This is a genomic window from Rhizobium sp. P38BS-XIX (assembly GCF_012641435.1).
Lineage (GTDB): Bacteria > Pseudomonadota > Alphaproteobacteria > Rhizobiales > Rhizobiaceae > Rhizobium.
This window is the reverse complement of record NZ_JABAIJ010000012.1, coordinates 1-113,255: the sequence shown is the minus strand read 5'-3', so window position 1 is coordinate 113,255 and position 113,255 is coordinate 1. Positions and strand designations below refer to the sequence as shown.

108 protein-coding genes and 1 pseudogene (1 of these 109 running past the window's edge) are annotated in these 113,255 nt (G+C 59.0%); 46 read left to right on the top strand and 63 right to left on the bottom strand.

Annotated elements, in window-relative coordinates:
• The 7 genes from HGP17_RS28440 to HGP17_RS28410 all read right to left on the bottom strand — a co-directional run.
• Positions 1-304, bottom strand: partial view of a sigma-70 family RNA polymerase sigma factor gene (locus HGP17_RS28440; RefSeq protein ID WP_168814332.1) — the 5' portion only. The gene continues 263 nt to the left of window position 1, outside the view; only the first 304 of its 567 coding nucleotides appear in the window; the start codon lies at positions 302-304; its stop codon lies off the left edge, out of view.
• Between the two features lie 182 nt (positions 305-486).
• On the bottom strand, positions 487-1,002 hold the full coding sequence (locus tag HGP17_RS28435; RefSeq protein ID WP_168814330.1) for a DoxX family protein: 516 nt from the start codon (positions 1,000-1,002) through the stop codon (positions 487-489).
• The gene (locus HGP17_RS28430; protein WP_168814328.1) at positions 986-1,798 is read right to left on the bottom strand and encodes a DNA-binding domain-containing protein; all 813 of its coding nucleotides are present in this window, start codon (positions 1,796-1,798) and stop codon (positions 986-988) included. The genes HGP17_RS28435 and HGP17_RS28430 overlap by 17 nt, the downstream gene beginning before the upstream one ends.
• Complete coding sequence (locus HGP17_RS28425) at positions 1,785-2,726, bottom strand: DUF692 domain-containing protein (protein ID WP_205926170.1); 942 nt, start codon at positions 2,724-2,726, stop codon at positions 1,785-1,787. The genes HGP17_RS28430 and HGP17_RS28425 overlap by 14 nt, the downstream gene beginning before the upstream one ends.
• A 28-nt stretch (positions 2,727-2,754) precedes the next feature.
• Entirely contained in the window at positions 2,755-3,069 is a 315-nt protein-coding gene (locus tag HGP17_RS28420; RefSeq protein WP_168814325.1) for a DUF2282 domain-containing protein, read from the bottom strand.
• 282 nt (positions 3,070-3,351) lie between these two features.
• Positions 3,352-4,521 carry a M20 aminoacylase family protein gene (locus HGP17_RS28415; RefSeq protein WP_168814323.1) on the bottom strand — a complete coding sequence of 390 codons (1,170 nt, stop codon included), beginning with the start codon at positions 4,519-4,521 and terminating at the stop codon, positions 3,352-3,354.
• A gap of 2 nt (positions 4,522-4,523) precedes the next feature.
• The gene (locus HGP17_RS28410) at positions 4,524-5,162 is read right to left on the bottom strand and encodes a GntR family transcriptional regulator (RefSeq protein ID WP_168814321.1); all 639 of its coding nucleotides are present in this window, start codon (positions 5,160-5,162) and stop codon (positions 4,524-4,526) included.
• A 337-nt stretch (positions 5,163-5,499) separates the two neighbouring features.
• Between HGP17_RS28410 and HGP17_RS28405 the strand changes: the two genes are divergently transcribed.
• The 3 genes from HGP17_RS28405 (at position 5,500) to HGP17_RS28395 (ending at position 9,059) form a co-directional block, all read left to right on the top strand.
• A complete protein-coding gene (locus HGP17_RS28405) occupies positions 5,500-6,291 on the top strand; it encodes an SDR family oxidoreductase (protein ID WP_168814319.1) in 792 nt (263 codons plus the stop codon).
• Positions 6,292-6,564: 273 nt separating this feature from the next.
• Positions 6,565-7,608 (top strand): DUF1963 domain-containing protein, encoded by a 1,044-nt coding sequence (locus HGP17_RS28400; RefSeq protein WP_168814317.1) that lies wholly within the window; start codon positions 6,565-6,567, stop codon positions 7,606-7,608.
• A 98-nt stretch (positions 7,609-7,706) separates the two neighbouring features.
• Positions 7,707-9,059 carry an FAD/NAD(P)-binding protein gene (locus HGP17_RS28395; RefSeq protein ID WP_168814315.1) on the top strand — a complete coding sequence of 451 codons (1,353 nt, stop codon included), beginning with the start codon at positions 7,707-7,709 and terminating at the stop codon, positions 9,057-9,059.
• A 59-nt stretch (positions 9,060-9,118) separates the two neighbouring features.
• On the opposite strand, the gene HGP17_RS28390 is transcribed toward HGP17_RS28395, so the two are convergent.
• Positions 9,119-10,096, bottom strand: a complete 978-nt coding sequence (locus tag HGP17_RS28390; protein WP_246704264.1) for an alpha/beta hydrolase — start codon at positions 10,094-10,096, stop codon at positions 9,119-9,121.
• Positions 10,097-10,271: 175 nt separating this feature from the next.
• On the opposite strand from HGP17_RS28390, the gene HGP17_RS28385 reads away from it, so the two are divergent.
• Positions 10,272-10,688, top strand: coding sequence for an Rrf2 family transcriptional regulator (locus tag HGP17_RS28385; RefSeq protein ID WP_168814311.1), 417 nt, complete (start codon positions 10,272-10,274; stop codon positions 10,686-10,688).
• Positions 10,689-10,740: 52 nt separating this feature from the next.
• Here the strand turns inward: HGP17_RS28385 and HGP17_RS33480 are convergent, their stop codons facing one another.
• The 6 genes from HGP17_RS33480 to HGP17_RS28355 form a co-directional block, all read right to left on the bottom strand.
• Positions 10,741-11,430: a hypothetical protein gene (locus HGP17_RS33480; RefSeq protein WP_205926169.1), complete on the bottom strand. Its 690-nt coding sequence runs from the start codon at positions 11,428-11,430 to the stop codon at positions 10,741-10,743.
• A gap of 301 nt (positions 11,431-11,731) precedes the next feature.
• The gene (locus tag HGP17_RS28375) at positions 11,732-12,505 is read right to left on the bottom strand and encodes an SDR family oxidoreductase (RefSeq protein ID WP_168814309.1); all 774 of its coding nucleotides are present in this window, start codon (positions 12,503-12,505) and stop codon (positions 11,732-11,734) included.
• Positions 12,502-13,569, bottom strand: coding sequence for a sn-glycerol-3-phosphate ABC transporter ATP-binding protein UgpC (gene ugpC / locus HGP17_RS28370; protein WP_168814307.1), 1,068 nt, complete (start codon positions 13,567-13,569; stop codon positions 12,502-12,504). The genes HGP17_RS28375 and ugpC overlap by 4 nt, the downstream gene beginning before the upstream one ends.
• A gap of 20 nt (positions 13,570-13,589) precedes the next feature.
• The gene (locus tag HGP17_RS28365) at positions 13,590-14,420 is read right to left on the bottom strand and encodes a carbohydrate ABC transporter permease (RefSeq protein WP_168814305.1); all 831 of its coding nucleotides are present in this window, start codon (positions 14,418-14,420) and stop codon (positions 13,590-13,592) included.
• 44 nt (positions 14,421-14,464) lie between these two features.
• The gene (locus tag HGP17_RS28360) at positions 14,465-15,400 is read right to left on the bottom strand and encodes a sugar ABC transporter permease (RefSeq protein ID WP_168814303.1); all 936 of its coding nucleotides are present in this window, start codon (positions 15,398-15,400) and stop codon (positions 14,465-14,467) included.
• A 1-nt stretch (position 15,401) separates the two neighbouring features.
• A complete protein-coding gene (locus HGP17_RS28355; RefSeq protein WP_168814301.1) occupies positions 15,402-16,652 on the bottom strand; it encodes an extracellular solute-binding protein in 1,251 nt (416 codons plus the stop codon).
• A gap of 124 nt (positions 16,653-16,776) precedes the next feature.
• On the opposite strand from HGP17_RS28355, the gene HGP17_RS28350 reads away from it, so the two are divergent.
• Both HGP17_RS28350 and HGP17_RS28345 read left to right on the top strand, forming a co-directional pair.
• Positions 16,777-17,700, top strand: a complete 924-nt coding sequence (locus HGP17_RS28350) for a BadF/BadG/BcrA/BcrD ATPase family protein (RefSeq protein WP_168814292.1) — start codon at positions 16,777-16,779, stop codon at positions 17,698-17,700.
• Positions 17,690-18,718 carry a sugar isomerase gene (locus HGP17_RS28345; protein ID WP_168814289.1) on the top strand — a complete coding sequence of 343 codons (1,029 nt, stop codon included), beginning with the start codon at positions 17,690-17,692 and terminating at the stop codon, positions 18,716-18,718. The genes HGP17_RS28350 and HGP17_RS28345 overlap by 11 nt, the downstream gene beginning before the upstream one ends.
• Positions 18,719-18,720: 2 nt before the next feature.
• On the opposite strand, the gene HGP17_RS28340 is transcribed toward HGP17_RS28345, so the two are convergent.
• Positions 18,721-19,932, bottom strand: coding sequence for an ROK family protein (locus tag HGP17_RS28340; protein WP_168814287.1), 1,212 nt, complete (start codon positions 19,930-19,932; stop codon positions 18,721-18,723).
• Positions 19,933-20,040: 108 nt separating this feature from the next.
• On the opposite strand from HGP17_RS28340, the gene HGP17_RS28335 reads away from it, so the two are divergent.
• The 6 genes from HGP17_RS28335 (at position 20,041) to HGP17_RS28310 (ending at position 28,344) form a co-directional block, all read left to right on the top strand.
• Positions 20,041-21,099, top strand: coding sequence for a phosphotransferase (locus HGP17_RS28335; RefSeq protein ID WP_168814285.1), 1,059 nt, complete (start codon positions 20,041-20,043; stop codon positions 21,097-21,099).
• Complete coding sequence (locus HGP17_RS28330) at positions 21,096-22,412, top strand: aspartate aminotransferase family protein (RefSeq protein WP_168814283.1); 1,317 nt, start codon at positions 21,096-21,098, stop codon at positions 22,410-22,412. The genes HGP17_RS28335 and HGP17_RS28330 overlap by 4 nt, the downstream gene beginning before the upstream one ends.
• Before the next feature lie 174 nt (positions 22,413-22,586).
• Positions 22,587-23,702 (top strand): branched-chain amino acid ABC transporter substrate-binding protein, encoded by a 1,116-nt coding sequence (locus HGP17_RS28325; protein ID WP_168814282.1) that lies wholly within the window; start codon positions 22,587-22,589, stop codon positions 23,700-23,702.
• A 412-nt stretch (positions 23,703-24,114) separates the two neighbouring features.
• Positions 24,115-24,846 carry a response regulator gene (locus HGP17_RS28320; protein ID WP_168814280.1) on the top strand — a complete coding sequence of 244 codons (732 nt, stop codon included), beginning with the start codon at positions 24,115-24,117 and terminating at the stop codon, positions 24,844-24,846.
• 68 nt (positions 24,847-24,914) lie between these two features.
• Positions 24,915-25,862, top strand: a complete 948-nt coding sequence (locus tag HGP17_RS28315; RefSeq protein WP_246704263.1) for a cytochrome c peroxidase — start codon at positions 24,915-24,917, stop codon at positions 25,860-25,862.
• The gene (locus tag HGP17_RS28310) at positions 25,819-28,344 is read left to right on the top strand and encodes a two-component system VirA-like sensor kinase (RefSeq protein ID WP_168814275.1); all 2,526 of its coding nucleotides are present in this window, start codon (positions 25,819-25,821) and stop codon (positions 28,342-28,344) included. Before HGP17_RS28315 ends, HGP17_RS28310 begins: the two co-directional genes overlap by 44 nt.
• 27 nt (positions 28,345-28,371) lie before the next feature.
• Here the strand turns inward: HGP17_RS28310 and HGP17_RS28305 are convergent, their stop codons facing one another.
• The 7 genes from HGP17_RS28305 to HGP17_RS28275 form a co-directional block, all read right to left on the bottom strand.
• Positions 28,372-29,673, bottom strand: a complete 1,302-nt coding sequence (locus HGP17_RS28305; RefSeq protein ID WP_246704262.1) for an MFS transporter — start codon at positions 29,671-29,673, stop codon at positions 28,372-28,374.
• A 257-nt stretch (positions 29,674-29,930) separates the two neighbouring features.
• Positions 29,931-30,197 (bottom strand): hypothetical protein, encoded by a 267-nt coding sequence (locus HGP17_RS28300; protein WP_168814273.1) that lies wholly within the window; start codon positions 30,195-30,197, stop codon positions 29,931-29,933.
• A gap of 171 nt (positions 30,198-30,368) precedes the next feature.
• Entirely contained in the window at positions 30,369-31,391 is a 1,023-nt protein-coding gene (locus HGP17_RS28295; protein WP_168814271.1) for a 2-dehydropantoate 2-reductase, read from the bottom strand.
• Between the two features lie 119 nt (positions 31,392-31,510).
• A complete protein-coding gene (locus HGP17_RS28290; protein WP_168814269.1) occupies positions 31,511-32,722 on the bottom strand; it encodes a hypothetical protein in 1,212 nt (403 codons plus the stop codon).
• A gap of 268 nt (positions 32,723-32,990) precedes the next feature.
• Positions 32,991-33,419 carry a hypothetical protein gene (locus tag HGP17_RS28285; RefSeq protein WP_168814267.1) on the bottom strand — a complete coding sequence of 143 codons (429 nt, stop codon included), beginning with the start codon at positions 33,417-33,419 and terminating at the stop codon, positions 32,991-32,993.
• Entirely contained in the window at positions 33,401-34,747 is a 1,347-nt protein-coding gene (locus HGP17_RS28280; RefSeq protein ID WP_168814265.1) for a hypothetical protein, read from the bottom strand. The genes HGP17_RS28285 and HGP17_RS28280 overlap by 19 nt, the downstream gene beginning before the upstream one ends.
• Positions 34,748-34,835: 88 nt before the next feature.
• Positions 34,836-36,035, bottom strand: coding sequence for an epoxide hydrolase (locus tag HGP17_RS28275; RefSeq protein ID WP_168814263.1), 1,200 nt, complete (start codon positions 36,033-36,035; stop codon positions 34,836-34,838).
• Positions 36,036-36,247: 212 nt separating this feature from the next.
• Here HGP17_RS28275 and HGP17_RS28270 point away from each other — a divergent pair, with 212 nt between their 5' ends.
• On the top strand, positions 36,248-37,156 hold the full coding sequence (locus HGP17_RS28270) for a LysR family transcriptional regulator (RefSeq protein ID WP_168814261.1): 909 nt from the start codon (positions 36,248-36,250) through the stop codon (positions 37,154-37,156).
• Between the two features lie 123 nt (positions 37,157-37,279).
• Here HGP17_RS28270 and HGP17_RS28265 read toward each other — a convergent pair whose 3' ends face one another.
• On the bottom strand, positions 37,280-38,503 hold the full coding sequence (locus tag HGP17_RS28265) for an MFS transporter (RefSeq protein ID WP_168814259.1): 1,224 nt from the start codon (positions 38,501-38,503) through the stop codon (positions 37,280-37,282).
• Between the two features lie 189 nt (positions 38,504-38,692).
• Here HGP17_RS28265 and HGP17_RS28260 point away from each other — a divergent pair, with 189 nt between their 5' ends.
• Positions 38,693-39,610 (top strand): LysR family transcriptional regulator, encoded by a 918-nt coding sequence (locus tag HGP17_RS28260; protein WP_168814257.1) that lies wholly within the window; start codon positions 38,693-38,695, stop codon positions 39,608-39,610.
• Between the two features lie 90 nt (positions 39,611-39,700).
• Here the strand turns inward: HGP17_RS28260 and HGP17_RS28255 are convergent, their stop codons facing one another.
• The 4 genes from HGP17_RS28255 to HGP17_RS28240 all read right to left on the bottom strand — a co-directional run bounded on the left by HGP17_RS28255 (position 39,701) and on the right by HGP17_RS28240 (position 42,433).
• On the bottom strand, positions 39,701-40,114 hold the full coding sequence (locus HGP17_RS28255) for a curlin (protein ID WP_168814255.1): 414 nt from the start codon (positions 40,112-40,114) through the stop codon (positions 39,701-39,703).
• 170 nt (positions 40,115-40,284) lie between these two features.
• A complete protein-coding gene (gene csgH, locus HGP17_RS28250; RefSeq protein WP_168814253.1) occupies positions 40,285-40,683 on the bottom strand; it encodes a curli-like amyloid fiber formation chaperone CsgH in 399 nt (132 codons plus the stop codon).
• 75 nt (positions 40,684-40,758) lie between these two features.
• Entirely contained in the window at positions 40,759-41,196 is a 438-nt protein-coding gene (locus HGP17_RS28245) for a curlin (RefSeq protein WP_168814251.1), read from the bottom strand.
• Positions 41,197-41,392: 196 nt separating this feature from the next.
• On the bottom strand, positions 41,393-42,433 hold the full coding sequence (locus tag HGP17_RS28240; protein WP_168814249.1) for a LacI family DNA-binding transcriptional regulator: 1,041 nt from the start codon (positions 42,431-42,433) through the stop codon (positions 41,393-41,395).
• A gap of 156 nt (positions 42,434-42,589) precedes the next feature.
• Here HGP17_RS28240 and HGP17_RS28235 point away from each other — a divergent pair, with 156 nt between their 5' ends.
• From HGP17_RS28235 to HGP17_RS28200, 8 genes are all read left to right on the top strand, one after another.
• Complete coding sequence (locus HGP17_RS28235; protein WP_168814247.1) at positions 42,590-43,351, top strand: sugar phosphate isomerase/epimerase; 762 nt, start codon at positions 42,590-42,592, stop codon at positions 43,349-43,351.
• A 58-nt stretch (positions 43,352-43,409) separates the two neighbouring features.
• Entirely contained in the window at positions 43,410-44,705 is a 1,296-nt protein-coding gene (locus HGP17_RS28230) for an extracellular solute-binding protein (RefSeq protein WP_168814245.1), read from the top strand.
• Between the two features lies 1 nt (position 44,706).
• Positions 44,707-45,639, top strand: coding sequence for a sugar ABC transporter permease (locus HGP17_RS28225; RefSeq protein ID WP_205926168.1), 933 nt, complete (start codon positions 44,707-44,709; stop codon positions 45,637-45,639).
• A gap of 13 nt (positions 45,640-45,652) precedes the next feature.
• Entirely contained in the window at positions 45,653-46,468 is an 816-nt protein-coding gene (locus tag HGP17_RS28220; RefSeq protein WP_168814236.1) for a carbohydrate ABC transporter permease, read from the top strand.
• A 20-nt stretch (positions 46,469-46,488) separates the two neighbouring features.
• Entirely contained in the window at positions 46,489-46,929 is a 441-nt protein-coding gene (locus HGP17_RS28215) for a gluconate 2-dehydrogenase subunit 3 family protein (RefSeq protein WP_168814234.1), read from the top strand.
• On the top strand, positions 46,926-48,575 hold the full coding sequence (locus HGP17_RS28210; protein ID WP_168814232.1) for a GMC family oxidoreductase: 1,650 nt from the start codon (positions 46,926-46,928) through the stop codon (positions 48,573-48,575). Before HGP17_RS28215 ends, HGP17_RS28210 begins: the two co-directional genes overlap by 4 nt.
• 159 nt (positions 48,576-48,734) lie before the next feature.
• The gene (locus HGP17_RS28205; protein WP_168814230.1) at positions 48,735-49,175 is read left to right on the top strand and encodes a lysozyme inhibitor LprI family protein; all 441 of its coding nucleotides are present in this window, start codon (positions 48,735-48,737) and stop codon (positions 49,173-49,175) included.
• A 5-nt stretch (positions 49,176-49,180) separates the two neighbouring features.
• Positions 49,181-49,861, top strand: coding sequence for a hypothetical protein (locus HGP17_RS28200; RefSeq protein WP_168814228.1), 681 nt, complete (start codon positions 49,181-49,183; stop codon positions 49,859-49,861).
• 54 nt (positions 49,862-49,915) lie between these two features.
• Here the strand turns inward: HGP17_RS28200 and HGP17_RS28195 are convergent, their stop codons facing one another.
• From HGP17_RS28195 to HGP17_RS28170, 6 genes are all read right to left on the bottom strand, one after another.
• Positions 49,916-50,863 carry a hypothetical protein gene (locus HGP17_RS28195; RefSeq protein ID WP_205926167.1) on the bottom strand — a complete coding sequence of 316 codons (948 nt, stop codon included), beginning with the start codon at positions 50,861-50,863 and terminating at the stop codon, positions 49,916-49,918.
• A gap of 84 nt (positions 50,864-50,947) precedes the next feature.
• Positions 50,948-52,009, bottom strand: coding sequence for a substrate-binding domain-containing protein (locus tag HGP17_RS28190; protein ID WP_205926174.1), 1,062 nt, complete (start codon positions 52,007-52,009; stop codon positions 50,948-50,950).
• 69 nt (positions 52,010-52,078) lie between these two features.
• Positions 52,079-53,125 carry an ABC transporter permease gene (locus HGP17_RS28185; protein ID WP_168814224.1) on the bottom strand — a complete coding sequence of 349 codons (1,047 nt, stop codon included), beginning with the start codon at positions 53,123-53,125 and terminating at the stop codon, positions 52,079-52,081.
• Between the two features lie 39 nt (positions 53,126-53,164).
• Entirely contained in the window at positions 53,165-54,691 is a 1,527-nt protein-coding gene (locus HGP17_RS28180; protein WP_168814222.1) for a sugar ABC transporter ATP-binding protein, read from the bottom strand.
• Positions 54,688-55,593: an SMP-30/gluconolactonase/LRE family protein gene (locus HGP17_RS28175; protein ID WP_168814220.1), complete on the bottom strand. Its 906-nt coding sequence runs from the start codon at positions 55,591-55,593 to the stop codon at positions 54,688-54,690. The genes HGP17_RS28180 and HGP17_RS28175 overlap by 4 nt, the downstream gene beginning before the upstream one ends.
• A gap of 47 nt (positions 55,594-55,640) precedes the next feature.
• Positions 55,641-56,660, bottom strand: a complete 1,020-nt coding sequence (locus HGP17_RS28170; protein WP_168814218.1) for a 4-hydroxythreonine-4-phosphate dehydrogenase PdxA — start codon at positions 56,658-56,660, stop codon at positions 55,641-55,643.
• A gap of 262 nt (positions 56,661-56,922) precedes the next feature.
• Between HGP17_RS28170 and HGP17_RS28165 the strand changes: the two genes are divergently transcribed.
• The 4 genes from HGP17_RS28165 to HGP17_RS28150 are packed head-to-tail and all read left to right on the top strand — an operon-like array spanning position 56,923 to position 61,470.
• Positions 56,923-58,668, top strand: a complete 1,746-nt coding sequence (locus tag HGP17_RS28165) for an IlvD/Edd family dehydratase (RefSeq protein ID WP_168814216.1) — start codon at positions 56,923-56,925, stop codon at positions 58,666-58,668.
• A 53-nt stretch (positions 58,669-58,721) separates the two neighbouring features.
• Positions 58,722-59,666, top strand: coding sequence for an acetaldehyde dehydrogenase (acetylating) (locus HGP17_RS28160; RefSeq protein ID WP_168814214.1), 945 nt, complete (start codon positions 58,722-58,724; stop codon positions 59,664-59,666).
• A complete protein-coding gene (gene dmpG, locus HGP17_RS28155) occupies positions 59,663-60,682 on the top strand; it encodes a 4-hydroxy-2-oxovalerate aldolase (protein WP_168814213.1) in 1,020 nt (339 codons plus the stop codon). The genes HGP17_RS28160 and dmpG overlap by 4 nt, the downstream gene beginning before the upstream one ends.
• 38 nt (positions 60,683-60,720) lie before the next feature.
• Complete coding sequence (locus tag HGP17_RS28150) at positions 60,721-61,470, top strand: SDR family oxidoreductase (protein WP_168814210.1); 750 nt, start codon at positions 60,721-60,723, stop codon at positions 61,468-61,470.
• A 123-nt stretch (positions 61,471-61,593) separates the two neighbouring features.
• Here the strand turns inward: HGP17_RS28150 and HGP17_RS28145 are convergent, their stop codons facing one another.
• The 10 genes from HGP17_RS28145 to HGP17_RS28100 form a co-directional block, all read right to left on the bottom strand.
• Positions 61,594-62,280 carry a GntR family transcriptional regulator gene (locus tag HGP17_RS28145; RefSeq protein WP_168814208.1) on the bottom strand — a complete coding sequence of 229 codons (687 nt, stop codon included), beginning with the start codon at positions 62,278-62,280 and terminating at the stop codon, positions 61,594-61,596.
• Positions 62,281-62,597: 317 nt separating this feature from the next.
• On the bottom strand, positions 62,598-63,983 hold the full coding sequence (locus HGP17_RS28140) for an FAD-dependent oxidoreductase (protein ID WP_168814206.1): 1,386 nt from the start codon (positions 63,981-63,983) through the stop codon (positions 62,598-62,600).
• 156 nt (positions 63,984-64,139) lie between these two features.
• Positions 64,140-64,730, bottom strand: coding sequence for an NrsF family protein (locus tag HGP17_RS28135; RefSeq protein ID WP_168814204.1), 591 nt, complete (start codon positions 64,728-64,730; stop codon positions 64,140-64,142).
• Between the two features lie 101 nt (positions 64,731-64,831).
• Entirely contained in the window at positions 64,832-65,443 is a 612-nt protein-coding gene (locus tag HGP17_RS28130) for a DsbA family protein (protein WP_168814202.1), read from the bottom strand.
• Between the two features lie 40 nt (positions 65,444-65,483).
• Positions 65,484-67,400, bottom strand: a complete 1,917-nt coding sequence (gene dsbD / locus HGP17_RS28125; RefSeq protein ID WP_168814200.1) for a protein-disulfide reductase DsbD — start codon at positions 67,398-67,400, stop codon at positions 65,484-65,486.
• 168 nt (positions 67,401-67,568) lie between these two features.
• Positions 67,569-67,898 carry a thioredoxin gene (gene trxA, locus HGP17_RS28120; protein ID WP_168814198.1) on the bottom strand — a complete coding sequence of 110 codons (330 nt, stop codon included), beginning with the start codon at positions 67,896-67,898 and terminating at the stop codon, positions 67,569-67,571.
• A gap of 158 nt (positions 67,899-68,056) precedes the next feature.
• The gene (locus HGP17_RS28115) at positions 68,057-68,818 is read right to left on the bottom strand and encodes a hypothetical protein (RefSeq protein ID WP_168814196.1); all 762 of its coding nucleotides are present in this window, start codon (positions 68,816-68,818) and stop codon (positions 68,057-68,059) included.
• Between the two features lie 65 nt (positions 68,819-68,883).
• Entirely contained in the window at positions 68,884-69,750 is an 867-nt protein-coding gene (locus HGP17_RS28110; RefSeq protein ID WP_168814194.1) for an NmrA family NAD(P)-binding protein, read from the bottom strand.
• A gap of 87 nt (positions 69,751-69,837) precedes the next feature.
• On the bottom strand, positions 69,838-71,055 hold the full coding sequence (locus tag HGP17_RS28105; protein WP_168814192.1) for an MFS transporter: 1,218 nt from the start codon (positions 71,053-71,055) through the stop codon (positions 69,838-69,840).
• A 190-nt stretch (positions 71,056-71,245) separates the two neighbouring features.
• Positions 71,246-71,539, bottom strand: coding sequence for a hypothetical protein (locus HGP17_RS28100; RefSeq protein WP_168814190.1), 294 nt, complete (start codon positions 71,537-71,539; stop codon positions 71,246-71,248).
• 319 nt (positions 71,540-71,858) lie between these two features.
• On the opposite strand from HGP17_RS28100, the gene HGP17_RS28095 reads away from it, so the two are divergent.
• Positions 71,859-72,917, top strand: a complete 1,059-nt coding sequence (locus HGP17_RS28095) for an NAD(P)-dependent alcohol dehydrogenase (protein ID WP_168814188.1) — start codon at positions 71,859-71,861, stop codon at positions 72,915-72,917.
• Positions 72,918-72,935: 18 nt separating this feature from the next.
• Here HGP17_RS28095 and HGP17_RS28090 read toward each other — a convergent pair whose 3' ends face one another.
• Both HGP17_RS28090 and HGP17_RS28085 read right to left on the bottom strand, forming a co-directional pair.
• A complete protein-coding gene (locus HGP17_RS28090) occupies positions 72,936-73,856 on the bottom strand; it encodes a LysR family transcriptional regulator (RefSeq protein WP_168814186.1) in 921 nt (306 codons plus the stop codon).
• Positions 73,857-73,971: 115 nt separating this feature from the next.
• Positions 73,972-74,376: a muconolactone Delta-isomerase family protein gene (locus HGP17_RS28085; protein ID WP_168814185.1), complete on the bottom strand. Its 405-nt coding sequence runs from the start codon at positions 74,374-74,376 to the stop codon at positions 73,972-73,974.
• A 134-nt stretch (positions 74,377-74,510) separates the two neighbouring features.
• Here HGP17_RS28085 and HGP17_RS28080 point away from each other — a divergent pair, with 134 nt between their 5' ends.
• On the top strand, positions 74,511-75,476 hold the full coding sequence (locus tag HGP17_RS28080) for a helix-turn-helix domain-containing protein (RefSeq protein WP_168814184.1): 966 nt from the start codon (positions 74,511-74,513) through the stop codon (positions 75,474-75,476).
• A gap of 69 nt (positions 75,477-75,545) precedes the next feature.
• A complete protein-coding gene (locus HGP17_RS28075; protein WP_246704261.1) occupies positions 75,546-76,493 on the top strand; it encodes an AraC family transcriptional regulator in 948 nt (315 codons plus the stop codon).
• Positions 76,494-76,623: 130 nt separating this feature from the next.
• Here the strand turns inward: HGP17_RS28075 and HGP17_RS28070 are convergent, their stop codons facing one another.
• A complete protein-coding gene (locus tag HGP17_RS28070) occupies positions 76,624-77,520 on the bottom strand; it encodes an MBL fold metallo-hydrolase (RefSeq protein WP_168814182.1) in 897 nt (298 codons plus the stop codon).
• A 24-nt stretch (positions 77,521-77,544) separates the two neighbouring features.
• Positions 77,545-78,183, bottom strand: coding sequence for a DsbA family protein (locus tag HGP17_RS28065; RefSeq protein WP_168814181.1), 639 nt, complete (start codon positions 78,181-78,183; stop codon positions 77,545-77,547).
• 100 nt (positions 78,184-78,283) lie between these two features.
• Here HGP17_RS28065 and HGP17_RS28060 point away from each other — a divergent pair, with 100 nt between their 5' ends.
• On the top strand, positions 78,284-79,198 hold the full coding sequence (locus HGP17_RS28060) for a LysR family transcriptional regulator (protein WP_168814180.1): 915 nt from the start codon (positions 78,284-78,286) through the stop codon (positions 79,196-79,198).
• Between the two features lie 36 nt (positions 79,199-79,234).
• On the opposite strand, the gene HGP17_RS28055 is transcribed toward HGP17_RS28060, so the two are convergent.
• The 7 genes from HGP17_RS28055 to HGP17_RS28025 form a co-directional block, all read right to left on the bottom strand.
• Positions 79,235-80,329 (bottom strand): FAD-dependent oxidoreductase, encoded by a 1,095-nt coding sequence (locus tag HGP17_RS28055; protein WP_168814179.1) that lies wholly within the window; start codon positions 80,327-80,329, stop codon positions 79,235-79,237.
• Complete coding sequence (locus HGP17_RS28050; protein WP_168814178.1) at positions 80,310-80,726, bottom strand: hypothetical protein; 417 nt, start codon at positions 80,724-80,726, stop codon at positions 80,310-80,312. Before HGP17_RS28050 ends, HGP17_RS28055 begins: the two co-directional genes overlap by 20 nt.
• 2 nt (positions 80,727-80,728) lie before the next feature.
• A complete protein-coding gene (locus tag HGP17_RS28045) occupies positions 80,729-83,374 on the bottom strand; it encodes a LodA/GoxA family CTQ-dependent oxidase (protein ID WP_168814175.1) in 2,646 nt (881 codons plus the stop codon).
• Positions 83,375-83,411: 37 nt separating this feature from the next.
• Complete coding sequence (locus HGP17_RS28040; protein ID WP_168814173.1) at positions 83,412-85,409, bottom strand: tyrosinase family protein; 1,998 nt, start codon at positions 85,407-85,409, stop codon at positions 83,412-83,414.
• Positions 85,396-87,501: a multicopper oxidase domain-containing protein gene (locus tag HGP17_RS28035; RefSeq protein ID WP_168814171.1), complete on the bottom strand. Its 2,106-nt coding sequence runs from the start codon at positions 87,499-87,501 to the stop codon at positions 85,396-85,398. Before HGP17_RS28035 ends, HGP17_RS28040 begins: the two co-directional genes overlap by 14 nt.
• A gap of 345 nt (positions 87,502-87,846) precedes the next feature.
• The gene (locus HGP17_RS28030; protein WP_168814160.1) at positions 87,847-90,456 is read right to left on the bottom strand and encodes an EAL domain-containing protein; all 2,610 of its coding nucleotides are present in this window, start codon (positions 90,454-90,456) and stop codon (positions 87,847-87,849) included.
• A 371-nt stretch (positions 90,457-90,827) separates the two neighbouring features.
• Positions 90,828-91,511, bottom strand: a complete 684-nt coding sequence (locus HGP17_RS28025) for a glutathione S-transferase family protein (protein WP_168814158.1) — start codon at positions 91,509-91,511, stop codon at positions 90,828-90,830.
• A gap of 126 nt (positions 91,512-91,637) precedes the next feature.
• Between HGP17_RS28025 and HGP17_RS28020 the strand changes: the two genes are divergently transcribed.
• The 8 genes from HGP17_RS28020 to HGP17_RS27985 all read left to right on the top strand — a co-directional run bounded on the left by HGP17_RS28020 (position 91,638) and on the right by HGP17_RS27985 (position 97,155).
• On the top strand, positions 91,638-92,573 hold the full coding sequence (locus tag HGP17_RS28020) for a LysR family transcriptional regulator (RefSeq protein WP_168814156.1): 936 nt from the start codon (positions 91,638-91,640) through the stop codon (positions 92,571-92,573).
• Positions 92,574-92,784: 211 nt separating this feature from the next.
• Positions 92,785-93,045, top strand: a complete 261-nt coding sequence (locus tag HGP17_RS28015; protein WP_168814154.1) for a hypothetical protein — start codon at positions 92,785-92,787, stop codon at positions 93,043-93,045.
• Between the two features lie 113 nt (positions 93,046-93,158).
• The gene (locus HGP17_RS28010; RefSeq protein ID WP_168814152.1) at positions 93,159-93,455 is read left to right on the top strand and encodes a hypothetical protein; all 297 of its coding nucleotides are present in this window, start codon (positions 93,159-93,161) and stop codon (positions 93,453-93,455) included.
• An 89-nt stretch (positions 93,456-93,544) separates the two neighbouring features.
• Entirely contained in the window at positions 93,545-93,985 is a 441-nt protein-coding gene (locus HGP17_RS28005) for a hypothetical protein (protein ID WP_168814150.1), read from the top strand.
• 261 nt (positions 93,986-94,246) lie between these two features.
• A complete protein-coding gene (locus HGP17_RS28000) occupies positions 94,247-94,840 on the top strand; it encodes a DUF3455 domain-containing protein (protein ID WP_246704259.1) in 594 nt (197 codons plus the stop codon).
• A gap of 147 nt (positions 94,841-94,987) precedes the next feature.
• Positions 94,988-95,731, top strand: coding sequence for a superoxide dismutase (locus HGP17_RS27995; RefSeq protein ID WP_168814148.1), 744 nt, complete (start codon positions 94,988-94,990; stop codon positions 95,729-95,731).
• Positions 95,732-95,821: 90 nt separating this feature from the next.
• The gene (locus HGP17_RS27990) at positions 95,822-96,367 is read left to right on the top strand and encodes a sigma-70 family RNA polymerase sigma factor (RefSeq protein ID WP_205926166.1); all 546 of its coding nucleotides are present in this window, start codon (positions 95,822-95,824) and stop codon (positions 96,365-96,367) included.
• Positions 96,367-97,155, top strand: coding sequence for a twin-arginine translocation signal domain-containing protein (locus tag HGP17_RS27985; protein WP_168814145.1), 789 nt, complete (start codon positions 96,367-96,369; stop codon positions 97,153-97,155). Before HGP17_RS27990 ends, HGP17_RS27985 begins: the two co-directional genes overlap by 1 nt.
• Before the next feature lie 59 nt (positions 97,156-97,214).
• On the opposite strand, the gene HGP17_RS27980 is transcribed toward HGP17_RS27985, so the two are convergent.
• Together HGP17_RS27980 and HGP17_RS27975 are read right to left on the bottom strand one after the other, a co-directional pair.
• On the bottom strand, positions 97,215-97,775 hold the full coding sequence (locus HGP17_RS27980; protein WP_168814144.1) for a GNAT family N-acetyltransferase: 561 nt from the start codon (positions 97,773-97,775) through the stop codon (positions 97,215-97,217).
• Positions 97,776-97,797: 22 nt separating this feature from the next.
• Positions 97,798-100,155 (bottom strand): Orn/Lys/Arg decarboxylase N-terminal domain-containing protein, encoded by a 2,358-nt coding sequence (locus HGP17_RS27975; RefSeq protein WP_168814143.1) that lies wholly within the window; start codon positions 100,153-100,155, stop codon positions 97,798-97,800.
• Positions 100,156-100,646: 491 nt separating this feature from the next.
• Between HGP17_RS27975 and HGP17_RS27970 the strand changes: the two genes are divergently transcribed.
• The 4 genes from HGP17_RS27970 (at position 100,647) to HGP17_RS27955 (ending at position 103,007) form a co-directional block, all read left to right on the top strand.
• Positions 100,647-101,420 carry a DUF2182 domain-containing protein gene (locus HGP17_RS27970; RefSeq protein WP_168814142.1) on the top strand — a complete coding sequence of 258 codons (774 nt, stop codon included), beginning with the start codon at positions 100,647-100,649 and terminating at the stop codon, positions 101,418-101,420.
• A complete protein-coding gene (locus tag HGP17_RS27965; RefSeq protein WP_168814141.1) occupies positions 101,417-102,043 on the top strand; it encodes a DJ-1/PfpI family protein in 627 nt (208 codons plus the stop codon). The genes HGP17_RS27970 and HGP17_RS27965 overlap by 4 nt, the downstream gene beginning before the upstream one ends.
• Positions 102,044-102,244: 201 nt before the next feature.
• Entirely contained in the window at positions 102,245-102,493 is a 249-nt protein-coding gene (locus HGP17_RS33820; RefSeq protein ID WP_246704258.1) for a hypothetical protein, read from the top strand.
• Between the two features lie 61 nt (positions 102,494-102,554).
• Positions 102,555-103,007 (top strand): oxidoreductase, encoded by a 453-nt coding sequence (locus HGP17_RS27955; protein ID WP_168814110.1) that lies wholly within the window; start codon positions 102,555-102,557, stop codon positions 103,005-103,007.
• 154 nt (positions 103,008-103,161) lie between these two features.
• Here HGP17_RS27955 and HGP17_RS27950 read toward each other — a convergent pair whose 3' ends face one another.
• The 3 genes from HGP17_RS27950 to HGP17_RS27940 all read right to left on the bottom strand — a co-directional run bounded on the left by HGP17_RS27950 (position 103,162) and on the right by HGP17_RS27940 (position 105,544).
• Positions 103,162-103,938, bottom strand: a complete 777-nt coding sequence (locus HGP17_RS27950; protein ID WP_168814140.1) for a molybdopterin-dependent oxidoreductase — start codon at positions 103,936-103,938, stop codon at positions 103,162-103,164.
• Positions 103,935-104,795: a cytochrome b/b6 domain-containing protein gene (locus tag HGP17_RS27945; RefSeq protein WP_168814130.1), complete on the bottom strand. Its 861-nt coding sequence runs from the start codon at positions 104,793-104,795 to the stop codon at positions 103,935-103,937. Before HGP17_RS27945 ends, HGP17_RS27950 begins: the two co-directional genes overlap by 4 nt.
• A gap of 137 nt (positions 104,796-104,932) precedes the next feature.
• Entirely contained in the window at positions 104,933-105,544 is a 612-nt protein-coding gene (locus tag HGP17_RS27940; RefSeq protein WP_168814127.1) for a hypothetical protein, read from the bottom strand.
• 261 nt (positions 105,545-105,805) lie between these two features.
• Here HGP17_RS27940 and HGP17_RS27935 point away from each other — a divergent pair, with 261 nt between their 5' ends.
• Positions 105,806-106,363: a sigma-70 family RNA polymerase sigma factor gene (locus HGP17_RS27935; RefSeq protein WP_168814125.1), complete on the top strand. Its 558-nt coding sequence runs from the start codon at positions 105,806-105,808 to the stop codon at positions 106,361-106,363.
• Positions 106,350-106,991 carry a DUF1109 domain-containing protein gene (locus tag HGP17_RS27930; protein ID WP_168814123.1) on the top strand — a complete coding sequence of 214 codons (642 nt, stop codon included), beginning with the start codon at positions 106,350-106,352 and terminating at the stop codon, positions 106,989-106,991. The genes HGP17_RS27935 and HGP17_RS27930 overlap by 14 nt, the downstream gene beginning before the upstream one ends.
• Positions 106,992-107,083: 92 nt before the next feature.
• On the opposite strand, the gene HGP17_RS27925 is transcribed toward HGP17_RS27930, so the two are convergent.
• Together HGP17_RS27925 and HGP17_RS27920 are read right to left on the bottom strand one after the other, a co-directional pair.
• Positions 107,084-108,799 carry a PAS domain-containing methyl-accepting chemotaxis protein gene (locus tag HGP17_RS27925; RefSeq protein ID WP_168814121.1) on the bottom strand — a complete coding sequence of 572 codons (1,716 nt, stop codon included), beginning with the start codon at positions 108,797-108,799 and terminating at the stop codon, positions 107,084-107,086.
• A gap of 241 nt (positions 108,800-109,040) precedes the next feature.
• Positions 109,041-109,775, bottom strand: a complete 735-nt coding sequence (locus HGP17_RS27920; RefSeq protein WP_168814119.1) for an SDR family oxidoreductase — start codon at positions 109,773-109,775, stop codon at positions 109,041-109,043.
• A gap of 76 nt (positions 109,776-109,851) precedes the next feature.
• Here HGP17_RS27920 and HGP17_RS27915 point away from each other — a divergent pair, with 76 nt between their 5' ends.
• Entirely contained in the window at positions 109,852-110,490 is a 639-nt protein-coding gene (locus HGP17_RS27915; protein ID WP_168814117.1) for a TetR/AcrR family transcriptional regulator, read from the top strand.
• A gap of 21 nt (positions 110,491-110,511) precedes the next feature.
• Here HGP17_RS27915 and HGP17_RS27910 read toward each other — a convergent pair whose 3' ends face one another.
• Both HGP17_RS27910 and HGP17_RS27905 read right to left on the bottom strand, forming a co-directional pair.
• Positions 110,512-111,480 (bottom strand): GntR family transcriptional regulator, encoded by a 969-nt coding sequence (locus tag HGP17_RS27910; protein WP_168814446.1) that lies wholly within the window; start codon positions 111,478-111,480, stop codon positions 110,512-110,514.
• Positions 111,481-111,681: 201 nt separating this feature from the next.
• Positions 111,682-112,689: a LacI family transcriptional regulator gene (locus HGP17_RS27905; protein WP_168814114.1), complete on the bottom strand. Its 1,008-nt coding sequence runs from the start codon at positions 112,687-112,689 to the stop codon at positions 111,682-111,684.
• Between the two features lie 367 nt (positions 112,690-113,056).
• Here HGP17_RS27905 and HGP17_RS27900 point away from each other — a divergent pair.
• Positions 113,057-113,255: pseudogene (locus HGP17_RS27900) on the top strand (sugar ABC transporter substrate-binding protein); the annotation flags it as partial.

The window sequence follows — 113,255 nt, the reverse complement described above, 5'->3', positions numbered from 1 at the left end:
TCACATGGCGCCCGCGGCGGCGAAGGCTGTCGATCAGCTTGTTACGCACGATGGTCGACAGCCACGGGCCGATCGGGCGCGAGATGTCCCACGTCCCGCGTTTCAGATGAACCGCCAGCAGAACTTCCTGAACCACGTCTTCCACCTCGCTGGGCGGCGCACCAAACTGATCGCAGCGCCGCCGGGCGATGGATCGGAGATAGGGTGTCACGGCCTTCAGAAAACGGTCATAGGATTGCGCGTCGCCGGCCATTGCCGCGCGCATCCATGCTGCCCATTCCTCTTCGCGGGCCGAATATTTCATCCGCCACTATCCCCTACGCGCCAGACCACGTTTCTGTTACCGGCATGCCGAAATTTTTTGACGCGGCGCCTATTGAGCGCATCAACGGACAATCGGCAAGGGTGATAAGCCAAGAAAACGCAAAAGCCACCTCGCTCGATGAGCAAGGTGGTTGTTTGGCAGGAAGCGCTGCGGGGTGCCGCCTAGCGATAAACAGCGCCGGCGATGCGGGCGATCAATGCATCGAACGACAAGCGGCCCGGTCCGTAGCGCATGATGGCAAGGGCCATTGCCGCCCAGGTGATATGAACGGGCCAACCATCGGGAACGGTCAGCTCAACGATCAGGGTCATCAACAAAAGGCCAAGGCCGGCAAAGCGCGTGGCAAGACCGAGAACAAGCAGGGTTGGAAAGATGATCTCGCCGCAGCCCGACAGGAACGCCATCGTGGCCGGAGCGGGAAAGGGATAGGGACCTCCGGGAAGATGCAGCATGAATTCTTGCGTAAACAGATCGATCGCCGTGTCGTTCAGTTGAAGGAAGCCGTTCCACTTAAGCATCCCCGAGCGCCAGAACGGCACCGCAAGCGCAATCCGCAGGACCGCCTGAACGATATCCGGTTGGGCCGCGCTACGAACAAGGCCACTCGCCATCGTGACAAGACGCGCCGGTCGTGAAGACAGCCGATCGTTGGGTACGGTATCAAGCATGTTCGACATCTGAGATCTCCATCTCGATATGGGAAAAGGCGCCGGCTTCGACCATCTCGCCAATCGCGAGAGATAGGTCGAAATCGGGACTGACTTCGAGGGCCGCCGCCGCTGCAGCCGCAAGACATTCGCCGCTCATCAGCGCGGCGATAAAGGCGGCGCCTCCGGACGGTAAAAGCCGTATGCTGACCTCATCCTGGTAACGGCAGATCAATCCGTCTTCCGGCCGATCCTTGACCCGATCCACAGGACCACTACTGCGGTTCAAGACGAAGATGGTCACGACCGGATGAGCCGATGACATCAGCCGTGTCGCAGGATGCGGTCGGAAGGTGAGCCCGCCCAGCTTTTCGGGCGGGATAGCACCGAGCGCTGCAAGGGAAACGGCAGGCGCATCCGCGGCGTGATAGGCGTCCAGCCAGGCACGCTCGATCCTCGCCACATCGGAAAGCCATGGCATCTCCTGTGCATACTCATAGCGATCGATGAAATCGGCAAAGTCGCGACCGTATTCAAATAGCAGCGCCGAGGTCGGGGGCGTCTCGCGGATATGGAAACGCGCCATAGCGCGAAAGAAGTCAGGTCCGGTGATGCGCTCGACGGCTGGAAAGATCGAGGCGAGGGCTCCGATCAGGCTGACAGTTACGTTGTTGCGATAGACGTTGTAGCGCTTTTCCGCCCTTTTGCCGTGTGGCCCTACAACTGTCTTCGGGGTCGGAAGTTCCGGAGCCAGCAATCCATCTGCGAACTCCCGGGCGAAATCCGGTGCAGGCCGCCGGATCGTCAAGAGTTCAGCCGACGGCATGGAACGTCTCCCTGTGCTCCGTCATCGTGCGGTCGGCATATCTGGCGAGAATAGCTTCAGCCGCAAGCGCTTCCGAGCGCAGCACAGGCCATTCGGGAATATTGCTGTCCCATTCGATCAGCGTCGGGATCGGCCCCTGGCGGGCAATCACTCTTTCGTAGAGTTGCCATACGGCATCGGCGACCGGCCCGTCATGGCTGTCGATCAACAGCATCTCACCTTCGTCGTCCTCCTGCTCGGTATGGCCGGCAAGGTGGATTTCGCCGACATTGGCCAGCGGAAAGTCACGCAGATATTCCAAGGCCGAATAGCCATGGTTGGTGGCGGACACAAAGACGTTGTTGATGTCGAGCAGCAGGCCGCAGCCGGTGCGCTTCGATATCTCGCGGATGAAATCGGTTTCGCTGATCGAAGATTCCGAAAAAAGCACATAGGTGGATGGGTTTTCCAGAAGGATGGGGCGCCCGATCGTGGTTTGCATATGATCGACATGATCGCAGACATGCGCCAGCGTCGCTGGAGTATAGGGAAGAGGCAGCAGGTCGTTGAGATAGGTATCCATATGCGTCGACCAGGCGAGATGTTCCGAGACCAGGGCCGGCTCGTATCGATCGACGAGACTTTTGAAGCGCTTGAGGTGTTCTCCGTCGAGGGGGTGGGGTCCGCCCAGCGACATGCACACACCGTGAAGGGAAATCGGGTGGTCGCGCCGTATGCGTTCCAGCGCGCGATGCGGCGGCCCACCTGCACCCATGTAGTTCTCTGCATGCACTTCGAAGAAGCCGCGCGAGGCGGCCTCCGCTATGATCGCATTCAGGTGCTCCGGCTTGAAGCTGGTGCCAGTCTGGCCGGCCACCGAAATTGTCGGAAAGCGGAGTGTGCTTTCCATCTCCATGTGAGGATTGGTCGTCATATCGACGTTGACCATGGTCGCCTCCGCTTTCCTGATTTCGGGCTTAGAGATCGCGCTGCAGCGGCTTCAGCGAGCCGTGGCGGCCGCCGGGCAGATCGAGAGAAGCGCAGGTGCCGCCCTGAACGAATTTCCAGGAATTGCCCTGGAAGTCCTTGATCGAGGTTCCCTGGCACGTAGTGCCGGGGCCGGCGGCGCAATCGTTCTGGCCCTTCAGCGCGACGCCGTAGCACTTTTCCTTGTGGGCAGCGATCGCGGCCGAAGCTTCAGCCTTGGTCAGGGGGGCTGCGCCTGCCACGGTGGCGAGCGCGGAGGTGATGGCGCCTGCAAGAATGGCGGTGCTGATCGAGGTCTTCAACATTCATTTTCTCCGTTGCTTATGACGCCCCTTTCAACGGGGCACGTCAGGTACTCGCAGCGGGAATGATCGTTGTTACAGACGTTACAGTAACAAACGCGTGATGCGCTGATGAGGCTTTAAGTGGCAGACGAGGCGCTATTGCCGAAGCGTAATCGTCAGTGTTTTCGCGTGGAACGCCAGGCGGCACTCCACACGCCTTGGCCGACGTCTTCCAATGAAAGTTGGGTAAGCCTGAATGGCAAAACCTTTTACGGCAGCGGTTTCCGGCGCTGCGTATCGATCTTACGACCGTGGCCCTTCAACGAGGCCCGCGAAGAAGGACGCCCCATAAAAGAAGGCATCGTCATTGAAGTCGTACCACGCGCTGTGCAGGATACGGCCATTGTCATCCGGTCCGTTGCCTATCCAGCCATAACATCCGGGGTGGTTCTCAAGCATAAAGGCGAAATCCTCGACGATCATCGTCTGCGACGGGTTCGTTTCGACCCTGTTGAAAACGGACGAGGCGGCGAGTTCCGCCGATCGGGCAGCACCATCAGCGTTGATCAGTGTCGGATATTGTTGAAGGTAGGAAACGTCGCATTGTGCGCCGGTCGCCAAGCTTATGCCCTCGACCACACGTCGGACGCCCATCTCGGCCGACTTGCGGGCCGTGGGCGAGAATGCTCTCACCGTGCCGCGAATGGTCACGGTGTTTGGCAGGACATTGTAAGCGTCGCCGCCATGAACCTGCGTGGCGCTTACGACTATCGCGTCCAGTGGATCGATATTCCGCGCGGAAATCTGCTGGAGTGCGACGATGATATGTCCGGCCGTCAAGATGACATCGACGCCTTTGTGCGGCTGGGCGGCATGCATGCCGGTGGATGAAATGGTGATCTCAAAACTGTCGCCGGATGCCATCATCGGCCCGGCCTTTACGGCAAAGGTTCCGATATCCATGCCCGGCCAGTTGTGCAGACCATAGAGCTCGTCGCAGGGAAATTTTTCAAACAGGCCTTCCCGGATCATGCGGGCCGCGCCGCCATCCGTTCCGCCCATCTCCTCGGCCGGTTGGAAAATGAAGACAACTTGGCCGGCAAAATTTCTAGTTTCTGAGAGATAGCGCGCGGCGCCAAGGAGCATCGCGGTATGGCCGTCATGGCCGCAGGCGTGCATGACGCCCTTGTTTTTAGACCGGTGTGCGAAATCGTTGCGCTCTTCGATCGCAAGCGCATCCATGTCGGCTCGAAGTCCGATCGAGCGCGCGCCTTCACGGCTTCCGTGAAGAACGCCGATAACGCCGGTTCCGCCAATGCCTTCCGTCACTTCGATTCCGTTGGCGCGAAGCGTTTCGGCAACGAAGCCGGCGGTTTCATGCTCTTGATAGGACAGTTCGGGATTGGCGTGGAGATGATGTCGCCACCGGATCATGTCGTCGCGAAATTCGGCTATTCTGTTCGAGATAGGCATCGCTATTTTGTCCCGTTCTGCATGTCGTGATGCGCCAGACGCAAATGCTCGCTCAATGCTGCAACGGCATCGTCTTCGTTGCCGTTCCGGCATGCCTGAAGCAACCCGCGATGTTCGGCGGCCGATTTTTCCGGGCGGGCAACGATCGAGGTTGCGATCACTTCCGCAAGCGCGGATGCCTTGTTGAGCTGCTGGATGGTATTAAGCAGCGTCGGGCGGTTCGACGGGGCGTACAGGGCATGGTGAAACTCCCAGTTCAGCTCGGAGAGTCTCGATGGCTTCTGCTCTCCCTCAGCAGCATCGAGCGCCATTTCCGCCTTGGCAAAGTCGAGCTTGGTGTGGTGTCCAAAGGCGGATCTCAGCGCAAGCGGCTCCAGCAGCAGCCGCATCTCGAAGAGGTCGCGGGTCATTGCCTGGTCGATCAGCGGGATTCTTGCGCCCTTGAAGCCGATCATCTCGACCAATCCGTCTTCGGCAAGCGACTGAAGCGCGTGCCGAAGCGGCGTGCGGCTAACACCCAGCTGTTCCGAAAGCGCTTCCTGGCGGAGAGGTTCACCTGGATGAAACGTCCCGTTGAGGATCAGCGCCCTGATCTCTTCGGTAATCGCCTGTGCTTGCGTCTTTTTAGTATCCGATATCATAATTGTATCCAATACTGATTTTAGAAGCTGTTGTCAATTGCTGGAGCGAGGAGATTGAAATTGCATCGCCGGTTGCAGCAGAAAGGTGAATCCTTCTGGCTCAAGCGCGCCACAAGGTGTTATCGTCAGGCAAAATCCGCCTCTCTGGCGCCTGTTCAAGAACGTGCCTTTCAGGCATTTCGGCAGCCGCCCGCATTGTGTCGCTGTGAGCTTCTGGATCTCAAATCGGGTGCGGCTTGTGAAATATTTTCACAAGTGTTTGGACGCCGTCACGGTTTGTCAGTGATGCTTTTCGCACCATGTTTTGCACGAGCATATTTCAAAAGGAGCAGGCAAAATGGACTTGAAGCTGACAGGTAAGACAGCGCTGGTGACGGGATCGACGGCCGGTATCGGTCTTGCGATCGCAAAGCGGCTGATCGAAGAGGGGGCGACGGTCATCATGCCAGGTCGTTCCCAAACGAAATTGGATGAGGCAACCAAGGAGCTGGAAGGCATCGCGAAGGGAAAGGTTCGGCCGATCGTCGCCGATGTCGCCACGGCCGAAGGCGCCAAGGCGCTTGTCGATGCGGTCCCGGACGTGGACATTCTGATCAACAACCTCGGCATCTATGAATCGAAGCCATTTGAAGACATCACGGATGACGATTGGCGTCGCTTCTTCGAGATCAATGTTTTAAGCGGCGCAAGATTGGCCAGATCGTATTTCCCGGGAATGCTGAAACGCGATTGGGGTCGGGTGATCTTCATCGCCAGCGAATCCGGCGTTCTCGTGCCCACGGACATGATCCACTATGGAATGACCAAGACCGCACAATTGTCGATTTCACGCGGATTGGCAGGGCTGACCAAGGGGACCAACGTGACGGTCAACACCGTCATGCCGGGCACCACGCGCTCTGAAGGGATCGAGGATTTCCTCAAGAGCGTTGCCGCCGATCCGACGGCGCCCATGAAGGATATCGAGGCACAGTTCTTTGCCAAGGACCGTTCCTCTTCGCTGATACAGCGAATGATCGAGGCCGACGAGATCGCGACCCTGGTGGCCTACGTTGCCAGTCCCTTGTCCGCCGCCACCAATGGCGCAGCCCTTCGCGTTGACGGCGGCATCACGCCAACCATCGTCTGAGATCAGGCTGGAGGCCGGATTCCGATTTGCCTGATGTCATCGAGTGAGCCGATCGGCCACTCGATGAAAATCCAAGGAATTCGGTCTTCACCCCGAGATGTTCGGCATCGTTTGCCAGCGCGGTGGCTTAGCACGGATTTGAGGAACGCTTGGCTCGGTCGCCGCTTCCAGGTTGGGTTGTGAAGTCCAAGATTTCGCACTTGTCGTGATGTTGCCGGACCTTACTTGTCTTCGCTGAAATTCCCTTCGGGAGTGCAGAGGAGACAGATCAGAATGTTCGATACGCCAGCGGAAGCCCACCAGATCATCGAGGAGCGGTTTTCGAAAGATCAGGTCGAGATGCTGCTCAAAGGGCTCGGAAGCGTCATCACGTTTTCGGTTGGCGGCTCCGATGCCAGAGGCTCAACCCGCATCGGCGGTACACCCGATCTCCCGCGCGGTATGGATTGGCCGCGTCGGCCCATTCCTCAGAATATCGACGAAATCGCCAAGCGGTCTGGTGAACCTTATGACAAGGAGTTGCGTGACCATCTGGCTGGCGGTCTCCCTTATGCATTCGTTGCCCAGGTCGACCTGAAGGAGGCGTCGAGCATGGAGGGAGCGGCGGCCATCCTCCCGAGTGAAGGGCGGCTTCTTTTTTTCTACGATATGATCGCCGGACCGTTCGATACCGGCACGCAGTCGGCGCGGGTGATATGGGATCAGAGCCCGGCCGACGGTCTTGCGCCGGCAGCGGAACCGGATGCACTCGCACAGGCCGCTGCCGCCTGGCGCAAAAGTGTCGACGATGCAAACAAGCAATATAACCTGAAGCCTCAACCGCGTGGTCCGGGCGCCGCCGAACCCGGAACCCCTTATGGCGGCCCGGCTCGGCCGATGACGCTCAAATCGTCCCTGCAGTTGCCGCCGCCGATGGCGCTTGAATTCGAAGCGACGGGTCAACTGGCGAAAACCTATTTTGCAGATCGTTCGGTTATCGGGGGAGCCCAGGCTTTCAGTCAGGCCTATAGCGAGCTGTCCGGCGAATATGATCCCGTCAATCAGTTGCTTGGGCTGCCGGCGCCGGTTCAGGATGACCCGCGTTATGACGCGGTGGTGGTCAGCGAGTTCAACAAGCAGTCGCTCACTGGCGATGATTGGACCAAAAACAAGGCGGAGATTTTTCGCAAGGCGGCAGACTGGCGTCTGCTTTTGCAAATCGACGTCAGCGACTTGATGCAGGAAAGCGGGGAGGGCACCGTCTATTTCCTGATCCGGGGAGACGACCTGGAGAAACGCAATTTCGACCGCGTCGTTGCCGTCTATCAACAGACCTAAGAATGGCAAGGGGGCTGGCCCGGCTGGCGTGATGTCCTAGATCATACACAGGCAGACGCGATATCGCGCTTAATGCTTGCAGGCGGAAAGGATGCCGGATGATCTATGATGCCGTGGTCGTAGGCTCGGGTTTCTCGGCGATCGCGACGGTATGTAATCTCATAGAGCTCATGCCGTCTTCCGCCTCGATTGCCGTTGTTGGCGATGATCCCGGATTTGGGCGCGGCACGGCCTACCGCACGGAACTTCATCTGCACCGGTTGAATGTGCCGGCTGGCCGCATGAGCCTTTATCCCGACCGGCCCAATGACTTCGCGGATTGGCTGCGTGCTCGCGAGCGCACGTTGGGCGCAGGGGATTTCGCATCCCGCCAGGACTATGGCCTCTATATTCGCGACAGCCTGGCGGAACTTCTGAGGCACAAGAAGCCGCGTTGCCGGGTCGACGTCATAAAGGCGAAGGCGACGGGCTGCGTCGAACGATATGGGGCCGTGCTCGGCTTTCAGCTTGATAACGGCAACGAAATCGCCGGTCGAAACGTCGTTCTGTGTCTTGGCGTCGGAAACGCGAAGCTGCCCGTCGATCTCTCGCACCTGTCTGCGCCTGCACGCTCGCACGTCATCGAAAACCCATGGCGGCTCTCCTGGCTGAGGCGTGTCCAGGCCGCGGATAGCGTCTGTATTCTCGGATCCGGACTGACGATGATCGATCAGGTCCTGGCTCTCTCCGCGCATGGGTTTACCGGGGCTGTGACCGTCCTGTCCCGTCGCGGTCTTGCGCCACTCAGCCATGTCAGAGCGCCGAAGCCGGCACTGGACATCGATATAGCCGCCCTGCCGACCCGCATGAGTTTACTTTTGCACACCCTGCGCGCCGAGGGCAGAGACGCCGATGATTGGCGCCAGGTCCTCGATGGGTTGCGTCCGCAGACAAAGGCCTTGTGGCAGCGATTGCCGGTCGAGGAACGCCGCCGTTTCCTGCGCCACGCATTGCCATGGTGGAACATCCATCGTCATCGCGTCGCACCCGATGTCTTCGCGAGATTCGACGCGATGGTCCGCAGCGGCCAGGTTTCTATCCGTGCCGGCTATCTGCTTGATGTCGAAGAGACCGATCGCCTTACGCTGCATTATCGCAGGAGAGGGACGAGTGAGGTTGTGTCGCTGGGGGCGGATTGGATCGTGAATTGCACCGGAATGGAGCGCGCTGGCCTGGCGCATTCGCCTTTGCTGAACGAAATGCACCGTCAGGGCTTGATCGATGCGGATCCTCTCGGGCTTGGAATTGCAGTCGATAGCGGGTCCCGCATCGTGCATGACAAGAGCAGCGCTCCGGCCATTTATGCGGTGGGCGCACTCACGGCCGGCCAGTTTTGGGAAATCACGGCCGTACCCGACATTCGCGTACAGGCGCAGAAAGTCGCGCAATCAATTGCCGAGACCGTGATGTAAGCGGCGCGCCTGGCCCTCGTGGGGAGATCTGCCCCGCACGATGTCTTGGCCAATTGCGCTCAGGCGGCAAGTTGCTTCACAAAATCAATGATCAGCGTGGATATTTCAGTTGGCCGTTCCTGCTGGAGCCAGTGTCCTGCGCCCGGGATAACATGAGATCCACGCAATTTCGGGACGAGGGTCGGCATGGCCGCGATGATCTGATCCATGCCGGGAATGGCAAGGCCCGTATCGCGTTCGCCGATCATGAAAAGCGCGGGAATGTCGATGAGCTGACCGACATTGGCCTGCTGCAGTTCCCAATTGCGATCCAGATTCCTGTAGTAATTGAGGCCGCCGGTAAACCCGGACACTTTGAATTCTTCGACCAGCCTCTCGAAGTCCTGCACGGAAAGCCAATCGGGAAGTGTTGCCGGATCGGGCAGGTTTGCGAGCAATCCCATCTTTCGGGACACCATTCCAAAGGGGGTGGGTGTGTTGTCGCCCGGCTTTCTTGGGCCGGCTTCACCGCTTGCCGCAAAGAGCAGCTTGCGCAGCGTCATGGCGATGTCTCGATTGAATTCCTCTTCGGCCAGTCCCGGCGTCTGAAAATAGAGAGTGTAGAAAAGCTCTTCGTCGTTATGCGGAAAGATTTTCGTCGGCGGAACGGGAGGCCGCCCCATCATCGGAACGCTTAGTGCAACGACGGCTCGAAATCGATCGGGACGCAGAAGAGCCGCCTGCCATGCGATCGTCGCTCCCCAATCGTGCCCAACGATAACAGCCTTTCTTTCTCCCAAGGCATCCATCAGCGCAATCATGTCGCCAACGGCATGAAAGGTGGTGTACTGGTCCTCTCTTTTCGGCGCGCCCGAGTTCCCGTAGCCCCTCATATCGGGGGCAACGGCGCGGTAGCCGGCATCCGCAAGCGCGGTCACCTGATGCCGCCACGCATATTTGGTCTCCGGAAATCCGTGGCACAGCAAAACCAGAGGACCAGTGCCTTCGTCCAGAATGCTCATGTCGATAGTTCTGGTCTTGACGAGCGTCTCTTTCATGGAAGCCTCACGATTTGTTGCCTGTACAGTTGGAATCGAGATGACCAACGCCGACGAGGCGAGTAGAAACTGGCGACGTAACATGGATGCTCTCTCTTTTGCGTAACAATATATGTTACACAAAAGCGACGTCGTCAAGATTGCGTAACAATATTTGTTGCGGAAAGGTCGTGGCATGAAAACGGATGGTCGACTCGCCCGTATGCTTCATGTGCTGGTCCACATGGGCCTGCTCGGCGGCAGGGAAACGTCGGAGAGAATTGGCCAGATGCTGAACACCAATCCCGTGGTCGTCCGGCGGACGCTGGGGGCACTGCGCCAACATGGCATCGTGGAATCGGAAGGCGGCCGGGGCGGCGGCTGGAAGCTCGTCAAATCGCTTGAGGAGGTGACGGTGCTCGATGTGCAGCGGGCTTTGCATGAAGGGACGATCTTGTCGGCGCCGATATCACGCGATCATCCCTCTTGCCCGGTCGAGAGGGCATCGAACTCCGTTCTTGAGGAAGCCCACGCCGCAGCCGAAAGCGAGCTTTTGAAAAAATACGCGGCAACGACGCTGGCACAGATCGCCAAGATCGCAGTGGCAGATTAGCGTTCCGGCTGTCTCTTCGCGATCGTCGAGAGCGGCAACCAGGCTGACGTCTCTAGCGCCAAAATTGCCACCATTGCCTTGACGGAGCCGGAGGGCTTGCAGCACCAAATTGTGCCGAGATATCCCGCCAGACAAATTCCTTCGGTTTGGAGAGCCCCCGGGCGAACGCGCCCAGAATGCGTTTGACGCTTTCGTTCGAAAGCTTCTCGTTGGCCTTTACCAGAAAGTCTGTCCCGTTGCCCGGTACTTCTATCTCTGTTTTAGTGTCGCTGCCTGGCAGGCCGGCCACCCAATGTCGAAAGCTCCCGTTCGAGTATTCTCGCCATTCGACGGTACAAGCGTCTTTCCCACCGCCTGTCTGTGCGTAGTCCTCACTGTTGTCCCTATCCAGGATCAGGAAGCCTGGTCCTCCAGCCGGCTGTAGCCAGTCGACGCCGGCTTCGATCAGCGCAAGCGAGGGGGACTTAAACGCCTGTTGCCCTTCAAGGCTCAGTGTCAGCCCCGGAATTGGTGTTCCATTTGGCGTGCGTTCGGTTGGCGGAAACCAAATCTCGCCATCGTTGGCACTCACGTTGAAGAAGCCAACTCCATGCTTGACGGCCAGCGAACGCACGGTCGCGTATGCCGCTTCGGCCTCCGACCAGCGGAAATCCGCATAAATCACGGATGTTCCGATAGAGTATCCGGTGACGCGGGGATTCTCCTCGTCATGCGCCATCTGATAGGCGTCCGGGCCATTCATATTCGGAAAGTCCCGGCGCATGTCGGCGTACCATGACGCCAGATTTCCCGAGGTTCTGGATGGGTCATCGTAACGATGGCCTTCGGACCATTCCGTCTGCGCCCGATACCAATCGAGAAACGCGGTCCTGTCTCGCGGCGCATCCCTCGGTTCGAAAACCATCAAATCATAGCTCACGGCGTATAACCTATCCGAACGCGACCAATCCTCTCGAAGCTAGGGGAGAATAGGTCAAAGCGGCGGGTCTTGCCATATGGCTTCAACAATCCCGTGGCGTAATCATCGCGCGCACAGAGTTGGTCTAGGCTCCCAAATGCATCCCGCTGTCGATGACGATGCACTGGCCCGTCACCTTGCTCGCCCGGTCGGTCAACCATACTATGGCGTCTGCGATGTCGGCGGCATCGGGGATGCTTTTGAGAGGCGCGGCGTCGATCAAGCCCGACTTGAAGTCGTTGTAAGAGGCTTCGTCATGCCAGGAGAGCGCCCAGGTGGTATCGACAAAGCCGGGGCACACGGCATTGACGCGCACGAGAGGCGCGAGCGTCCGTGCCAGGCCCATGGTCATCGTGTTAATCGCACCTTTCGATGCGGCATAGGCAAGGGACGAGCCGGAACCGGAAAAGGCGGAGTCGGACGAGACATTGACGACAGAGCCCAACGCGGCCTGCTTGAGGTACGGGACGGCTGCGCGGATCATCTGATAGGTGCCGACGACATTGACGTCGAAGATATGATCGAAATCCTCGGCGTTAGAGGCATCGAGATCGGCTGCCGGCGCGTAGCGGGTCACGCCGGCATTGTTGACGAGCGCATCAATCCGGCCGAAACGGTCGACAGCAGCCTTGGCGATCGATCTGCAATCGGCATCACTGGCGATATTGCCGAGAACGCCGATCGCCTCGACACCCTCGGATCTGCATCGTTCGGCAACGGCGTCGGCGCCCTCACGGTTACGGCTATAATTGACGACCACGTCGTAGCCTGCCTGCGCAAAAGCAAACGCTGCAGCCGCTCCAATCCCGGAACCGCCGCCCGTAATTACCACGCATTTTCTGCCTGCCTTCTCGGTCACTGGAGATCCCCCCGATCACGGATGCGGCGGCCATCGGCATCGAACAGACAAACCTTGCTCGTATCGATCGCCAGGCGAACATCCTGCCCCGGCCTGGATATCAGCCGTTCGTGAGCGGTAAGCGTGATCTGTTGTGCGCCGGCCTGGACGATCACCTCCGTCGAAGCGCCCGTGGGTTCGATGATATGCACGGTTCCCGGCACACCCTTGTCCGACAGGCGGATATGTTCGGGACGGATACCGTAAAAGGCGCGCTGGCCGTTTGGTGCGCTTGAAACCGGTAGCGCCAGCCTCATGCCGTCGCGGGTTTCGAAAGCACCGGCGCTGATCTCTCCCTCAATGATATTCATCGCCGGCGAGCCGATAAACTGCGCGACAAAGATATTGGCTGGGTCGTCATAGAGTTCCAGAGGAGTGCCTGATTGTTCGACGACGCCGGAGCGCATGACGACGATGCGATCGGCCATCGTCATGGCCTCGACCTGGTCGTGCGTGACGTAGACCGTCGTGGTCTTCAGCCGTTGGTGCAACGCCTTGATTTCCGCGCGCATCTGCACGCGCAGCTTGGCGTCAAGGTTCGATAGCGGCTCGTCGAACAGGAACACCTTCGGATCCCTGACAATTGCCCGACCCATGGCCACGCGCTGGCGTTGGCCGCCGGACAGTTGACGGGGATAGCGGGTCAGCAGATCCTGCAATCCCAGAATTTCTGCTGCGCGCATCACCTTGGTATCGATCTCCGCTTTCGGCACCTTCTTCAGCGAAAGCGCGAACTCCATGTTCTCGCGAATGGTCATGTGCGGATAAAGTGCGTAATTTTGAAAGACCATGGCGATGTCGCGCGCTTTGGGCGCGATGTCGTTGATCACGTTGCCGGCGATCGCGATCTCGCCGCCGGTGATCTCTTCGAGTCCTGCGATCATCCTCAGCAGGGTAGATTTGCCGCAGCCGGAAGGACCGACGAGGACGACGAACTCGCCGTCGGGTATATCGACCGAGATATCCTTGATGATGCTGGTTTGCGCGTAGCTCTTGCTGACATTGCGGATTTGAACGGAGCTCATGTCGAGGTTCCCTTGCCGGATTATTTTACCGCGCCTTGCGTAATGCCGGCGATGAACTGCTTGGAGAGGACGATATAAAGAAGGGTGATCGGCAGTGCGGCCAATGTCAGACCGGTAAACATCACGCCCCAATCGGTCGTGAATTCGCCGATGAAGACGGTCAGACCTTGCGGCAGGGTCTTCAGATTGTCCGAGGTTATGAGGATCAGCGGAAAGAAGAAGTCGTTCCAGATGGGAACCGCGTTCTGGATGGCGACGATCACCATGGCCGGCCGCGCCAGCGGCAACATGATGCGCAGCATGATCAGCAGCTCGCTGGCACCGTCGATGCGTGCGGATTCTTCGAGTTCGCGGGGCAAGGTGCGCAAAAAACCTGTGAGGATGAAGACTGCCGACGGCAGGCCCATGGCGACATAGACGAGAACCAGACCGGCATAGGTGTCGATCAGGTGCAGCGTATCCAGCTGAATGAAGAGCGGAATGATCGCGAGCTTCAGCGGCACCGTCATGCCGCTGATAAAGAACATCAGGACGGCGCTTCCGAGCCTGAATTCGTACCGCGCGATCGCATAGGCGGCCATGGTGCCGAACACGAGGATCAGCACGATCGAGGCGGCGGTGACCCCGAAAGAATTCAGCATGTAACGAATGAAATTGGTCTGCTCCCATACCTTCTGCAGGTTCGTCCAAGCGAAGCTGTGTGGGAGGGCAAAGGGCGAGCTGAAAATCTCGGCGTTCGTCTTGAAGGCGGATAAGACCATGACGAAGAGTGGATAGAGCATCACCAGCGCATTCAAGGCCAGCAGCACCTGAATGACGCCGTTTTTCATCCACTCATTGGAATTCTTCATGTCTTGTCTCGCGAGTTTGACGGCGGCAACGGCGGCGCTCATCGTTAGAGCTGAGTTTCACGGCGGCGCAGGAACCGCAGCGCGATGAACGAAAAACCTGCGACGAAGATGAACATCAGAACGGCAAGAGCGCTGCCCTGGCCAAAATCCTGAATGCCGCTGGTGACGCTGCCGAAGGCGGTGCGATAGAAATAAAGGCCAAGCACGTCGGTCGACCCGCCCGGCGAGCCGGTGAGGCCTGCCATGACGTAGGGGATCTCGAACCAGTTGAAGCTGCCGATGAATGTCAGGATGCAGACGATCGTGACGCTTGGTGCGATCAGCGGCCAGATGATCTTGCGTAGCAGGACATAATCGCCGGCGCCGTCGAGACGGGCGGCTTCGATCACCTCGGACGAAATGCGCTGCATGCCGGCCAGGAGAACAAGGGTCGGAAATCCGAGCCAATGCCAGACGTTGGCGAAGATGATGCTGCCGAGAGCCGTGTTCTCGTTGCCCAGCCAGGCCGGTCCATGGATGTGAACAAGCGCCAGGGCGCCGTTCACCAGACCGAAGAGGGGGTGCAGGAACAGCTTCCAGAGGAAGCCGACGATAACGGAGGACAGCACCACGGGAACGAAAATGATAACCTGGTGGATGCGATGTCCCGGCAGCCCCTTAAGGAGTGCAAATGCAATCAGAAAGGCCGTTCCGTTTTCGAAAATCATCAACGAAACGAACACGATGACATTGTGCCAGAAGGCGTTGTAGGTCCAGCTGCTGAAGGGTTCTTCAAACAGCACCTTGCGGAAGTTCTCCAGCCCGACGAAGTGGGACGGCAGAAGCCCGTTGAAATCGTAGAAGGCAAATCTGAGTGCAGACAGCAAAGGCCAGACGACAAAGAGCGTCATCACGGCCAGAGCCGGAAAGAGCAGGAAGAAAATCCACAAAGACCGGCGCCGCGGCCAAAGGGACGTGGATCGGCGCCGATCTGAATTCATCTTACTTCCCCTGGAAAGGCTTGTACCACTTGGCGAGACCGTTGGTGAGGTCGGCGCCCAGCTGTTCCGGTGTTATCGATCCCGACATCATCTTCGTAATGTCGGTTTGCAGCAACTCGGAACCGGTCGGCTTTTCGAAGCGGAAATAGACGACGTTGATATGCGGCATGGCCGTTTCGTTGAGCTTGGCGACTTCGGCAAGCAGCGGGTCCTTTACCTCGACGCCCTTGATGGGCGAGATGTTGCCGAGAAGCGCGGTGAATTTGTCGCCGAACTCCTTCGTGCCCATCCATGCCACCAGCTTGAGGGCGGCCTCCTTGTTCGGTGAGGCGGCGTTGACCGCATAGCCGCCATCGAAGAACTTCGTCGCCTGCGGAACATCACCTGCCTTGGCGGCCGGCGGTGCAACGAATTCCATGTTGATCTGCGGATTCTGGCTCTTGTAGGTGGCGATATCGAAGCTGCCACCGGCGAGCATGGCCGCGCGGCCGCTGACGAACAACTGCCCGGCGGTATCGTAATCGACGCCTTCGTAGCCGGAAGGCATGTAATCGCGCAGTTCAAGCAGCTTGTTGAGCGCGGCGATATAGCGCGGATCCTTGAAGGTCGCCTTTCCCGTCTTCAGATCGGAGACGAAATCCTGTCCGAGGAAGGGGCCGGTAAAGGTCGCCACGAACATTTCGTTGAACCAGCTGGTACCAAGACCGTTCGCCAGCGGGATAATGCCTTTTTCCTTCAACGCCTTGGAGACGGTGATGAATTCGTCCCATGTGGTCGGCGGCTTCAGGCCGGCCTGCTGGAAGACGTCCTTGTTGATGAACAAACCAAGGGTCTGCGACGCGAAGGGCAGCGAGTAGACCTGGCCATCGCCACGATAGGTGCCGGCCAGCAATGCATCCGGCGACATGTTGGCAAGCGACGGCATATTTGAGCTGTCCTGCTTGACGAAGTAGCCGGACTTTATGAATTGCTCCAACCAGCCATAGGCGTGGGTGTGAATGACGTCGCCGCCCTTTCCGCCTGCCAGCGCGGTGGAAACGATCGTCGGATAGTTCTCGTCCGGAAAGGATTCGAACTTCACATGGATATCCGGGTTCTCTTTCGTGAAATCGGAGAACAGTTCGTTGTAAGCGGCCTTGTCTTCCTGGCGCCATGTCCAGAAAGAGATGTCGGTGGCGTAGCTAAAGGGCGCCGAAACGCCCCAGGCGATGGTTGCTGCAGTCAGCATCCCTGCGATCGATGTAAGTTTCATTGCGCTCCCCCTTTTTGGTTCTAGAGCATGTCCACGGCGATTAACAAATCATAGTTCTTGCGTTCTGGCTAGATAGTTTGTAAATTTGCCTAACTATATTTTTGATGACAGGGTGCCAAACCATATGAAACAAGCTGACCTCATCGCCGGGATCGACATCGGGGGAACGAAAACCCATGTCCTCGTCAAGGATTTCGACGGCGTTGTCGCTGATAGGGTCGTGGCCTCCGCCGACTGGCGCGTTTGGGATCGCGAAAAGGATGCGGCTGCGCTTGCCGCTCTGATCAAGGACATTGCCGGTGGCGAACTGTGCGCGACCGCCATCGGCGCGCATGGTTGTGACACGGATCTTCACTGCAAGCAGCTTGAAGCCGATCTCGCCTCCCACCTCGATGGGCGCATCAAGGTGCTCAACGATTCCGAATTGCTCGTTGCTGCAGCCGGCTTTCAGTCCGGTATCGGTGTCGTTTCGGGCACCGGCTCGATCGCCGTTGCCCGAAATGCGAATGACGAAATGCTGGTAGCCGGCGGATGGGGCTGGATTCTGGGGGATGAAGGCAGTGCCGCAGCGCTGGTCAGGGAGGCTGCCCGTGCCGTTCGCGGGGCAATAGATCTGGGACAGACACATGATCCGCTGATCGTCGAACTGATGACCAAGCTTAATATTAGCGACCCGACCAAGATCGGCCGGCATTTGAACGATACCCGAAGCGCCGCGATCTGGGGCGGTTATGCCGATGCCGTGTTCGGCGCCGCGAGGAGGGGTTCTCCACTGGCGAACCGCGTCATTCGCGAGGGGGCCGACGCGCTTGCTGCGCTGATCGGCGTCCTGATCAGCCGAGGGGCGGATGCACGTCATGTCGTCATCGGAGGTGGCGTCGTCGTCGAGCAACCTATGCTTTTCGATGCTTTTGTGGATGCCATGTCGATCCAGTCTCCGGCCAGCGTGGTGACACTCCTACGCGCGCCGCCGGTGAACGGTGCGCTGGCGATCGCCGAACGTTTTCGCAACGAGATTTTTGGAATGGAGAAATTCAATGGCAAATGAACGGATTGGCTATCGCAGCGCCGTCGCGCGGCAGCCCGAGAGCCTCGCGCAGGGCTTGGAGACCGTGGCGCACGCATTGCAATCCATCGATGTCGCTCCGTTTCGCGGAAAGTCGATCGGTTTTGCTGGTATCGGCGCCAGCTATCAGGCCGCAATGGTCGGCGCGATCTATCTCCGGTCGCTTGGCATCTCATCTTTTCCTTATTGCCCCACCGATCTCTATCAGGCAGTCGATAGCGCGGCAGAGGCTTTTGTGGCGCTCTCGGCGTCCGGTCAGAGCAAAGAAATCTCCGACGTCATGGCGTTGCGTTCGCATTTGCCGCGTTTGGCAATTTGCAGAAGCGCCGGCAATCCGTTGGCCGAACTTGTCGGCGCCGTCATTCCGAGCGCTTCAGGAGCGGATAATGGTGCGAGCTCGACAGGCTATACCGGCATGGTGCTTGCGATCGGACTTCTCTGCGATGCCATTGCCGGCAAGACGTTCGATGGATGGGCTAAACTGCCGTCAGCCGTTCGCCAGACGCTGCAGTCGGCGCTTGACTCAGTAAGGGTTGCGGCAGCCAGCCTGCAGTCCTGCGTCGAGATCGATCTTGTCGGCGCCGGTGCCGGCTTTGCGACGGCCGGCGAGGGTGCGATGTTGATCCGCGAGGCCGTGCGCGTTCCGGCGGCCGGATGGGATACGCTCAACTATCTTCATGGCCCGATGGAATCTCAGGATGCCCGTACTGGTGTCATCTCTTTCGGCAATGGTCGGGAGGTGAAGATAGCTCAGGATATGGCAGGTTTTGGCTGCCCGTCGGTCCTGATCACCAATCGCGACGACGTTCCTGCGGTTTCGGGCCTCACCGTCATAACGGTGCCGGGCTTTGACAACCCGGCAGCCGATGCGATCATCCAGATCGTGGCGCTGCAGATGATTGTCAGTGATATGCAGGATGCGGCCGGGTTGACCGATATTACGTTCCGCTACCGCCAGACCGATACGAAACTGAAACCCTGGTCCGCGACGGAAGTCTGACGTCAACCAAAGGAAGGCTGCGGCTCGTCTGCCGCAGCCTCGTTCCACGGAAGGACGACGGTTGCATCCGGCGTTTCTCCGAGGATCCTTGCCAGGGCGTAATCCGCGGCCAACCGCGTTGCGCCAAGAACCGTGCCGTTCGCGCCGAGCGTGCTGTTTGCAATTTCCGTTGCCCAGCTCAAATCACGCGACACATGTCGAACCTCGTCCAGAATCATGGGATTCTGCCCAACGCCGCCGCCCAGAACAACGAGCCCCGGATCGAAGAACCCGATGCAACCAGCGACCATCCGCCCGATGTCGGCAGCATGCCGGTTAACCCATGTCAGGGCTTCCTTTTCGCCCTGCTGCGCACGATCGAAGAGCTCGCGAGCCGTCGCCGGCGCATCTCCGGTCGACCATCCGGCGATGCAGCGCTCCATCAGTGCATCGGAGCCAAGATGATGCTCAAGGCCTTCGCGCTCGGGAACCGCATCCAGCGACCACGGAAAGGGGATACGGCCGGCTTCGCCAGCCGCACCGTTGAAGCCGCGAAACAATTTTCCGCCGATGACGATGCCGAGGCCGACACGCACGCCGACCTGCAGAAACACGAAAATGTCCCGGCCTTTGGCGATGCCGGTCTGCAACTCGCCGAAGGCTGCGCAGTTGACGTTATTTTCCAGAAGGATGGGGGCGTAGACAGACTGGCGCAGCCGCTGCAGAACGGCCTCGGGCGCCCTGCGCTTGTTCTGCCCCAGGCGATTCCTGGAGACGATACGCGGAACGGCAACGGCGATGCTGCGCAGTGCCTTGCCGCGTTGGCCGACCGCCAGAATTGCAGCCTTTGCAGCATCGTCGACAACCGTTGCGATTTCTTCGATCGTGGCGCGGCTTTGCTTGGCAATCTTATGCTCGACGGCGGCGAGCGGGCTTCCGTCGAGCCCTTGTGCAACCGCACGCACCTGTCCCGCGCCGACATCTATGCCGATGACATAGCCTGCCGCCGGGCCGAGCGCGTACACCGTTGCGGAACGGCCCATAGCGCCCTGCTGCGAACCGATCGCGGCGACGAGGCCAAGCGCGCCCAGTTCGTTCATGGCCGCCGTCATCGTCGGCTTCGACAAATCGAGGATCGCGCCGAGCCGCGGGCGGGTAATCGGTCCGGACGAGGCGACCAGGCGCAAAACCTGGCGCGAACTTTCCGTGAGAGAGGGAATTGGGCTGGATGGCATCTTGGCTCGTTTCGATGGGCGCCGGCGGTTTCAGCAACGCAAAATGCAAATCGCATCTGGCAGTTTCAATCATCCTCCATAGCCCAGTGTCAATAAAGGCGTGATCCTATGTCCTCGACAGCAGAGCCAAACCAACGGAGCCAAGACGCACTTAGCGCCGAAGTCATCAAGACCCCGCCTGAGGTTGTCGAGGCCATTGCAGGCGATCAGTTCGGCATCAAGGGAAAGGCGGTGACGCTCTCAAGCGAGCGCGACGAAACCTTCCTGATCCGGACAGATACAGCGAACGATTATATCCTGAAGATTGCCAATCCGGCCGAGCGGCTTGACGTCCTTGCGTTTCAGACGCAGGCGCTGGTCCATCTGGCGGCGGGATCGGAAGATCTTCCTGTTCCGCGCGCGGTGCCGTCAACGTCAGGCGAGATGCTGGTTGCTTTGCCGCTCGGCGACACCAGGCGAATTGCACGGCTGCTGACCTTTCTCCCAGGTCGGCAACTTTACAGGGTGCCGCGCTCGCTGGGGCAGATGAACGCCTTGGGTGAAGCGTTGGCCTATCTTGGGGCTGGGCTCGCCGACTTTCGACCGCCCATCCCTCGCCAGGAGCTTCTTTGGGATATCTGCAATGCTGGTGCGCTGTCGAGTTTCGTGACTTATGTCGAAGCATCGCGTCAGAATATGGTCGGTCGTGTCCTAGAGAACTTCGATTTGCTTGCGAACAAACAGATGGCGGACCTGCGGCGACAGGTGATCCACAATGATTTCAATCCGCACAACATCGTTGTTTCAGATGATGACCCGGAGAGGATATCAGGCATCATCGACTTCGGCGATATGGTCGAGGCACCTCTGGTGAACGACCTCGCGGTTGCACTCTCCTATCAGATCGGCGCTGAAAACGGGCTCGAGGCCATCGGCACGATGCTGCGTGCGTATCATCGCATCCGCCCGCTCGATGCTCTGGAAATCGCCTGTCTGCCAACCCTGTTGCGCACGCGGCTTGCGATGACGGTGATCATTCCCGAGTGGCGTGCAACGCTCTATCCGGAAAACCGCCATTACATTCTGCGCAACCATCCAATCGCACTTGCCGGCCTCAACCGCCTTGTTGATCATAGCGACGCAGCTCTTGGCACTTTCTTCCGGCAGAAAATCGGAGACCTCTCATGACGATGGCAAATGCATTCGGTGCCGATGATTTCGGCCGGTTGAGCACGATGGAGCAAGAGATGATCGCGCGGCGAGAGCGCGTCCTCGGGCCGGCATACCGTCTGTTTTACGAACGGCCGCTGCATTTCGTGCGCGGCGAAGGTGTGTGGCTCTACGATGCCGAGGGTCAGGCCTATCTCGATGCCTACAACAACGTCGCCTCCGTCGGCCACGGCAACCCGGCAGTGCTGGAGGCGATCGGCCGGCAGGCTGCAACGCTCAATACCCATACGCGCTATCTGCACGAGGGCATACTGACCTATGCCGAAGCGCTGACGGCGACCTTTCCGAGCGAACTCAGCCAAGTCATGTTCACCTGCACCGGAAGCGAGGCAAACGATCTCGCCGTTCGTATCGCTCGCGCCTATACCGGTGGCACCGGCATCATTGTGACATCCCACGCCTATCATGGTGTCACCAGCACCGTCGCGGAGTTTTCTCCGTCACTGGGCGCAAATGTCGATCTTGGATTTCATGTCAGGACGGTTTCGCCGCCGAACCCGAATTTGCCCCTATCCGAAATCGAAGCGTCCTTTGCGCGCGACGTCGAGGCTGCGATCGCGGATTTGAAGCGTCATGGTATCAAACCCGCAATGCTGATCGTCGACACGATCTTTTCCAGCGATGGCGTCATCGCCGATCCCCCGGGATTCTTGCGGGCTGCGGTCGATGCTATCAGGAAGGCTGGCGGCATTTTCGTTGCCGATGAGGTTCAGCCGGGTTTCGGGCGCACGGGCGAGGCGCTTTGGGGCTTCCTTCGCCACGGCATCGTTCCTGATCTCGTCACAGTCGGCAAGCCGATGGGCAACGGCTATCCCATGGCCGGTCTGATCGCCCAGCCTCATATCATTGCCGAATTCGGCCGCAACGCGCGCTATTTCAATACGTTCGGCGGCAATCCCGTCGCTGCCGCTGCGGGCCAGGCCGTTCTCGCGGTCATCCAGGATCAAAATCTCGTCGCGAATGCCCGCTCGGTGGGCGCCTATCTCAAGGCGGCGCTTGAAACATATGTCGGCAGCTCGCCGTTGATCGCCTCCGTCAGAGGCGCGGGGCTCTTTCTGGGCGTCGATGTGGAGGAAGACGGGAAACCGTCGGCCATCGCGGCGGCACGGATCGTCAACGGTCTTCGCGAAAGGCATGTTCTTATCAGTGCCAGTGGTCCTGCGGCCAATGTCCTGAAAATCCGGCCGCCGTTGGTGTTCTCTCGCGCGAATGCGGATCGCTTTATGGAAGCCTTCGATGCAACTTTGAAAGCCATCATGCAAAAGGACTGACGTCCTTCCCCAGCCTCTTATAGCGATCTGATCGGCGACCTGCGTTCGTTTTTCCCGAGCGCAGCCGTCATGCCGCGTCAAATTACAACTGAAATGATTCTCGGCAAATCTGAAATTATCCGAAGCAACGAGGTGATTAGAACGCGGCTGCAAGCTAGGGAAAAGGATAAGGTTATGAAATATCATTCACTTATTTTGGCAGGCGCAATTTTTGGAACCGCGATCAGCAGTGCTCATTCCGAGATTCTCGTTGGTGTTGCCGGGCCGCTGACCGGTCCGAACGCCGCAGTCGGCGAGGAATTTCGCAAGGGTGCGGAAATGGCCGCAAAAATCATCAACGGCAAAGGCGGGATTAACGGAGAAAAGGTCACACTCGAATTTGGTGATGATGCATCCGATCCGAAGCAGGGCATCTCCGTTGCCAACAAGTTTGTTGCCGATGGCGTGAATTTCGTTATCGGCCATTACAACTCCGGTATCTCGATCCCTGCTTCCAAGGTTTATGCGGAAAACGGCATCCTGGAAGTGACGCCCGGTTCGACCAATCCGACCTATACCGAAGAGGGGCAATGGAACACCATTCGCGTCTGCGGCCGTGACGATCAGCAAGGTGCGGTCGCCGCCCACTACATCGCCGCCCATTATGCCAAGAGCGCTGTCGCGATCATCGACGACAAGACGCAATATGGCGCCGGCATCGCCGCGGAAGTGAAGAAGGGCATCAATAAAGCCGGCATTACCGAGGTGATGGACGAAGGCATCACCGTCGGGGACAAGGATTTCTCTCTGCTGATCAGCAAGATGAAGCAGGCTGGCGTGAGGGTCATCTATTTTGGCGGTCTGTTCACGGAAGCCGGGCTCATTGCTCGCCAAGGCGCCGATCAAGGGCTGAAGGCGGTCATGATCGGTGGTGATGGCATTGCGTCAAGCGAGTTCGCTCAGATTGCAGGCACTGCCGCGGTGGGCACGCTGATGACCTTCGCGCCCGATCCGCGTGTCAATCCTCATTCCAAGGAGGCGGTCGAGGCGATCCGTGCAACCGGCTTTGAGCCGGAAGCCTATACCCTCTATTCCTACGCCGCTCTCGAAGTCATCAAAAACGGCATCGAAATGAGCAAGTCCAAGGATCCCCAGCAAGTCGCCCGGCAGATCAAATCCGGTTCGGAAATCGCAACGGTCCTGGGGCCTCTGAAATTTGATGACAAGGGTGATCGTACGGATGAGGACTACACCATGTATGAGTGGAAAACGAAGTCCGATGGAAAGATCGATTATCAGATGATGAAGTAATTGATCGAAAATCGGAAGCATTTAGAGCAGAAAATCAAGTACTGAATGTTTACTTAGGCGTTCAGTACTCGATGATGCAAATGAAAATCAATTTCAATATATTATATTTTCATAATTGTATCAGCAATATGGACTGTCTGGTCTTTATCTTGCCTCAATCGATCATGAAAAGGATGCGCGCGGACAAGGTGACAAAATCTTGTAGCAATCGATTTTTAGAGATAGTTCAAACCGAAGCTGGCGGGACGTCCCAAAGGCTTCGTTTTCATTGGGTAAGCCAAATGCATCCGGTCACGGCGGACAACCGTATATCGGCCTGATCAAATCAGCCGTGCGGACCTGGTCGTTATGGCAATTGCGAAGCTGAACTTCGTATTTGTAGCAGGCAGTGTAGGCAGTTAGGAGCATATACGTGAAGCATATTCTTGTAGTCGATGACGACAGCAAGCTCCGTGGTCTTCTGATTGATTACTTGTCTCAGCACGCATTTCGCGTGACAGGCGTGAAGGATAGTCGGCAGGTTGCCCAGGTGTTGCAGACAGATCAGGTTGATCTCGTCATTGTCGACCTCAACCTGGGGTACGAGGATGGTCTGGAGATTGTCCGTACATTGTCCGGTGGGTCGGATGCTCCGATTATCATCATCAGCGGTGACCGGCTTGAAGAGACCGACAAGGTCGTGGGGCTGGAACTGGGAGCATCAGACTACATCACAAAGCCGTTCGGCTTGAGAGAGCTGCTGGCCAGAATAAGAGTGTCTCTGCGCGCAAGACCGACAAAACCTGATCAAAAGGACAGGAAGACCTATCGCTTCGAAGGCTGGACCCTCAATGTCAAAATGAGGCATTTGACTCTCGCTGGCAATACGCAGGTCAAATTGACGGCAGGCGAGTTTAATCTGCTGACGGCATTTTTGAAGTCTCCGCGTCAGGTGCTGTCCCGGGAGCAACTGCTTGCGGCCAGCAGGGTTCATGACGAAGAGATCTTCGACAGAAGCATCGATGTTCTCATTCTTCGCCTGAGGCGGAAATTGGAAGCCGATCCGTCAAACCCTCGCCTGATCCGAACGGAACGGGGCGCCGGATACATCTTCGACGCGGAGGTGACGGTCGAAGAACATGCACGCTCACGCCAGTCGAGCTGATGATGGGACGCGCCTGGTTCATATGGCTTCGATTTGTCGGCCTGGCCTTGCTGGGTTCGATATTGGGAATGGCGGGTTTTTATGCGTTGGCGAGCGAGATGGGCATTCGCGAGCCGCTCGCGCCGCTTCGCGTGCCTGCGGCGCTTGACCCGGAACGCGTCGCGCTCGGTGAGGCTTTGTTCTCGGATACCATTCTCTCCAGCATGCAGAAGTTTTCGTGTACCAGCTGCCATGATCTCCGTGCGGGCGGCACGATCAACGAGCCACGCACCATAGGATATCAAGGTCGCATCCACCGCTTCAACGCACCGACCATCTTCAACGTCGGCAATAACTATCTTCTGGGCTGGCGAGGAGATTTTACGTCATTGGAGGCGCAGAACGAGAAGGTTCTGCTCGATGAAAACATCATGGGCGCGACTTGGCCGATGCTGCTTTCACGGCTGAGAGAAAGTGCCACTTACTCCTCCAGCTTCCAGCGTATCTACGGCCATCAGGCCGATCGAGAGGATGTGCTTGATGCCTTGGCGACCTTCCAACGGTCGCTGACGACGCCAAACTCGGCGTTCGATAGATATCTTCGAGGCGACAACGCTGCATTGACGAGCAAGGAGCTCGAGGGATATCGGCTCTTCAAGGGATATGGCTGCGCATCCTGCCATCAGGGTTCGAATGTCGGCGGCAACATGTTTCAGAAGTTCGGCATATTTGAACCGCCTCCGCCTTCCAACGCTCCGGGCGACGGCGATCTCGGGCGATTCACGTTGACCGGGCAGGAGAGTGATCGGGGCGTGTTTCGTGTCCCAAGTCTGCGCAATGTCGCCGTAACGGCTCCCTATTTTCACGATGGCCGAGTTTCTTCTCTATCTGAGGCCGTATCGATCATGGGGCGCAGCCAGCTCGGCAGAACGCTCGCGCCTGACGACGTCGACGCGTTGGTTGCCTTTTTGAAGACCCTCACCGGCGAGTATAATGGACAGAAGCTCAAAGCACCCTCAACGACCAGCGGCAATTGAGCTATGGCGCATCATCGTGCTTGTTGCCGGCGCCCTGTGCTTTGCGCTGCTCGCCATCGGGCGCGTTCCCTCGCGCGATACGCACGAAGCAATCCTGACATCGCTGCGTGAAATCGACGTCAACCACGCATCCTTGCAGCGCGATATTCTGCAAGCGCGCGTCGGGCTCCTGCAGAATTATGATCCGTTGGTCGACTCGATCGTCAATCTACATGCCGCCATTTCTAGGCTTCGGCACCTTCTTCCGCAAAGCGAGGTCGATACCTCGTCCACCTTGGATGACGAGCTGACCAAGCTCGAAGCCTCCGTTGACAGCGACGAGCGGCTTGTCGAACGTTTCAAGAGGGACAATGCTCTTTTGCAGAACTCGCTGTCGTTGGCGACCCTTCTATTGAGCGATCTCGAAGCGAGCCGCGATCCAGCAATTGTTCAGGCTTTGGGCTCGGCCAGCGATCTCGGCAACATCATGATGCGATTTGCGAACCAGCCCGATGATCGCCTTGCCGCGACCATTGAGGGTCGACTGGCTGCATTGACGCACTCCCAGGCGGCGGAGATGGCTGATGTCAAGACTTACGTTGCGCATGCGAACATGATCCTGAAGACGCTGCCTGCTGTCGACGACACGATCGAGGCGATCCAGGCGTCCAGGACATCGCGCGAGGCACAGTTGCTGCAGAAGCAGTATCTCGATGCCTATGGAGTGGTAAGCCTGCGTTCTTCCTGGGTTCGTGTGTTTCTGGGCTCGGTCTCGTTCCTGTTGTGCTGCTATGTTGCCGTGCTTATCTACCGCTTGCGCAAGCAAACCAACCGATTGACCCAGCAGCTGAACTTCGAAAACCTCGCAGCCGACATCAAGAAGCGTTTCGCAGATGACAACGAAGCCGCCGATGTCACGATGGACATCTGCCTGGGAATGCTGGCCACGTTCTTCGACGCAAGCAGATATTCGTTCGCCGCCATCGACAATGATACCAGGGATATCCGAGAGATTTTCGGTAACACAAGCGATGGAAGTCTCCACTCCATCATCCAGCGTTTTGCTGCAGACGTGTCCGATTCGATGGCGTCCGAGGAACTGCATGGCGATCGCTTCTTCTATCATAATCTCCAGCAACGCGAGATTCAGGCTTTTCCCGAGGGCGGTCTGAGCGCCGGGTCGGTTGTTGCGACGAAAGTGGATAACGAAACGCTCGGTTTGCTTTTGCTGGAGCATCGTGAGGTTCGCAGAAAACCCAGCGCCGATGACATCAGATTGTTGGGGCATGGCGCGATCGTGCTTGCGCAATGCATTGAGGCGCGACGCGAGCGCAGACAGAAGAGGAAGCTGGAAGAACGCCTTGAACACGCGCAGCGATTGGAAGCCGTGGGCACCTTGGCGGGAGGGATCGCGCATGAGTTCAACAACGTTCTCGGCGCGATTTTGGGCTATGGTGAACTTGCCCTGCAGCAAAGGCGAAACCTCGACCGTACGAAGCAGTATGTTCGCGAAATCGTGTCGAGCGGTCAGCGCGCCAAGCATATCGTCGACCAGATATTGACCTTCAGCCGCAAGCGGGAGCGCATCAGCAATCCCTTCGATGTCAAAGAGGTGATCGACAATATCGTGCCGCTGATCCGCCTATCTCTGCGAAATGCGGTGAGCGTTGAGGCAAGGATCGCCGAGGATTTGCCTGCCGTTCTCGGTAATCCCATCGAAATCCAGCAGGTTCTGATGAATCTATGCACGAATGCTGCGCACGCCATCGCAGATATCGGAGCCATCGACATCCGTGCGAAGAGGGTGACGGTAACGGCGCACAAGGCACTGTCACATGGCGATCTTCCGGCCGGAAACTATGTGCTCATCAGTGTTACCGATAGCGGAAGCGGCATTCCGTCGGCCGTTCTCTCCCATATCTTCGAGCCTTTCTTTACGACAAAGGCCGGCTCTGGAGGAACAGGTCTCGGACTGGCCGTCGTACACGGTCACGTAACGGGTATGAACGGCAAGATCGATGTCCGCAGCCGTCCTCAGATAGGTACGCGCTTCAGGCTTTATTTCCCCTCGGTGCCAGAGGCACCGGTGCCGCTTGCCCAGTTCTTTGATGAGAAGGCTGTGCCGCTTGGCAATGGTGAAGTCGTCCTGATTGCGTTGTCCGACGCCAATCTCTGCCTGATGTATGAGGAGAAGATCGCCGCGCTCGGTTATGAGCCCATCGGTTTTTCCGACATCGGTGATGTGCGTCGCTGGTTTGAAGCGTGTGAGCAATATCCTGATTTGATGTTGCTGGATCTGGATCTTTGGCCTGCGGCTCCCAACCTCAAAGAGGTCGCCGAAGAGTTCGCACCCGTCGCGACCCTGTTTATAGCCGATGTCGAACGGGCCAATGCTCATGTCCGAATTGCAGCCAATCCGCCTTTTTTGAGAAAGCCCATAAGCTCGAATGCGCTGGCGACCGCTCTCTTTACCACCATCAATTCCCACATGGTCGGCAAATAGCCAGGCGCTACACGCCTTGTCTGATCTTCAAAAGACTTCGCGTTCGATATCTCTGTATCGGATCACATGTGGGAAAAGCAGAAAATAGAATCCCAGGATGATTGCAATAATGCTGACAAAGAACAGATAATACACATGCGCCTTCGAGCTTATATCCAGGAGCGTAGCCACGCATATCGGCGTCAAGCCACCAAACAGAGCATATGACAAGTTATATGAGAACGAGAGGCCGGTGAACCGGACATTCGCGGGAAAACAGGAGATCATAACGACCGGAACTCCGCCGGTCACCGCGCCAGATAAGCCGATGACAATACTCATCAGATAGAGATGATCGGCACCGAAGGAAAACAGACTATAGAAAGCAGAAGCACCGATCGCGAGTAATATGCCGCCCAAAATGAAGAACTTCGCAAGTCCGATGCGATCGAGGGCAATTCCGCCCGCAACCACACCGACTGCAATGAAAAACGTGCTGATACTCGCTGATATGAGCGCTTGCTGATGGCTGTAATGATGAAGACGTTCCAATATGGTCGGGATCATCAGTGACAGGACCACGACACCGGCGGAAAGCACCCAGGTGCCAAACGCTGAAATGATGACGCCGCGCTTGTATCGCTTCGCGACCACTCTCAACGGCAGCTCCGGAACCAGCATCTTGCCTTCCTGAAGTTCCGAGAATACCGGCGTTTCATGTAGCATTCGGCGCAGATGCACGCCGGCGAAGCCCAATATGCCGCCGAACAGGAAGGGGAACCGCCATCCAAAACTCAAGATCTCCGCTCGCGAGAGGATGAGCGACATCGCGGTGGTGATGATCGAGCCGACCAAAATCCCTATGGTGAGGCCGCCGCAAACCATGCCACTGGCAAAACCGATCTTGTTCGATGGCACATGCTCGGCCGCGAATGTCCAGGCACCCGGCACTTCGCCTCCGATCGCAATGCCTTGCAGCAGGCGCATGGCGAGCAGGAGTAGCGGCGCTGTGATGCCTGCGGTACCGTAGTTGGGCAGAAAGGCGACCCCCAGCGTGGAGACTGCCATAAGAAGGATCGAAAAGGAGAAAATGCGCTTCCGCCCGAAGAGATCGCCGAAATGCGCCAACACGATCCCGCCCAATGGGCGAACGACGTAGCCTGCCGCAAAGATTCCGAATGTCTGAAGAGAAACGAGCCAGGTCGGCAGACCCGGGGGAAAGAACAGGATGCCGATAACATCCGCAAGAAAGATGAAGATCACGAAGTCGTAGAATTCCAGCGCGCCACCGGCCGCAGCTAGGCCGAGCATGCGTATCACCTTCGGGCGCGACGACGCATCGTTCGCCATGTCGCGCTGCATTCCTCTCGACTGTAGCTCTTGGTGTGGCAATGGATTGGAGCCGCTCGTTCATGGTCACGAGTAGAATACATGATGGGGTCCAACATACGATGTCTGGAAGTAAGTTTTTCAGTTACACTTGAAATAATGAGGGTGCGGATTATCGAGATCCCTATCTTCTACGGCGTCTCAGCAGGGCTATACATTCATGTTCTGGATGAGCGGCGATGTTTGTCATGCTCAAACCGTGGCCTGCATAATCGCCATCATCGGAAATGCGCGCGGATGACATAGAATGAATAGACGTAAGCGCTCGCGATGACGAACAGAGCCGCAATGATCGCAAGCGTTCCCACCATGCTTGCCAGACTGGCGGGATGCTCCACCGGCACGCCCAATGCTTCTTCGGGCAGAAATGTTGCTTCGGCAAGGTCGCGCTCAAGGCCGCCGATTCGTATGAGGGTGTCTTCGATAATCTCTCCGTCCTGAGCAATCAGGCGGATCAGGCTGTGAGGTCGCGGCGAGGTGTTCAATTTGGTCCTTCCGAGCAATCATTGCTAGTCTGCCTGTGCCTTTTGCCTGACGAAGGCATAGTCGAAGATGTCAGCCCGACGCATGGCTTCAGGCTTCATCATCCATGAAGGCGGCGAAAGGCAACGTGTCGTTCGTGATGGCGGGGTGGGTCCGGCGATCGGCAGCAACTCTCAGGCGGCTACGGAACGATGGCTCTTCATACCCCTGAAGCGCGCCAGACCGGTGATTGCCCGCGTCACCGGCATTGGTATGCCGTGAATTTCTGCCAGCTCGATGACGGCATCGCAGATTGCGGCGAGCTCGAGCGGCGAACCGCGCTCCAAATCCTGCAACATCGAGGTCTTGACCGGCCCCATCGCACGTCCGGATTCCAGTATGCTTTTGGGATCGACCTCGATGCGTGCGCCGTACGCCGCGATGACCGGAAGCACTTCGTAGAGCATCTGCCGGCTGATGCCGGCGAGGTCGTTATCGGCGAAGTTTTCGAAAAGCGTCGCACCGGTAATCGCCGTCATCGGGTTTGAAATGAGGTTTCGAACCACCTTGGTCCAAACGGCATCGCGAATACGGTCGGTCACTCGGGTCTCGATGCCCGCACGCAGGAGAATTCGTTCCAGCATCCTCACGCGATCGGTGTCTCGATTATCGATCTCGCCGATCGTCATTTTCAATGGATTGAAGGTCCTGGCAACGCCCGGGCTTACCCGCTCGATGGTCATGACGGTGGTCGTTCCGATGATCTGCGACGACGGGAGATCCCGCCTGAGTGAGTTTTGCGGGTCGACGGCGTGGATGGGACGACAGGACGATTTCTGGGAATCGCCGTCGAAATACCACCACGGTATGCCGTTGATGACTGGGACGATCAATGTTTCTTGATGTAGCAAAGGTTTGATCGAGGCGGCAAGCGCCGGGAGGTCTTGCGACTTGGGGCATAGGAAGACGATATCCTGGGCCGGAAAATCCGTTGCGGAGCCCGCATCGACATAGACATGATGGTCGCCGTCCGCATCGATGAAATGGATGCCGTTGTCACGTATCGATGTTAGATTGTCGCCGCGCGCAATCGCGCAGACGGGAAAACCGGCCTGCCGCATCCGCGCAGCCAATCCAATGCCGATCGCTCCCATGCCCGCAACACAGATTTTGGTATCCGCGAACTCGTTCGCCTGCTTGGGATGAGAACTGTCCATGATGGCTCCGACTGCTTGATAACGGGAGATCCGATGCCCGTCGTTTCTGTTCACCAGCTTGGGTTTTCTGGCCCGAGTGACCGGTGTGCTGGTGGGTAAAGGCTATGTCCTGAGGTGGTTTACGGCTGGCAAACCTTGCGCAAGTTGCGCACGAGCTTGTCCAGCAATTGCGGCTGATAGGTTGGGCGCGCCTCTATGAGGTGCAAGACATTTCCAACGGTTGCAACACCGACGAATCTCTCCTTGTGAAGTCGCGCCTGACCGACCGGTCCCCACAACGCTTCAAGCGAGATATCGCCGACCGTCTCCTGGATGTCGAGATCGCCGAGGTTCGACACGACGGCGTCATAGCGAAGCGTGCCGAGCAAGCCGCTGGCGAGCCGCGGATCGCAATCCGGTGTGATGATCATGTTCAGCATCTGCCGCAGGCTCTCAAGCCTGTCAGCGCTACGGATTTCCCGCACGGCTTCATAGTGCGATTTCGCCGCGATCCAGAACTGATCGATCGTTGCGCGCGCGATCGGCACTGTGCCGGCGACCGCGCGCAGAACGCATGCTTCGCGATCGAGTCCCAGAATCGGGCGAACATTGACGGCGCTCAAAATGTTGTAGTCGCTTCGATTTTCCCGCTGATATGCGGCAAGCGCCAGGGCAATGCAGATGGCGCTGTTGATTGTCGTGCCGTGGCGGCGCGCGGTATCTCGCAATTGCGTGGTCAACGCGGCGTCAAGCATCGTGGCCTCCACCGCAACTCTGTCGCCGGCAAAACTCCGCCACAAGGGTTGCTTTGCGATATCAAGCAAAGCCGAAAGATCCGGTATGGCCTGCTGAGTGCCTGCGCCGTTTTGGACAGTGGCAACGCCGATATCGGCACGCTCGCCATCGTTATCCATCGATTGGGGAACACCGAGAGTCATCATCGGCGCGCCGGAAAGCGCCCGCATGAAATCTTCAATCACTGCCACGCCCGACATGGCATCCGCGACCGCATGATGGAAGGTGAGGATGATAACGGCGCCCGCCTCGTCGTGAAGAATGGTTCCTCTGAAAAGCGGCGCATTATCATCGAAATCCCTCTCGAGCTCGCTTTGGACGAGTTCAAGCCACTCCCCGGAAGTATAGCGCGGCTGAATGTTGGGCTCGCAAAGAGTGCGGCATTCGACAAAAGCCGGGCCGAGACCATCTTCCGCGTCAACGATAGTTGTGCGCAGCAGAGGGTGCCTCGCCTGGATGGCCATAAACGCACGCCCATAGTCCTCAGCGGTGCGCTTTGCTTTCAGCTTGGCAATCATGCAGAAATGTCTTGGGTGCGCAGCCGAATAGTGGAACATCAATCTCTCGTGAGCGCCGAGAGGCCGAAAAATAATGTGAGATACGCTTTCCACGGGACCGAATTCCTGATGCTGTCGTGGCGAAGTGATGAGGCATGCCTGTCTCAGCATGATTTCAAGTTCGTCTTTTTCGTTTCAAATGAAACAATGCGGCGCTGCTCGGATCTCGTCGTCATATTGGAGGGCGGGTCCGCAACAGGTTCGATAGTGCTGCCACCTCAAAGGCTCGCCGCAGCCCTCGATTGAAGCCTGGACGCCGCAAGCGCCCCTAGTGCTCCGTGTCCTTCGAATACGGAAGACGATGCGCGTATTTGTCGTTGGCGCTGGATAAGGGATTGGAGTCCACAGGCGATTGCTGTGTTCCGACGCCAGTTTGCTCGTGACGTTCCGGCCAGCCGGCAAGTGGATCCAGGGCATCGAAACGATCTGTCGCATCGGCCTCTGCAGCGGCATATATGAAATGCCGCCGGAGCTTCTCCAGAAAGGTTGCTACTATCATCTTCGTACACCTCGTTTTCAAAGCGAGACAACGATCGCAATCCGAAATGACAGAATTGTTGTCATTCGATGGTTCATGGTTACGGATGTAACCGACACACGTTTGCTTTTCACACATATCCAAATGACATTTGCGAAGAGATATGATGCGTTGCTTCGTGGCATCAAAAGCAATGCCATTCATGACTGCGATACCCATTCAAGCACTTCAATAATGCCATCAATAAACGATGGATGATCTGCTGGGGTTGTCTCGACCAAGTGCAATTTATCGCCAAGAATTGATATTCCGAAGAAACGTTCCGTGCTCAACCGTCCGTGTCCCATCGGCCCCCATAATGCCGTCAAGCCGACGTCATCAACCGATCGGGCAACGGATAGACGTCCAAGATTGGTGACCGTTGCATCCTGATTGAGCGTGCCCAGAAGACCACACGACAGTCGTGGGTCACTGCCGGGAGAAATCACGCTATCCAGCAACCGATTGTTGCTGCTGATCTTTTCCGGATCGCGTATCGAGGCGATTTGTTCGCTATGCCATCGCGCACAGATCCAGAAATGCTCGGCGGAAACGCTCGCTAGAGGCACCACGGCCTCGATCGTTCGCATGGCGCATTCTCCGGCAGCGAAACCAAGAATGGGGCGCAGATTGATTGCGCTGAGGATACGATAGTTCTTGCGTGCCTCTCGTTTCAGCGCGGCTGCGGCAATGCTTGTGCAGATAATACTGTTCAACGGAATACGATGTTTGCGCGCCTTGCTTTCCAGACCGGCGACAAGGTTTTCATCCAGGGATGCGGATCTGACTGCTATTCGGTCACCCTGAAAATCGCGCCAGAGCGGCTGGCTGGCGATTTCTATCAGCATGCCGACGTTGGGCATGCCTTTGAGCGCCACCTCGACGCCAGTGCGCGGACGATCAAAGGTGAGGAAGATCTCGTCGCCCTCTAGGGCTGTTGGAAATCCAAGTGGTGCCAGTGGTCGGCCAGCCAAAGCATGCATCAAATCTTCGATGATCGCCGTGCCTGCGATGGCATCCGCGATGGCATGGTGAAGCGTGATGATGACGTGAGCGCCCGTATCGTCATGCACGATGGTGGTTCTGTGACGTGGTGCGGCGGCGTCGAAATCCCGTTGAAGTTCGCTCTCCACCGTCCTGCACCAATCAAAGTCCGCCTGCCGCTGCAGGAGATCCGGCTCGGGAATCATCGGGCATTCATAGAAGGATGGGCCTCCCTCATGGTCGAAATCTATCTTGGCGCGTAGCAGCGGATGCCGGGAGAGCACTGCCTGATGAGCCCGCCGATAGTCGTCCGGCAAGCGCGCCGCCGTCAGCTCCGCCACGATGCAAAAATGCCGCGGATGCGCGCTGGAATAATGATACATCATCCGCTCGTGGCCTCCGAGCGGGCGAAACATCTGCGGTCTTGCTTGATATGTCATGCCAATGTCCATCCTCAATCTTTGAGGATGGGTAAGCTTGCCGCGCGCCAAGTCGATTTCAAATTGGGCTGCTTTCGGTTTCATCTGAAGCAGAAGGCAAAATCCGGCACTAAACCTCACGGCAGCAAGAAGACCCTCGCCATGGTTTGAGCAAGGGTCGACGCACCAGCCGTCAGCGCATGGACCGCAGGCCGTCGCGCATCTCCTGCGTAAACAGGGTTGGTTGCTCCCAGGCGGCGAAGTGACCACCGCGGGGCAGTTCGTTCCAATGGACGAGCATCGGGTAGGATTGTTCGGCCCAGCTTTTCGGTGCGCGATAGATCTCACGCGGAAAAACGGACGCTGCGACAGGAAGCTCCAGGCGACCGCCTGAAAAGCTGCCACCTCGATTATCCCAGTAGATCTGCGCCGAAGATGCGGCCGAGTTCGTCAACCAGTAGAGTGTGATATTGTCCAGGATCGCATCTCGCCCGAAAATCGTTTCGGCATCGGTGCCGTCGGACCATGCCTCCAGTTTTTCGAAGATCCATGCCGCTTGTCCCGCGGGCGAATCTGCCAGGCCGTAGCCGAGCGTTTGCGGGCGTGTTGCCTGCAACTGGACGTAGGCTGCTTCCTCGCGGCCGAATTCTGCGATGGCATCGACGGCGCGCTGCTCTTCCTGCGAGAGAGCCGCGGGAAGCTTGTCCGGGACAACAAAAGGCCAGCTCAGATGCACGCCTGCCAAGCCCGCAGGCTTTATGTGGGCAAGCGCCGTTGTCACCGCCGCGCCCCAATCCCCACCTTGGGCGACCCATTTCTGATAGCCCAGACGCTGCATCAGCGTTGCCCATGCCATGGCTATTCTGGGTACACTCCAGCCGTTGGTTGCCGGCTTATCGGAAAAGCCAAACCCCGGCAGTGAAGGAATGACAAGGTGAAATGCGTCCTCGGCCTTTCCGCCATAACGTGTTGGATCCGTCAGAGGTCCGATCACATCACGAAATTCGAGCACGGACCCCGGCCACCCATGGGTCAGAAGCAGCGGCAACGCATTTTCGTTTTGCGAACGGATGTGCAGAAAATGAATCCCCAGACCGTCGATGCGCGTTTGATACTGCCCCCATCCGTTGAGCTGCCGTTCAATCGGACGCCAATCGTAAGCATCTCTCCAGTAATCGACCAAGGCTTGCAGGCGCGCGAGCGGCACGCCCTGGCTGGTATCGGCGACCGTCTCTCGTCTTGGCCAGCGGGTGGAAGCCAGCCGTCTCCTCAAATCCGAAAGGGCATCTTCAGGTACGTTCAACTGAAAGCGCGTCACGTCGTCGCTCGCGGTTGGTAGTTCGGTAGCGTCAAGTGTGCAAGCAGCGGTCATATCGTTCAATGCGTCCTCCATGGGCGTGTTTCCTCATCCGGTGGCGCGGTGTGCGCCGCTCGTTGCAATGGTCTCTCGCCAGAAGCCATCAGGGCGACCGATCGGAATATTTGTCGTTTACGAGATGCGTTTCGTTGTCTCGGAACGGAATGAACAGCTATGTTGATTGGTGTCGCGGAGAAATACGCGGCTTGCTATTTTTGAATTTCATATGTGAAACAATCAGGATTTAGATGGATCAGTTTCTCGCCCTTCGAGCCTTCATTCGCATCGCCGAAAGCGGCAATTTCTCGAAGGCGGGAGATTTGATGAATATCCCGAAACCATCGGTCACGCGTCTCATCCAGGAGCTTGAAGCGCATCTTGGCGTGAAATTGCTGCAGCGTACGACCCGTCGGGTGACGCTGACCGCTGAAGGCGTGGCTTATTATGAGCGCGCAATCCAGCTGATCGAGAATTTGAACGAGATGGATGCCCTGGCCGCGAGCGCGGTCAGCAAGCCCAAAGGTCGGCTGCGCGTCGATATCGGGTCTTCGCACGCCAACTTCTTCCTCATACCGGCTTTGCCGGGCTTCCGCTCGCGTTACCCTGACGTTCAGCTTGACCTCGGCGTCAGCGACCGACCGATGGACCTGATCGGCGAGGGATTGGATTGCGTCATTCGCGGCGGCGCTCTGCCAAACTCTTCACTGGTCACCCGGCGCATAGCGAGCCTGGAATTCGTCACCTGCGCGAGCCCCGCCTACATCAGGCAATATGGGCGCCCCGATCATCCAAACGATATCAAGAATGGGCATGTCGCCATTCACTATTTCTCGTCTTTGACGGGCCGCTATTTTCCCATGTGTTTTCATCGCGAGGACGAGGCAATCGAGGTCGCTTTACCCACCGCGATTTCAGTGAATGAAAGTACCGCACATGTAACGGGCCTTCTGGCGGGTTTGGGGCTTGGTCAGACGTTCCAGTATATCGCCAAGCCTTATATCGAGTCGGGTGCGCTCATTCCGCTTCTCACGGATTGGACGCGGCCAGCCTATGATCTCAATATTCTGTATCCATCGACGCGACATGTCAGTGCCCGGCTGAGAGCCTTTGTCGATTGGACCGTCGAGATATTTCGCCCTTATTCCTCTGCACCGTGAGAGGCTGTCGTTAGCCGAGCCGTCGCTTGCCAGGCAATCCCATCAGGTGCGTCGGAAACTCATCGCTTCAAAGTGCCGGGGAGGGTGCGTTGCTCAGTGAAGCGATGAGTGTGTTTACGCCGATTATCGAGAGGCCAGCTTGCGGGTCGCGACAATCACGATGAGCCCGGCCAATGCAAAGGCTGCCGAAACATAGGGAATGGGGAGTGGTCCCGCAATGTTGATGATCACGCCGCCGAGGAGAGAACCGAAACCGACCGCTCCGTTGAACAGTGCGACGTTAAGCGCGGTGGCGGCATCGGCGCTGCCTTCGATCGCAGATGCACCTTTGAAGACTGCCGTTTGTAGCAGCACCGGAAGCGCACCATAGGCCGCCCCCCAGAGGATAAGAACGAGCACGAGTAAGATGCTGTTGTGTGACGCGAGGCCCATCACGGCAAGGCTGATCACAAGGAGCGCCGTCACGATGCCCAGGCTTGCCTGGAGGCAGCTTCTGGCGAAAGGGCCTATCGCAAAATTCGCGACGACACCCGCACCGCCATAGACCAGCAATAGCAAGCTGATTGACTCGGAGGACTCTCCCGCGATTTGCTCCAGATAGGGGGTAATGTAGGTGTAGGACAGAAAGTTGCCTGTTACGACAAGCGCCGTCGTGGCGAAGACGGCGAGCAATGGTCCGTTGCGCAGGATGGATGCCACGGCGTTGCGTGTCGACGTCTTTGAAATTCGGACCGCCGGCACCGACCAGGCTATGACGGTGAAGGCTACGAGGCTGAGCAGCGATAGAGCGGCAAATACAGAGTGCCAGCCTCGCATTTCGCCAAGCAGAGTGCCGGCAGGAATTCCAAGAACCGCGGCAAGCGAGACGCCTCCAAAGACGATAGATGTGGCGCGCACAGCGTTGCGTTCGGACACCAGATGAACGGCGGTCACGACGGCCGTAGACCAGAATACCCCGATGGCGCCGGCCACCAATATGCGCGCCAGGAAAACGACGAAGTAGCCGGAGGCTAGGAAGGTGATCAGATTGCCAAGGCAGCATACGGCCAGAAGTCCCGTCATAAGGGCTTTGCGGTTGATGCCGCCCAGCATGCCCGTCAGTGGCGCTGCTGTCAGCGCAACCACGAATGCGAAGACGGTGATCAGATATCCCGCAGCCCCCAATGATACGCCGAGCCCCTGTGCCATCGATGGTAGCACGCCCACGGGCATGAGCTCCGTGCTGACGAAGGTGAAGCAACCGAGGCTGAGCGCCAGCACGGCGCAAACGGTCCGAAATTTCGAGTAAGTCTTCTTCTGTGAATGAGGTGTGCCGCTCGCATGGAGCGGCGTTGCTGTACCGACCATTGGTCTATCCTGTCTCTAAGCTTGAACATTGCGCCTAACGGGCACGCAAGAGCCGTCACCAGTGCTATGACGACGACTGGTCTCCGATGCTTTCGTGCTGATGAAAGGCCGTGTGAGCCGAGATGTGGCATGCCGGCGATGAAGTTGCTATAGCATGAAAGTCATTTGATTAATGCTTTGGAGGCATGAATGCGTCAGCCGTTTTCCCTGCTGCTGGAAGGGGTCGATGTCATGGCAGCGGTCGCAGAGACCAAGAGTTTCGGAGGTGCCGCAGAAATGCTGGACATGTCGCAACCGGGCGTCAGCAGGGCGGTCGCCCGGCTTGAGGCCAGATTGTCCACGCGTCTCTTCGAGCGCACGACGCGATCGGTCAGGCTGACCGACGAGGGGCGTGATTTCTATGAACAGGTGATGCCGTTGATCAGCGCGCTTGCCGAAGTCACGACGAATGCAGCAAGCGGCGCGCATAAGGTTCGTGGGCGTTTGCGTGTCAATGTCGATCCGCTGTTTGCGCAGCTTGTCCTGGGTCCGCGGCTGGGTGCCTTCCTGGACACCTACCCGGAGATCGAGGTGGAACTGCGCAGTAGGGAGGATCTCGGCGATCTGGTGGCCGACGGCTTTGATCTCGCTTTGCGATTCGGACATCCGCAGAGCTCTTCCCTCATCGCCCGCAAGCTATTCGACACGCGGGTGCTGGCCGTGGCGTCTCCCGCTTATATCGACAGATACGGCCAGCCGGCCGATCCCCGTCAACTTGAGACGTTGCAGCATCGTTGCATCGAGTTCCGGGAGCCTTTGACCGGGCGGCCTTTCCCATGGCAGTTTCATCGTCGCCGCAAGACGCTGCTTGTCAGGCCGCAGGGAGCATTGACGGTGAATGACCCGGGAACGCTGCATAGCACCTGTCTCGCCGGGCTCGGCGTTGCGCAACTTTTCGAACTGGGCATCGAGGATCATCTCTCGTCCCGCAGGCTAATCCAACTCTTCCCCGACTGGTCGGACCAGCGGTTCCCGCTATATGCCTATTATCCGTCCCGGCACCATTTGCCGGCGAAAACCCGCGCATTGCTCGATTACGTCGCGGGTCTTGTCCTGCATGGCAACTAGCGTGGCACATGTCCGATCCGGTTGACGAATGTCCGATAGGGCGCAAGGTCCGGCCAAGCGGGCGAACCGAAATCGATTGACGATCTGCCGTTACCAACCGTAGCTGAAGGTCGCGCCGCTGCCGCCATCGCCATCCTGGACAACGTCCGTGTTCGTATTGCGTCCGTACTGAAAGATGCCGTAGGCATTGTTGTTGCCGTTCTGCCTAAGCGTTGCCGAATGACCATTGCCCCGCTGCTGGATAAAGCCGAGATTGCCATTGCCGGACTGGGCAAGGCCGGCGGCGTTTCCGTGACCAAATTGCCGGATATCGCCGCCCTTTAGGCCGCGATACAGCGAATAGACGCGCAGGCCGGTCGAGAAGAGATCTGCATCTTCCGCGTTGCTAGGCGCAAAGTTGACCGAGATCCGGCCGCCTGCATAGGCCGGCAGCGACACCGCGGCCTGGCCCAAGCTCCCGGCAAGAAGGCTAATCGTAAGGATCTTGAACATGCTGCGGGTCATCGTGATCTCCATTGGCCGGCTTCCCTAGCCGATGATTGACTTTCGCATCTTGCGGCTGAACCCAATCGGAATTGCTCGTTCAGCTGCCGTTCAGTGGTTTCGGCCTTGGAGAAAAGAAAAGGGCGCCGGTTTGGGCGCCCTTTTTGGTTTGGTTTCATGAGGGAGGCGGGTTAGGCGCCGCCGGCTCGCCGCGTGCAGGTCAGGGTCCTGTCGCCGACTGTGATATCCAGCGTTGCCTTGTAGTCGGTGTTCTGGGAATCGAGCGTGACGGAGCCGAGTGTGGCGGTTTCGCCAGCTCCGGCATTGAAAGCGCCGTTCTGGTTTACGACGGACGATCCGCCCCCTCCGCTCTTTTCGATGCGGAACGCATAGTTTCCGCTGATGCGCTTATCGGTTTGAACCAAGGCATCCAGCTTCACCATGCCGCCACCTTGCGTGGCGCGGATTTCGCAGCGCCGCCCTCCGTCGGATTGACTGCTCGCCGTCATGGCCGCGACCGTCCCAACGGGAACCAGAAGCAAGGCGAGCACTGCCATGAGGCGGCGCGGATGTTTAATGCTGTTGGGCATGGGGCGTCTCCATGAGAGTGTGCCGCTGAGGTGATTGCGTCTGCGTATCGTTGGCAGCCAGCCGGACTGCCCGTGTTACGGGCAGGCCTGCACGAAAGCTGCGACGTTGCCGCTGCCGCCCTGGCTGACATTGGCGCTGCAACCGTGGCCCACCTGGACGCCGGCGGCGATGTTGCCGTTGCCGTCCTGGGTCAGGATCGTCGTATGATTGGAACCAAACTGGCCGATGCCGGCGACGTTGCGGTCGCCATTCTGATAGGTTTCGCCATAGTTGCCGTTGCCTTCCTGGCCGACGGCAGAGAGATTGTGGCGTCCGTACTGATGGCCGACAATTCTGTTGTAACCGCCGTTCTGGTAGGTCCTGATCCGGTTGCCGAAGCCTTCCTGGGCACCGCCGGCAGAGTTCGACCAGCCATATTGTTCGATGCGGACGTCGTTGGCCATGGCGGGAGCTGTGGCGGCGAAGCCGGCAAGTGCGACGAGTGCGGTTGCAATGAAGGACGTGCGGATCATGACTGTGTCTCCTGTAGCGGATCTGACCGCGGTTGAACGTCTCTCTTTTAGACGCCCTCGTTGTAACGGATGCTGAAGGGACCATTCAGTTACGGTTCATGCCGAAGGGCCGCACGCCCACGCCATGCTCAACCCTATCGAAGCGCGCGGCACGAATGAATTTATGAAGCGCGCTGGCTTTTGCGGGCCACGTCAGCTAGCTCTTCAGGCTGCTTGCCCGCACCACGAGCTCGTGCGCGAGGGTCGTGATATCGTTGTCGGCATCATCCTCGATCAGCGCCTTCAGCTTCCGAACGGATAGTTCGGCCATCTCATGGCGCGGGAGCCGAACGGTAGTGAGCGGCGGATCCAGCACGTTGGAGAAGCTCAAGTCGTCAAAGCCTGCAATCGCTATGTCCTGCGGCACTCGCAGGCCCTGTTCCTTCAAGGCGGCAATGAGGCCGTAGGCGGATTCGTCGTTCGAGCAGAAAATCGCATCCGGTCTCCTCGCGAGCCCTTTTATCTTGCTCGCGCCCTGTCGCCCGTCTTCGACCCTGAAGCCCGCTTGAATGAAAAGATCACGGGATGCGGATAGGCCGTGATCGGCTAGCGCCATCTCCCAGCCCTTTTTACGAGCGATCGCGACGGCCTCCGTGGTGGGGCCACCGAGATGTGCGATGTGCTTGTAGCCCTGCTTTGCGAGGTGATCGACGACGTCGTAAGCCGCTTTCACCTCGTCGATCTGCACACCGCTGATGCCGTCGAGGCTAGGTGTCGGGCTCAAGGTCCGTACGATCGGCAAGTGTCTTCCGGAATGGATATATTCAAGAAGCCGAGGCGGGCAGTAATTGGCGGTCAGCAGCACGCCGTCGATGCTTCCGGCCAGCAGCTCGTCGACATAGCGGTCGGAGCGGTGGGGATCGACGGCCGTGTGGGCAATCATGATGTCGTATCCGCAGTCGTAGGCTGCTTGGTCGATATGCATCAAAAGGTCGGGAAAATTGGGGTTCGCCAGATTGGGAATGAGAACCAGGATCAGCTTGCTGCGCTTCAGCCGAAGCGAACGGGCGTGGCGATTGACCGCATAGCCGGCTTCCTTTGCAGCCTGGGCGACTCTTTGCCTTGTTTCCTCCGTGATCGGCGGGAGGCCGGCGAGCGCACGGCTGACGGTGGAAGCGGATACGCCGGCAATGCGGGCGATATCGGCCATAGTCGGTATGCGTGCGTCATTGGCTTTCGTCGGCTTGCGTTTTGGCATCGGCCCTCCGCACATGGATCATGTCGTCCTTGATGGCATGAATATGCCATGACGCTCTTGCATGCAATCGATTGCGCTGTTAGGTTCACGCAATCGATTGCGTAAATGCGTGGCCAGCCGAGGAGATGCGGGTCGCGCATACCGGGAGGAGACGCCATGACCACGCCGATACTGTCGATTCAGCTTTATTCACTGCGCCATCTGGGTGGCCTGGATGCGCAGCTCGACGCCGCCGCGCAGGCGGGCTTTACCCATGTGGAAACGATCGGCAGCCATCTGGACGATCCGAAGGCCTTGAAGGTGGCGCTTGCAAGCCGCAGGCTCGATGCGCCGACCGGCCATATAGGCATGCCGGCGCTGCGCAACGATCTTCAGCGTGTCGCCGATGCGGCCAATGAAACGGGCATAAAGCAACTGTTCATGCCAGCGCTTCCTGTGGAGGAGCGCGAGGGCGGCGCCGATGAGTGGCGTCGTGCCGGTGCCGAACTTGGCGAGATTGCCGGCCGGTTGAAAGATCAGGGCATATCGCTTGGCTATCACAACCATCATTGGGAGCTGGCAGCTTTCAGCAACGGAGAGCTGCCACTCGATTGTCTTTTCGAGGGGGCCGAAGGTAGCCCGCTCGTCTGGCAGGCAGACATTGCATGGCTTGCGCGCGGGGGCGGCAATCCCAAGGCGTTGCTGCAGAAATACGCGCATCTGCTGGTTTCCGCGCATGTGAAGGACCAGGCGCCTGCCGGCGAAAACGAAGACGAGGACGGCTGGTGCGATGTCGGCGCGGGCATTCTCGATTGGGTCGATCTCTGGACGACCGCCGCGCAATATGGCGCGCGCCTGATGGTCGTCGAGCACGACAATCCCAAGGATCCCGCCGGATTTGCGGCGCGCAGCTTCGCCTATCTTCAGAAGGTCCGCTAACCGGGCCGCCTGACATCAATGCAGATCGATTTCGTTCAATAAGGGGGAGGAACCACAGATGAACGGCAAGTCGGATGGCATGACCATGAACCGTCGATCATTCCTTGGCGCGTCGGCGGCGGCGCTTGCGGCAGGTTTTGCCGGCAAGAGCTTCGCGGCCGATGAAACATTGACCTTTTGGGATATGGTCTGGGGGACGGGAGCGACCTATACGGCAGCGGCCAGGGAGCTTGCCGGCAAATATGCTCCCGCCAACGGCGCGCTTGGCGTGCGCTACCAGTCTATCCCCTGGGCGAACTGGTATCAGACATTTACCTCCGCTGCTGCATCGCGAACCACGCCTGCCGTCAGTTCGGGTGCAGCCTTCCTGCCCTTCTACTTCCTTGAGCAGGGCGCTGCTGTTTCCGCCGATAATCTGATCGCGACGCTCGACAAGAACGGCAAGAACGATTTCCTGCCGGGATTGCTTCCCGCCATGAAAACGGATGATGGCTATGCGGGCGTTCCGTGGTCGATGGACCTTCGGGTCGTTTGGTATCGCAAATCGCTGCTGGAAAAGGCGGGCGTGGAGCCGCCGACAGACTGGGACAGCTACATCAGGGCGGGCGAGGCGTTGAAGAAGAACGGTCTTGTAGGCCTCGGGCTTGCGGCCGGCAGCACGACCACCGATGCACAGCACACCGTCTCTGCCTTGATGATCAACAATGGCGGCGGTTTCTTTGCTCCGGACGGCTCCTTGAATTGCGTCAGCGATCGTAACATCGAAACCCTCGACTTCATCAACGAGCTGGTGCGCAAGGGCATCATCGATCCCTATGCTGCGAGCTACACCGCGGACAATCTGGCAGGAGACTGGAAATCAGGTCGCGTGGCGATGGGCTTCGGCCAGACCGGCCTCGACAAGACGCTTCCGAAAGAAATTCAGTCGGACGCGGTCGTCGGGCACCCGATCAAGGCTCGCCATGGCGATCTCGGCACGGTCTACTACATCAACTCACTTTGGATGTTCACGACCACGCCGTCCCAGGAATCCTCGGAGGCATTCCTGGCATGGTATCTCGACAACATGCATGTGTTCTGGACCAGCGGTGTGGCGATCGACGTTCCTGTCAAGAAAAGCATCGCGGACCTGCCTGTCATCCAGAGCAATCCGAATCTCGTTCGCTCCATCAATGAATGGCAGCCGGTCGGCAAGACGATCGGCGCGCAGGCGCCGCATGCTTTTGCGGCCTTGAATGCGGTCGATGGCGGCGCTGCGAGTGCAGCATTCGTGCAGCAGATCATTCAGGGCAAGACCAAGTCCAAGGACATTCTCGAGACCCTCGAGGCGTCCCTGCGAAAGGTCGTGCAGTAACATGGCGGAGGCGCAGGCATTGTCGGGTGCAGGTGGCGGCGTGAAGCGATCGGCCGGCTCTCGTTCGAGCACACAAACCGGACGCAGGGCGACGATGATCGGCCTTGCCATGCCCTCGATCTTGCTGATGGCGCTGATCAATGCCTATCCGCTCGGGTTCGCCTTTGTGCAGTCATTGCACAATGGCGGCCTGCTGCGGCTCGGCAAATTTATTGGCGCTGCGAACTACGTGAATGTTCTGACCGATCCGGCATTCTGGTCGGCAGCATGGTTCACGCTGCTCTTCACCGTCTGCGGCGTGTTCGGCAGCTGGATAGTCGGGTTTGGCCTGGCCATCCTGCTCAAGCCGCAATTTCCGGGACGCAGCCTGTTCAAGGTGCTTCTGCTGCTGCCGTGGATCGTCCCAATCGTCGTCACCTCGATGAGCTGGAACTGGCTTGTCGCAACGCCACGCAGCATCCTGCCGCAGCTTGCCGAAACGCTGGGCCTTGGGCAGGTCTTGTTTCTCGCCGATCCGACGATGGCGATGATCACCGTCTGTCTGTTCAAGATATGGATCAGCTATCCCTTCATGATGATGATGGGAGCCGCGGCGCTCGAAAGCATCGACAATAGCGTCTACGAGGCTGCCACGCTCGACGGCGCGACGCCGCGCCAGCAGATCCGTTACATCGTTCTGCCGATGACCGCCAAATCCACCTACATCAGCTGGATTTTGATGACCATGTTTTCGGTCAACGATTTCGCGACGATCTATCTCATGACAGGCGGCGGTCCCGTCAACGCGACTACATCGCTGATAGTTCTCGCCTATCGTTCGGTCTTCCAGGATTTTCTGCCCGGATATGGCGTCGCGATTTCCTTCATGATGACGGTCGTGCTGGTCGCTCTTTCACTCCTGCTGTTCCGGCAGGTCCGTAAAACCAATTTCTAGGAGGAGGGGCGTCATGTCGATGACCGCAAAACGCGCCGGCTGGACGAGAACGGCAATCCTTTCGCTCATTGCGCTTGTGGCGCTGAGCCCTATCCTCGTGATCTTCGGTCTCGCCTTGCGGCCGCGTCTTTATTCCGACGCCACCGGCCCGACGCTCGAGACCTTCGTTTACGTCATTCGCAATACCGATATTCTCGTGTGGCTGAAGAATAGCCTGCTCGTTTCGGTCATCGCGTCGTGCCTGGCGCTCCTCGTGGCCGCTCCAGCGGGTTACGTGCTGTCGCGGGCGCGCGGTCCGGCAGTGTCGGCCTATTCGATGCTCATCTTCGTCATCCAGAGCTTTCCGATCGTCGTCTTCGTCATTCCTCTCTTCATCATGCTGTCGAGGATCGGCCTGGTCGATACGCTGCCGGGCGTCGCCGTTATCTATGTCGCCTCCAGCGTCTCCGTCGCCTGCTGGATGATGGCCGCCTATTTCGACACGATTCCCGCCGATCTTGAGGAGGCGGCATGGATCGACGGCTGCAGCGTCTTCGGCGCCTTCCTGCGCATCGTCCTTCCCAATTCTCTCCCGGGCATCCTGTCGACCGCGATCTACGGATTTCTGGTGGCCTGGAACGACTACCTCGTCGCGCTGGTGTTCCTGCGTACCGACAGCCGCTTCACATTGCCTGTCGGCCTGCAGACGTTCTTTCAGCAGAACCAGACCGATTGGGGTCCGGTCATGGCCTGTGCCGTCATCATGCTAGCGCCGCCGGTCATCGTTTTTGCCGTGCTCAACCGCTTTTTCAGCGTCGGCGGTATTGGTGGCTCGCTTGCTGGTCGCTGATTGCCGATACGAGGGTTCAAATGTCTCATTCCAACACGCGCGCGTTCAGGCTCGAAACCTTTCGCGCAGTGCTCGATCGCATCATCCCCAGGGATGAGTTTCCAAGTGCCACTGACAACGGCGTCGACCGCTTTATTCTGAGGCTTTGGGATGCGGGCCTGATCGCCGATACGCACGGGATCGAGCTGGGGCTTCGCAGCATGGATGAACGGGCTTCGACCGCATTCGAGACCCTTTTACCGGACGAGCAGGATCTGCTGCTTGCGCAATGCGAGAAAGAGGCATGGTTTCGCACCCTGTGCGAATTGGCCGCCGAAGGCTTCTATGCGGATCCGGCCAACGGCGCCAATCCGGGTGCGATTTCCTGGCAGATGGTCGGCTATCGACCGGGCTTGCCGGAGGGGCCGAGCGGCCCCGGTGAGAATCCCCAGGATGCCGTGCGCGGGAGATTGTGGGCATGAAATTCGACTACGACATCATCATCGTCGGAGCCGGTGCGGCGGGCAACGTTGCAGCGGGGATCCTGTCTGAAGCCGGCCAACGCGTCCTGCTCATCGAGCGCGGCAAACAGCGCAGCTATGGAAACGATGGGCATCGCGATCACCTGCGAAACCATCGGCTGCAGGCCTACGGTTTCAACACTGGTCCCGAAATCGACGGTAATCCGCGCGTCTTCATCGATCAGCAGGGCGGCCGGCATGTCATCAGGCCGCATCAGGACAATTATCACGTCAACGCTGCGGTTGTCGGTGGAGGAACGTTTGTCTATGGCGGTCTCGCTTGGCGATTTCATCCCAAAGACTTCCGCATGGCGTCGACCTATGGGCGTCCCGAGGGCTCGTCGCTGGTCGATTGGCCGATTTCCTACGACGATCTGGAGCCGTGGTACGGGAAGGCCGAACAGGAAATAGGTGTTTCCGGAGACGGCGCCGGTGACCGCAATTCCGGACCGCGTGGCAGCGATTATCCGATGCCGCCCGTGCCTGACAATGCGACAAGCGTTCACCTGCGGGCGGGGGCGAAGGCACTGGGCTTCTCGACGTTCACGCCGCCGCTTCTCGTCAACACAGTGCCGCGCGCGGGAAGAGGCGCCTGCATCCGCTGCGGGTCGTGTGTCGGCTTTCCGTGTCCGAGCAACGGTAAGAACGGCACGCAAAATACCATGTTGCCGCGCGCTCTGGCGACGGGACGCTGCGATCTCTTCACCGAAACGGTGGTGGAGCGCGTTGCCACCGACGATCGCGGCAATGTCATCGGCGTCGACATCGTCGAGGTGAACGAGGCCGGTCAACTGTCGCGCCGCCGCGTTTTCTCCCGCATTGTCGTGCTGTCGGCCGGCGCGATCGAGACGGCGCGCCTCATGTTGCTGACGCGTACGGATCGGGAGCCGAACGGCCTGGGCAACAACCACGACCAGGTCGGCCGCAATCTCCAGGGACATTATTATCCGACGATCTTCGGCCTCTTCGATGAGCCCGTGCAGGATAGCAGAGGTCCGGGCGTAACGATCGCGACGACCGACTATAACCACGATAATGACGGCGTGATTGGCGGCGCAATGTTGGCCGACGACTTCGTCTTGCTGCCCAATAATCTGTGGAAGTCGGGACTTCCCGACGATCTGCCGCGCTATGGGCTGAAGGCCAAGCATTTTATGCGCGACAACTTCACGCGTATTGCCCAGATCAAGGGACCGGTGCACGAGATCCCGAATGCGGAGTGTCGCGTCACCCTCGACGCGGATATTCGCGACAAGTACGATAGGCCCGTGGCGCAGCTGTCAGGGACAACCCATCCCGAGACGGTGCGGACTGCTGATTATATCCTCGAGAAGGCGGATGCGTGGATGCAAGCTGCCGGCGCCACGCGAACCTGGGGCAAGAAGCAGACTCTTCGCCTGTCTGCGGGACAACATCAGGCCGGGACCTGCCGCATGGGCGATGACGCCGCGACGTCGGTCACCGACACCTTTGGCAGGGTATGGGGACACGACAATCTTTTCGTATGCGATGCATCCCTGCACCCCACCAATGGTGGTTACAATCCGGTGCTGACGGTTTTGGCCCTGGCCTTCCGCAACGCTGATCATATTGCCGCCTATGCATAACGCGATCGCAATTAGCCCAGCCGGATAAGTTAGGTTTTCTCTCGTCTCTGCGACTTTTTGCGCTGTGCGGTTTGGCACGGAAGATTGGATTGGATAATCTCGGATTGTCATTCTACGAAAGAATCAACCGATCTTCGAGAGTTGCACACGGTGAGAAACATGAAAAATCTGGGTGGCTGCGTGGCCGTTATCTTGCTGTGCCAATGTCTTTCGCTCCCCGCCCATGCGGCTTCGGCTTCTTCATCGGACGCAACGGCTGACGCATTGACAAGATGTCTGGATGACCCGGCGCATGGCTCAACCGGCGATCAGGACGAATGCGAGACGCAGGCGCTGAAATCATACGACAAGCGAATGAACGGCGCCTATTCCAAGCTGTTGAAGATGCTTCCAGCTGAGGTGGCAAAGGATCTCAAGGCCGCTCAGCGTGCCTGGATCGGCTATCGCGATCTCGAAGCGCATGCGCGCGACGGGCTCTTTGCTACAAGGCAGGGAACCATGTACGCCCCCATGGAAGCCGGCGCTGAAACGAATTTGACCAGGGATCGGACGCTGCTTCTGGAAAACTATGTCCGCATCCTTGAGATCGATGGGCAGTAAGACAGATGGCAATCAAGGAAATCGCATCGGATCATCCGTCTGCGCGGCAGCGTGCATATTCGGGCTACACGCTGAATGACCTGATTCTGCCTTTCGCGTTATGCGCGTTCGGCGCCCTGGCGGTGGCCGGGGTTGCAAAGGCAGCGCAATCCGCAAGTCCATCGACACATGTGGCGGATATTTGCGATCCGGCAGCGCTTGGGCGGCCTGACAGATTTTTTCCGGATTTCTCCACGCTCCAATACGATAATTCCTTCCTGAACCTGCCGGGAAAAGCGGTGTTCGAGGACAAGCCATCAAAATTCCGGTGTGGCGAGCTTGCCCTGCGCGATGGCGATGGCGAAGGCATGTACAGTACGGACAATGTTCTGTTCGTTACTGATCGCGATGCGTCATCCATTCGCGTCGTGCGCATCACCATGGGCTCGGCTGATCAGCATGAAAGAATGGCGGACGCCCTGCAAAAGGCCGTCGGGCCAGGTGTGGTTTTAAAGACCAGCGTGAAGACGAAGGGCAAGAACAAAGCCGGTGAGGAAATCAGGCTCATCACGTCGGCGAACTACCGGTTCTATCTCGACTCCGTTTATATGGGTGAGCAAAGGGTGGGTGCTGTTGTCGTGATCCGTAACAATGATACTCAGGCCATCGAAGCGGCCGCAAAGGAGTTTTCCCTTCCCGCAAAGTAACCTGTCTTCAAAGGGTGTGCGGCGCTCTAAGATGGAACGGTCGTGCCTCCCAGATTAGCTCTGATTTAAAAGGAAGCAGCAATCGGGCTCATTTCGAGTTTGAAACGACTTGATGATTTCTAGCGTCTTGAGATCGAGTTGCAGGGAAACATTCGTGTCGATTGAGACAAAGGCGACGTTGGCGTTCGCGTCGATGCAGCCTGCGGCAGGGCGGCCCGGAAGGTCGGTGAATGCAAGCTCTTCCAGGGTTTCCGAGTCGATGACCGAGGCGCTCCGCCCCTCATAATTGACAACGAGCAGCCGGTTGTCCGGCATTGCGTAGATTCGCGCCGGATCCGGTCGAGAGGGCGCTCGTCTTTTGATCTCCATCGTTTCGGTATCGATCGCAACGATCGTGCGCGAGATGCGGTTGCTGATGTAGAGGGTCTTTTCGTCCGAGCTTAGCAGTATCCCTTCCGGCTTTTCACCCGGTGAAACCGCAATCGGTGCGACAACGGCATTCTGGGGCGCGACTTTCGTCACGGTGTGGCTGAGGAGGTTCATGCAGTAAGCCCATTGGCCGTCACGGCTGAGCGCGAACAAGTGGCTTTTGAGCCCGCCGCTGGCAACTGCGCGGGTCGGCACTTCGTCGGTCAACGGCGTGTCGAATTGCAGCAGCACGCCAGCTGTTTCGCTTAGAGCGTAGAGGCGATCGAAGCGATCGATGCCCATGCCATGCAGGCGATGATAGGGTTTGCAGTCGATCCGCCGCTCCAATCTGCGGTTGGCGATGTCGATGACGAAAATGGAGGAGCCGCCGGCTTCCGTGCTGGACGAAGTGCGCACGCCATAATGGCCGACATAGGCATGGCGCCTCTCTGAATCGACCACGAATTCGTGCGGGAATTCCGGCAACGCAACGGAATCGACAAGCCGCCCGCTATCGACATGATAGAAGCTCAAGCAGTGGCTGCTTTTTTCGATCAGCATCAGAAGCCGATCGTTCGCGAAATCTTCTGGCAATGGGCAATTCCGGCAATTCAGGTGGCTCGGCGAAACGATGGGGCGGATAATGCCCGCCCCATCGCAAAGCATATAGGATCGGGCTTATTTGCCCCAGATCTTCTTGTATTCGTCACGATAGCCGTTGCCGGGGTCAAAGACATTCTTGTCGCCGCCGTCAAAGGCGATGTTGTCCTTGGTCACGAGATGGATAGCCGGGATATAGCCGGACCATGGCTGTTTGGCGAAGGCGCGATTGAGCTCGTCGACCACCTGCCAGCCTTGCATCGTCAGCGGTTCGGGAACCGTGGCTGCCTGATACTGGCCGCTGCGGATGCGCTGGTAGGCCGATTCAGAGCCGTCGCCGCCCGAGATGTTGAAGGGTGCGCCGGTGCCTTCGAGGCCTGCCGAGCTCAGCGATGGTCCCATGAAGTCATAGTAGAGGTCGTTGATCGCCAGCGAGTAAGTCCATTTGGTGCCGAACTTCTGCAGCAACGTGGTGGTGAGCTGCGGCACGCGGGTCGAGGTCTCGGCGAGCGGCGTATCCTGGAATTCCAGAACCTTGCAACCGCTGCATTTCTTGATTTCGGCCTCCATCGCGCGCCCCTTGGCGATCGCAATCGCGTAGGCGGAGTCGGCGAAGATCACGACGCCGGCCTTGCCATCGGAATCGGCAATCGCCTTCATCGCGGCGATCTGGGCGACATCCATTGCGTTGGTGGTGACGTTCACGAACAGATGAGCGTCGTCCATCGGGCCCGGCACGGGGCCTGCGTGCCAGCCGGCGATGATGATGCCCTGCGCTGCCGCTGCCGTCAGGGCTGCCTTTTGCTGAACCGCGTCGCTCCCGCCGACGACGATCGCATCTGGCTTCAGCGCAACCGCCTGAGCGAGTGCTGCGGCCTGACCGGAAACGGAGCCCTGGCCGTCGATTGCGCGATAGGTCCAGCCGATCACGCCGGCTGCTTCCTTGATGCCATCGGAAACGCCCAGAATACCGCCGTTACGCATGTCGCCGGCGACATAGACGATGGTCTTGCTCGATGCAGCCTTCGGACCCGAGGTCGGCCCGTCCCACTTGTCGACCTTCTTGGATGCGGCTGCCACTTTGGCTTTCGCTTCGTCGACAAGAGCGTCCGCCGAAGCAACGGAATAATTGACGAACATGCAGGCCAATACGGCTGCGGTCGTGATGAGATGTTTATTTATGCGCATGCCTTTCCCTCCCATTGAAAACTAGCTGTTCTTTGAATTGGTTTGTTTTGGTGTTGAGAACCTGCGCCTCCTCTGCGCATAGCCCGCAATGCAGATGGCGATGAGCAGCGTCACGCCGTTGAACAGCGGTTCGACGAAGAAATCGCCGCCGAATTGCTGGATACCCGAGATGCCGACGGCCAGGATCGTCACGCCGACCATCGTGCCCCAGACGTTGACCCGGCCCGACTTGATCGTCGTGGAGCCGAGAAAGGCACCGACGAGAGCCGGCAAAAGATATTCAAGGCCGACGCTTGCCTGGCCGATGCCGAGCTTGGAGGCCAGGATGATGCCGGCGACGGCAGAAAGCGTGCCGGACCCAACGAAGGCGCCCATGACATAGCGCTGGACCGGAATACCGTTCAGTGCGGCGGCCCGGCTGCTTGCGCCGATCGCATAGAGATAACGGCCGAGCGGCGTGTATTCGAAGAGCAGCCACAGGATGATGGCGAGACCCAGCACGTAATAGCCTGTGATCGGCAGTCCAAAGAGCCAGGTGTTGTTGATGGCGGTAAAGCCCTTGGGCAGTGTTCCGACTACCTGCCTGCCGCCTGTGTGCCAGAGCGCCAGCGCATAAAGGATCGTGCCCGTTCCGAGCGTTGCGATGAAGCTGTCGATCTGGGCGACCTCGACGAGGATGCCGTTGATCATGCCGACGAACGCCCCGAGAAGCAGCACGACGATGACGGCGATCGGCCATGGGAAGCCGAATTGCGTCTGCAGGCTGATCGCCAGGATATGCCAGAGCACGATGCCGTAGCCGACAGTCAGGTCGATTTTCCCGGTGACCATGGGGATCATCACGGCCAGCGACAGGATCGCGATAATCGCTTTGTCGCTGATGATCGAGCGCACGTTCAAAATGGTGGGGAACGTATCCGGCAGGATCAGCGAGAAGACGACGATCAGAAGGACGGTCAATAGCACCAGCCCGTAAACGGGGAGCAAGTGGAGGAGTTTCCTGCCGAACGATTTGCCGCGCAGATCGTATTTCGTCGGCTCAACTGCATTGGATTTGATTGACTGCATGGTTTGCGGCTCCTCCTCAAGACACCGTCAAAGTTCAGCTCATTTTGCTGAGGCAGAATGAATGAGACGATCCATTTTCAATACATCGCCTCGCAATTCGTCGACGATCGCGCCTCGGCTGAAGACCAGCGCGCGATGGCACAGCTTCTCCACCTCCTCGAAATCCGTGGAGATCAAAATGATGCCGAGCCCGCGTTCCAGACCCTGGCGCATGAGACCATAGATTTCGGCCTTGGCGCCGACGTCAACGCCGGCGGTCGGCTCTTCCGCGATCAACAGCTTGCCGCCCATTGCGAGCCAGCGGCCGACCACGACCTTCTGCTGGTTTCCGCCGGAAAGCGCTTCGATCGGCAACGCCGGCTCGTTCGGGCGAAGGCCGACTGTCCGGCCAAGTGCGGCCGCCAGCCCGGCCTCGCGGCGCGGCGACATGATCGAGAACAGGGACCGTCCGACGGCACCCGGGTTGATGTAGCTGTTTTCGCGGATGCTGAGCGCGGCAAATGTCGATTCTTCGGTTCTGTCCCGCGCGATCAGCCCGACACCCTGCGCGATCGCCGAGCCGGGCGTGCCGGGATCGTAGGATGTGCCGCCCAGGAGGACATTGCCCTGAAACTGCTGCGTGCCGAACAGCGCTCTTCCAACGTTTTCCTGACCGGCGCCGCGCAGGCCGACCAGCCCGAGGATTTCGCCCTCATGGAGGGTGAACTGCAACGATGGGCCGCCGCCAATGCGCATGTCGCGCACTTCGAGCAGCTTGTTGGTGCTGATCGTGTCGGGGCTCGCAAAGGCCTGCTCCGCCAGGCGCCCGATAATGAGGTGCACCAGTCGATCTGCGTCGATATCGGCGATCTTCTCGTCGCCGACCATCTGGCCGTCGCGCAGAACCACGACGCGATCGGCGATCTGAAACACCTCATCGAGGCGATGCGACACGAATATCATCCCCATGCCGCGGCCGCGCAGCAGCTTAAGCGCCTCGAATAGCCGGCTGACTTCATCCGCGGGCAGGCTTGCTGTCGGTTCGTCGAGCACGAGCACATCGGCTTCGACGGCAAGCGCGCGTGCTATCGCAACAAGCGACTTCTCCGTGCGGCTCAGGTCCTGCACCCGCCGGTCCGGGTCGATGTCGCTTCCGATGAGATCGAGAGCGGCCTGGGCCGTCCGGCGCGTTTTTTCCCAGTCTATGATGCCGGCTCTGCGGACAAAGCCGATCGCCATGGCGATGTTTTCGGACACGGTCATCCATTCGAGAAGCCCGAGATCCTGATGGATGAAAGCCACCCGCTGGGCCACGCCGCTTTTCGGTGCTGCATGCTGATAGCGTGTCCCGCGATATCGAACCTCACCGCCATCAGGCGTGTAGACGCCGGCCAATATCTTGATGAGCGTCGATTTGCCGGCGCCGTTCTCGCCAAGCAGAGCGAGGATCTCTCCACTCGCCAGCGAAAAGGAGACGCCGCGAAGTGCCTGGACGCCACCGAATTGCTTGCTGATCGTGTCGAAGCAAATCAAGGCTTCGTCCTTGAGCGTCCCGCTCTTCGCCTGAAAATCGGGAGAGACGCTCATGGCCGCACACTGCCCTTGGTCGCAAGCTCGATCGAGTAAAGCGATGTGCTGGCGGTGATGAAGAGCGTTGATCGATTTCGAGCGCCGAACGTGCAGTTGGAAATGACCTCGGGCACAAAGATCTTTCCAAGCCGCGTACCATCAGGCGCAAAGACCTGAATGCTGTCGGCGGAGCTTGTAAAGAGATTACCATCCACGTCGAGGCGGAAACCATCGGACAAGCCAGGCTCGATTACGGCAAATACCCTGCCATTCGTCGGGTAACGTCCATCCTTGATGTCGAAGACGCGAATGTGATGATTGCCGTCAGGATCATGCGAGCGTGAGGTGTCCGAGACATAGAGCAGGCTCTCGTCTGGCGAGAAGGCGAGCCCGTTGGGGCGCTGGAAGTCGTCGCAGGCAATCGCCAGGCTGCCGTCAGCCGGATCGAAGCGATAGACGTAGTTCGCACCGATTTCGCTTTCGGCTGCAACACCCTCATAATCGCTGATGATGCCGTAGGGTGGATCGGTGAACCATATGGTTCCATCGGATTTCACCACCACGTCGTTCGGCGAATTGAGGCGCTTGCCTTCAAATCGATCGACCACGGTCACGACCGTGCCATCAGCCTCGGTGCGGCTGATGCGGCGGCCGCTATGTTCGCAGCTGACCATGCGCCCTTCGCGGTCACGCGTATGGCCATTCGTGTGGTTGGATGGCGAACGAAACACCGTCATACCTTCCACGGGTGACCATTTCAGCATGCGGTTGTTGGGGATGTCACTCCATGTCACGCTGCCATCGTCCCACCAGACGGGCCCCTCGCTCCAGATTGCGCCCGTGCAAAGACGCTGAAGGACGGCTTCGGGGCGCAAAAGCGCCTCCATACGCGGATCCTCGATCAACACCGTCTTCTCCATGGCCTCACTCCCTTCCATGGTGTGTCCAAAGTCAGTTCATTGGTGGGCTAGGATCGCGGCACTCCCGTCGCCATCCGCGCCGCAAGCAAAAGCGCCTCCTCGCTCGCTTTCACGTTCGCAATTCCCTTTCCGGCGATATCGTAAGCCGTTCCGTGAGCCGGCGTACAGACGGGAAAGGGCAGACCACCGAGCATTGTCACGCCATGTTCGAAATCGAGCAGTTTCATCGCGATCTGACCCTGATCATGGTACATCGTCAGCACCGCATGGAAGCCTTCCTTCAGCGCCCTGAGGAAAACCGTGTCGGCCGGGAACGGGCCGGACACCTCAAGGCCATGACGGGCAGCCTGTTCGACCGCCGGTGCGATGATGTCGATTTCCTCGCGGCCGAACGTTCCGCCATCGCCGGCGTGGGGATTGAGGCCGGCCACGGCCAGCTTCGGCCGCTCGATGCCCGCCTGCTTCAGGCAATCGAATGTGAGTTCGATTTCGGCAAGAATTGCATCGACCGAGATGGCGGATGCCACCTGCGACAAGGGGATATGCGACGTGACGCGTGCATTCCATACCCGGTCCAGGACGTTGAACTCGCGGGCCTTGCCGGTGAAGCCGATTGCCTGCGAGATAAAGCGTATCTCGTCGTCATAACCCTCGAACGCGTATCGCATCGCCTTCTTGTTGAAGGGCGTGAAACAGACCGCGTCCGCATCGCCCTGCTTTGCAAGATTCAGGGCAAAGGAGAAATTTTCTGTCGCGAACTTGCCGCCCGATGGCGTCGCATTGCCGCGCTCAACCATGTCCGGATCGAGATTTCCCAGATCGACGAAAATCGTGCGAGCTTCATGCGCGACTGGAAGGTCCGCCGGCTTAATCTCCACAAAATCAAGCTTCAGTCGCGCGTCATTCGCACCTTGATCCAACACCCGCCGATCGCCGATCACGATCAGCCTGGCGGCTGCCTTGACAGACTCTGAATCCATCAATTTTGCCGTCAGTTCCGGGCTTATGCCTGCAGGATCTCCCATAGCCAAGGCTATGACAGGACGGTCCTTTTCTTGATTGCGCATGAATTGCCTCTCCTCGACTTGAAGGAAGGCTAATTCGCAAATATCTCACCGTCAAGTATGTTGTATACAGAACGCAAAATTTTGCGTTTAAGCCTAAATGAGAGGTTTGGCGCTTGGGAAAGTGGCATTCGACGGCAGTTCAATGTGCAGCTTTTGTTTTGGCGTTAGGCGGTTGTCGTGTGTTGACTTGCGCGAAATGCTGTAGTTTGTATACAGCATTTTAAGGCATTTGCGCCATATCGTGGCGGGAGGAGAACAGCGGATGAGCGGGGACGAGAAGAAGAAACCGGCGGAGCCGAGCGCTTTCCGTTCATCGAAATGGTTTGGGCCGCAGGATCGAAACGGCTTCATGCATCGCTCGTGGATGAAGAACCAGGGGACACCGCAGCGCATGTTCGATGGCCGGCCTGTTATCGGCATCTGCAACACCTGGTCGGAGCTGACGCCTTGCAACGGCCATTTCCGCCAGCTTGCCGAGCATGTGAAGCGCGGCGTCATCGAGGCCGGCGGCTTTCCGGTCGAATTTCCGGTCATGTCTTTGGGCGAGACACTTCTTCGGCCGACGGCAATGCTGTTTCGCAACCTCGTCAGTATGGATGTGGAGGAATCGATCCGCGCCAATCCAATCGATGGCGTGGTTCTGCTTTGCGGCTGCGACAAGACGACGCCGGCCCTGGTCATGGGCGCCGCAAGCTGCGATCTGCCGACCATCGTCGTCTCGGGCGGTCCGATGCTGAACGGGAAGTTCCAGGGGCGTGACATCGGCTCGGGCACGAGCCTGTTCGCCATGAGCGAGGATGTGCGGGCGGGCAAGCTGTCCGCCGCCGAGTTCCTGGATGCGGAGGCCTGCATGTCGCGGTCTGCCGGTCATTGCATGACGATGGGAACGGCGTCCACCATGGCTTGTCTCATCGAGGCGCTTGGCCTCAGCCTGCCGCACAATGGCGCAATTCCAGCCGTCGATGCGCGTCGAAACACGCTTGCCAACGAAAGCGGCCGGCGCATCGTCGATATGGTGAAGGACGATCTGACGCTGTCGAAAATACTCGATCGCCGTTCCTTCGAGAATGCCATTCGCATCAATGCGGCAATCGGCGGCTCCACCAATGCCATCATCCATCTGCTGGCGATCGCCGGGCGGATCGGCATCCCGCTCAGCCTTGAGGATTTCGAAGCATTTGGCAGCGACATGCCGTTGCTCGTCGATCTTCTTCCCTCCGGGCGCTTCCTGATGGAGGGCTTCTACTATGCCGGCGGCCTGCCGGCGGTCTGGCAGGCGCTTGGCGATCGTCTCGACGGTAGCGCACGATCCGTCACCGGCTGCAGCATGCAGGAGAACAATGCCGATGCGCCTCTCTGGAACGCGCAGGTCATCCGCACACCGGATGCTCCGGTCAAGCCGCGCGCCGGCATCAAGGTGCTGAAGGGCAATATCGCGCCAGACGGCGCGATCGTGAAACCCTCGGCGGCGACGCCCTCGCTGATGAAGCATCGCGGCAAGGCGATCGTCTTTGAGGGGCTTACGGACTTTCGTGCCAGGATCGATGACCCGACGCTGGATGTGGATGAGACAACGATCCTCGTCATGCGCGGTGTCGGCCTGAAGGGATATCCCGGCATGCCCGAGGTCGGCAACATGCCGCTGCCGCGCAAGCTGCTCGAGCGCGGCATCCGCGACATGGTGCGGATCTCGGATGCCCGGATGAGCGGCACGGCTTACGGCACGATCGTTCTGCATGTCGCGCCGGAGGCGGCGGTCGGCGGACCGCTGGCATTGGTGCAAACCGGTGACACGATCGAGCTCGACGTCGAGGCGGGGCGCCTGCATCTGGACATCTCGCAGGAGGAATTCGCAAGGCGTCAGGCCGCGACGACGACGCATGTTGCCCCGGCGACGGGCGGCTACGAGCAATTGTTCCTTCAGCACGTGCTGCAGCCGGACAAGGGTGCCGATTTTGATTTTCTGGTGGGTCGGCGCGGGTCTGCCGTCGCCGACAATGCCCATTGAAGTGGTCTGCATCTCTCTGACGAAGCCCGTCAGATTTTGGGAGGATACAGGTAATGAGCGTAAAGGTAGCGATTATCGGCTCCGGTAATATCGGCACCGATTTGATGATCAAGATCCTGCGTCGCAAGGATGGCCCCTTGGTCATGGCGGTCATGGTCGGGGTCGATCCGCAGTCCGACGGTTTGGCGCGGGCGCGCAATCTCGGTGTGGCCGTCACCAGCGATGGTCTGGAGGGATTGCGCCGCATGGACGTCTATCAGGAGATTGGCCTCGTGTTCGATGCCACGTCGGCCGGCGCGCATAAGGCGCATGCCGCAATCCTCAAGGCGGACGGAAAATGTGCGATCGATCTGACACCGGCGGCCCTCGGCCCCTATGTCGTGCCATCGGTCAACATGGCGGATATGAAAGGCGTCCCCAACGTCAACATGGTCACCTGCGGCGGGCAGGCGACGATACCGATCGTTGCCGCACTTTCGCGCGTGGCGGCGGTGTCCTATGCCGAAATCGTCGCCTCCATCGCCTCGCGTTCGGCCGGCCCGGGGACGCGGGCGAATATAGACGAATTCACCGAGACCACATCGCGGGCGATCGAATCCGTCGGCGGCGCCAGACGCGGCAAGGCTATCATTATTCTCAATCCCGCCGAGCCGCCGCTCGTCATGCGCGATACGGTTTATTGCCTGGTGCACAGCACCGATCATGATGCGCTGCGCCGATCTATCCATGCGATGGTGGCGGAGGTTCAATCCTATGTGCCGGGATACCGGCTGAAGCAGGATATCCAGTTCGAGCCGATCAAGGCCGAGGAGCTTGGCTCGCTGGCCGCGTCTCTGGGCTTTTCCAACGAAGTTGCAACGAAGGTGACTGTCTTCCTCGAGGTCGAAGGTGCCGCACACTATCTGCCGGCCTATGCCGGCAATCTTGACATCATGACGGCCGCGGCATTGCGCGCCGCCCAACAGCTTGTGATGACCAGAGAAGGAATTGCAGCATGACCCGGATCTATGTTCAGGACGTGACCTTGCGCGACGGCATGCATGCTGTTCGTCATCGCTATAGCCTTACCGACGTCACGAAGATCGCGCATGCACTTGATGAGGCTGGCGTCGATGCGATCGAAGTCGCCCATGGCGATGGTCTCGCCGGGTCGAGTTTCAATTATGGTTTCGGCATGCATGATGATCTCGAATGGATCGTCGCCGTGGCGGATGTCCTGCAGCACGCGAAGCTGACGACCCTGCTTATTCCGGGCATCGGTACCATTCACGATCTCGATCGCGCGCGGTCCTGCGGAGTGAAATCGGTTCGCGTCGCAACGCATTGCACCGAGGCTGATGTTGCCGCGCAGCATATCGCTCATGCGCGCAAGATCGGCATGGATGTCAGCGGCTTCCTGATGATGGCGCATATGAGTGCGCCGCAGGAGCTGTCGAGACAGGCGAAGCTGATGGAGAGCTATGGCGCACATTGCGTCTATGTCACGGATTCCGCAGGCGCGTTGACCCCGGAGACGACACGCGAGCGCGTTCGCGCGCTGAGGGATGCGCTGGATAATGCCACGCAGGTCGGCATCCATACCCACCACAACCTGACGCTCGGCGTCGCCAATGCGATCACGGCGGTACAGGAAGGTGCGTACCGCGTGGACGCCTCGCTGGCGGGCATGGGCGCGGGGGCGGGCAATGCGCCGCTGGAGGCTGTGATTGCCGTTGCCGACAGATCCGGCATCGAGCATGGCTGCGATCTCTTCAAGCTCATGGATGCCGCCGACGATCTCGTGCGGCCGCTGCAGGATCGGCCGGTGCGCGTCGATCGCGAGACGCTCGCGCTCGGCTATGCCGGTGTCTATTCCTCGTTCCTGCGTCACGCGGAAAAAGCGGCGGCTCTCTATGGGATCGACTCTCGTTCGATCCTGAGTGAACTCGGCGCCCGCAAGATGGTGGGCGGCCAAGAGGACATGATCGTCGACGTCGCGCTTGACCTTGCAAGAGTTCAGTCACCAGCGCGGTGAAACATCCAGACATGCCGATTTTGACCAAGGAGTAAAAGATGACAGGAAAAGTGGCCGTGATCACCGGGGCCGGATCCGGCATAGGGCGCCAGATCGCAATCGTATTGGGCAAACAAGGTTGGCGCGTCGTGCTTGCCGGGCGACGGGAGCAACCGCTGCACGAGACGGCGGAGGAGGGCGGCCTTGCGCATGGCGCGTTCCTTGTCCATGCGGCTGATGTCAGCGATCCCACGGCGGTGGACGGCCTCTTCGAGGCCGCCGCCGCAACTTACGGACGGGTGGATCTGCTGTTCAACAATGCCGGCATTTTTCATGGCGGCCCGGTCGAGGATATCACCGTCGCCGACTGGCAACGCAGCATTGCCGTCAATCTGAACGGCGCTTTCTATTGCGCGCAGGTGGCCTTCCGGCAGATGAAGCTGCAGCAGCCAAGGGGCGGTCGCATCATCAATAACGGCTCGATCTCGGCGCATGCCCCCCGACCGCTCGCCACGCCTTACACCGTCACCAAACATGCGATCACGGGCCTGACCAAATCTCTTTCTCTCGAGGGGCGGCCCTATGATATCGCCTGCGGTCAGATCGATATCGGCAACGCCGCGACCGCAATGACGGAAGCGATGCCAAAGGGCGTGCTACAGGCCGACGGAAGCCTGAAGCGCGAGGCGACGATGGACATTGCCAATGTCGCCCAGGCGGTGAGCTTCATGGCCGGGTTGCCGCTCGAAGCGAACGTCCAATTCATGACCGTCATGGCGACGACCATGCCCTTCATCGGCCGAGGGTAATGCTGATCTGGGTCTTAGAGCAATTCCAGGAAAAGTGCGCAGCGGCTTTCCGTCCGGAATTGCGTGAGAACAAAGAGATAGAGTGGTTCGGGGATTCCGTGAAAAGCTGAACCGCTCTAGCCTTCACACGAAGGCTTCGACCCGCTCCCAGGCGGCCGAAAGATGCTGTTCGATGATATCCGACAGCCGCTTTGAGTCCCGGGCCTGGAGGGCCTCGATGATCTCTTCGTGCTCCCCGATTGCCTTCGCCCAGTTCTCCTCGCCCTGATGGCCGACGAAACGAACGCGCTTCAGGCGCCCCTGCAGCATGCTGTGCGTATAGGCCAGGGGTTCGTTGTCGGAAAGTGCGACGATCGCAGAATGGATGCTCTGGTTCAGCTTGTAATATTCCAGACGTTTGCGATCTTTATAATAGGCCATCATCTGGTCGTGCATGGCACTTATATGAGCGATCTGCTCGTCGCTTGCCCGCTCGCAGGCAAGGCGGCCCGCCAGGCTTTCGAGCGTTCGCAAAACCAGCAGCATGTCCTTGATGTCTTTGGCGTTGAACTGGCGTACGACCGCCCCGCGCGTTGGTACGAGTTCGACCAGGCCTTCGCTGGCAAGGAACTTGATCGCTTCGCGCAACGGTGTGCGGGAGACGCCGAGCCGCTGGCCCATCTGTGTTTCATGGATTCGGGAGCCTGGCGGCAGCTCGCCCTCGATGATCATGTCACGCAGGCGATTGACGATCGCGTCATGAAGAGAGACGCGAGCGATCGGGCCGGAGTCGCCGGTTCCGGTCGAAACTGGGTCGCTTCCTGCAGCCATGTCGATCCCCCAAGGCGTAAATATTTGATTTAACTCTGGACGTACCTTTTTCGCTTTCGTCTGTCCAGTCCCAACACCGCATGTGGTATAATAATCTATTGCCTTCCGAATGCTGTATACAAAACTATATGCATTGTATCTGCGATGTCAGACAGCATTCAAGATTGACCTGCCTTAACCTGGAATTGCCAAAACATCCCGCCGAAATTGAAAAACCCCACATCGCCTAGAAGGCAAAGCGGGGCTGGTGCGCGGACGAAGGCCAGCGGCTGACTGGGAGCCGCTGGCCCTAGGCATTGATGCCGTCTGGTATCGTCTCAATGCTCTCGAGCAATCGGCGGAACGTTGAGCAGCAACAGGTTCAACCCTTCCGAAATCAGCGGATGTGCGATGATGGCGTCGCGAACTGCCGTGTAGGGCAGGCCGCCGAGCATCGCCATCTGCACTGCCGTGACAACATCTCCCGCATTCGTACCCAACATGGTGAAGCCGAGAATGCGGTCGGAATGTGCATCGATCAGCATCTTCATGAAGCCGCGCGTAGCGCCATTGGTCCGCGCCCGCGGGACGGCGGCCATCGGAAGCTTTGCGACGCGCACCGTAATGCCGCGCTCCTTTGCTTCCGTTTCGTTGAAGCCGATACGGCCGAGTTCCGGTTCGACGAACATGGCGTAGGGTATCGTTCGGTCCCGCGTCGTCAGCGTGCCGCCGGAAAGCTGCGATTTCAGCACGCGATAATCGTCGTAAGACGCGTGGGTGAACATCGGCGTGCCGGCGACCTCGCCGATCGCCCAGGTGTTTGGCGCCGATGTTGCCAGTCTTTCGTCGACTTCGATAAAACCTCTGGCGTTCACATTCACGCCAGCGAGATCGAGGCCGAGATCTCTGGTCACGGGCACACGGCCGGCCGCGACAAGGATGTGCGTGCCGGAAACCGAAGAGCCGTCTTCAAGGGTCACCGTAATCGCGCGCCCCGACTGGCCGTCGACCTTGACTGGGCGTGCGCCGACGCGAACATCGATACCATCTTCCTTGAAGGCGTCCTGAATTGCCTCGGAGACATCGATATCTTCACGATGGGCGACGCGGGCCATTTCCTGGATGATCGTAACCTCGCTGCCAAGCCGGTGAAATGCCTGAGCCATCTCGAGCCCGATATAGCCTCCGCCTATGATGATGAGCTTGGCCGGCACATCCTCGGCCTGAAGGGCTTCGACGTGGGTCAATGGTGCACTCGCGCGAAGGCCGGGAACGTCCGGGATCGCTGCCGTCGTGCCGGTGTTGATGAAGACATGATCGCCCTCGACGGTCCGGGTGCCGCCGTCATTGAGAGCGACTTCCAGACGACGTGGCGCAACGAAGCGCCCGGTGCCGAGGATCAGATCGAACTTGGCGGCAATGAAGCCCTTCATGTTGAGGTCGACCATGCCGGAAACGACGGCGCGAACGCGCTGCTGTACGGCCGGCATGTCGACCTCGACCGGTAGCGACGCAGATGCAGCCAGCTTGGCGGCATGAACGTTGCGGGCGTCCTGGATCAGTGCCTTGCTTGGGATACAGGCAACGTTGATGCATGATCCGCCGATCATTCCGCGCTCGATCACGGCCACGCTCTTGCCCGCGCGGCCGAGTTCCATGGCAAGGGTCTTGCCGCCCTTGCCGCCGCCCAAAAAGACATATTCGAAATGTTCAACGTCAGACATCGTCAACTCCTGCATTCGGATGAAACTGCCAGCGGCGAGCCAATGCAGCGCCCGCTCTCGAGTTGTAGGTAATATTCGCGGCTGCCGAGGTGGATGACCGAGGTGATCAAACTCATGCCCGAGCGCATCAGATTGCTTCCAGGGGTATTGCGACGCCTACCAGCGCAGAACTCTAAGGCCCACGAGCCATCCGATCGTCGTCATGAACGCCATGGCCAGCAAACAGCAGGACAGAAAGAACCTGGAGCCGCCATCGTCGCAGGTTGCGGCATAGGCAAGAGTGGCGATGGCAGTGGCGGCCAGCCCGCATAGCCCACCGGCAGCGCCCGGATTTTCAGGCGCGCCAAGCCGCAACACGGCAAAGATGCAAAGGATCGGGCCGAGCGAAAGCAACGGGATCACCGCAAGGCCGAGCAAGGCACTCTTCTCAGCCAGAGGCGGGAAGACGGATTGCTGCGGCATCGTTGCCAGCTCCAGACCTGCGGCGCACATCATGGCGGCCATCGGAAAAAGGATTGGGCGCAAGGTCGCGCGGGCGGGGATGTCTGGTCTGCCGATGCGAAACAGGCCGTGCACAGCGATCAGAGCTACGCCCGTCACGATCATGAGGTGAAACAGGAGGCGGCTTGGTGAGATGATTGGACCGGATGTCGAGGAACTCCCAACAGTGAGCCCGCAACCCAGCACGGCGAGAAGTGCGGCACCCGACAGGCCGCGCCAGAGAGCCCGCTCGAAGGTTAGTGTCATGCGGGCATCTTTTGAAAGCAAACGGATCAGCTCGTCAGTATCCATGACGGATGCGGCCTCGTCTTGATCGGGAGTTGATGTCGCTCCATGTGCCGTTTCCCTCAGGCCGCGCGCGCCTGCTTGATCGCATCCCGCAGGGCGTCTTTGCTCAGAACACCCGAGTATGTTGTCGAACCGATAACGAAGGATGGCGTGCCGGCGAAATTGAAGGCGAGAGCCTGGTTGAAGTTTCTCGTCAGCAGATCGGCTATCTTCTTTTCGTTCTTCTGCACCGCCGCGCCGACGGCACTCAGATCGAGACCCGCTGCAGTCAGAAGCCGCTTGACGTCGTCTTCGCTCAAGGCCCCTCTTGTCGCCATCAATGCTTCCATACCGATCTTGTATTGGCCGAGCTCATTCGCGCCCAGGACGGCTTGCGAGGCGAAAACCGACGTATCGCCGAAAACAGGCCAGTCTTTCATGAGGAACCGGACATTGCCGTCTTCGGCGATGACCGCTTCGACATCCGCATGACTCTTCTTGCAGTATGGGCATTGGTAATCGAAATATTCGACGACGGTGACATTGCCGTTTGGATTGCCGAGCACCGGTGCGTCCGGATCATGAAAGACTTCCTGCTCCGTCAGCTGTTGCGCATGGCCAGCGCGGGAAATCATGGGAGCCATCAGGAGGCCGGCGGCGCCGGCTTTCAGCAGATTCCTGCGGTTGATCATCGTTTCACACCTCAATTGAAAAGCTATGTTTCCCGATTGCTCAGGAGCCGCTCTTGGCTGTTGCGATCGCTTTCAGCAGGTCGTTGGCACCGAACTCACCGACAAGCCTCACATCGTTGATCTCGTGACGATCGGCCGTGAAGAGCATCATGGTCGGCGGCCCGACGACATCGAGGCTGCGCATCAGATCGCGCTCGGCCGGCGTCATGCTGGAAAGGTCGACCTTGATTGCTTTAAGCGGCCCGAGCGCTTCGGCAACATCCGCTCGAGTGAGGACGTTGCGATCGATGGATCGGCAGCTGACGCACCAGTCCGCCGTGAAATAGACCAGGCTCGCCTTGCCGGATGATTGGGCGAGATCCAGCTGATGATCCAGATCGTTCTTGGAGGCGACCGGCGTCATGCCTTCCTCCAGGCTGATTTGAACGGGCTTTTGGCCGCCGCCGAAAGCCGCAAGCGGCATCAGCGGATTGGTGGCGCCGGCAGCAAGGCCGACGGTGAGAGCGACGGCATAGACTGCGAGAAAAAGGCCCAGGGCCTGCGACGCCATATGAAGTGGCGAGATCCGTCCTCGGGCGACATCGAAGGCACCGAGATAGATGGCACAGGCCATGGCCCATATCGCCCAGAAGGTGATCGTCAGCCAATCGGGGAGCAGCGGTTCGGCCATCCAGATCGCAAAGCCGAGAAAGATGAAGCCGAAAGCCTGTTTGACGGATTCCATCCAGGCCCCGGCCCGAGGCAGAGCCTTGGAGCCAGCAGTGCCAAACGCGACCAAAGGCACGCCCTTACCCAGTCCGAGTGCGAAGAGCAGCGCAGCACCCAGCACAATGTCACCGGTGCGGGCGACGTAAAGCAGGGCACCCGCGAGCGGAGCAGTGACGCATGGCCCAATGATGAATGCCGACGAGAACCCCAATATCGCGGCAGAGGTGACGGAGCCGCTACGTCCGTTCCGATTTCCGCTCAGCCTGGCCGCCAACCCGGATGGCAGCTGAAGTTCATAAAGCCCGAACATGGAAAGGGCCAGCAATGCAAAGATGACCGCGATCGCGGCGACCGTCCATTCCGACTGCAGCGCAAGCTGGAGATTTTCGCCCGTCCAACCGGCGACAGCGCCAAAAATCCCGAACGCTGCGGCGAGCGCCACGGCATAGCTGACGGACAGAAGAAGTCCTCTTCGCGCCGTCAACTGTTCGCCTTCGCGAGCCAAAGTGGCAGCGAGGATGGGGTAGAGAGGAAAAACGCATGGCGTGAACGCCAATAGAACGCCAAAGCCGAAGAAGGCCGCCAGCAGCAGAAGAACACCGCCGCGGGCGAGAAAGCGTGCGACAATATTGGTCGAGGCGACGGTCGCGCCACCTGCCGGTTCCGGCTTCAACACCGGTGTGGAGTTCGGCTGCGCTGGCGTCCACTTTGATTGCGCGGCAGCAGGCGCGGTAAAGGCGGCTTGCTCTGAAATATGGAGTGTCTCGGTATCGATTGTCCGCGTTGCCGATGGATAGCAAAGTCCATGTTCCTGGCAGCCGCGATAGATCACAGTGAGTGGACCACCGACAGGATCGACCTCGGCATCTGCATGGTCGAAATAGACTTCGGATTTACCGAAAGTCTGGTCGCCCTTTGTGATGCCTTGAGGCGTCTTCAATGCGATCGGCTTGCCGTCGCTGGTCGTCGCCGACAGGTGTTCGCGGTAGAGGTAATAGCCCGCAGGCATCTTCCAATGCAGATGAAGGACGCCCGAGGTCTCGCGATCAACCGAAAGCTGGAATGCCTTGTTCACGGCCAAAGGCGCGTCCGCCGCATTCGAAGCGCCTGCGCCGAGGGCAATGAAACACGCGATCAGCAGTAGGTAGAGACCTGAGGCAAGACCAGCGACCTTCCCGTTCGGCAGGCGTAGCTGGCGTCGGCCGTTGTGGCATAGGCGCGCTCGAAGGACATTGGATTGCAGGTTCATCGTGATCCTTCTACATGTAAAGAAAAGCGCATCGTTCCCGCGCGCCTGTCGACGACCGCGCGGGAACGAAGCTGGCGAGCGCACTGCACTCGCCAGAAACTAAGGCCTATCCCAATCCGGCGCCCTCCGACGACCGTTCAAGGCGTCAGAGTTGGGTGGACAACGCGCCTAGGCTGCGGTGGAAATCCAGTGGGCCAAGGTTGATTTTGGAGCGGCGCCGATCTTTACATCGGCAACCTGGCCGTCCTTGAAGATTGCAAGCATCGGGATTGAGCGAACGCCAAATCGGGCGGCCAGCTCGGGGTTTTCGTCGACGTTGACCTTTGCGACCTTCACCTTGCCGGCCATCTCCACGGCAATTTCGTCGAGGCTCGGGCCAATCATCTTACAAGGGCCGCACCAGGCAGCCCAGAAATCCACGACAACAGTTTCCGAGGCCTCGAGGACTTCGGTCTTGAAGTTGTTGGTATCGACTTTCACGGTGTTAAGAGAGGTCATGGACCACACTCCTTGTTTCAGATTGTGGCCTGAGAATACGCGCTCCTCCTGCGCTTTAGGATGTCTCGGATGCTCATTGACATGGCCGCCCGGATCAATCCGCCGCCAAGAATGATGAAGAGGTGTCTGGCGGTTCGCTCTCCGGGCAGCGCCGCAGGTCAGTCACAGGTATCGACGCACCAATCGTCCTGAGGCTTGGCGTCAGCGATGAATTCAAAATCGGTGAGATCGGCTGACATAAGCACGATTTCCCTGTTTGGCCGCCGATCGTTGCCTCGCGGATAGATGCGCCGCCGCGTCGGAAAGACGAAATCTCCGAATTTCTGATGGTCGTGCAGATAGTGGGCGGCGGGGCTGCCTCCGGCAATCTCGACCGCGTAATCGTGACGACGGATCAGCCCCTTGTCATCGAAATAGAGTGTCTGCTCGCGCGAGTGGGTCACATAGGATTTCGGGAAGATGACCCTGACCGCCCGCCAGGTTTCGCCGTCATCCGTCCATGGCTCGATTTCTTCGCACTGCACTCCATCCAGCACTAGCGAGAAGGGCAGCGTGAAATAGGTCCACAGCGCACAGCCGACGAAATAGGCCAGTTGCGAGGCAGTCCACGGTGAACCGTCAAACGCGAAGGAATGGCGCGGATTGTCCAGGCCCTCTAGGACGATGCCGTCACGCGTCTCGACCGCAGTGCGAAAAGGCGTGTAAATCCCGATCTGCGCTGGCGCCAGATAGGGATCGAAGGTCACGCGTTGCACGCGCGTATCGACGGTGACCTGTGTCGGACGGCCGGCAAATGCTTCCTGGCCTCGAAGCTTCAAGGCGGCGCCATCCGGGATGAAGGTGGCCTTGATCTGGCGGATACCCTCCCAGCGGGAGAGGCCGCCATGCGCTTCGATCGATGACGTGATGATATCAAGCATGTTCGGAACTCTCTTTCATTTCAATGGAAGCCGTTGCCGGCTCCCTTTAGCGAAGCTGGAAACGGTCACATCCACACCGCGCGGTTCTTTTCGACAAACTGCGCGAGCGTGAGGGGTTTACGACCGATGATCCTCTCCACGGTATCCGTCGTTCCGGCCATCAACCCGTTTCGGTGCATTTCGGCGATGGCGTCGATGTGCTGCACAAGGAATGGAATGTCCTGCCCCGTGACTTCGCGCACCCATTGTGCACCGCTGCTTTTCTCATAGCGCACCGACTTTTCGAGGACCTGTCCAACGATTTCCGCGATCTGCGGTGGCGTCAGCTCTGTAGGGCCTGAAAGCGAATAGGTCTTGCCCGCGTGAGAATGAGGCTCCGCCAGGATCGCCGCGATGACGGCGCCCTGATCTTCAGCGGCAATCGGCGCAAAATGTCCCGTTGCGCCGAAGGCGACGGCATAGCGCCCATCGCGGATCATGGTGCGCATGTAGAAAAGCCATTCGGCAAAGGCGGTGGGATGCAGATGGGCGACGGGTATGCCGGCCCAATCGAAAATCTGCTCGCCAAGCCAGTGCTGGAGTGCCGAGTCACTCGGAGCATTGGGCAAAGCCGTTCGCTGAGACATGTTGACAATGAACTCGGCCTTCACCTCGCGCGCGGCCTGGGCAAAATTGTTGGTGGCCTGCACGAGGCCAGGACGCATAGGGTAGACGAAGTAGGCACGTTTGATGTCGTCAAAGGCACGCCGCACGGTGCGAAAATCGAGGACGTCACCGATGAAGATCTCGGCCCCTTGCGTCTTGAGCTGCTCGGAGCGTTGATCCTCCTTGTGAACGAAGGCGCGAACTGGAAAGCCGGCGTCCAGTAGAAGCTTGGTCGCGACATTTCCGGTGGCACCAGTCGCGCCGCCAATGAGCATTGTCGATTTCATGAAACAGTCTCCATCACATTCTTGGTCGCCTGCAGGCTTGATGTGCCTGCAGGACATCTCGGGTTTGCTTTTGATTGCAGAGCGCGATCACGCCTTTGCGTCTTCGACCATCCGAAGCGAAACGGGCGTTGTGGGTGAAGTGATATTGCTTGCTATGTTTCGATGAGCGGCAATTCGCCTGTCAGCCAACTCCGAAACAATGAGAGCCGCCGCCACGAGCGCTGCTGCGACATAGCCGAGGTTGCCAGCGCCGACGGCATCGATTGCCGTTGCGCCGATGATGCCGGCCGCTGTCGTCCCGAAAAATACGGCGGAGTTGTTCAGGCCGAGAACAATCGGTGCGATCTGCGGGGCGATACCGACAATGCGATGCTGTTGCGGAACCGTGCTGCCCCATCCGCAAGCGCCCCAAAGGAGAATGGCGGGGATCGCAGTCCATAGACCCAGGCTCGTCCACTGCAAGAGCATGAAGTTGACGAAGACCAGGGCGAGCATGGTGATCAGCACCTTGCGCGAGCCAATGGCATCGATCAGGCGGCCGGCAAAGAGATTGGATACGGTCCCGGCGACACCCCAAACGACCAGTAGGCCAGCCAGAACGGGGGCACTGCCGCCGATTGCCTTGCTGAAGACGACGGCGAAATACGTGTAGATCGTGAAAGCCGCGCTGAAAAATAGAAATGTGGTGGCAAGCGCAAGCCCGATGCGCGCATCTGCGAGCGGGGCGAGACGCTTGCCGAGCGAGACGGGCGGCAACATGGGAATATGCGAAAGAGAGATCGACACACCGATGCCGGAGACTGCCGCAAGCGCCGAAACGAACACCATGGTCCAGTGCCAGTCGGCCAGGCCGCCGATTAGTGTGCCGATGGGTGCGCCGAGGGCCGTCGAAACCGTCATCCCCGTCGCCACCACGGAAAGCGCAAATCCGCGCTTGTCTGCTGGTACGATCGAAGCCGCAGCCCCCGTTGCCGTCGGTGCGAACATGGCTGCACCAAGGCCGGCAAGCGCACGCGTCGCCAACGCGACTTCGAAATTCGGCGCCAGCGCCGTGGCGAGATTGGCAATGACAAAAAGGGAAAGGCCCGCGAGCAGCAACCGGTTGCGCTGTATATGCGCAGCGACGGCTGCAATGACGGGAGCGAGTATCGCGATGGTCACCGCGTAGATCGTGGTCATCTGGCCTGCCGCGCCGATGCTGACTTTGAAGTCGCGGGCGATTTCCGGGAGCACGCCCGCGACGACGAAGCTGTCGGTTCCAAGTGCGAACATGCCGAGGGCGAGAACGAGAAGTCGTCGGTCCATGAAAGAGCCTCCTGTCGAGGTTCCGGGATTTGATGGGAATAGCAGTAGGGTACAAGCGACCATGTCGATGCATGGACTTGGCGACCCGCAAGCCGGAATGCTTTGCCCAATCGAGCGTCGTCGCGATCTGACGACGGCGGTTGTGACGCTCGGCTTGTCTAGAGGCATTCCGGCCGCGGGGTATTGAAGATTACTTGCCCTGGATTAGCAGTCCGAGCGGAGCGAGCGGGCCAAGCGGCATGAACTCATATGTCGCAAAGCCGCCGGTGACGAGCGGGAGCGTTCCGACCTCGGCGCGCGCCTGGTCGACCGAGTCGACATTCATCAGGAAGACGACGCCCGGCGCGTCCTGGCGATACCAGAACTGTTCGATCTTGCTTTCCAGATAATGCTTCAGCGTTGCCGGCACTTCCTTCGGCATGATTTCGTTGCGCTGTTCGTCGGACAGGGGCTTGACGATCGAGCCGATTGCTAAAACTTTCATGATGGGTCTCCTAAAAGAGCGTTGTCTGCGAGACGAAACCTACGCAAGACGGTCACAGGCAGCTATCGTCGTAAACGCCAACTTTGCTGTCATTTACGCCAAGATGCGGTAAGGGTGGGCGGTCAGGCGCTCATTGGGTTTCGGCCGATCTGCAGGTGGCACCTCAGTTTTGATAGGTCTCTGAATTTCATGATCTGCATTGATTGTTGAGCCCTGCTCACAAGGGCATGCAATTGTCAGCACCTAATCCGAGCCGTCAGCGCGCGCTAAATCGTCCGCGGTGCGACCTATCGTGCCGAAGACCAAGAAAGGGTAGAAAATGAAAACGTCCGGATATGCTGCAATGGACGCGAACACGCCGTTGCAACCCTTCACCTTCGAGCGCCGCCAGCTCCGCCCTGAAGATGTCGCGATCGACATTCTGTATTGCGGCGTCTGTCACTCAGACCTTCATCAGGCCCGTAGCGCCTGGGGGCCGTCGCTTTATCCGCTCGTGCCCGGCCATGAAATTGTCGGCAAGGTTTCCGCCGTTGGCAGCGGAGTCACCCAATACAAGGTTGGAGACAGCGTCGCTGTCGGAACGATCATCGACAGCTGCATGGAATGCCCGCAGTGCCGCCGCAACGAAGAGCAGATGTGCTACAAGGGCGTGACGTTGACGTACAACGGCAAAGATCGCGTCTCGGGCGACCTGACCTTCGGTGGCTATTCGAACCATATCGTCGTTCGCGAGGAATTCGTTCTGCGTCTGCCCGATGGGTTGGATATGGCGCGCGCGGGCCCGCTGCTTTGCGCCGGCATTACCACCTATTCGCCGCTGCGCGTCTGGAATGTCGGTCCGGGAAGCCGCGTGGGAGTGATCGGGCTGGGTGGCCTGGGCCATATGGCGGTGAAGTTTTCCTCCGCGCTCGGCGCTCACACCACGGTTCTGACCCGTTCGGAAGGCAAGCGCAGCACGGCCTTTGAACTCGGCGCGGACGCCGTGCTTTTGTCGACATCGCCGGAGCAGATGGCATCGTCGGCCTATGCATTCGACCTGATCATCGATACCGTCCCGCACGAGCATGATCTGCGGCCTTATCTCGATCTGCTGGATGCAGACGGCACCTTGGTGATCGTCGGATCGCTGCTCGACACGCCCGCATTCAGCAATCTGCCTCTGATCATGGGGCGTCGACGAATTGCCGGAAGCCCGAGTGGCGGTATCAGGCAGACTCAGGAGATGCTCGATTTCTGCGCCCGCAAGAACATTCTTCCGGAATGCGAGATGATCAAGATCCAGGACATCGAGGCATCCTTCGAGAGAATGGAGCGCGGTGACGTTCGTTATCGTTTCGTCATCGATATGGCGTCGCTGGCAGCGGATCAAAACGCCTGAAGCAGATACAGCGGCGGGTCAGCTCGCCGCTGTTTCCCATGTTCGCCGGGACGACGCACGCAGCGCGTCGACAAACGCGGCAAGCGCCGGCGGAACCTGTCGCCGGCTCGGGTAATAGATGGAATAGCCGGGGAACGGCTTGCAATATTCGCCCAGGACCTTGATCAACCTGCCGTCGCGCAGATGGTCCTTAGCGGAATCTTCGAACACATAGCCCAGGCCGATGCCAGCAGCGGCGGCGCGAACCATCATATCGGCATCGTTGACCATCCATGAGCCGCTAACCCGGATTTCCACATCGCGTCCCCGGTCGTCGAATTCCCAAAGATAGGGGGCGCCCGCAGAGGCCATGTAATAGTTGATGCAGTTATGATCGGCGAGGTCGGCAAGTGTTTCCGGGGCAGGACGGCGGCTGAAGTAAGATGGTGCGCCGATGACGGCTGCCCGCAGGTCCGGGCCAACGCGGATCGCGATCATATCCTTGTCGACCGTCTCCATGAGGCGGATACCGGCGTCGAACCGCGACGCGACGATATCTTCCAGGCGATCGCCGACGATCAATTCGATTCTGATATCCGGAAACTCTCGATGGAAGTCCGACAACATCGGGATGACAAGGGATTCCGCCGCGTGCTTCACGGATGTCACGCGCACCGTTCCCGACGGCTTCTCCCGCATGTCGCCCAATTCCTGCAGGCCGCGATTGATGTCGGCGAAGGCCGGGCGAAGCGTGGAAAGCAATCGCTCGCCCGCCTCAGTGGTGGCAACGCTGCGCGTCGTTCGAGCGAGAAGCCGCACGCCCAGGCGCTCCTCCAGCAGCCGCATCATATGGCTGAGGCCCGATGGAGAGATCCCCAGGCGGGCCGCCGCCCGCGTAAAGCTTCGCTCCTCGGCGACCACGACAAATGCTGCGAGATCATCGAAATCATGGCGCTTCATTTGTGCTCAGCTCTCACGAAAATATGCAGATTGTGGAGATATAAGCACAAATTGCCATGCGGCGCCAAATTCATTCGACGCCGCTGGACCGTGTGGATGGTCCAAGCTTATGTGTTCAAGGCGTCTTCGATTGCATACCCTGCAGCTGGCGAAGCGGGTTGAGCGGTGCCAGTGGCATCAATTCAAAAGTCATCAAATGCGCTTGGCCGAGCGGCAGCTTTTCCAGCATGTCGTGAGCCGCCGCTTCGTCCGTGACGTTGAGGACAAATACGACGCCCATCCGCCCTTGCAGCGAATACCATTGGTCTATCTTGCCTGCGAGATAGAGATCGACGGTTTGCCTGACCTCATAGGGCAGAATTTTCAGCACTTGCGCCGGATTGGTGCCGGCGGGCACCGTGCCGATGGCGAGAATGCGTGTCGTTGGCACCGGCGCCATTGCGGTCTGCGCGTGACCCGCTGTGGCGCCAGTCATTGAAAGCATCAATGCGAGCAGGCCTGAAACGACAAGATTCTTCATGTGACTTCCTCTGATTGGGGTTTGGCTGCCAAAGCGGCCTGGCGCGATTGGGTCTGCGCCATTCGAGTGAAGGCTAGCCAATCCCCGGAAAATGCGCTATCGTCGGAAATGACAATTTTGAGGCCATTTACGCCATGCGTATATCTGTACTTGCCTTGGAGGGGTTGTTCGATTCGGGGCTGGCAGTCACACTTGACGCCTTTGCAACGGCGAACTCTCTTGCGGCCAAATTGCTGGATGGATCGCCGCGCTTCGATGTGTCCATTGTCGGCGTTCGCCGCAAGGTGAAATCCGCACAGGGGCTCATCGTCCCGGTAAAGCCCATTACGCCCGAGCTGATGCCCGATTGGGTGATCGTGCCGGCCTTGAGATCGACGACGCCGGCAACCCTGCTTCCCACTCTGGAACGCGCGGATGTGCGCCAGGCAAAGACACAGCTGCGAGAGTGGTATTCCGCTGGCATCCAGCTTGCGGCATCCTGCATCGGAACTTTCCTGCTGGCGGACGCGGGCATCCTGAATGGACGCGAGGCAACGACGACCTGGTCGCTCGCCCCGTTCTTTCGTCAGCGTTATCCGCAGGTCACGCTGGACGAGACCCGCATGCTGGTTCCAACCGATGTGGGTGTCACCGCCGGCGCGGCGATGGGGCATCTCGATCTCGCACTATGGCTCATTCGCAAGGCAAGCCCCGAACTTGCGACGCTCGTCTCACGCTATCTTCTGGCCGATATTCGCTCGTCCCAGGCGTTCTACATCATTCCCAATCATCTCGCGCAGGCCGATCCGCTAGTGCTGCGGTTCGAGCGATGGGCGCGCGAGCATCTGCAGGAGGGGTTTTCGCTGCAGGATGCGGCAAAGGCGCTGGGAACCAGCGCACGTTCGCTGCAGCGTAGATGTCAGGCCGTTCTTGGTAAGTCACCGCTTGCCTATTTTCAGGATCTGAGGGTAGAACGCGCGCAATCTCTTCTTCACGGCAGTGGCCTCGATGTCGACGCGATCGCGACGGAAGTGGGGTATGTCGACGGGGCGACCCTTCGAACGCTGCTGCGTGACCGCCTGGGGCGAGGGGTTCGCGAGCTTCGGTCCGACCTGCGCTAATTCGGGCGTCGGCCTGTTGGCCGTTTGCTTTTCAGTTCGTCCCGTTTGCGGGCAATGCAAGGAACAAATATGTCCGCGGCCTATGAAACACTGGATCTTCTCGCACCCGTTTTGAGGGTGCGTCCGGAGTTGCAGGATTTTTGCAGGTTCGGCGGATCCTGGAGTGTCTCTCATTCGTCCGCGGGGGAAGGATGGGCCGCCTTTCATATCGTGGTGAAGGGCAGATGCGTGATCGAGCGGCCGGGTTCGAAGCCGGTCAACCTGGAAGCGGGCGACGTTCTGCTTCTTCCGCATGGCGATGGTCATGTCGCCTATGGTGTCAACGGCCGCGACGGCTTGCGCCAGACCACGACGACCTATCGCGAGCACATTCGTTTCAAGCAGACGGAGGGCGACGAGATCGACACGGAACTCGTCTGCGGACGCCTGCACCTGGAGAGCGCGAGCGAAAATCTGTTGTTGCGCACGCTTCCACCGGTCATCCTGTTGAGGCTTAGCGGTCTTCGTCGTTATGCGGAGTTGATTGCGACGATCCGCGACGAACTGCAGGATGCACGTCCCGGTGCAGCCAGCATTGCGCGTGATCTGTCCAGCGCGCTCTTCGTCATGCTGCTGCGCCAGCATCTGGAAGAAGAGCCGCCGACCACGGGATTGCTGGCGCTTTTGAGCGCAAGGGAGACCGCAAGGGCCGCGGCCGCAATGGTCGCCGATCCGGCGAAATCCTGGAATCTGGAAGAGCTCGCTTCACTGGCCGCCGTATCGCGCGCAACGCTGGTGCGGGCGTTTCGGCGATTGAGCGGGATGCCGCCGCAGACATTCCTGACGGAGTTGCGCCTCGGTCTTGCGCGCAATCGGGTTATCCATACATCCGATACGCTCGCCGATATCGCCGTCGCCGTCGGCTACCAATCGGAAGCAGCGCTCAGCCGCGCCATGCATCGCCGCTTTGCCACGCGCCCCGGCGCGATGAGGAAAAGCCAGCACGAGATATCCTCGGCTTCCGCGCAGGTCGATTAACTGCTGCTCGTAAGGATGGCCACCTCTCGTGGCCATATTTGCTGATGGCAATCGCTATTGCGTCGCTTTCTTCAGGCGAAGGAGGGCGGCGACCATTCCAGCCGTCTCGCGAATTGCAGGGACGCGGAATCTATCCCCATTTCATCTCTCCCTTTGCGACCTTGGCACCCAGCTCGAGCGAGCTGACGTCAGCGAGATTGGGGTAACGCTTGGTCATCGCCGCGATCAGGGCAGCGCTGTCTTTGGCCCTCACCTCTTCTTCGTGAAAGGCGACAAGATAGTCCCGCGTGAACTTGATGGCGTCGAGCCCCTGCGGCGCACCCTCCGCCTGATGTGCGGGAACGACGATCTTCGGTTTGCGCGCAGCGATCGCATCCAGGGCCTTGATCCATGTCTGCCGCTTCTCGGGCGTGGCTTCGTCGGCGACCCAGACGTGAATGCCGGACGATATCAGCACGCCGCCGAAGACGGCTTTCAGCGAAGGCACCCAGAGATAGCGGCGATCGTGCATATCGGCAATTTCGACAATCTCGATCTTGTCGCCATCGAGCGTCAGCGCCTTCAGATCCGAGGCCGTGGGAATGACGACATCGGACAATTTCTGCGGTCCGTTTTCCTTCAGCTGCGGCCCCCAGGTGGCCAGCTTGCCTTCGATATTGGCGTGGATCGCCGCGACGGTGGCAGGCTTGGCAATTACCTTGGCGTCAGGGAATGCTTCGACGATCGGTCGCAGGCTGAAATAATAATCCGGATCGTTGCAGCTGACGAAAATGGTACTCAGGGACTTGCCCGTCGACTTGATGGCATCCGCAACGGCGTGGCCATCGGAGAGCGTGAAGCCTCCATCGATGAGAATGGCTTCTTTCTTGCCGCTCACAAGAACCGGCGTACGGCGAAACCCATCTTCGGACGCCTGAAAATATTGCCATTTCAACGTTGAGTTCGCCGCCTGTGACGTGGCGAGGGGGATGATCGAGATGGCGCTTGCGGCCAGGGAAAATTTGAGTGCGTCCCGTCGGGTAAGCATGTCCGTTCCTTTGTTGGTGGTGAGTTAAGCGGCCTTGATATGCGCCATGAGATTGTCGTAGCTGCTGAAGAGAGCGCTGGCGTCCAGAAGGCGCTGCCGTCCATTTCGTTCGATCACCAAAGCCGGCACGCCGTTGGCGCCCAGCCGGCGAAAGAGATCCTGACCTTGAGACATGAGCTGCCGGTTGGCATTGAGCAATTCGATCGGCGCTTCCTCCAGCATGGCTGCGGCTTCGCCTAATCCTTCGGACGACAAGAGCGCGGCAAGCACCGGTATGCTCGTGATATCCAATGCTGTCACGTAGCGGGCATGCTGGACGATCCGCAACGCATCGAAGCGCTTGCGATGGTCGGACAGGCCTGCCGCCGTAATGGCAAGCGTGGCGGCACCTGAATCGAAGAGAGAGCCCGATTTGTTCAAGACCTTCAGGCGGTACGCCTCGGAAAAGGACTGACCGCTCAGGCGTTCGATCCGTTGGTCGTTCGACCAGGCGTAAGCAGCGAAACTCGCATCCATTTCACGCGCGCCGGCGCCTGTGAACAGTCCCGTCGGTAGCAGCTGCACTTCGATGCCTGCGTGCAGCAAACGCTCGATCATCGGGCTTGCGCCATAGCACCAGCCGCAAAGGGGGTCGAAGAGATAGGTGGCCGAATATTCCTGCATGGAGCGCGTCCCTTATGGTTCGGACGGACTATCTCAGCAGTTGCCGCGTCGAAAAATATCGGCCAATCATACAGACTGTATGAATTGATCGGACAATGACGTGAGCGAACTTCTCAACCTGAACCGGCTGGTCTTCTTCACATCCGTGATGGAGACCGGTTCATTCACCGCTGCGGGTGAGCGGCTCGGCGTCGCAAAGGCAGTGGTCAGCCATCAAGTGGCGCGGCTGGAAGAGGAACTCGGCGTGTCCTTGCTGATGAGAACGACACGGCGCCTGAGTGCCACGGAAGAGGGGCGGGTGTTTTATGATCGCTGCATCCTCATCCTGAGAGAGGCAGAATCAGCCTATGGTGAAATGTCGCTTCATGCCAACGAACCCGCCGGCACGCTGACGTTGACCGCTCCGTTGGATTACGGCGTCGCCGTCGTTGCCCCCGTGGTTGCCGCCTACCGCGAGCGGTTTCCGCAAATGCGCGTGGATCTCATATTCGACGACAATGTTTTCGATCTCGCCGATGGGCAACTCGATCTGGCCATCAGGGTCGGCTGGCTGGCGGATATGAGCAATAAGGCCCGACGCCTCGGCACATTTCATCAATATCTGGTGGCAACGCCAAAATCGGTCGGCGGTTTTCCAAAGCTTATCGAGCCGTCCGATGTGGCGGCACTCCCCTGGATCGAAAATGCAGTGCTGCGACAGCCGCTGCGCTGGGTCTTTTCCCGCGAGGGGCACTCATCCGAGATTGTCGAAATGAGCTCTGCAGTACGCACCGACAAAACGCCGTCGGCCTATGCCTGCGTGATGGCGAATATGGGGGTTTCGGTTTTTCCGGATTACATGGTCGCGGACGACATTGCAGCCGGGCGCCTTTTGCGATTGCTGCCGGAATGGACATTACCGGCCGGCGGAATCCACGCGGTCTTGCCCATAGGCCGTTTCCGCCCCGCCAAAGTGAAGCGGTTTATCGAAATGCTGCAGGTCGCCGAACGCCGCCGGGGCACGGCCGGTAAGTAGAGAGATGCGCCATCTTTCGGCAAAACGTAGCCTGGATCAGCCAGATGCCAGCGCTGCTGCATGGGAACGGCGTCGCTGCCAGAAGGCGGTATCCCACCTTGCCGCCGTTGCGTAATGCGCGGCGAGTGCGGGCCCGTAATCGGCGAAGCCTTGAGAAGCAATCATCGCATAGCGCATCCGCGCGAGCTCGCCGCGCCCGTCCATCATGTCCGATGCGGCATAGGCGGCAAGGATGCCGGTGCGCAGGGCATGGACGATGCCGCGTGACGACAATGGATCGGCGCTGAACAGGCTGTCGCCAGCCGCAACCCAGTGATTGCCCGCAGCCGGATCGATCGTAGCCGTGCCCGCGGATTTGACCAGCATTGCGGTTTCATATGCGCCCTTTGGCAGAAGAGGTGCGATGATCCGCGTCGCGGCCAGCGCATCATACCAATAGTTTGGATTGCGAAGATCTCCGCCAAGGTCCGGATCGGTCATGCACGCGACGACGCGGCGCTGACCTGGCAAATCGGCACTGTACCACCAACCTTCCGGGCGCGCCTCGATCAGCATCTGGCAATCGCCCGGCACACCATCGAAAAAGCGTGCATAGGCCGCAAGGTGGCTATGCACTCTGAGCTTCGCACCGAAGGAGCGCGCCAGCTTCCAGCTTCGGCCGGTTGCCCAGATGACGGTGTTCGCAACGATTTCCCCATCGGCCAACCCCAGCCGCCAGCCCTGGTCACTGCGCGTGGCCGATAAAACTGCAGTCCCCAGCCGCACCTCGACGCCCGAGTCCGAGGCCGCTTGCACCATCAGGCGGTCGAAACGGGCACGGTCGAGTTGCCATCCCGGGCCTTGCGCGGAGAAGATGCTGGCGCGTTCATCAGGTGTTTCGCTGGCCCAGGCAGCAATAACGGCACGGCTTTCAACGAAATCGGATGACAGAAATTCCGTCCAGACACCGAGCTGCCGAAGCAAGCCCTGCGCTACGGCGGGCAATATCTCACCGGGTTTTTCCAGCGCGTGTCGGCCTGCATCGAACAGGACGACACTCAATCCCGGCGCATGGCGGCGCAGGGTCAATGCGGCGGCCGCACCTGCGGGGCCGCCGCCGATGATAGCGATATCAGCCTGCTCGCACGGCATAGAAGGACGCCACCACGCCTGCCGGATGTGTGCTGCCGCCATCGCCTGAATGCGGGATCGTGCGCACTACTGAACCGACGATCGCCGGCACTTCCAACCGGTCGGTGCTGTTCGGCCAGACCGGTACGAGCCAGCCGATATAGTCGTAGATCCACTCCTCGCCGCTAACCACGCCCTTCCCCTGGAAGCGGACCTGCATCGGCGAGCCATAACCAAAGCTGCCGCGCAGGTCGAGCGACCATCCCGGACCTCCGATCGTGCCCGAAAGCTCGGTCGTCGACTGTTCCACGATGACGATGGTGCCTTCTCCAAACAGCAGATCGTTGGGCGCCTTGGTGATATCCGGATCGTTGTTGAAGCTGCGATAGGTCCAGTTGCCGACAAAAGGATTGGTCATGTTCATTCTCCCGAATCTTCGACACAGATGTATTTGATGCCGGGCGAGGGTTGATCGATGCCGCCGGCCGGGTTGCGGATGACGAAGCCGAGCTTCGACCACTCGGTGACCATCTTGAGGTCGCCGGCGAGCGTTTGCGGAATTCCGCGTGCCCAGTTGCGGAACTGAAAGCCGTCACCGACAGGGTAATAGACCTGCATCGGCCGATGCGCCGGCCACCATAGCGTTTCCCAGACACGCCGTTCGCGCTCCATCAGCGTGTTGCCGACGCTGTCGGGATAAAGGACGTTCCATTCCTCGTAGGTGACGTCGATGGTCTGCGTGGAGCATTCGTTGAAATCGGCTTGCCACGGCAATCCACTGAGCTTGGTCAAGTCGCCGGGCTGCAATCCGACATCAAAATTGCTGCCCAGCGAAAGTGGATCGGAGGCATAGGCGATGTAGCCTTCCTCGCTCACGCCCGATCCCCATCGGTTGGCATTTTCCTGCGCGGCGGTCAGCGCGAAGCTGTACCATTCGGGATCGGCCTTGATCCGGTAGGGCTCGCGCCAGATCGCCGGGTTGCGAATGATCCATGTCACCTCGCCACCGGGGCAGAAAGCGCCGCCAAGCCCATTTGCCAGCACGCCCTGATCGAGCCCGCGCCCGCCCGGCACATTCCAGTCCTTGTAAGGCTGCCACGGATCGATCGCCGGTGCAAAGCCCGCGTCGACTTCGTCGATGAAAATACCCGCCGCCCACTGCCGCAACAGGAACAGCTGCGTATCGGTCAGCCGTAGGAACTTGCTGACAGTCTTGTTGGTAATCGGATTGTCGCCGGCAAGCAGCGGCATAAGCGGCAGGTGATAGGTGCGCGTTGCCGGATTGGCTTCCAGGCGAAAGAGGTTTTCCTCGCCCGGCCTTCTCAACAGGTCGAAGAGATACTGACGCGCCGGACGTCCCGGATCGGTGGTGGCGTCTTTTGTTGCGGCGGTGAGCGCATGATCGAACAACTGGCCGGATCGATATTCGAAAGCCAGACGCCGCAAAGCTGCTTCGATGGGCTCGTCCGGATCGGTCGTGCGGTCCGGTTCGGTGGGTTCCTGCCGTGAGGACGAACGCGCCAGCTTCAACATTCGCTTCGGTGGTGGTGAGGCTGCAGCCGCGATGCGCTCGATCACGCCGGTAACCGCTGCGTCGAACGCGCTTCGTGCCTCGGCATAGGCGGGATCGGCCACGGTGTCGTTGTCGCTGAATAGCCGCTGCCAGCGCGCGGCGTAGCTGCGTGGCGTTTCGTCACTTTCCGGCGGGCAAATCGCAGCGGTAAAGTTCGCCGCTGCAGCTTTCAACGTCGAGGAAACGTCGCCAACAACGGCGTCTTTCGCCGCACCGGGCGCCTGGGTTGCGTCGAGCAGCATCAGGCTAGGTTCAACGGCGGCCTCGAGCGAGCGCCCGCTGACATGATCGTCCCTCGCAACGTCTTCCTTTCGAGCGAGCACGCGCGGCGCAACCCGTGGGGGGATGCACAGGCGATAGGGATCGAAGGTGCCGCGACTCGACTGGTTGTGCGGAAAATTCGATTGCTGCAGGATATTGGCGAGGTAGGAGAATTCATCGGCGCGGAAGATGATGGGCCAGATATCGCGCCAGAACCATGGCCTGTAGGCGGAATTCCACTCGACAGGTCCGGCCTTCCAGTGAAGCAGGGCGGCGGTATCCGTCGGATCGATCTTCTGTGGCGTGTTGAATGTTCCCGCCGTGCCGAACATGTCGGTGCGGTAGGCGAATTCGCGGATCGACATATCCTCGACCACGTCTTCCAGCGTGATCATGTCGAGCACCTCAGGCGCATAGCGCGGGTACCCCATAAGCACCCAGGCGGGATATTCGACGTCGATATAGCGCAGCGCCTGGACGCGCTCTTCCATCATCACAAGCCGGGCCATGACCGGGCCATCGGAAATGTCGTCGAACCAGCCATCGCTGTTGGCATAGGTGTCGATGCGCGGATGAGCGAAGCCGCTCAGAAACGAGCCGCTATTGCCGTGTCCGCCAAGGACCAGCAGCCGGCCGTTATCATCCGTCATCATATCGCCGAGCGTATTGATATCGTTTGGCGCCATGCCTGTCGGCGGAAAGGTGACGGCATAGGCCGGATTGGTGTCTCGACCGAAGCTCGCTTTGCGCCGCTTTGTACAGTCGACGGCTTGTGGCCCGGCATCGATGACCAGCTTCTGCCGTTCGACGGGATCGGTGATATCGGGGTTTCGCAGCGGCGTATCGGCGGGATAGCCTGCCTCGCCACGCAGCCCGTCGAAGGTGAACCATGCGGCCTTCTTGTTGGCGAGCTGCACCCGCCACTGAATATCGACGAGCTTGCCGCGATTGCCGCCGCCCTCGACATGATCGCCGATCTTGAGCGGAATCCCGTCCGGATTGGCCTCGTCATAGACGAAGATCTGGAAGCGGGCCGCCTGGCGCTTGATCCGGCCCTTGCCGTCCTTGAAATGCTTGATCGGTGCGTCGTTCTTGGCGGCATTGCCGTCGGCATCGCACTCGATCGGCATTTGCGCCGGCTTTTCGGGCGAGATGCAGAACGCATCCGGGCTGTCGCCGAGCCGGGCAATGCCGACGGCCGGGTGGATACGATAGACTGTTGGGTCGGCCATATGAGTTCCCCCGCGCCGGTGTCGGACGTGTCAGTGATCAGTCGAGAAAGTTGAGCGAGACCCCGTCGAGCCTGAGCAGTTCGCGGTCTTCCTCATAAGAGGCGCCGATCACCACGAGGCTGACGGTCAGGTTGGCGGCGCCGGCGGCAATTAGCCGCCGTGCGGCGCGGGTCACGTCGATCCTGTGATTGCGCGGGGTATTCATGCTGCGCTCGCGCAGATCGAACTTGCGGTTCTCGGCTGGCGGTATTTCGCAATGCCCTGGCCCACCATAGCACTCGCCATGGCCGAAGATCGCGGCGTAACCGGCATAGCCGGCCACGTTGAGGGGCGTGCTGGCATCCGCTTCCGGTGTATTGAGGAACACACGGATGAAGCAGGAGCGGGGCAGCTGCGGCACGCGATGAAGTCGCACTTCGGCGGAGCGGAATCCCTTCGTCGCGTCGGGAACGGTGATCGGCGCGGAGACGAAGCGCCCGACAGGATTGCTGAGCCCGACCGGCATCAGGCACCCGCCGCGAACATACTCATAACCGAAGCGACTCATGTCGAGCGTGTCGCGAACGGCGTAGCTCCAGGGTGTCAGCGCCGAATCGAGATCCGCCGGCAAGCCGTCGGGATGATCCTGCTGCCAACGCCACCACAGGCGGTCGATATTCGCATGGACCGGCCAGAAGATAGGGTCGTAGGACGCCGTCAGGTTCGAGAACATGTCGCCGAATTGCGGCTCGGAATAAAGGTCGTCGCGCTGGTGGAACTTACGACCAGCGACGCGAACCGCGCTGTTGCGATCGGCAGGGGCATCGGTTTTGAAGGCTGGATTCATGCCGCCCGTCCAGATATGCATGGTGTTATGTGGGTTCTGGTCGAGGAAGCCGAAGCTGTCGACATAAAGGCTGCCGCCACCAAAATCGCGGAAGGTGCGCAGGTTCAGGATCTCGTCGATATCCTCCTGCGCCGGATAATGGTAGTGGATGACGGTGTTGATCGTGCCCTTGCCGAACTGGCCGGAATAGCGCAGCGGGTACCAGAGCGAATTGGCTTCCAGCAGCGCGTCGATCAGCCGCTTGCGATTGTCTCCTTCGACATACTCCTTACCGCAAGCCTTGCTGACGGCATCATAGATCTGTGTCGGATTGGCCCACGGCTGGCCGACCAGCGTGTCGATTTTGGCCGGGAAGCCTTGATCGCGCAGGAAGCGTGCGGACGTCTCGGTCAAGAAGCCCTTGAACGCATCGGGCAGGATCGCGCCCTTGGCCGGATTCTCAGGCTTGTACCGCGCGGCAGGAAAATCCCACCACGGCATGGTCACGTCGGGGCAGAAATCCTGCAAAGCCTGTTCGAACTCATAGAGATAGACCCGATGCCACGGCAGGAAGCGTTCCCAGCCGTGCTGGCAGTGGTTCTGATGGATCAGGGCCAGGTTATTGTAGCTGCGCTTGTCGCCGACCCACTTGTTGAGCTTGTACAATTCGCGAAAGGCATAGCGCAGGCGCTCCTTTTGCGGCTCACTCAGGACGTCGACATCCATGCGCTGCCGCAGCTCGCCCTTGCTATATCGCCAGGCGGCAGGATCGGACGCCGGCCCGAACACAGGGCCAGCAAGTCCCTTCACCTCGACGCGGGCCTCGGTTGCAACGCTGACCTCGCCGGCAAGCGCAACGGATTCGACCAGCGCGCCCGGACAGCCCTCGTCAATCCATGTCTCGATGCGGTCGATATCGTCATCGGCGACCGGTTTGCCGCCCCAGGGCAGGCGAGGAAACTGGCGACCGTCGAATGGGGGCAGCCCCCGCAACCCGCGGATCAAGTTCGAGCGGGCGCCGCGTCCATTCGCATCGGATTTGCCACAGCAGCTGGTGGTAAGCGGTGCAATCAGCGGCATCCCATGAGCCTGGGATGCCAGGAAATCCGGCAGCGTCATCCCGGTCACACTGCCGGCTCCTAAGGAGCCGCCAGCTGTTGCGAGGATTGCCTCCACATCGCTCCAGGTGAAGGGGGCCGAGGTCTTCGGCTCTCGCTTACTTGTGGTCATTGTGACCACCCATGTCCATGGCCTCACCCTGCGTGGTGTCGGTCACCTGGTCGGGCAGGACGACGGCCACGTTCTGCATCATCCCCTGATCCTCATGGTCGAGAATGTGGCAGTGAAGCACGTATTCGCCGATGTACCGTTCATAGCGCGTGCGAACCTTGATGGTGTAGATGCCCGAGAAGCCGGCCGGCAGGTTCTGCGGGATAAGGCTCTTGATCCACAGCGTATCCTTCCACACGCCTTTCAGGCCGACATATTGCGGATCGTAGGGCGCACCACCGGCATCATCGACGGCACCTGGCGCACTGACATCCTTACCGTTGGGGTCGGTGATCGACACGATCTGGAACGGATTGACGTGGATATGGAAGGGATGGCTGACGAAATGCGACTGCAGCGTCCATTCCTGTGCCTTGCCGAGCGGCAGCGAACGATCGATGCGGTTCGGATCGTACGGCTTCACGTCTGCGGTGTTTAGCGTGTTGCCGACCTCGAACTTCGTGTCGGGGCCAGTGGTATCGATGAAAAAGGTAAGTTCCTGCGTACCGTTGCCCTTTACCTCGTCGTCGGTCACATCGGGATGCGGCGTAAAGCTGGTGAATTTCGTACCGGCCTTCAGGTCGGCCACGACGGTTGCCTTGACGTTCTCAGGCATGTTGGTTTCAGCCAGAGACACCAGCGCGCGGTTGATGTAAGCCTCGACGTTATCGACAGGTTTGCCGGGAGCGACGTCGACGAGACCGAGCAATTGGGGGCCGGCATCGAGCGCGTTGACCGAGCCCGACTTGGGCGCCGAGGAATCGATCACGCAATAGCGCCCGGCTTCCGGAAAGACCACGAGTGCGTCAAAACGATAGCCCGGCTGGAATGTGGCCAGTTTGGTCGTCTGTGCCGCAGCCATCGTCAGGCCATCGGCTGCGATCAGCTGATAGGGAACCGGCGAAGAGGTGTCGCAGCTGTCCTTGATGAAGGCGGCGGCATTATCGGCCTTGACCAGCGTCTTCACGCCAGATGCCAGCTTGCCGTCGGTTACCTTGAAGAACTGCAGGCTGATCGTGTCGCGCACGCCGGCGTGAATCATCCGCCAGCGCTCGATCTGGCCCTGCGTCGCCTTCATCGGATCGTTGGGGTTGAACACCTTGCCGTTCAGCGAAGTGTAGCGGCCGGATGCCGGCCATGTGCCGGGGCCGAACTGATCGTAACCTTCGATGCCGCCGACATCGCCCTGATCGCAGATATAGCGGCCGTTGATATCCTGCTTGATCGGACCGAGATCGCCCGGCTTGGCCGGCTTGCCGCGGCAGGCGTATTGGATCTGCTGCATCACCAGAATGCGCTCTGGGATCGCCGAGGTCGGGATCAGCGTATCGATGTCGCCATGGGCATTGGGCGTGGGAAAGCGATTGCCACGGATGATCAGTGCGCCGGCCATGCCGCTCGAGACCTGCAGCGCGGTCGAACCATGGCGATGGGTGTGGTACCAGAATGTGCCCGACGGATGATCCGAAGGAAGGTTATACTCGTAGGTGAATTTTGTCTGCGGATTGATCGACAAGAGAACGTTGTCGCTATTTCCCGAAGGGCTAACCCACAACCCATGAGTGTGAAGATTCGTGCCGTTGAAGCAGTGCGGGATGTCCGGCATGGTATGGCCGCCCGGCATGCAGCCCGGATCTCCCGGTTGTGGCCCGGCGGGGAGCTGATTGTCGAGCGTGACGCGCACGGTATCGCCCGGATTTGCCTCGATCGTCGGCGACACATAGGGTGCATTGGGATCGACACCCTTGCCCGTATAGCCGCGCAGATGGACCTTGTCATACCCACCGGTGGACGGGTTGTAGATCTGGTTGTCGATGTACTTGATTTGCAGGTCGAGGAGGCGGTCACCCCGCACCGGCGTCGTGTTGCCGGGAAGCGGCCGAAGCGGCGCCGTCTCCGCCAGCATCGGCTTTGCGATCGGCGCGCGCTCGTCCATCAGGACGGGAGGATTGAGGATCTCGGCCGCAGCGGGCAGCGCCGCTATCGGTCCGAGGACGACGCCGAAAATACTCGCAAAAAAACGCGCACGCATCATCGATCCACCACTCGACATGGTATCCCTCCACTCAGACTTAAGATTGTGCCCGGAAAGATAATGCTATCGTTTTAAGGGTATGTCCAGATCCATAAACCGAAAGCAGAAAAATTTATTTTAGCAATTTGTGGATAATAGCATACGCCCTGGATTCACGCGGTTTTGTGAAGCTTTGATGACGCTTTCATCACGAGCCGCAGCGATGCGGCAAAGACCGATCCGTCACGGCAGGTTGTTCGCCGCGGACGCTTGACAACTACGTTAAGGTTGAGCGGGTTGTGATGTTGCAACGCGCTGAAAATGGAGCGATTGTCGAAGGCGGCGCCGAAGTCGAGCTTGTCGTATAACGTCGACGCCGCGTGGTCACGACGATCTTACTTGCCGTACCGTTCGCTTGGGTGTGGCAGTCGGCTCGAGAATTTGACCGAAGCAGACGACCGCCACGCGCTCGCCCGTGGTTTTGGCGATATACATGTATTCGTCCGCCCGTTTGACATAGGACTGCGCGGTGTCGTCAGCTCGCAGGAAGGTGACGCCGACGGCGGCACCCGTAAACGTAACCTGCCCGTCGACGGGAATGGGCTTGAAGATGCGCTCCATCGTCTCTTGGAGATGCGGCTGCAGATCGCCTGCCAGTTTTCGGTCGATGTCCAGCAGCACGGCAAATTCGTCGCCGCCAATGCGAGCGATGAAGTCGGTGGCGCGGAACGTCTCTCGCAATCTGCTGGCAATGGTCCTTAAAACCTCATCGCCTGCAGCGTGCCCTATGGTATCGTTGACGGTCTTGAAGCCGTTGAGATCGATATAGGCAAGCGCGAGCTTTCGGTCGTTCAGCAGGTTACGCGCAACGGCGTCGGCAACGACTTCGTCGAAGCAGGCCCTGTTTGGCAGGCCGGATAACGCGTCGGTGCGAGCCGAGGTCTTGAGCGCGTTCTCAATCTCGCGCTGCTGGCGCACGCGGGCGGAGACATCGAGGATCACCTCGACGTCGAAAGAGACGCCGTCAATGACGGTGCGCTGGGCCGAAATCAGCGTCGGGATGATGGTCCCGTCGGCATAGGTGATGTCCACCTCTTCCAGCTCATAGGCACCTTCTTCTTCCAAAAGCCGGTGGCGCCGGTCGCGCGCCGGATTGTCGATCGCAGCGCCTTCGGAAATGAGCTTTCTGCCCTGTATGTCATCCCATTTCAGGCCGGTCAATCTCAGATAGGCTTCGTTGACTTTGACATAGCTGGAGGTCTTCGTGTCACTCGTCGTAATGGACATGGCGATCGGCGCGAACTCAAACATTCGCATCAGCATCGATACCAGCAGCTCCGTCGACAACACCTCCTGCTGGTCAGGGCTGGAGCTTGTTTCTTCTCCAGTCTGAACCGAAGGCTCATATGCGCCTATCTCAGGTGAAAGTCGCGTTTGCCACGCTTCTATGGAGGTATCGAGCTCCCCATGCGCGGCTTTGGGCTTTTGCTCAGCCGCCATTTCGGTGATGACGCCATACCACTTCGTAATTCTGCCGGCGGCGTTGCGGTGCGGCTTGGCGCGGCTAAGCATCCATTGCCAGGATTGGTCCCGCAATCTCATCCGGAACATGGCCTCGAAAGGCTTGCCCGACGGCAGCCACGCGAGCCATTCCTGGCGCACACGCAGGCGATCACCGGGATGCATGCGCTCGTACCAGTCGGCAATGCGATCAGACGTGCTTTTGGCCGTGCCGTCCGGTGTCGGTCCTATGAAGTTGACAACACCTTCGGCGTCGCTCGACCAAGGGATATTGGGCGTGAGTTCGCTGGATTGGCGCGCGTGATCCTCGGCCTCCTTGAGCGCGCTTTCGATTGCCTTGCGATCGGTGACGTCGATCGCAGTGACCGAAATGCCGATGGGCTCGCCCGCATCGTCGTCGACGCGGTGATTGATGACCAGGAACGCGCTTGTGCTTCCGGCAGGCTGATATTCGTCTATGACGACGGTCTCGCCGGCAAGGACGCGCTTGAGATCCCTGGTGACGCGGCGTGCCTCGCGCGGCGCCATGAAGCCGTGCACGGTGCGCCCGATCATGTCATCGGGGCGAATCCCGAACATGGCGGCAAACCGATCGTTGACGCTGAGATGGCGCAGTTCGATGTCGAGAAAGCAGAGGCCGATCGGTGCTGCATTGTATAAGGCCTCGAGATGATGAATTCTTTGGAAGAGCGAGGCGTTCACGCCATGCTGTGGTAACGCCTGCTGCTTGCGAGATGCCAGCAATTGCGCGGTTTGCGCGCCATCCAGCGGCTTGCCGAACAACCAGCCCTGTCCCACATCGCATCCAAGGCGACGCAGAATGGCTGCCTGTTCCTCGGTTTCGACGCCTTCCGCAACAACGGTCATGCCCAGGCTTTGCCCAAGCCCAATCACAGATGCCACGATCTTGCGGCTGCCGCTATCCTGCAGCATCGATCGCACGAAGCTCATGTCGATTTTGAGCCGATCGAAAGGAAAGGCGTGCAGTCGGGTGAGGCTCGCGAATCCGGTGCCAAAATCATCAAGGGCAAGCCCCATGCCGGCGGATTTGAAGGAGGCGATCGTCGACCGGACCGTCTCATCATTCTCCAGGAGTGCGCTTTCCGTGATCTCAATGTAAAGACGGTTTAATGGAAAGCCGGTTGCTTCGACCGTCCCGCGAATAAACTCATACAGACCCGGATCGCGAAACTGCATCGCGGAAATGTTGACTGCCAGGACGAAATTTCCCTGCCATAAGGATGCCTGGCGACAAGCCTCCGACACGACCTTTTCCGTCAGGGCGTTGATCAGGTCGCTCGCTTCGGCAACCGGGATGAAATCCGACGGCGGGATGGCGCCGAGCTTGGAATCGGTCCAGCGCGCCAGCACTTCAAAACCGACGATCGTTCCGCTTCGCATGTCGACCAATGGTTGAAACGCCGGCCAGATCGCCGGCGTCGACAAAGCCTCCCTTAGGGATTGCGGGGTCACTTTCGTGACGTCAATTTGTGTTGCTTGCTCGGTCTTTATGTCTTTGGTTTGTTTTTTTAGACTTGTCCGAGCGGCCTTCCGACGAGAAATCATATCGCTTCCACCTCTGCAAAGAAAACCTTGCCAGCGGCGGCTTAAAATTCGATTAGCTCTTGCAAGTATATCTGATTTTCATCTGCAAATCACCAAGCTTTCTGAAGCCTCGGCCCAACCTGCCCGATCTCCTGTGCTGGATGCCGCACCTGAAGTTCTGAAAAAATGCTGCGGCGTAACGAGCATGAAAGCCAAAGTGCTGCCGCGCGGATGTGCGGCCGAACCACAACCCGCGCGTTTGAGTGCAGAAGCTTATGAATATGGTCGCGTGGCTCTCATCAATACCCCATGCGCTTGAGGTCTTCGGGCAGGAAGGACTGACCGCTGCGGTTTTTGACGGCCGGAATTTCAGCAACGCGGTCCTGCCACGCTTTAAGCGCGGGCAGATCTGCAGGAACCACACCGAGGGCTTCGGCGAAAGCGAGGCCGGCAAGAAGCGTTATATCGGCCATGGAAAAAGCGTCGCCTGCGAGAAACTGCTGCTCTGCCAGGACGGAATTGAAATAATGCAGGCCTTCTTGCGCCTTCTCGGCCTCCCGTTGGCCCATTTCGGTCCGGCCTTGCCATTCGGGGCTCTTATAGGCTTGCAGCGCCTGCCCGAGGCCTGGGGTTGCGTGATGGAAAAAGATGCCGAGCGGATCGAGCACGAATGCCTCGGCGCGCCGCTGCATCATGTGGATGAGCGCCTTCTCGCTTGCGGTCCGGCCGGTCAGTTCCGGATTTCCGTCGAGATTGTCGAGATATTCGGTAATTGCAGTGCATTCCGAGATCAGCGTGCCGTCATCCAGTTCAAGGACGGGCAGCACGCCGGCGGGGTTCTTTGCAAGAAATGCCGCTTGCTTGTGCTCGGCGCCGATAAGATCGACGGGCACGAATTCGATCTTCGATTCCAGTTCCTTCTGGGCAACGACGATGCGAATGCGTGTCGGGTTTGGAAAGCCGGCGCGGTCGTAGATTTTCATGGCTCTTCTCTCTTCTGTGAAAGGACGAATTTCATCCCCGCCTGAACGGTTGAACGAGCTATCGCACGCGCCTTATTGTTTGATAATCTGCTATTATCTTATCGCCCTGTATGGCATGGCTTAACAATGAACAGGATAGAACTAGACGGCATTGCGATATTTCTGGCCGTAGCCGAGCTGAAAGGCTTCCGTGCTGCTGCCAGAGAGCTGGGCATCACAGCCTCTGCGGTCAGCCAGAGTATCCGGTCTTTGGAACAGCGTCTCGGTGCGCCGCTCCTGTCGCGAACGACACGCAGCGTGAGCCTGACTGAGGCAGGCGAGCAACTTCTTGCCCATGCAAAACCGGCGGCCGATCTTTTTCAGGCTGGAATGGATGCGGCACGCGATCTTGGGGAGCAACCGAGCGGCCATCTGCGAATAAATGCGCCCAGGCCGACCGTGTCATTGCTCATCGATGCGCTTCTGCCCGATTTCCATTTTGCCTACCCGAAAATAAGATTGGAGCTGGTGGGCGAAGACGAATTCGTCGATATCGTCGGGCAAGGCTTCGATGCGGGCATACGTCTTGGCCACACCGTCGAAGTCGACATGATATCGACCTGGCTTACCCCGGCGCAAAATTATGTCGTTGCCGGAACGCCTGACATGTTCGACAGGCACGGAATGCCGACGACGCCCGAGGAGCTTCAAAGGCTACCTGCAATCCTGACGCGCAGAAATGGGCAGATTGCCAGGAGTTGGGAGTTTTCGAAGGACGGCAGGGGTGTGCGGGTCGATGTGGATGGTCCATTGATCGTCAATGACTATGAAGCGGGCATCCGCGCGGCTTTGCGAGGCGTAGGCCTTCTCTATACCATCAGATCCGTCATCGCCGACCATATCGAGCGCGGCAGCCTCGTGCCCGTTCTGGAGCAATATTCGAGGCAGGTGCCGGGTTTGAGTCTTTATTATCCCAGTCGGAGCCAGTCTCTGCCCAAATTGCGAGCCTTCGTTGAGTTTGCGACCAGGCGATTGCGTCATCAGTCGTCTGGTGAAGCACCGCGCCGTAAGCACATCGGCTGAAACAGGCGCCGTTGCCAACGAGATAAGTTGCCCCGATGGCCTTAACCTCGACGCCGCAGGCGGCCTTTGGGTTTGCGGCAGCTCTTCAATGACGGCCGATAAAATTCTCTGGCAATGAAAATAATTGCAATGTCTGCGACGGGTTTGATGTTGCCTGCCGTTCAAATGCTGAAGGGATAACAAGGACTTTCGAAGAATGAGAAATGTCATCATGAAAAAGCTCGCGCTGCCGGGTTTTGCCGTTGCTGCCTGCTTTGCAGCCACACTACCGGCCAACGCTGCCGACGGATGTGGCTTCGGCTTCCATCGCGATTTCTTGGGCTATTGCCATCCGAATCGCTATTATCCACCTGTCGTCGTTGTACCGCGAGCTGTACCCTACGGCGTCTTCTATCCGGGTCGCGGATACTGGGATGGAAACCGTTATTGGGCACATCATTATTGGAGATATGGCGGCTGGCGCTATTATTAATTCATCAGCTCATATCGTGCGGCTGATCTGAAGAGATCGGCAGCACATGATATGTTAATGTGATCGCTTCGCCGCAATATTTCTTCGAAGTGATCTTGTCTTGGGATAGCTGGATGAAAATCATTGATAGGACAGCGAGGCATTTTATCATATTCGATGGGCAAGAAGTTCATAATGTTTTCGAGATTCTTCTATTGGATTTAAGAGATATCCGGAATCGCATCGATGAATGCAATGACGAACATATATTGCGGGCAATTGATAAATCGTACCTTATGATCAAGGAACTATATGACGGTTATACGGTTGTTGATGATCCACGCTATTGTGCAGCTGTCTTCAATGCACATGACCTGATCACCGCTCTAAGAGCTTGCATCAATATAGCAGAAAAGATGCTCAACCAATAAATCCATGATCTCAATTATACCAACAAGGCCGGCTATCTTCGCTCAGGATACCGTTTAATAGAATTCGAGAAAATCAATGAGGACAAAAGATGCGTAAAACATATCTTGCCGTGGCCGCTGCTCTGCTCGCCTTTGGCATGGTTCAGCCTGCCTTGGCTCAAAATGTCAGTGACACGGATGCAAGCCTCGACAAACTCTTTGGAGAGCATGCCTCTTACCATCAGTTCTTTGATGACCTCAGGAAAGCTATCGGCGCGAACGACAAGCATGCGGTTGCGGCCATGGTTGACTATCCGTTCAAGACGAAGATCAACGGTAAGCCTACCACGGTCAAGAGTGCTGCCGGCTTCATTGTAAGTTACGACAAGATCGTCACCGTCGATGTGAAGGATGCCGTGGTGCAGCAGACCTATCCCGCGCTCTTTGCGAATTGGCAGGGCGTCATGATCGGCAAGGGCAACGTCTGGTTTTCCGGACTGGTCGGCAAGGACAAGAAAACGCGCATCAAGATCATTGGCATAAATCACTAAGATCAGGCGGATGTGACGCCTCGACCATCTCCGGCCTCTCTTCCTGCAAGCACGAACAATCGTGCCTGCAGGAGAAGTGCGCGGTTTTGGAGCTCATGTATCCATGGTCGCCCGTATTTTGGGCGACCGACTTTGCCTTCCCCAAGTTTCGAGATCAGACGTCGGAAAAAACTTTCTGACGTGCGTGAATAAAAACGCGACTGCGCCGTTCACAGCCTGAAAGCAGCGAAAATGCTGGCTCCTCGAAAGGAAGATGTGACGATGACGCACTATCACCGACAGGATGGCTCAACCATATCCAGTGCTCGCACGACGATCGTTCGTCGTGCCGCGATGAAAAATCGGCTTATGCCATTGGCGCTCTATATCATCATGGGCGCGATCGCGCTTCTCACCCTGGTCATGGCGTTCAATGCCGCAGCGGCGCCCCTTCCCGACAACATCAAAGTCGACGGGGCGAAAGTCCTCTGGCGGGTTCATGCAGCGGGCCTGCAGATCTATGAATGCAAGGCAGACGCTGCCGGCAAATCCAGCTGGCAGTTCCGCGAGCCCTTGGCAACCTTGATGTCGGATGGGAAGACCGTTGGTCGCCATTTTGCCGGTCCCGGCTGGGAGTTTGCCGATGGCTCACGCATCATGGGCAAAGTAGCCGCGCAGGCCCCGGGCGCTTCCGACAAGGATATTCCCGTGTTGCGGCTCGATGTCATCAAGCATGACGGGAGCGGCGATCTATCCAAAGTCGACACCGTGCAGCGACTGGATACCAAGGGCGGCGTTTTCAGCGGCAGCTGCGATACGATCGGCGATCTCCATTTGGAGCCCTATAGCGCGGATTATGTGTTTCTGAGGCATTGATGCGCAGGCGCCACTAGCGAGGCGGCCCGAACCGCCGAGCGAGCCTGCCCATTTCCTTCCTACAGCATTCCGGAAAGTCCGACCGCAGTACATCTGCGGAAGGAGATTCTTTTAGCCAAAATCAGCTCACACGAAGAGGAAACGACGATGTTCAATCTCACGCGCAGACATATGATTACCGCGACCGCCGGCGCGATGGCAGCGATTGCGACCACGCGTATCGCAGGCGCGCAGCAGTCCGGCGAGGCCGCGGATGGCGGAGAAGAGCCGTTCAAGCTACCGGCGCTCCCCTATGGCTATGACGCGCTTCAGTCGGCGATCGATACCGATACGATGCATCTGCACCACGACAAGCATCATGCCGCCTATGTGGCAAACTTGAACGCTGCCGCAAAGCAGGCACCGCAGATTGCCGACCATTCGATGGAAGACCTTCTGGCCAACCTCGATCAGGTGCCGGACAGCGTCCGCACGACCGTGCGCAACAATCTCGGCGGTCACGTCAATCATAGCATGTTCTGGAAAATCATGGGCGTCGCAGGTGGCGCGCCCACGGGCGAGGTCGCGGCTGCTATTCAGCGCGACTTTGGTGGTCTCGATCAGTTGAAGACCGCCTTCAATACGGCCGGTGGCAAGGTCTTCGGATCGGGGTGGGTGTTCGTCACGGTCACGCAGGATGGCAGGCTCGCCATGGAAGCAAGGCCCAATCAGGATACGCCGCTGATGGAAGGTAAGCGCGTCCTTTTCGGCAATGACGTGTGGGAACACGCCTACTACCTACGCTACCAGAACCGGCGCGCTGATTACCTCCAGGCTTGGTGGACGGTAATCAACTGGGCCGAAATCGGCGAACGTTATGCCGCCGCACGCCAGGGTAAGTTGACGATCTGATCGAAGCCTGCAAGGACAGTGGCCGATCTCACGCGGTCGGCCGCTGTCGATGGCCGTCGGAAGAGTTTAACACTACGAGGATCGCGGGTCTTGATAGCCGATCGCAAACTCCACGCAGCTCAGCAAGAGGTGCAGAGTGGCCTTGTCGACCATCTGAAACGGTTGTGGCGTTACGGATATGTCCTGTCCCGACAGCGGGACGTGGCGGAGGATCTGGTACAGGCCACCTGCCTGAGAGCCATCGAGAGGGCGACGCAATATGCGCCCGGCACGAGGCTTGATCGCTGGCTGTTTTCGATCCTGCATTCGATCTGGATCGACGAAGTGCGGTCCCGGCGCATTCGCCTAGGGGGAGGGATCGTCGAGGCAGACACCGCGCTCGTGGTCGATGGCGAGCAGGAAAATGAGACCCGCCTGATGGCCAACCAGGTTCTGAAGCTCGTCGATGCACTGCCCGAAGCCCAGCGCAACGCCGTCTTCCTCGCTTATGTCGAAGGCCTGTCCTACAAGGAAATTGCCGAGGTTCTCGATATTCCGATCGGGACTGTCATGAGCCGACTGGCGAACGCGCGCGCGAAACTTGCCGATAATCTTGCCGCCGCAAAAGAGCAGCCGCTCCGCGAAAGGAGAGACTGATGTCAACATATCTTGATCCGAACGCGCTATCCGAAGACGAGCTGATTGTCGCCTATCTCGACGACGAGCTCGATGCTACGGCAAGGCTTGATGTGGAAGATCGCTTGAAGCGGGATGGGGCGTTCGGCGAACGCTTTGAGTTCCTGGCTTCCAATTCCGTTTCGATGAATGCGGCCTTCGCAGCTCTGCTTGACGATGCGCCCGTTGAGCGGATGAAATCGAATCTTCCCGTTTTGGAGCTGCGGGAGCAACGCCGTACCGTGCCGACGCGGCGCGGCTTTCTTGCGGCGGCCTGCCTTGCCGCAGGAGCGGTTGCAGGCGGCGGCCTCGTTCGTCTTCTTTCGTCAGGCGATGCAACCTCCTCCCAGGATTGGAGGGGTGTCGTTGCGGACTACATGCAACTCTATTCTGCCGATACGTTGAGCAATCTGAGCGACGATCCCGCAATGAAGGCGGACCAGATCGCCAGAGTGGCAAACGTGTTGCAATTGCCGCTGACGACACAAGGTCTGATGATCTCGGGCATTCCGTTCAAGCGCGCGCAATTGCTGACATTCAACGAGAAGCCGTTGGCGCAGATTGCCTACCTGGACCCGAAATATGGGCCTTTGGCGCTCTGCCTCACGCACAGCAGCACAGGCAAGTCTGATTTTCAGACCGAGCAACGCCTCGGAATGAACATCGTCTTCTGGTCGAGCGCCGATCACTCCTTCATGGTCATCGGCCGAAACCCGCCGACGCAGCTCCAGGCCATCGCTGCCCAGCTCCGGCCGGTGCTGGAGGGTTAGCAAGCGTCAGGGTCGTCGCTGCCTCTGTGGGCAAGCCGTCGCCTGTGACCCGATTTGTATCAGCGGGTTGAAAGCGAAGGCGGCGGCGGCGGGGTGGTCGCACCCGAGGCGAGCGAGCGCTGGACCATGACGCTGTCGGCCCAGCGGCCGTAACGATAGGCAACGCCCGGCAAGAGGCCGACGCGCACGAAGCCGAAGCGTTCGTGCAGGGCAAGAGAGGCGGTATTGTCGCCATCGATGTAACCGATCATCTGCCGGAAGCCGGCGGCCGCGCAGGCATCGATCAGGCCGCGCATCAGGAGGCTGCCGATGCCCTGGCCGATATGATCGTGATGCACATAGATGGAGTGCTTGACGGTATAGCGATAGGCCGGCCGCTTGCGAAACAGCACCACATAGGCGTAACCGACGACCTTCTCGCCGTCGACCGCAACCACATGGGGAAAGCGGCGATCCTTAAGGTTCTTGCGCCGTTCGCGCAGATCATCCGGTTGCGGCGTGTCGTTGTCATCCACCCCCACCTCGATGCCCCGGCGGATATGGCGACGGTAAATGGCAAGCATGGCATCGACGTCCGTCTCCCGGGATGGGCGAATGACGATTCTCTTCTCCTGCATCATAATCGAACCTGAATTTCCCTGCCTATTCCGCAACGACGTAAGTATAGAGCCGGATGCGGCCGGATGCATCGATTTCGCGATAGACCCCTTGGATTTCCACCTCGAAACCGGGGAAAGTGTTGAAGCAGGTTTCAAACATCTTGAGATAGTCGATCATCGGTTTTGCCTGTTCGGTCAGGCGCTCGCCCGGCACGATGGTCGCGATCCCCGGCGGGTAGACGACGAAAGGCGTCGTTGCGATCCGACCTGCAATCGCGTCGATCGGCAGATAGTCGACATCGTTGCGCACCAGGCAGCGGGCGGCATCATGGGGCGACATGGCGATCGGCGGCAGGTGCTCGGCGGAAAACTGCTTGGTCTGCAGCGCGCTGACATCGGCCTGCCGGAAGAAGTTGTGCATGTCCGTGCACAGATCGCGTAACCGCACGCCGGCATAGCGCCCCGGGCGACGGCGGTAGAATTCCGGGATCGCCTCTTCGATCAGCGCGTTGTCGTCATGCAGCTTCTTGAAGGCGACGAGGCCGCTGATCAGGGTGCCGGCCTTGCTGGCCTCGACGCCGGGCGTGAGCAGGAACAGCAACGAGTTGAGGTCGTTCTTCTCTGCGACGATTCGGTTTTCCCGCAGATATTGCGCCACCACGGGCGCCGGGATGCCATGCTCGGTGTACTTGCCGTTCGCCCGATCGAAACCGGGGGTGAGCAGGGTCAGCTTGTTGGGATCAGTCATGGCAAAGCCCGGCTCCATGCCGGAGAAGCCATGCCATGTCGCATCCGGCGTCAGATGCCAAAAGGCGGGGTTGGTGGCGAGCTGATCGGTTGCGATGCTCTCCCAGGGCACGTTGTGCACGGCGCCGGGGCTCGATACGTCGGGGATCGCCACGCGATCCGGCACGAACGGCTCGAAGAACCAGCGGCGCTCGGCGCGATGTTCCTTCTCCTCGAACTCTCTGCGCACGGCGCGGATCTTCTTGCGCAGCTCGATGCCGAGGCGGATCGTATCGTCCCAGAGCACTTCGCCCGAGCGGCCCTTCATCATCTGCGCGCCGACGTCGAGCGAGGCGAACAGCGGATAGAAGGGCGAGGTCGAGGCGTGCTGCATGAAGCTCTCGTTGAAGCGACGGTGCTCGACGCGGCGCTTTTGGCCGGTGATGTGCCGGTCCTTCATGTGGATCTGCGAGGCCTGCGAAAAGCTTGCGAGCTGCTTGTGTGTGGATTGCGTGGCGATGATGCCGGGCGCATCCGGACCAAGTTCCGAAAGACCCATGGCGAAGCGCCCTGCATAAAGCGGGTGGAACTTCATGAAGCCCGCCCATGCCTCGTCAAAGAGGATGTAATCGCACAAATGGCCGATGCGCTTGAGGATCATCTCGGCATTGTGGATCGTGCCGTCATAGGTGCACTGTTCCACGACTGCGACGCGGAACGGGCGCGGCTTCTTGTAGGCTTCGGGATCCTTGACCAGCGGATGGGTGCGGATGCGTTCGCGCAGCGCATCCTCGTCCATGGTCGCGAAGTCCATCGGGCCGATCAGGCCGTAGAGATTGCGGATGGTCGGCAGATAGACCGGAATGCCGCCCGAGATCATCAGGGCGCCGTGGTGGGCGGCCTTATGATTGTTGCGGTCGAAGAGAACGAGATCGCCGTCGGTGACGAGGGCTGACAGGGCGACCTTGTTTGACGTCGATGTACCGTTCAGCACGAAATAGGTCTTCTCGGCGCCGAAGATCTTTGCCGCTTCTTTCTGAGCGGCAAGGGCAGGGCCTTCATGGGTCAGAAGGTCGCCGAGATCGAGCACAGAATTGTCGAGGTCGTCGCGGAACACCGCCTCGCCGAGGTGCTCCATGAACACGCGGCCGATCGGGCTGCGGCTATAGAAGATGCCGCCATTGTGCCCCGGGCAGGTCCAGAGATGGTTACCTTCCTCGGCGTAATCGACCAGCGCGCCGAAGAACGGCGTCTTCAGCGTTTCGGCATATTGCTTGAGCCGGCTGATGAGGCTCTTGGCGATGAAGGCAGGCGTTTCTTCCGACAAAAAGACATAGCCGTCGATGAAGTCGAGCACCTCGACCGGCACGTCCTCGAAGCGTTTGCGGCGGATGAGCAGGATGATCGGAAACTCAAGGCCGCGCCGGCGCATCAGATTGATGAGGGACGCCGTCTTGCCCTCCAGGCCCTTCTTGCCCCAATCGACCAGCATGCAGCCGATCGCGGCATCCGTCTGCACGGAAATTTCAGCATCCTCGAGATTGCGCGCACGCACCACCTCGAAACCCGACCGCTCTATTTCCTCAACGATCTGATTGTAGCGGGCACCCTCCAGATCCTCGCTGTCAAATGCCGGCGTTGCGAAGAGAAAGTTGAAACGTCTGAAATAATCCATCTGAGTACCCGCTCCTGATTTGGCTGGAGGTGTCGGCGTATTTCATGACATGGATGTGACAAAAGGATGATGTTGTCCGACATACGTGCCGGGATTGGATGTGGTCGGCCTTGCGATTATGTTTCTCAGGACATCGAGAAAATCAACCCTTGGTCGCGTACACGAGCGGGCAGCTGGGCATGCGAGCCTGTCATTTCGCTACCAAGGGCAGTAATTTCTATTGAAAGATATCCAACTTAAAGTATGTTTATCCTGCCGATAGGCCTGCTCTGGATGGCAGGCTTCGGGGGAGGAAACCACGGTGCTCCTTGGTGTCAGCAAGCTCCACAATTCTGCCTGTGCAAAGGGCAGGGATGTCGACGCATCCTTCGATGACAATGATGTCGTTGGTTTCTCCGGTGAAAGAGCGCTCAGGCCTGTGGTCGAACCTCGCGTCACAACCGCCGGCATGATTTCCTGTCCTCTCAGCGTCCATCGCCAGGAATCGTGAGATGCGAGCCGCGAGCGTCGCATGGCTTCCATTCTTGCAGGTGCCTCGGCCTTTTCTGCTGGCCACCCTGGCCGGCTGGGTGCTGATGATCGGGTCGAGTGCGATCCCGACATTGCCCGATCTTTGTGTCAGCGGATCGATGGCTCAGGCAGTCCTGGCGAAGACCAGTGCCGCTTTTGCGAGTGGTGATCTGGTAGCTGCGATATTCTCCTGGTCCGCCATGATGCTGGCGATGATGGCGCCGCTGGTCGCGGCGCCATGGCTTCACGTTTGGCGACAAAGCCTGCGGCATTATAGATGGCATGCCGGCTCATTATTCTTGCTTGTCTACGTCCTGATCTGGATGGCGCTGGGCGTGCTTCTGGTGCCGATCGCCGTGATTATTCGCGCCTCATTTGCGGACAGCGATGTGGTTCCGGCTGCCTTGGGTCTCGGGGTTGCCGTGGTCTGGCAGATGACGCCGGCCAAGCAAGCCTTTCTGAACGCTTGCCATCGGCGTCCCGCCCTTTCCGCGTTCGGATCTGAAGCCGTGAGCGACATCGTAGGGTTCGGTCTGTCGCAGGCGCGCTCGTGCGTCGGTACGTGCTGGGCTTTCATGCTTTGCAGCCTTCTTGTGAGCGGCCCGGCCCACTGGGCCGTGATGGCGGCAGTCCTGCTATTTTCAATGTTTGAAAGGAGCCGCGCTCCGCGCAGGCCGCAATGGCTTGCAGCGCCTGGCTTTGTAGCATTTCATATCTTCCGATTGGCCCCATTCCCCGGCAGAGGCTCGCAATGATCATCAGCATTCCCGTCTATGACAAGGTTGATCTACTTGATGTCACGGGACCTCACGAAGTCCTCAAATGGGTGGATGGCCTTGAGGTGAGGCTCGTTGCGGCAGCGACGGATCGTCCGATTGTCACGCGCGACGGCTTCCGGTTCCTGCCGACACATTCTTTTGAGGAGGCGGTCAAAACCGATGTGATTTGGGTCCCCGGCGGCGATCCGACAGCGCTTGCGCCGATGATGAACGGCAGTGCGGATCCGCGTTATATGGATTATCTCAAGGAGGCGGCCAGCCGAGCCACGTGGGTCTGCTCGGTCTGCGAAGGCGCGCTTCTTCTGGCTGCAGCCGGACTTCTGGATGGTTATGAGGCAACCACGCACTGGCAATTCATCCCCTGCCTCAAGACCTTCAAGACGGTGAAGGTCGTCAAGGGCTTTCCCCGTTTTCATATCGATAGAAACCGGCTGACCGGCGGCGGAATTTCCTCTTGTCTCGACGAGTCGCTTGAACTCGTCCGCCTCTTGACGAACGATCACACCGTGCGGCACGTGCAGCGAACCATCCAGTATTTTCCAAAGCCGCCATACCCGAGCGATCTACATGAGCCGGCGCATTGCATGTTTTCATGGTAGGTTGAGCCCTGCTGACGATGCCCGAATGATGCGGAGACGCATCGCGGATGAATGGGCAATATAGATGGGGGCCGGCTCTTGATCATTCGTTACGCATGCTGGTCGGCATGGCTATCAATCTGCGTCGCCGTCTTTGCCGCGTCACCAAGCCTCGCGTCTTGGAGCATCGAAACCGACCGTTCAACGTCGACGACGCATGGATTGTTTGAGATTCGCGAGGCGGCTCGACTTTTCGTTGCGCGGGAAAATGCGAAGGGCGGCCTACAATGGCAGGTTCTGGACCCCAACCCGAAGATCCTCGTTCCTCGATGCGATGTGCCCCTCAAGGCCGAATGGACGCCGAAGAATTTGGGTAGATCCATGCGGAGTGTCACGGTTGTCTGCGGAAAAGCGCGGCCGAACGACGTCATGCCTCGCTGGAACGTCTATGTTTCCGTACGCAAGATCTAGGCGCGAGTTGCGGTCAGATTCAAAGCAGGACAGGTAAATTCCAGCGCACACCGGTCGCATTATGCGCGGCAACCGCGTTGCTATTGCCTGGCCAGTCAGGATCTTTTTTGGGAACAAGCCTGCCGGATGGTTGTTCGATCTTGGTCAACAACGACAATCCAAGGAAAATATCATGTTCTTGAAAATCCTCGCGGTGTCCGCTCTTTCCATCGGCCTGGCAACCTCGGCGCTCGCCCAGCAATCGAGCGGCAGCGGTAGTGGTAACGGCTCGGGCTCGAATTCGGGCAGCACATCAGGCAGCTCGTCCGGTTCTGGTTCCAATAATGGCTCGAGCGGAAACAACGGCTCCGGCACCAGCAATAACGGCGGCAGCAATAGCAACGGCAGTGGCACCGGCACCAGCACAGATGGCGGCAAGGCAAGCGATTGCAACGGTATGTCGACAACCAAGAATACGACAAACATGAAGCAGGATCAGGCGGCCAACCCTGCCGCGACTTCAAATTGCCCGTAACGTTCTCAGCAGGAGATGATGTCTACTGCCCGTTCTCGAAGTCTGAAATCTTCGCAAGCCATGCACTCGGCAATCCAATTGGAGCCATCCATGCCGAGTGCATATTCGCAGCAGGCATTTTTGTGCGCATCGAACGCGGCCTCGGATCTGAGCGTCAGATGCCGGCATACCACTCGTAGCCGCGATCCTCCCAGAAGCCGCCATTGCCTCCCCACAAATCGTCGAACCTGTCGCGGATCTCGATGCGCATGACATATTTTGCGTGTTTATAGCCGAGATGGCGCTCGACACGCAGGCGCAGCGGCGCACCATGCTCGACTTCCAGATCCTTTCCGTTCATCGAATAAGCCAGGATCGATTGCGGATGGAAAGCGTCGATGAGGTCGATGCTTTCGTAATAGCGGCCACTGCCATCCAGGGTCTGCTCCAATTCGTCCGCGCAGTAGAAAACAGCGTAGCGGGCGCCAGGCTTAAGGCCGACGGTCTGAAGGATCAGCCCTAGAGGGACGCCCTGCCATTTGCCGATGGCGCTCCAGCCCTCAACGCAGTCATGACGTGTTATCTGGGTTCGCGAAGGCAGTTTCTTCAGATCTGCGAGCGAGAACTCCATTGGCCGATTGACCATGCCGTCGATCTTGAGGCGCCAGTTGGCAAATTTGGTCTCGACCATCTCGACATAGTCAGCGCTGTTCGGCTGGATCGATCCGTTCGGATGAAAGCTCGGTGTGATATCGGCCTCTGTATACTCGCGGGCGAGGGCCTGCGGCGAGACGATCAGCCGCTGTGTGCCCATCGTCAACCGCTCGGCCATGGCAAGCACCTGCTGGACGTGCTGGTTCTGAGTGACGTCATCGCAGCCCGTCAGGCCGACGGCGCCGAGAGCGGCAGCCGAACCGATAAGAAAGCGGCGGCGGGTGAAGGGAGAGGTCATTGGTCGGTCTCCTCGCGGGTGATCGCATAGCGGCCGGTCACCATCGAACGCATGTTGTTCCAGAGCCCGGAAAGGATCACCATCGCCACGTGAACGACGACGAACAGGACAAGACTCCAGGCTGTGATAAAGTGAATGCCACGGGCGGATTGCCGACCGCCGAAGATATCGAGCAGGAACGGATAGCCGGCGTCGATCGCCGGCGACATCGTCAGGCCGGAGCCGATCATGAGCGGCAGCAGAATGAAGATGACGATCAGGTAGGTCAGCTTCTGTAGCGCATTATACCGCCGGGCCTTGTCGCCTTTCGGAAAGCGCAGCCGGGCATGATCCTTGATCTCGTGCCAGAGATTGCCCGGCGTGATCTCGTTTACGGACGGTGCCAGATCGCGACGGAAATGGCCGCCAATCAGGCTATACGCCACGTAGACGAAGCCGTTGATGACGAACAGCCAGGCAAAGAAGAAGTGCCAGCGCCGGCCGGCCGCCAGATCCTGGAAGCTCGGGATCGTCGCCCATGCGGGAAAAGCCCGCGGCGTCATTTCGCCATCGACCATCGATGCGCCGAGAACACCGGTTGTCGTGATCGACAGATGACCGAGACGGACCGAGCCGGTGACAGTATCACCATCCTGACTACTGCCGATTTCGAACCAGGACGGGTCCTCCACCGCGCCGTAATTTCCCCAATGCAGTTGCGGATCGGCATTGAAAATCTGCATTCCGCTCAACAGCAGCAGCGTCAGGCAAAGGACGTTGATCCAATGCGTGATCCGCGTGAGAACCGAGTGTCGGCGAATGAATATCTTTGCCGGGGATGGAGGGGAGGCTGTGCCGATCTGCTCGATGCTTGCCATGGGGTGCGTTCCTGATCGTACGGCTTGGGAATGATTGGCGAAAACGACGGGGCAGGGTGCGTTTACCCCCTAACGGGCCATTTATCGGGATTGCCCGAATGCCAGCGGCATCCGGGCAATCGTCTATCGGTGGCAGCTTACATCGGCGGAACGACGCCGTTTATGCCGACGATCACACGGTCCGATTCGACCATATTGTCGCCTGTCGTCGTGCCATTGATGATCACTCCGGCGCCGGGCTTCACGTCCGCCTTGGTCGCATTGCCGAATGTGACGACGGGCGTGCCCGGCGGGATCGAGATTTTCTTCTGGCCGCCCTTATAGGTGAGCGACAAAGTCGGGCCGTTGACGGACGTCACCGCACTGGCGACGGTCGCGTTGGTCATCGAGCTCTTCGGCTTCAGATCCCAACCGTAATCACCTTCTCCGGTGCCCTTCATCGCGGCCGGAAAGATCAGCACCTCAAGCGCGCCGTTGACGCCGCTATCGGTCGGAACGGAGGCGATCCCAACGAAATCGCCTGGCTTGATGTCCGTGACGGACGCGTTGACGATCCCGTTAACCGCCCATCCCGACTTCAGCATGATGGTGACGTCCTTGCCCTCGCGGGATTTGACCATCAGCGTGTCGCCATTGAGGCTTTCCACGACGCCGCGAACGCGCGCCTTGTCGGCGGCATGTGCGGAAACCACCGTCAATGCGCCGAGTGCCACGGCCGCCCCGATGATTTTCAGCTTTGATAGCGACATTCTACTCTCCATATCTCTCATCTCCTGATAGGTGATCCCCGGTTGCCATCAGGCACACGACGCGGGGTGATCGCTTGGAAGATCGAGCAACTTGCAATGGCGCCTTATCGGTGACAGCAGTTGTTCTTCAAATTCCGCCCTCTCATTCGGCGGTCGAGCGAATGCGTTACAGAGATCACGCGGATGTGATCGAACGAAAGGGAATAAAAATTTGCCTGCCGATGTAACAAGTCGCGCCAGATAACGAATGACGGTTCGTGAATGACTAAATCTGTATCGGAAGAGGTCCTGAAAGGTCTGATGCTTCTGTCGCTTGATGGCGATGAGGCGGCATACAGGCGCTTGCTCACCATTCTGCGCGATCTGCTTCTGGCGTTTTACCGCAAGCGGCTCGGCAACGGTGCCGAACGAGATGCCGAGGATCTGGTCCAGGAGGTGCTTTTGGCGGTGCATAGCCGGCGCATTACCTATGACCGGGAAAGACCCTTCACTGCCTGGTTCTTCAGGATCGCGAAGTACAAGCTGATCGATCATTTCAGGGCGAACAGCAGCAAAAGCAGCGTCGAGGTGGCGCTGGGCGAAGAGGTGGCGGCGGAATTTCGAGAGGAAGCGCTTTTTGCGCATCTCGATGTCGAGCGGCTTCTCGATCAGCTGCCTGCCAAGCAGAGAGAGCTTTTGAAACAGGTGAAGATTGCCGGAAAGACGACCGCGGAAGCGGCAATCGCAACGGGGCAATCAGAATCGATGGTTCGCGTCAGCATTCACCGGGGAATGCGCGCAATTGGACGCAGGCTGGGTTTTGCCAATGACGAAGAATGATGAACTCATAGAGGCTCTGGTGAGCGAGCTCACCCCGGTCAGCCCGCATGCGCTGCGAAAGCGGCTGGCACTCACTGTCGGCATCGGCGTGCTGGGCGCGGCGATCATTCTGTTCGTGTCGATCGCCCTTCGTCCGCATCTGCACCAGGTGACGGTGGCGGCATTTTGGGTGAAGTTCCTCTATACGGCCGCCTTGATGGCCGCGACGGTGGTTGCGCTTGATCGGGTTGCTCGGCCGGAGGGATCGATTGGCGGCATGGTCAGGCTTTCGGTCATTGCGATCGCAATCGTCATCCTGCTCGCCATTGTCCAGCTCGTCCTGTCGCCCGCTTCGTCCTATCACGGACTGATCATCGGATATTCCGCGTCGTTTTGCCCGTTCCTCATCGTTGCGTTCGGCATCCCGGCATTCTGCGCCAACATGTGGTTTCTTCGCCGAGCTGCGCCCATGGAGCCCAGGCTTGCCGGCTTCGTTGCCGGCGCGTGCGCAAGCGCGATCGGTGGATGGGTCTATTCCTGGGCCTGCGTGGAAAACGGCATTCCATTTATCGCCATCTGGTACACCGTCGGCATCCTCATCGGCGGCCTATTGGGAAGCCTGGTCGGCAAGTTCAGCCTGCGCTGGTAGTACAGCGTCAGTGTTGCTGTGGTTTGCCATCTTGGCTATTGGCTCCGCCAGACTTCGGAGCGATGCGTCTGGCGAAGCCCTTACCTTATCATTTATGCGGCGCGGTCGCGCGTCCCGTGCCAGTCCGACTTAATGGACGATCCGTCATCACGTTGAACGACGCGGCGATTGAGCTTGAAGAGGCTGACGAGCTGTGCCAGTGCCTCGGCGCCCATGGCAAGCGTGCCGCTGATTGCGGTCGTGCGGGCGCTCATTGCGGCATTTTCCTGCGTCATCCGCTCGAGCCGGTCGACTGCCCTGCTGATATTTCCGAGACCTGCCGTCTGCTCATCGGCCGCCTTGGCGATCTTATCGACATTGCCGTCGATATGCTTCACCAGCACATCGATCTCATTCAGAGCCTTGCCGGTCTCGCCCACAAGTCGCACGCCTTCGAGAACTTCGGCGCCGGAATTATTGATCAGCGACTTGATCTCCTTGGCCGCGTTGGCAGAGCGTTGCGCGAGTTCGCGCACTTCCTGCGCAACGACCGCAAAGCCTTTGCCAGCCTCGCCGGCGCGTGCTGCTTCGACCCCCGCATTGAGCGCCAGCAAGTTGGTCTGGAAGGCGATTTCGTCGATTACGCCGATGATCTGGCTTATCTCGCGCGATGCTGTCTCGATGCGTTGCATGGCGCTGACGGTCTTTTGAACAACCTCGGTCGAAGCCGCCGTCGAAGCGCGGGCGCTTTGAACAAGCTGACGCGTCTCTTTGGTATTTTCGGTCGACGAGCGCACGGTCGAGGTAATTTCGCCGAGTGCCGCGGTCGTTTCCTCGAGCGCTATCGCCTGGTCGCGGGAGCGTTCGGCCAGAAGTTCCGAAGCCTCGCGCACTTCCTGGCTGCTTTTGCTGACGTCACCCGTCTGCCCGAGCACGTTCACCAGAGTCTTCTGAAACTCGCCGATCGATTTGTTGAAGTCGCGGCGCAGGCGTTCGAATTCGCCGACGAAAGGTGTGTCGAGCGTGATGCGGATGTTGCATTGTGAAAGCCGCTCCAGTGCCGAGCCGAGTTCTTCAACGGCCTGCATCCGGTCGGTCACGTCGATGGCGAACTTGACGACCTTGAATACCTGGCCCTTCTCGTCGAGGATCGGGTTGTAGGACGCCTGGATGTAGACGCGCTTGCCGCCCTTGCCCAGCCGCATGAACTGACCGGTCGAGAAATGGCCGCCGCGAAGCTCCTCCCAGAAGGCCCGATATTCCTGTGAGCGGGCGTAATCGGGTTCGCAAAAGATGGAATGATGCTTGCCGACAATCTCGTCCAGCCCATAGCCGAGTGCGGCCAGGAAGTTTTCATTGGCGCTGAGGATCTTTCCGTCGGGTGTGAATTCGATCATCGCTTGCGCGCGTGACAGCGCGGCCAGCTTACCCTCGTCTTCGGCGCTCTTGCGGCGGATCGCCGTGATATCTGTGGCGATCTTCACAACCTTGTATGGCTTGCCGAAGCGGAAGACCGGATTGTACGAAGCCTCGATCCAGATTTCCTGGCCATTTTTGGCACGACGCCGATACTGGCACTGATCGTACTCGCCGCGAGCAAGCTTTGCCCAGAATGCCTTGTATTCCGCAGAGCCCGCTTCTTCCGGCAGCACGAACATTCTATGATGGCGTCCGATGATCTCGGAGCGCTGATAGCCGAGCGCTTTGCAGAAATTGTCGTTCGCCGTCAGAATGTTGCCTTCGAGATCGAACTCGATGATGGCCTGAGACCGGCTCAGTGCGTCAAGCACGGCTGCTGAGTCCAGGCCGAATGTGGGAAAGCGAGACATTTCTTTGGAACCCCCGGGATGGCACATGTCTTGGGCGCGATCACCTTCCCCTATGCCTGCCGGCAGTCGGTGATCGTGTCTGACACGACGCTAGAGGAGCTCCGTTAAATAGCGATTAAGCATAGGGAAAATGCTATGCGCCGTGTCGTTTTTTGTCTGAAGCCCAAGGCGGCCTGGTTTCGACAGGCCGCGACGCTGGATCTGATCGTCGCGAAAATGGCCTTCCCGCCCGAAATTCGGGTTACCAGGGAATAGGGCCCTCCGCGCCCTGATAGGCGCCCTTGCCGTCATGGACGTTGCTCAGCGCCAGTTCGACCGGGAAGACGGCCGCTTCCGAGGGCATGCGGTCGCCACGGTGTCCGCTGAGGTCGGTATTGACGAGGCCCGGGCATGCCGACACTGCCGTAATTCCTGTGTCGCGCAGTTCTGCGTTGAGCTGGATCGTCAGCAAGTTCAGTGCCGCTTTCGAGGCGTTATAGCCGATGAGACGCACGTCATAGAATGGCCAACTCGGATCCCCGTTCAAAGTAAGGGAACCCAGACTGCTGGTCATATTGATGATGCGTCCCGCATCGGACTTTCGCAGTAGGGGTAGCATCGCCTGCGTGACGGCGAGCGGACCGATAAAATTTGTTTCGAGTTCGCGGCGTACGGCATCAAGCGACGCTACACTTGGCGCGCCGTCCGCGTAGTCGGCGATGCCGGCGTTGTTCACCAGAATGTCGAGACGGCCATGCTTTGCATCGATGCCGGCCGCAGCGGAGGCTATGCTTTCAGGATCGCAGATGTCGAGCCTGATGACCGATACGTCGATGCCCTGTGATGCCAGCCGTGCGGCCGCCTCTCGACCTCGGCTTAGGTCTCGTGCGCCAAGAAGGACCACGACATTCGCTTCCGCGAGCTGCTTGGCGATTTCATATCCAATTCCCTTGTTGGCGCCGGTGACGAGCGCGATGCGATCCGAAGACTTCGTCATCTGAAACTCCTTGAAAATACTGGTGATCGGGTGCAAATGAAAAATAAGAAGGATTCTTCAGGTTTTGAATTCGCATATGGTTTTCGCGCAAACACCGGTCTCAAGTGCCCGCAAAACACCGCGTCAGGCGCGGTCGGCGACGACTGTCGAGGCAATTTTCGAAGCGACGATTCAGGTTTTGCTGACCGATGGTCCGATCGACCTGACGACGACACGCGTGTCGGAAAGGGCGGGCGTTTCCGTCGGGTCGCTTTATCAGTATTTCCCCAACAAGGAGGCGCTCTTTCATGCTGTGAACGAGCGCTATCTGACGATGCTCGCGGATCGGGTCGAAGCGACTTGCCTCGCTCATCGCGGCATGGCGTATGCCCGCATGGCCGAAGCTTTGGTTGCTACCTACATCGAGGTGAAGATCGAGCGCCGCGATGTCACCATGGCTCTTTATCGGGCAGCCGCGCATGCCGACGTGGCCGAGATCGTCGAGACGATGGCGCGGCGGATAGAGGCGGCCAGCGAAGCCATGTTCGCAACCGCGTCGGACGCAAGGTTCCGAAATCTTCCGGCCGTGAATGTCACGATGCTGAATGTGCTTTGCGGCACGGTGCGGAATGTCTTCGAGCGGGATATGTCGGAGCTGCTCGTCGATGGCGGCCTGCAGACGCAGTTGGCTCTTATGTTTTCCACCTATCTGGCGGCGGTGAAAGTTGCAGACTAGGGGAGGACCTGGCCCGGCTTTTCAGTCGAGCACATAGGATATCGATGAAACCCTGGAAGCCTGAAGATAGGCCTGAAGACGCTGCCCGGCCTTGATGCTGGATAGCTCGAGATGCGATCTCAGCGAGCGTTCGGCAAGATCATCATCTCGTGCGGCGATGGCTTGCATGATGTCGATATGCTCCTGCATGAAGTCATCGACCGGCATCGTGCCGCGAACGGCGCGTTGAATGTGCTTGCCGGCAACGAGTATGCAGCGTGTGCGTTTCAGCGCTTCAAGAATTTCAGGATTTGCACTGTAGCGCAGCGTCTTGATGTGGAGATCCTCCTCCAGCGCATCGAGCTCGGCGCCGGCGACATCCGGAAACTTCTCCGAAACCTCCATGAGCCGTTTCAGCATGGTTTCGATCGCCTCAGTGGGGATACGCCGGATGGCGCTCCTCAGTGCTGCTGGCTCCAACAGCAGGCGGAGTTCGTAGAGATCACGAAAGCGGGTCTCATCCAGGGAGTTGATCCACCAGCGGGATTTGCTGTCGCGCATGACGATGCCGTTCTCCGCGGCATGCTTGATAATGTCTCCCGCGACGGTGCGACCGACATCGTAATGGCGTGCAAGCGCCAGTTCGTTGATTCTGGCGCTGCCGAAGACCGCGCGCAGGATGACGGTGTTTTCGAAGTCGTAATAGAAATTTTGCCAGGCAAAGGTCTTCTGAATAGCGGCCTTCTCCTGCAGGCCGAGCATTTCGGGCGTTATCTTGATGCGAATTGGATCGCCCCGTCGTCCCGCAAGCATGCCGCGGCCATCGAAGCGTCGAATCACCCCTTCGGATTCCAGAGTTGCAAGCGCCTGCTTGACCGGCGAGCGACTGGAATCGAAGACGGCAGCAATTGGGCCCTCCAGAAGAACGGTCCCTGCCGGAAGGCTTCCTGATGCCAAGGCTTCGCGGAGTGTTGCAGCAATAGCTTCATAGGCGAGAGTGCGATGCGCCATCCGATCGGGTTCCATTTCCGGGTTGCCGCTTCTATGTGCCAAGCCGGGAACTCGAAGTCACCAAAATTATGACCCCCGCAGGGTGTTGGAAGCGGCCATGGCTTGCAGCATGCAGACGCCCGGGAACATCCAGCCGGTTGCCGAAATTGGAGGCGAGGATCTTTGCCGAATGATCTCGCCGATGGTTGAGCGGCTACGGCTCTAAAGCTTCTCGAAGCTGAATTCGGGCTTCAGCAGCACCTGTTTCTCCGCGGCCTGATCACCCGCGATACAGGCGAGCAGTACATGCCCCATCCTTTCGCCCGTATCCGTCAGGTCCTCATAGATGGTCTCGACCTTGGGCTGGATCTGGCTCAGCAGTTTCGAGGTGCGCTTCGCCACCACGTCGTATTCCACGCCGAGCGTAAGGCCGTTGTCTCCCATGCCGGTGATCGTTGCGAGCGCCGAGACCTCGCCGCCGCAGGCAAAGCCATCTGGCGAACCCGGTTGGGCCGCGCGGCGGCTCATATAGTCGCGAATCTGCTCCACCGGACAATCAAGGTCGATTTCCTCTGGGACCTCATAGTCGACACCCGCCTCGCGGACAGCCGTCATGAACCCATGAAGGAGGTGCTGCGAGAAGGTCAGCCTCCGGGGCGGAAGAATGATCATCGGCTTCCGCCGCCCGCGCTCGACAAGCCGCTTCGTCGCCTCATAGGCGAAGCTGAAATTATCGTAGTCGACAAACGGGTGATCCACCATGAATTCGGTCCGCCCGTGCGTGACAAACGGAAAGCCGCTCTCAAGCAGGAGACGGACGCGAGGATCGAACGGTTCGGTTCGGGAAAACAGCAGGCCGTCGACCATGCCGTTGCGCACGAGATAGCGCACCGCTTCGACATTGCTGCCATTGATGAAGTTCGGTGTTACGATCAGATGGTAGGCCGTGTCCTTGAGGGCTTTGGCCAGGCCGTGCATGATCGAAATGCCGTAACCGAGAATCTCCTCGTGAGGGTCGAGCAGGATGCCGATGACATTGGTCTTGCCCGTTTTCAGGCGCTGGGCAGCGCGGTCGGGCAGGTATCCGATCTGTGCGGCGACCGCATGAACGCGCTCACGTGTCTCAAGCGAAATTTGCGGTGCATTTCCAAGTGCACGCGATACAGTCGTGACGGCAAAGCCGGTGATTTCGGAAATCGTGCGAAGCGTCGGCTTTCCGCTTTTGCGCATGGGCGCCTCAAGGGGCGCGGATGTTCCGGACGTATTTTTCAAGGGGTGCTCGGCCTGCATCGGAGTGACCGCCTTGTACGATGTTTCGCAGCCAAGTGCAAATGCGTTATTGAAAACGTTTGCGGAGGCGATTTCGCAAAAAATTGACTGAAAAACTCGCGATGAATCAGATGAAAAGTAAGACTATTCAGCTGGTTATATCCAATATTCAAATCACAATCGACATCTTGACTTGAAGTTGTTTATAACGTTTTAAATGCTTCGCGGCAAATGAGCCGATAGCAAATAGCCTCCGCTCGGTGGTGGAGGTTTCAAAGGCGGAGGAAGGCCTTCGCTTGGAAGAGTTGCGCAACCGGGAGGGTATATAATGCGTAGATTGCTGAGTGGTGTTGCGATGCTTGCTCTTGCGCTGTCTGGATTGACGGCTGGAGCGGCGCGCGCGGCGGATGTTAAGGAAGTGCAGATGCTGCACTGGTGGACATCGGGCGGTGAGGCAGCGGCTCTGAAGGTGATCAAGGACGCGCTGGCCAAGCAGGGCTACAGCTGGAAGGACGTTCCGGTTGCCG

Excerpts from the sequence above, each read along its gene's own strand:
- HGP17_RS28405 (WP_168814319.1), top strand. The coding sequence starts at position 5,500 with ATGGACTTGAAGCTGACAGGTAAGACAGCGCTGGTGACGGGATCGACG.
- HGP17_RS28210 (WP_168814232.1), top strand. The coding sequence starts at position 46,926 with ATGAAATTCGACTACGACATCATCATCGTCGGAGCCGGTGCGGCGGGC.
- HGP17_RS27945 (WP_168814130.1), bottom strand. The coding sequence starts at position 104,795 with ATGGCAAGCATCGAGCAGATCGGCACAGCCTCCCCTCCATCCCCGGCA.
- HGP17_RS28430 (WP_168814328.1), bottom strand. The coding sequence starts at position 1,798 with ATGCCGTCGGCTGAACTCTTGACGATCCGGCGGCCTGCACCGGATTTC.
- HGP17_RS28310 (WP_168814275.1), top strand. The coding sequence starts at position 25,819 with ATGGACAGAAGCTCAAAGCACCCTCAACGACCAGCGGCAATTGAGCTA.
- HGP17_RS28140 (WP_168814206.1), bottom strand. The coding sequence starts at position 63,983 with ATGTCTGACGTTGAACATTTCGAATATGTCTTTTTGGGCGGCGGCAAG.
- HGP17_RS28275 (WP_168814263.1), bottom strand. The coding sequence starts at position 36,035 with ATGGAGGACGCATTGAACGATATGACCGCTGCTTGCACACTTGACGCT.
- HGP17_RS28340 (WP_168814287.1), bottom strand. The coding sequence starts at position 19,932 with ATGCCATCCAGCCCAATTCCCTCTCTCACGGAAAGTTCGCGCCAGGTT.
- HGP17_RS28230 (WP_168814245.1), top strand. The coding sequence starts at position 43,410 with ATGAACGGCAAGTCGGATGGCATGACCATGAACCGTCGATCATTCCTT.
- HGP17_RS28020 (WP_168814156.1), top strand. The coding sequence starts at position 91,638 with ATGAACAGGATAGAACTAGACGGCATTGCGATATTTCTGGCCGTAGCC.
- HGP17_RS28115 (WP_168814196.1), bottom strand. The coding sequence starts at position 68,818 with ATGCTTGATATCATCACGTCATCGATCGAAGCGCATGGCGGCCTCTCC.
- HGP17_RS28045 (WP_168814175.1), bottom strand. The coding sequence starts at position 83,374 with ATGGCCGACCCAACAGTCTATCGTATCCACCCGGCCGTCGGCATTGCC.
- HGP17_RS28435 (WP_168814330.1), bottom strand. The coding sequence starts at position 1,002 with ATGTCGAACATGCTTGATACCGTACCCAACGATCGGCTGTCTTCACGA.
- HGP17_RS28165 (WP_168814216.1), top strand. The coding sequence starts at position 56,923 with ATGAGCGGGGACGAGAAGAAGAAACCGGCGGAGCCGAGCGCTTTCCGT.
- HGP17_RS28260 (WP_168814257.1), top strand. The coding sequence starts at position 38,693 with ATGCGTCAGCCGTTTTCCCTGCTGCTGGAAGGGGTCGATGTCATGGCA.
- HGP17_RS28330 (WP_168814283.1), top strand. The coding sequence starts at position 21,096 with ATGACGATGGCAAATGCATTCGGTGCCGATGATTTCGGCCGGTTGAGC.
- HGP17_RS28185 (WP_168814224.1), bottom strand. The coding sequence starts at position 53,125 with ATGCAGTCAATCAAATCCAATGCAGTTGAGCCGACGAAATACGATCTG.
- HGP17_RS28305 (WP_246704262.1), bottom strand. The coding sequence starts at position 29,673 with ATGGCGAACGATGCGTCGTCGCGCCCGAAGGTGATACGCATGCTCGGC.
- HGP17_RS27925 (WP_168814121.1), bottom strand. The coding sequence starts at position 108,799 with ATGTCTCGCTTTCCCACATTCGGCCTGGACTCAGCAGCCGTGCTTGAC.
- HGP17_RS28355 (WP_168814301.1), bottom strand. The coding sequence starts at position 16,652 with ATGAAACTTACATCGATCGCAGGGATGCTGACTGCAGCAACCATCGCC.
- HGP17_RS27955 (WP_168814110.1), top strand. The coding sequence starts at position 102,555 with ATGCGCGGCAACCGCGTTGCTATTGCCTGGCCAGTCAGGATCTTTTTT.
- HGP17_RS27965 (WP_168814141.1), top strand. The coding sequence starts at position 101,417 with ATGATCATCAGCATTCCCGTCTATGACAAGGTTGATCTACTTGATGTC.
- HGP17_RS28400 (WP_168814317.1), top strand. The coding sequence starts at position 6,565 with ATGTTCGATACGCCAGCGGAAGCCCACCAGATCATCGAGGAGCGGTTT.
- HGP17_RS28410 (WP_168814321.1), bottom strand. The coding sequence starts at position 5,162 with ATGATATCGGATACTAAAAAGACGCAAGCACAGGCGATTACCGAAGAG.
- HGP17_RS28080 (WP_168814184.1), top strand. The coding sequence starts at position 74,511 with ATGCGTATATCTGTACTTGCCTTGGAGGGGTTGTTCGATTCGGGGCTG.
- HGP17_RS28215 (WP_168814234.1), top strand. The coding sequence starts at position 46,489 with ATGTCTCATTCCAACACGCGCGCGTTCAGGCTCGAAACCTTTCGCGCA.
- HGP17_RS28100 (WP_168814190.1), bottom strand. The coding sequence starts at position 71,539 with ATGAAAGTTTTAGCAATCGGCTCGATCGTCAAGCCCCTGTCCGACGAA.
- HGP17_RS28180 (WP_168814222.1), bottom strand. The coding sequence starts at position 54,691 with ATGAGCGTCTCTCCCGATTTTCAGGCGAAGAGCGGGACGCTCAAGGAC.
- HGP17_RS27970 (WP_168814142.1), top strand. The coding sequence starts at position 100,647 with ATGCGAGCCGCGAGCGTCGCATGGCTTCCATTCTTGCAGGTGCCTCGG.
- csgH (WP_168814253.1), bottom strand. The coding sequence starts at position 40,683 with ATGCCCAACAGCATTAAACATCCGCGCCGCCTCATGGCAGTGCTCGCC.
- HGP17_RS28265 (WP_168814259.1), bottom strand. The coding sequence starts at position 38,503 with ATGGTCGGTACAGCAACGCCGCTCCATGCGAGCGGCACACCTCATTCA.
- HGP17_RS28200 (WP_168814228.1), top strand. The coding sequence starts at position 49,181 with ATGGCAATCAAGGAAATCGCATCGGATCATCCGTCTGCGCGGCAGCGT.
- HGP17_RS28420 (WP_168814325.1), bottom strand. The coding sequence starts at position 3,069 with ATGTTGAAGACCTCGATCAGCACCGCCATTCTTGCAGGCGCCATCACC.
- HGP17_RS28345 (WP_168814289.1), top strand. The coding sequence starts at position 17,690 with ATGGCAAATGAACGGATTGGCTATCGCAGCGCCGTCGCGCGGCAGCCC.
- HGP17_RS28360 (WP_168814303.1), bottom strand. The coding sequence starts at position 15,400 with ATGAATTCAGATCGGCGCCGATCCACGTCCCTTTGGCCGCGGCGCCGG.
- HGP17_RS28350 (WP_168814292.1), top strand. The coding sequence starts at position 16,777 with ATGAAACAAGCTGACCTCATCGCCGGGATCGACATCGGGGGAACGAAA.
- HGP17_RS28065 (WP_168814181.1), bottom strand. The coding sequence starts at position 78,183 with ATGCAGGAATATTCGGCCACCTATCTCTTCGACCCCCTTTGCGGCTGG.
- HGP17_RS27950 (WP_168814140.1), bottom strand. The coding sequence starts at position 103,938 with ATGACCTCTCCCTTCACCCGCCGCCGCTTTCTTATCGGTTCGGCTGCC.
- HGP17_RS28070 (WP_168814182.1), bottom strand. The coding sequence starts at position 77,520 with ATGCTTACCCGACGGGACGCACTCAAATTTTCCCTGGCCGCAAGCGCC.
- HGP17_RS27920 (WP_168814119.1), bottom strand. The coding sequence starts at position 109,775 with ATGACGAAGTCTTCGGATCGCATCGCGCTCGTCACCGGCGCCAACAAG.
- HGP17_RS33480 (WP_205926169.1), bottom strand. The coding sequence starts at position 11,430 with ATGAATGGCCCGGACGCCTATCAGATGGCGCATGACGAGGAGAATCCC.
- HGP17_RS28160 (WP_168814214.1), top strand. The coding sequence starts at position 58,722 with ATGAGCGTAAAGGTAGCGATTATCGGCTCCGGTAATATCGGCACCGAT.
- HGP17_RS28055 (WP_168814179.1), bottom strand. The coding sequence starts at position 80,329 with ATGCCGTGCGAGCAGGCTGATATCGCTATCATCGGCGGCGGCCCCGCA.
- HGP17_RS28365 (WP_168814305.1), bottom strand. The coding sequence starts at position 14,420 with ATGAAGAATTCCAATGAGTGGATGAAAAACGGCGTCATTCAGGTGCTG.
- HGP17_RS28245 (WP_168814251.1), bottom strand. The coding sequence starts at position 41,196 with ATGATCCGCACGTCCTTCATTGCAACCGCACTCGTCGCACTTGCCGGC.
- HGP17_RS28050 (WP_168814178.1), bottom strand. The coding sequence starts at position 80,726 with ATGACCAATCCTTTTGTCGGCAACTGGACCTATCGCAGCTTCAACAAC.
- HGP17_RS28415 (WP_168814323.1), bottom strand. The coding sequence starts at position 4,521 with ATGCCTATCTCGAACAGAATAGCCGAATTTCGCGACGACATGATCCGG.
- HGP17_RS27985 (WP_168814145.1), top strand. The coding sequence starts at position 96,367 with ATGTCAACATATCTTGATCCGAACGCGCTATCCGAAGACGAGCTGATT.
- HGP17_RS27905 (WP_168814114.1), bottom strand. The coding sequence starts at position 112,689 with ATGCGCAAAAGCGGAAAGCCGACGCTTCGCACGATTTCCGAAATCACC.
- HGP17_RS28110 (WP_168814194.1), bottom strand. The coding sequence starts at position 69,750 with ATGAAATCGACAATGCTCATTGGCGGCGCGACTGGTGCCACCGGAAAT.
- HGP17_RS28135 (WP_168814204.1), bottom strand. The coding sequence starts at position 64,730 with ATGACACTAACCTTCGAGCGGGCTCTCTGGCGCGGCCTGTCGGGTGCC.
- HGP17_RS28290 (WP_168814269.1), bottom strand. The coding sequence starts at position 32,722 with ATGTTCCACTATTCGGCTGCGCACCCAAGACATTTCTGCATGATTGCC.
- HGP17_RS28335 (WP_168814285.1), top strand. The coding sequence starts at position 20,041 with ATGTCCTCGACAGCAGAGCCAAACCAACGGAGCCAAGACGCACTTAGC.
- HGP17_RS28025 (WP_168814158.1), bottom strand. The coding sequence starts at position 91,511 with ATGAAAATCTACGACCGCGCCGGCTTTCCAAACCCGACACGCATTCGC.
- HGP17_RS27940 (WP_168814127.1), bottom strand. The coding sequence starts at position 105,544 with ATGTCGCTATCAAAGCTGAAAATCATCGGGGCGGCCGTGGCACTCGGC.
- HGP17_RS28280 (WP_168814265.1), bottom strand. The coding sequence starts at position 34,747 with ATGAAACCGAAAGCAGCCCAATTTGAAATCGACTTGGCGCGCGGCAAG.
- HGP17_RS28325 (WP_168814282.1), top strand. The coding sequence starts at position 22,587 with ATGAAATATCATTCACTTATTTTGGCAGGCGCAATTTTTGGAACCGCG.
- HGP17_RS28190 (WP_205926174.1), bottom strand. The coding sequence starts at position 52,009 with ATGTTCGTCAATTATTCCGTTGCTTCGGCGGACGCTCTTGTCGACGAA.
- HGP17_RS27980 (WP_168814144.1), bottom strand. The coding sequence starts at position 97,775 with ATGATGCAGGAGAAGAGAATCGTCATTCGCCCATCCCGGGAGACGGAC.
- HGP17_RS27910 (WP_168814446.1), bottom strand. The coding sequence starts at position 111,480 with ATGGCGCATCGCACTCTCGCCTATGAAGCTATTGCTGCAACACTCCGC.
- HGP17_RS28240 (WP_168814249.1), bottom strand. The coding sequence starts at position 42,433 with ATGCCAAAACGCAAGCCGACGAAAGCCAATGACGCACGCATACCGACT.
- HGP17_RS28005 (WP_168814150.1), top strand. The coding sequence starts at position 93,545 with ATGCGTAAAACATATCTTGCCGTGGCCGCTGCTCTGCTCGCCTTTGGC.
- HGP17_RS28000 (WP_246704259.1), top strand. The coding sequence starts at position 94,247 with ATGACGCACTATCACCGACAGGATGGCTCAACCATATCCAGTGCTCGC.
- HGP17_RS28220 (WP_168814236.1), top strand. The coding sequence starts at position 45,653 with ATGTCGATGACCGCAAAACGCGCCGGCTGGACGAGAACGGCAATCCTT.
- HGP17_RS28315 (WP_246704263.1), top strand. The coding sequence starts at position 24,915 with ATGGCGGGTTTTTATGCGTTGGCGAGCGAGATGGGCATTCGCGAGCCG.
- HGP17_RS28010 (WP_168814152.1), top strand. The coding sequence starts at position 93,159 with ATGAAAATCATTGATAGGACAGCGAGGCATTTTATCATATTCGATGGG.
- ugpC (WP_168814307.1), bottom strand. The coding sequence starts at position 13,569 with ATGAGCTCCGTTCAAATCCGCAATGTCAGCAAGAGCTACGCGCAAACC.
- HGP17_RS28295 (WP_168814271.1), bottom strand. The coding sequence starts at position 31,391 with ATGGACAGTTCTCATCCCAAGCAGGCGAACGAGTTCGCGGATACCAAA.
- HGP17_RS27995 (WP_168814148.1), top strand. The coding sequence starts at position 94,988 with ATGTTCAATCTCACGCGCAGACATATGATTACCGCGACCGCCGGCGCG.
- HGP17_RS28075 (WP_246704261.1), top strand. The coding sequence starts at position 75,546 with ATGTCCGCGGCCTATGAAACACTGGATCTTCTCGCACCCGTTTTGAGG.
- HGP17_RS28390 (WP_246704264.1), bottom strand. The coding sequence starts at position 10,096 with ATGAAAGAGACGCTCGTCAAGACCAGAACTATCGACATGAGCATTCTG.
- HGP17_RS27915 (WP_168814117.1), top strand. The coding sequence starts at position 109,852 with ATGGTTTTCGCGCAAACACCGGTCTCAAGTGCCCGCAAAACACCGCGT.
- HGP17_RS28175 (WP_168814220.1), bottom strand. The coding sequence starts at position 55,593 with ATGGAGAAGACGGTGTTGATCGAGGATCCGCGTATGGAGGCGCTTTTG.
- HGP17_RS28255 (WP_168814255.1), bottom strand. The coding sequence starts at position 40,114 with ATGACCCGCAGCATGTTCAAGATCCTTACGATTAGCCTTCTTGCCGGG.
- HGP17_RS28015 (WP_168814154.1), top strand. The coding sequence starts at position 92,785 with ATGAAAAAGCTCGCGCTGCCGGGTTTTGCCGTTGCTGCCTGCTTTGCA.
- HGP17_RS27930 (WP_168814123.1), top strand. The coding sequence starts at position 106,350 with ATGACGAAGAATGATGAACTCATAGAGGCTCTGGTGAGCGAGCTCACC.
- HGP17_RS28035 (WP_168814171.1), bottom strand. The coding sequence starts at position 87,501 with ATGTCGAGTGGTGGATCGATGATGCGTGCGCGTTTTTTTGCGAGTATT.
- trxA (WP_168814198.1), bottom strand. The coding sequence starts at position 67,898 with ATGACCTCTCTTAACACCGTGAAAGTCGATACCAACAACTTCAAGACC.
- HGP17_RS28095 (WP_168814188.1), top strand. The coding sequence starts at position 71,859 with ATGAAAACGTCCGGATATGCTGCAATGGACGCGAACACGCCGTTGCAA.
- HGP17_RS28145 (WP_168814208.1), bottom strand. The coding sequence starts at position 62,280 with ATGGCTGCAGGAAGCGACCCAGTTTCGACCGGAACCGGCGACTCCGGC.
- HGP17_RS28385 (WP_168814311.1), top strand. The coding sequence starts at position 10,272 with ATGAAAACGGATGGTCGACTCGCCCGTATGCTTCATGTGCTGGTCCAC.
- HGP17_RS28395 (WP_168814315.1), top strand. The coding sequence starts at position 7,707 with ATGATCTATGATGCCGTGGTCGTAGGCTCGGGTTTCTCGGCGATCGCG.
- HGP17_RS28150 (WP_168814210.1), top strand. The coding sequence starts at position 60,721 with ATGACAGGAAAAGTGGCCGTGATCACCGGGGCCGGATCCGGCATAGGG.
- HGP17_RS28285 (WP_168814267.1), bottom strand. The coding sequence starts at position 33,419 with ATGGGTATCGCAGTCATGAATGGCATTGCTTTTGATGCCACGAAGCAA.
- HGP17_RS28225 (WP_205926168.1), top strand. The coding sequence starts at position 44,707 with ATGGCGGAGGCGCAGGCATTGTCGGGTGCAGGTGGCGGCGTGAAGCGA.
- HGP17_RS28090 (WP_168814186.1), bottom strand. The coding sequence starts at position 73,856 with ATGAAGCGCCATGATTTCGATGATCTCGCAGCATTTGTCGTGGTCGCC.
- dsbD (WP_168814200.1), bottom strand. The coding sequence starts at position 67,400 with ATGAACCTGCAATCCAATGTCCTTCGAGCGCGCCTATGCCACAACGGC.
- HGP17_RS28130 (WP_168814202.1), bottom strand. The coding sequence starts at position 65,443 with ATGATCAACCGCAGGAATCTGCTGAAAGCCGGCGCCGCCGGCCTCCTG.
- HGP17_RS28170 (WP_168814218.1), bottom strand. The coding sequence starts at position 56,660 with ATGCGCAATCAAGAAAAGGACCGTCCTGTCATAGCCTTGGCTATGGGA.
- dmpG (WP_168814213.1), top strand. The coding sequence starts at position 59,663 with ATGACCCGGATCTATGTTCAGGACGTGACCTTGCGCGACGGCATGCAT.
- HGP17_RS28085 (WP_168814185.1), bottom strand. The coding sequence starts at position 74,376 with ATGAAGAATCTTGTCGTTTCAGGCCTGCTCGCATTGATGCTTTCAATG.
- HGP17_RS27935 (WP_168814125.1), top strand. The coding sequence starts at position 105,806 with ATGACTAAATCTGTATCGGAAGAGGTCCTGAAAGGTCTGATGCTTCTG.
- HGP17_RS28205 (WP_168814230.1), top strand. The coding sequence starts at position 48,735 with ATGAAAAATCTGGGTGGCTGCGTGGCCGTTATCTTGCTGTGCCAATGT.
- HGP17_RS28235 (WP_168814247.1), top strand. The coding sequence starts at position 42,590 with ATGACCACGCCGATACTGTCGATTCAGCTTTATTCACTGCGCCATCTG.
- HGP17_RS27975 (WP_168814143.1), bottom strand. The coding sequence starts at position 100,155 with ATGGATTATTTCAGACGTTTCAACTTTCTCTTCGCAACGCCGGCATTT.
- HGP17_RS28270 (WP_168814261.1), top strand. The coding sequence starts at position 36,248 with ATGGATCAGTTTCTCGCCCTTCGAGCCTTCATTCGCATCGCCGAAAGC.
- HGP17_RS28040 (WP_168814173.1), bottom strand. The coding sequence starts at position 85,409 with ATGACCACAAGTAAGCGAGAGCCGAAGACCTCGGCCCCCTTCACCTGG.
- HGP17_RS28425 (WP_205926170.1), bottom strand. The coding sequence starts at position 2,726 with ATGGTCAACGTCGATATGACGACCAATCCTCACATGGAGATGGAAAGC.
- HGP17_RS28105 (WP_168814192.1), bottom strand. The coding sequence starts at position 71,055 with ATGGACCGACGACTTCTCGTTCTCGCCCTCGGCATGTTCGCACTTGGA.